General features: G+C 49.4%; 103 protein-coding genes (1 of these 103 running past the window's edge). 35 read left to right on the top strand and 68 right to left on the bottom strand.

Annotation, left to right across the window (positions count from 1 at the left end):
- Nucleotides 1-599 carry the 3' portion of an enoyl-CoA hydratase/isomerase family protein gene (locus EDC56_RS00995; RefSeq protein WP_123710671.1) on the top strand. 193 nt of this gene lie to the left of the window's left edge, so only the last 599 of its 792 coding nucleotides appear in the window; the start codon falls outside the window, past its left edge; the stop codon is at nucleotides 597-599.
- 50 nt (nucleotides 600-649) lie between these two features.
- Here EDC56_RS00995 and EDC56_RS01000 read toward each other — a convergent pair whose 3' ends face one another.
- Entirely contained in the window at nucleotides 650-994 is a 345-nt protein-coding gene (locus EDC56_RS01000; protein WP_123710672.1) for an AzlD domain-containing protein, read from the bottom strand.
- Nucleotides 994-1,770, bottom strand: coding sequence for an AzlC family ABC transporter permease (locus tag EDC56_RS01005; RefSeq protein WP_123710673.1), 777 nt, complete (start codon nucleotides 1,768-1,770; stop codon nucleotides 994-996). Before EDC56_RS01005 ends, EDC56_RS01000 begins: the two co-directional genes overlap by 1 nt.
- Nucleotides 1,771-2,069: 299 nt before the next feature.
- Here EDC56_RS01005 and EDC56_RS01010 point away from each other — a divergent pair, with 299 nt between their 5' ends.
- The 3 genes from EDC56_RS01010 to EDC56_RS01020 all read left to right on the top strand — a co-directional run bounded on the left by EDC56_RS01010 (nucleotide 2,070) and on the right by EDC56_RS01020 (nucleotide 4,464).
- Nucleotides 2,070-2,450 (top strand): Rid family detoxifying hydrolase, encoded by a 381-nt coding sequence (locus tag EDC56_RS01010; protein ID WP_123710674.1) that lies wholly within the window; start codon nucleotides 2,070-2,072, stop codon nucleotides 2,448-2,450.
- Nucleotides 2,451-2,478: 28 nt separating this feature from the next.
- Entirely contained in the window at nucleotides 2,479-3,756 is a 1,278-nt protein-coding gene (locus tag EDC56_RS01015; RefSeq protein WP_123710675.1) for an L-cysteine desulfidase family protein, read from the top strand.
- A gap of 66 nt (nucleotides 3,757-3,822) precedes the next feature.
- Nucleotides 3,823-4,464, top strand: coding sequence for a helix-turn-helix transcriptional regulator (locus EDC56_RS01020; protein ID WP_123710676.1), 642 nt, complete (start codon nucleotides 3,823-3,825; stop codon nucleotides 4,462-4,464).
- Nucleotides 4,465-4,484: 20 nt separating this feature from the next.
- Here the strand turns inward: EDC56_RS01020 and EDC56_RS01025 are convergent, their stop codons facing one another.
- On the bottom strand, nucleotides 4,485-4,718 hold the full coding sequence (locus tag EDC56_RS01025; RefSeq protein ID WP_123710677.1) for a hypothetical protein: 234 nt from the start codon (nucleotides 4,716-4,718) through the stop codon (nucleotides 4,485-4,487).
- 194 nt (nucleotides 4,719-4,912) lie between these two features.
- Between EDC56_RS01025 and lysM the strand changes: the two genes are divergently transcribed.
- Nucleotides 4,913-5,386 (top strand): peptidoglycan-binding protein LysM, encoded by a 474-nt coding sequence (gene lysM / locus EDC56_RS01030; protein ID WP_123710678.1) that lies wholly within the window; start codon nucleotides 4,913-4,915, stop codon nucleotides 5,384-5,386.
- Nucleotides 5,387-5,449: 63 nt separating this feature from the next.
- On the opposite strand, the gene chrA is transcribed toward lysM, so the two are convergent.
- Nucleotides 5,450-6,595, bottom strand: a complete 1,146-nt coding sequence (gene chrA, locus EDC56_RS01035; RefSeq protein ID WP_123710679.1) for a chromate efflux transporter — start codon at nucleotides 6,593-6,595, stop codon at nucleotides 5,450-5,452.
- Nucleotides 6,596-6,917: 322 nt separating this feature from the next.
- Between chrA and EDC56_RS01040 the strand changes: the two genes are divergently transcribed.
- Nucleotides 6,918-7,184, top strand: coding sequence for a DksA/TraR family C4-type zinc finger protein (locus tag EDC56_RS01040; RefSeq protein WP_123710680.1), 267 nt, complete (start codon nucleotides 6,918-6,920; stop codon nucleotides 7,182-7,184).
- A 365-nt stretch (nucleotides 7,185-7,549) separates the two neighbouring features.
- Here EDC56_RS01040 and EDC56_RS01050 read toward each other — a convergent pair whose 3' ends face one another.
- From EDC56_RS01050 to EDC56_RS01070, 5 genes are all read right to left on the bottom strand, one after another.
- Nucleotides 7,550-8,773, bottom strand: coding sequence for a cytochrome P450 (locus tag EDC56_RS01050; protein WP_162844041.1), 1,224 nt, complete (start codon nucleotides 8,771-8,773; stop codon nucleotides 7,550-7,552).
- Nucleotides 8,774-9,036: 263 nt separating this feature from the next.
- A complete protein-coding gene (locus EDC56_RS01055; RefSeq protein ID WP_123710683.1) occupies nucleotides 9,037-10,341 on the bottom strand; it encodes a M18 family aminopeptidase in 1,305 nt (434 codons plus the stop codon).
- 16 nt (nucleotides 10,342-10,357) lie between these two features.
- Nucleotides 10,358-11,152: an undecaprenyl-diphosphate phosphatase gene (locus EDC56_RS01060; protein ID WP_123710684.1), complete on the bottom strand. Its 795-nt coding sequence runs from the start codon at nucleotides 11,150-11,152 to the stop codon at nucleotides 10,358-10,360.
- Between the two features lie 22 nt (nucleotides 11,153-11,174).
- The gene (tsaB, locus tag EDC56_RS01065; RefSeq protein ID WP_123710685.1) at nucleotides 11,175-11,864 is read right to left on the bottom strand and encodes a tRNA (adenosine(37)-N6)-threonylcarbamoyltransferase complex dimerization subunit type 1 TsaB; all 690 of its coding nucleotides are present in this window, start codon (nucleotides 11,862-11,864) and stop codon (nucleotides 11,175-11,177) included.
- A 73-nt stretch (nucleotides 11,865-11,937) separates the two neighbouring features.
- Complete coding sequence (locus tag EDC56_RS01070; protein ID WP_148059269.1) at nucleotides 11,938-13,848, bottom strand: ATP-dependent DNA helicase; 1,911 nt, start codon at nucleotides 13,846-13,848, stop codon at nucleotides 11,938-11,940.
- A 72-nt stretch (nucleotides 13,849-13,920) separates the two neighbouring features.
- Between EDC56_RS01070 and mobA the strand changes: the two genes are divergently transcribed.
- Nucleotides 13,921-14,574, top strand: a complete 654-nt coding sequence (gene mobA, locus EDC56_RS01075) for a molybdenum cofactor guanylyltransferase MobA (protein WP_123710687.1) — start codon at nucleotides 13,921-13,923, stop codon at nucleotides 14,572-14,574.
- A 14-nt stretch (nucleotides 14,575-14,588) separates the two neighbouring features.
- Here the strand turns inward: mobA and hemH are convergent, their stop codons facing one another.
- From hemH to cysM, 5 genes are all read right to left on the bottom strand, one after another.
- Nucleotides 14,589-15,593, bottom strand: a complete 1,005-nt coding sequence (gene hemH / locus EDC56_RS01080) for a ferrochelatase (RefSeq protein WP_123710688.1) — start codon at nucleotides 15,591-15,593, stop codon at nucleotides 14,589-14,591.
- A 120-nt stretch (nucleotides 15,594-15,713) separates the two neighbouring features.
- The gene (adk, locus tag EDC56_RS01085; RefSeq protein ID WP_123710689.1) at nucleotides 15,714-16,358 is read right to left on the bottom strand and encodes an adenylate kinase; all 645 of its coding nucleotides are present in this window, start codon (nucleotides 16,356-16,358) and stop codon (nucleotides 15,714-15,716) included.
- Between the two features lie 234 nt (nucleotides 16,359-16,592).
- Entirely contained in the window at nucleotides 16,593-17,405 is an 813-nt protein-coding gene (mazG, locus tag EDC56_RS01090; protein ID WP_123710690.1) for a nucleoside triphosphate pyrophosphohydrolase, read from the bottom strand.
- A gap of 3 nt (nucleotides 17,406-17,408) precedes the next feature.
- Nucleotides 17,409-19,652, bottom strand: a complete 2,244-nt coding sequence (gene relA / locus EDC56_RS01095; RefSeq protein ID WP_123710691.1) for a GTP diphosphokinase — start codon at nucleotides 19,650-19,652, stop codon at nucleotides 17,409-17,411.
- Nucleotides 19,653-19,742: 90 nt separating this feature from the next.
- Entirely contained in the window at nucleotides 19,743-20,633 is an 891-nt protein-coding gene (gene cysM, locus EDC56_RS01100; RefSeq protein WP_123710692.1) for a cysteine synthase CysM, read from the bottom strand.
- A 188-nt stretch (nucleotides 20,634-20,821) separates the two neighbouring features.
- Between cysM and EDC56_RS01105 the strand changes: the two genes are divergently transcribed.
- Nucleotides 20,822-23,668: an ATP-binding protein gene (locus EDC56_RS01105; protein WP_123710693.1), complete on the top strand. Its 2,847-nt coding sequence runs from the start codon at nucleotides 20,822-20,824 to the stop codon at nucleotides 23,666-23,668.
- Here EDC56_RS01105 and acpS read toward each other — a convergent pair.
- The 12 genes from acpS to rpoE all read right to left on the bottom strand — a co-directional run bounded on the left by acpS (nucleotide 23,665) and on the right by rpoE (nucleotide 33,959).
- Nucleotides 23,665-24,042: a holo-ACP synthase gene (acpS, locus tag EDC56_RS01110; protein ID WP_123710694.1), complete on the bottom strand. Its 378-nt coding sequence runs from the start codon at nucleotides 24,040-24,042 to the stop codon at nucleotides 23,665-23,667. The two genes, EDC56_RS01105 and acpS, sit on opposite strands and share 4 nt — an antisense overlap.
- Nucleotides 24,039-24,764 (bottom strand): DNA repair protein RecO, encoded by a 726-nt coding sequence (recO, locus tag EDC56_RS01115; protein ID WP_123710695.1) that lies wholly within the window; start codon nucleotides 24,762-24,764, stop codon nucleotides 24,039-24,041. Before recO ends, acpS begins: the two co-directional genes overlap by 4 nt.
- 20 nt (nucleotides 24,765-24,784) lie before the next feature.
- Nucleotides 24,785-25,684 (bottom strand): GTPase Era, encoded by a 900-nt coding sequence (gene era, locus EDC56_RS01120; RefSeq protein ID WP_123710696.1) that lies wholly within the window; start codon nucleotides 25,682-25,684, stop codon nucleotides 24,785-24,787.
- Nucleotides 25,681-26,361, bottom strand: coding sequence for a ribonuclease III (rnc, locus tag EDC56_RS01125; RefSeq protein WP_123710697.1), 681 nt, complete (start codon nucleotides 26,359-26,361; stop codon nucleotides 25,681-25,683). The genes era and rnc overlap by 4 nt, the downstream gene beginning before the upstream one ends.
- Before the next feature lie 15 nt (nucleotides 26,362-26,376).
- The gene (locus tag EDC56_RS01130; protein ID WP_162844042.1) at nucleotides 26,377-26,739 is read right to left on the bottom strand and encodes a DUF4845 domain-containing protein; all 363 of its coding nucleotides are present in this window, start codon (nucleotides 26,737-26,739) and stop codon (nucleotides 26,377-26,379) included.
- A 51-nt stretch (nucleotides 26,740-26,790) separates the two neighbouring features.
- Nucleotides 26,791-27,666, bottom strand: coding sequence for a signal peptidase I (lepB, locus tag EDC56_RS01135; protein ID WP_123710699.1), 876 nt, complete (start codon nucleotides 27,664-27,666; stop codon nucleotides 26,791-26,793).
- 14 nt (nucleotides 27,667-27,680) lie between these two features.
- Complete coding sequence (lepA, locus tag EDC56_RS01140) at nucleotides 27,681-29,480, bottom strand: translation elongation factor 4 (RefSeq protein WP_123710700.1); 1,800 nt, start codon at nucleotides 29,478-29,480, stop codon at nucleotides 27,681-27,683.
- Between the two features lie 163 nt (nucleotides 29,481-29,643).
- Nucleotides 29,644-31,029, bottom strand: a complete 1,386-nt coding sequence (locus tag EDC56_RS01145) for a DegQ family serine endoprotease (protein ID WP_123711718.1) — start codon at nucleotides 31,027-31,029, stop codon at nucleotides 29,644-29,646.
- Nucleotides 31,030-31,105: 76 nt separating this feature from the next.
- On the bottom strand, nucleotides 31,106-31,579 hold the full coding sequence (locus EDC56_RS01150; RefSeq protein ID WP_123710701.1) for a SoxR reducing system RseC family protein: 474 nt from the start codon (nucleotides 31,577-31,579) through the stop codon (nucleotides 31,106-31,108).
- A gap of 8 nt (nucleotides 31,580-31,587) precedes the next feature.
- A complete protein-coding gene (locus EDC56_RS01155; protein ID WP_123710702.1) occupies nucleotides 31,588-32,631 on the bottom strand; it encodes a MucB/RseB C-terminal domain-containing protein in 1,044 nt (347 codons plus the stop codon).
- Between the two features lies 1 nt (nucleotide 32,632).
- A complete protein-coding gene (locus tag EDC56_RS01160) occupies nucleotides 32,633-33,247 on the bottom strand; it encodes a sigma-E factor negative regulatory protein (RefSeq protein ID WP_123710703.1) in 615 nt (204 codons plus the stop codon).
- Nucleotides 33,248-33,371: 124 nt separating this feature from the next.
- The gene (rpoE, locus tag EDC56_RS01165) at nucleotides 33,372-33,959 is read right to left on the bottom strand and encodes an RNA polymerase sigma factor RpoE (protein WP_123711719.1); all 588 of its coding nucleotides are present in this window, start codon (nucleotides 33,957-33,959) and stop codon (nucleotides 33,372-33,374) included.
- Nucleotides 33,960-34,286: 327 nt separating this feature from the next.
- On the opposite strand from rpoE, the gene nadB reads away from it, so the two are divergent.
- Complete coding sequence (nadB, locus tag EDC56_RS01170) at nucleotides 34,287-35,915, top strand: L-aspartate oxidase (RefSeq protein WP_123711720.1); 1,629 nt, start codon at nucleotides 34,287-34,289, stop codon at nucleotides 35,913-35,915.
- A gap of 102 nt (nucleotides 35,916-36,017) precedes the next feature.
- Here nadB and EDC56_RS01175 read toward each other — a convergent pair whose 3' ends face one another.
- Together EDC56_RS01175 and EDC56_RS01180 are read right to left on the bottom strand one after the other, a co-directional pair.
- Nucleotides 36,018-36,554: a protein YgfX gene (locus EDC56_RS01175; RefSeq protein ID WP_342770036.1), complete on the bottom strand. Its 537-nt coding sequence runs from the start codon at nucleotides 36,552-36,554 to the stop codon at nucleotides 36,018-36,020.
- On the bottom strand, nucleotides 36,505-36,762 hold the full coding sequence (locus EDC56_RS01180) for an FAD assembly factor SdhE (RefSeq protein WP_123710705.1): 258 nt from the start codon (nucleotides 36,760-36,762) through the stop codon (nucleotides 36,505-36,507). Before EDC56_RS01180 ends, EDC56_RS01175 begins: the two co-directional genes overlap by 50 nt.
- 195 nt (nucleotides 36,763-36,957) lie before the next feature.
- On the opposite strand from EDC56_RS01180, the gene ygfZ reads away from it, so the two are divergent.
- Complete coding sequence (gene ygfZ / locus EDC56_RS01185) at nucleotides 36,958-37,980, top strand: CAF17-like 4Fe-4S cluster assembly/insertion protein YgfZ (RefSeq protein ID WP_123710706.1); 1,023 nt, start codon at nucleotides 36,958-36,960, stop codon at nucleotides 37,978-37,980.
- Here ygfZ and EDC56_RS01190 read toward each other — a convergent pair.
- A complete protein-coding gene (locus EDC56_RS01190) occupies nucleotides 37,977-41,672 on the bottom strand; it encodes an SbcC/MukB-like Walker B domain-containing protein (protein ID WP_123710707.1) in 3,696 nt (1,231 codons plus the stop codon). The genes ygfZ and EDC56_RS01190 overlap by 4 nt on opposite strands.
- Nucleotides 41,669-42,913 carry an exonuclease subunit SbcD gene (sbcD, locus tag EDC56_RS01195; protein WP_123710708.1) on the bottom strand — a complete coding sequence of 415 codons (1,245 nt, stop codon included), beginning with the start codon at nucleotides 42,911-42,913 and terminating at the stop codon, nucleotides 41,669-41,671. The genes EDC56_RS01190 and sbcD overlap by 4 nt, the downstream gene beginning before the upstream one ends.
- Before the next feature lie 187 nt (nucleotides 42,914-43,100).
- Between sbcD and EDC56_RS01200 the strand changes: the two genes are divergently transcribed.
- The 3 genes from EDC56_RS01200 to EDC56_RS01210 all read left to right on the top strand — a co-directional run bounded on the left by EDC56_RS01200 (nucleotide 43,101) and on the right by EDC56_RS01210 (nucleotide 48,132).
- Entirely contained in the window at nucleotides 43,101-44,867 is a 1,767-nt protein-coding gene (locus tag EDC56_RS01200) for an ABC transporter transmembrane domain-containing protein (RefSeq protein WP_123710709.1), read from the top strand.
- Nucleotides 44,868-45,176: 309 nt separating this feature from the next.
- Entirely contained in the window at nucleotides 45,177-46,436 is a 1,260-nt protein-coding gene (locus EDC56_RS01205) for an OmpP1/FadL family transporter (RefSeq protein WP_162844043.1), read from the top strand.
- 337 nt (nucleotides 46,437-46,773) lie between these two features.
- Nucleotides 46,774-48,132: an outer membrane protein transport protein gene (locus tag EDC56_RS01210; RefSeq protein ID WP_123710711.1), complete on the top strand. Its 1,359-nt coding sequence runs from the start codon at nucleotides 46,774-46,776 to the stop codon at nucleotides 48,130-48,132.
- Between the two features lie 76 nt (nucleotides 48,133-48,208).
- On the opposite strand, the gene EDC56_RS19530 is transcribed toward EDC56_RS01210, so the two are convergent.
- The gene (locus EDC56_RS19530; protein ID WP_162844044.1) at nucleotides 48,209-48,376 is read right to left on the bottom strand and encodes a hypothetical protein; all 168 of its coding nucleotides are present in this window, start codon (nucleotides 48,374-48,376) and stop codon (nucleotides 48,209-48,211) included.
- 387 nt (nucleotides 48,377-48,763) lie between these two features.
- Here EDC56_RS19530 and EDC56_RS01215 point away from each other — a divergent pair, with 387 nt between their 5' ends.
- The 3 genes from EDC56_RS01215 (at nucleotide 48,764) to EDC56_RS01225 (ending at nucleotide 51,438) form a co-directional block, all read left to right on the top strand.
- A complete protein-coding gene (locus EDC56_RS01215) occupies nucleotides 48,764-50,179 on the top strand; it encodes a coniferyl aldehyde dehydrogenase (protein WP_123710712.1) in 1,416 nt (471 codons plus the stop codon).
- 32 nt (nucleotides 50,180-50,211) lie between these two features.
- Nucleotides 50,212-50,835 (top strand): TetR/AcrR family transcriptional regulator, encoded by a 624-nt coding sequence (locus EDC56_RS01220; RefSeq protein WP_211333518.1) that lies wholly within the window; start codon nucleotides 50,212-50,214, stop codon nucleotides 50,833-50,835.
- A gap of 78 nt (nucleotides 50,836-50,913) precedes the next feature.
- Nucleotides 50,914-51,438 carry a type II secretion system protein GspG gene (locus EDC56_RS01225; RefSeq protein WP_123710714.1) on the top strand — a complete coding sequence of 175 codons (525 nt, stop codon included), beginning with the start codon at nucleotides 50,914-50,916 and terminating at the stop codon, nucleotides 51,436-51,438.
- Nucleotides 51,439-51,447: 9 nt separating this feature from the next.
- Here EDC56_RS01225 and EDC56_RS01230 read toward each other — a convergent pair whose 3' ends face one another.
- Nucleotides 51,448-53,538 (bottom strand): MltF family protein, encoded by a 2,091-nt coding sequence (locus tag EDC56_RS01230; protein WP_123710715.1) that lies wholly within the window; start codon nucleotides 53,536-53,538, stop codon nucleotides 51,448-51,450.
- A gap of 285 nt (nucleotides 53,539-53,823) precedes the next feature.
- On the opposite strand from EDC56_RS01230, the gene EDC56_RS01235 reads away from it, so the two are divergent.
- A complete protein-coding gene (locus EDC56_RS01235) occupies nucleotides 53,824-54,204 on the top strand; it encodes a hypothetical protein (protein ID WP_123710716.1) in 381 nt (126 codons plus the stop codon).
- An 18-nt stretch (nucleotides 54,205-54,222) separates the two neighbouring features.
- Here EDC56_RS01235 and EDC56_RS01240 read toward each other — a convergent pair whose 3' ends face one another.
- Complete coding sequence (locus tag EDC56_RS01240; RefSeq protein ID WP_123710717.1) at nucleotides 54,223-54,855, bottom strand: 3'-5' exonuclease; 633 nt, start codon at nucleotides 54,853-54,855, stop codon at nucleotides 54,223-54,225.
- A gap of 202 nt (nucleotides 54,856-55,057) precedes the next feature.
- Here EDC56_RS01240 and EDC56_RS01245 point away from each other — a divergent pair, with 202 nt between their 5' ends.
- Nucleotides 55,058-56,044, top strand: a complete 987-nt coding sequence (locus EDC56_RS01245) for a DMT family transporter (protein ID WP_211333519.1) — start codon at nucleotides 55,058-55,060, stop codon at nucleotides 56,042-56,044.
- Nucleotides 56,045-56,237: 193 nt separating this feature from the next.
- Entirely contained in the window at nucleotides 56,238-57,359 is a 1,122-nt protein-coding gene (locus EDC56_RS01250; RefSeq protein WP_123710719.1) for a diguanylate cyclase domain-containing protein, read from the top strand.
- 8 nt (nucleotides 57,360-57,367) lie between these two features.
- Here EDC56_RS01250 and ttcA read toward each other — a convergent pair whose 3' ends face one another.
- Nucleotides 57,368-58,321, bottom strand: coding sequence for a tRNA 2-thiocytidine(32) synthetase TtcA (gene ttcA, locus EDC56_RS01255; RefSeq protein WP_123710720.1), 954 nt, complete (start codon nucleotides 58,319-58,321; stop codon nucleotides 57,368-57,370).
- A 398-nt stretch (nucleotides 58,322-58,719) separates the two neighbouring features.
- Between ttcA and EDC56_RS01260 the strand changes: the two genes are divergently transcribed.
- Nucleotides 58,720-59,700 (top strand): malate dehydrogenase, encoded by a 981-nt coding sequence (locus tag EDC56_RS01260; RefSeq protein ID WP_123710721.1) that lies wholly within the window; start codon nucleotides 58,720-58,722, stop codon nucleotides 59,698-59,700.
- Nucleotides 59,701-60,010: 310 nt separating this feature from the next.
- Here the strand turns inward: EDC56_RS01260 and EDC56_RS19535 are convergent, their stop codons facing one another.
- From EDC56_RS19535 to EDC56_RS01295, 8 genes are all read right to left on the bottom strand, one after another.
- A complete protein-coding gene (locus tag EDC56_RS19535) occupies nucleotides 60,011-60,151 on the bottom strand; it encodes a hypothetical protein (RefSeq protein ID WP_162844045.1) in 141 nt (46 codons plus the stop codon).
- 95 nt (nucleotides 60,152-60,246) lie between these two features.
- On the bottom strand, nucleotides 60,247-60,636 hold the full coding sequence (locus EDC56_RS01265) for a cupin domain-containing protein (RefSeq protein ID WP_123710722.1): 390 nt from the start codon (nucleotides 60,634-60,636) through the stop codon (nucleotides 60,247-60,249).
- On the bottom strand, nucleotides 60,626-61,432 hold the full coding sequence (locus tag EDC56_RS01270) for a crotonase/enoyl-CoA hydratase family protein (protein ID WP_123710723.1): 807 nt from the start codon (nucleotides 61,430-61,432) through the stop codon (nucleotides 60,626-60,628). The genes EDC56_RS01265 and EDC56_RS01270 overlap by 11 nt, the downstream gene beginning before the upstream one ends.
- 168 nt (nucleotides 61,433-61,600) lie before the next feature.
- The gene (gene rluB, locus EDC56_RS01275; protein ID WP_123710724.1) at nucleotides 61,601-62,422 is read right to left on the bottom strand and encodes a 23S rRNA pseudouridine(2605) synthase RluB; all 822 of its coding nucleotides are present in this window, start codon (nucleotides 62,420-62,422) and stop codon (nucleotides 61,601-61,603) included.
- Nucleotides 62,423-63,625: an SMC-Scp complex subunit ScpB gene (scpB, locus tag EDC56_RS01280; protein WP_123710725.1), complete on the bottom strand. Its 1,203-nt coding sequence runs from the start codon at nucleotides 63,623-63,625 to the stop codon at nucleotides 62,423-62,425.
- Complete coding sequence (locus tag EDC56_RS01285; protein WP_123710726.1) at nucleotides 63,622-64,554, bottom strand: segregation and condensation protein A; 933 nt, start codon at nucleotides 64,552-64,554, stop codon at nucleotides 63,622-63,624. Before EDC56_RS01285 ends, scpB begins: the two co-directional genes overlap by 4 nt.
- A 70-nt stretch (nucleotides 64,555-64,624) precedes the next feature.
- Complete coding sequence (locus EDC56_RS01290) at nucleotides 64,625-65,251, bottom strand: L-threonylcarbamoyladenylate synthase (protein ID WP_123710727.1); 627 nt, start codon at nucleotides 65,249-65,251, stop codon at nucleotides 64,625-64,627.
- A gap of 138 nt (nucleotides 65,252-65,389) precedes the next feature.
- The gene (locus EDC56_RS01295) at nucleotides 65,390-66,244 is read right to left on the bottom strand and encodes a PHP domain-containing protein (RefSeq protein ID WP_211333521.1); all 855 of its coding nucleotides are present in this window, start codon (nucleotides 66,242-66,244) and stop codon (nucleotides 65,390-65,392) included.
- Nucleotides 66,245-66,411: 167 nt separating this feature from the next.
- Here EDC56_RS01295 and EDC56_RS01300 point away from each other — a divergent pair, with 167 nt between their 5' ends.
- From EDC56_RS01300 to EDC56_RS01325, 6 genes are all read left to right on the top strand, one after another.
- Complete coding sequence (locus EDC56_RS01300; RefSeq protein ID WP_123710729.1) at nucleotides 66,412-66,999, top strand: septation protein A; 588 nt, start codon at nucleotides 66,412-66,414, stop codon at nucleotides 66,997-66,999.
- A 1-nt stretch (nucleotide 67,000) separates the two neighbouring features.
- Entirely contained in the window at nucleotides 67,001-67,300 is a 300-nt protein-coding gene (locus EDC56_RS01305) for a YciI family protein (RefSeq protein WP_123710730.1), read from the top strand.
- 250 nt (nucleotides 67,301-67,550) lie between these two features.
- A complete protein-coding gene (locus EDC56_RS01310; protein WP_123710731.1) occupies nucleotides 67,551-68,276 on the top strand; it encodes a TIGR04211 family SH3 domain-containing protein in 726 nt (241 codons plus the stop codon).
- A gap of 145 nt (nucleotides 68,277-68,421) precedes the next feature.
- Nucleotides 68,422-69,138 carry a peptidylprolyl isomerase gene (locus tag EDC56_RS19850; RefSeq protein ID WP_123711721.1) on the top strand — a complete coding sequence of 239 codons (717 nt, stop codon included), beginning with the start codon at nucleotides 68,422-68,424 and terminating at the stop codon, nucleotides 69,136-69,138.
- Between the two features lie 71 nt (nucleotides 69,139-69,209).
- The gene (locus EDC56_RS01320) at nucleotides 69,210-69,974 is read left to right on the top strand and encodes a pyridoxine 5'-phosphate synthase (protein WP_123710732.1); all 765 of its coding nucleotides are present in this window, start codon (nucleotides 69,210-69,212) and stop codon (nucleotides 69,972-69,974) included.
- 76 nt (nucleotides 69,975-70,050) lie between these two features.
- Nucleotides 70,051-70,881 (top strand): MBL fold metallo-hydrolase, encoded by an 831-nt coding sequence (locus EDC56_RS01325; RefSeq protein ID WP_123710733.1) that lies wholly within the window; start codon nucleotides 70,051-70,053, stop codon nucleotides 70,879-70,881.
- 15 nt (nucleotides 70,882-70,896) lie between these two features.
- Here the strand turns inward: EDC56_RS01325 and EDC56_RS01330 are convergent, their stop codons facing one another.
- Both EDC56_RS01330 and EDC56_RS01335 read right to left on the bottom strand, forming a co-directional pair.
- Nucleotides 70,897-71,925 (bottom strand): tetratricopeptide repeat protein, encoded by a 1,029-nt coding sequence (locus EDC56_RS01330; protein WP_148059270.1) that lies wholly within the window; start codon nucleotides 71,923-71,925, stop codon nucleotides 70,897-70,899.
- Entirely contained in the window at nucleotides 71,922-73,322 is a 1,401-nt protein-coding gene (locus tag EDC56_RS01335; protein WP_123710735.1) for an adenylate/guanylate cyclase domain-containing protein, read from the bottom strand. Before EDC56_RS01335 ends, EDC56_RS01330 begins: the two co-directional genes overlap by 4 nt.
- A gap of 193 nt (nucleotides 73,323-73,515) precedes the next feature.
- Between EDC56_RS01335 and EDC56_RS01340 the strand changes: the two genes are divergently transcribed.
- Entirely contained in the window at nucleotides 73,516-74,640 is a 1,125-nt protein-coding gene (locus EDC56_RS01340; protein WP_148059271.1) for a polysaccharide deacetylase family protein, read from the top strand.
- A gap of 92 nt (nucleotides 74,641-74,732) precedes the next feature.
- Here EDC56_RS01340 and EDC56_RS01345 read toward each other — a convergent pair whose 3' ends face one another.
- Entirely contained in the window at nucleotides 74,733-75,572 is an 840-nt protein-coding gene (locus tag EDC56_RS01345; RefSeq protein WP_162844046.1) for a glucosaminidase domain-containing protein, read from the bottom strand.
- Nucleotides 75,573-75,835: 263 nt separating this feature from the next.
- Between EDC56_RS01345 and EDC56_RS01350 the strand changes: the two genes are divergently transcribed.
- Nucleotides 75,836-76,471, top strand: coding sequence for a TetR/AcrR family transcriptional regulator (locus EDC56_RS01350; protein ID WP_123710738.1), 636 nt, complete (start codon nucleotides 75,836-75,838; stop codon nucleotides 76,469-76,471).
- A gap of 12 nt (nucleotides 76,472-76,483) precedes the next feature.
- On the opposite strand, the gene EDC56_RS01355 is transcribed toward EDC56_RS01350, so the two are convergent.
- Together EDC56_RS01355 and recQ are read right to left on the bottom strand one after the other, a co-directional pair.
- The gene (locus tag EDC56_RS01355) at nucleotides 76,484-77,206 is read right to left on the bottom strand and encodes a M48 family metallopeptidase (protein ID WP_123710739.1); all 723 of its coding nucleotides are present in this window, start codon (nucleotides 77,204-77,206) and stop codon (nucleotides 76,484-76,486) included.
- A gap of 1 nt (nucleotide 77,207) precedes the next feature.
- Nucleotides 77,208-79,340, bottom strand: a complete 2,133-nt coding sequence (gene recQ, locus EDC56_RS01360) for a DNA helicase RecQ (protein ID WP_123710740.1) — start codon at nucleotides 79,338-79,340, stop codon at nucleotides 77,208-77,210.
- A gap of 106 nt (nucleotides 79,341-79,446) precedes the next feature.
- On the opposite strand from recQ, the gene bioA reads away from it, so the two are divergent.
- Nucleotides 79,447-80,730, top strand: a complete 1,284-nt coding sequence (bioA, locus tag EDC56_RS01365) for an adenosylmethionine--8-amino-7-oxononanoate transaminase (RefSeq protein ID WP_123710741.1) — start codon at nucleotides 79,447-79,449, stop codon at nucleotides 80,728-80,730.
- An 86-nt stretch (nucleotides 80,731-80,816) separates the two neighbouring features.
- Here bioA and EDC56_RS01370 read toward each other — a convergent pair whose 3' ends face one another.
- From EDC56_RS01370 to EDC56_RS01380, 3 genes are all read right to left on the bottom strand, one after another.
- Complete coding sequence (locus EDC56_RS01370; RefSeq protein ID WP_123710742.1) at nucleotides 80,817-82,115, bottom strand: NCS2 family permease; 1,299 nt, start codon at nucleotides 82,113-82,115, stop codon at nucleotides 80,817-80,819.
- Nucleotides 82,116-82,530: 415 nt separating this feature from the next.
- Nucleotides 82,531-83,544, bottom strand: coding sequence for a TIGR03617 family F420-dependent LLM class oxidoreductase (locus EDC56_RS01375; RefSeq protein ID WP_123710743.1), 1,014 nt, complete (start codon nucleotides 83,542-83,544; stop codon nucleotides 82,531-82,533).
- 226 nt (nucleotides 83,545-83,770) lie between these two features.
- Nucleotides 83,771-84,532, bottom strand: coding sequence for an alpha/beta fold hydrolase (locus EDC56_RS01380; RefSeq protein WP_211333522.1), 762 nt, complete (start codon nucleotides 84,530-84,532; stop codon nucleotides 83,771-83,773).
- 152 nt (nucleotides 84,533-84,684) lie between these two features.
- Here EDC56_RS01380 and EDC56_RS01385 point away from each other — a divergent pair, with 152 nt between their 5' ends.
- Complete coding sequence (locus EDC56_RS01385) at nucleotides 84,685-85,461, top strand: hypothetical protein (protein ID WP_123710744.1); 777 nt, start codon at nucleotides 84,685-84,687, stop codon at nucleotides 85,459-85,461.
- A 242-nt stretch (nucleotides 85,462-85,703) separates the two neighbouring features.
- Nucleotides 85,704-86,807 (top strand): phosphoribosylaminoimidazolesuccinocarboxamide synthase, encoded by a 1,104-nt coding sequence (locus EDC56_RS01390; RefSeq protein WP_123710745.1) that lies wholly within the window; start codon nucleotides 85,704-85,706, stop codon nucleotides 86,805-86,807.
- 43 nt (nucleotides 86,808-86,850) lie between these two features.
- Here the strand turns inward: EDC56_RS01390 and EDC56_RS01395 are convergent, their stop codons facing one another.
- From EDC56_RS01395 to dapA, 3 genes are read right to left on the bottom strand one after another with little or no spacing between them, the layout of a single operon-like run.
- Nucleotides 86,851-87,618, bottom strand: a complete 768-nt coding sequence (locus EDC56_RS01395) for an MBL fold metallo-hydrolase (RefSeq protein ID WP_123710746.1) — start codon at nucleotides 87,616-87,618, stop codon at nucleotides 86,851-86,853.
- On the bottom strand, nucleotides 87,618-88,691 hold the full coding sequence (gene bamC / locus EDC56_RS01400) for an outer membrane protein assembly factor BamC (RefSeq protein ID WP_162844047.1): 1,074 nt from the start codon (nucleotides 88,689-88,691) through the stop codon (nucleotides 87,618-87,620). The genes EDC56_RS01395 and bamC overlap by 1 nt, the downstream gene beginning before the upstream one ends.
- 26 nt (nucleotides 88,692-88,717) lie before the next feature.
- Nucleotides 88,718-89,596, bottom strand: a complete 879-nt coding sequence (dapA, locus tag EDC56_RS01405) for a 4-hydroxy-tetrahydrodipicolinate synthase (protein WP_123710748.1) — start codon at nucleotides 89,594-89,596, stop codon at nucleotides 88,718-88,720.
- Between the two features lie 234 nt (nucleotides 89,597-89,830).
- Here dapA and EDC56_RS01410 point away from each other — a divergent pair, with 234 nt between their 5' ends.
- Nucleotides 89,831-90,358, top strand: coding sequence for a DUF3806 domain-containing protein (locus EDC56_RS01410; RefSeq protein WP_123710749.1), 528 nt, complete (start codon nucleotides 89,831-89,833; stop codon nucleotides 90,356-90,358).
- A 112-nt stretch (nucleotides 90,359-90,470) separates the two neighbouring features.
- On the opposite strand, the gene EDC56_RS01415 is transcribed toward EDC56_RS01410, so the two are convergent.
- Nucleotides 90,471-91,235, bottom strand: a complete 765-nt coding sequence (locus tag EDC56_RS01415; RefSeq protein WP_123710750.1) for an SDR family oxidoreductase — start codon at nucleotides 91,233-91,235, stop codon at nucleotides 90,471-90,473.
- A gap of 397 nt (nucleotides 91,236-91,632) precedes the next feature.
- Between EDC56_RS01415 and EDC56_RS01420 the strand changes: the two genes are divergently transcribed.
- Together EDC56_RS01420 and EDC56_RS01425 are read left to right on the top strand one after the other, a co-directional pair.
- On the top strand, nucleotides 91,633-93,438 hold the full coding sequence (locus EDC56_RS01420; RefSeq protein WP_148059272.1) for a hypothetical protein: 1,806 nt from the start codon (nucleotides 91,633-91,635) through the stop codon (nucleotides 93,436-93,438).
- A gap of 226 nt (nucleotides 93,439-93,664) precedes the next feature.
- Entirely contained in the window at nucleotides 93,665-95,455 is a 1,791-nt protein-coding gene (locus tag EDC56_RS01425) for an AMP-dependent synthetase/ligase (RefSeq protein ID WP_123710752.1), read from the top strand.
- Nucleotides 95,456-95,500: 45 nt separating this feature from the next.
- Here the strand turns inward: EDC56_RS01425 and torD are convergent, their stop codons facing one another.
- The 13 genes from torD to sdhC all read right to left on the bottom strand — a co-directional run bounded on the left by torD (nucleotide 95,501) and on the right by sdhC (nucleotide 111,856).
- Complete coding sequence (gene torD, locus EDC56_RS01430; RefSeq protein WP_123710753.1) at nucleotides 95,501-96,142, bottom strand: molecular chaperone TorD; 642 nt, start codon at nucleotides 96,140-96,142, stop codon at nucleotides 95,501-95,503.
- A complete protein-coding gene (torA, locus tag EDC56_RS01435; RefSeq protein ID WP_211333523.1) occupies nucleotides 96,139-98,628 on the bottom strand; it encodes a trimethylamine-N-oxide reductase TorA in 2,490 nt (829 codons plus the stop codon). Before torA ends, torD begins: the two co-directional genes overlap by 4 nt.
- Before the next feature lie 12 nt (nucleotides 98,629-98,640).
- Complete coding sequence (gene torC / locus EDC56_RS01440) at nucleotides 98,641-99,819, bottom strand: pentaheme c-type cytochrome TorC (RefSeq protein WP_123710754.1); 1,179 nt, start codon at nucleotides 99,817-99,819, stop codon at nucleotides 98,641-98,643.
- Between the two features lie 45 nt (nucleotides 99,820-99,864).
- On the bottom strand, nucleotides 99,865-100,032 hold the full coding sequence (torE, locus tag EDC56_RS01445; protein ID WP_123711724.1) for a trimethylamine N-oxide reductase system protein TorE: 168 nt from the start codon (nucleotides 100,030-100,032) through the stop codon (nucleotides 99,865-99,867).
- 368 nt (nucleotides 100,033-100,400) lie between these two features.
- Entirely contained in the window at nucleotides 100,401-101,276 is an 876-nt protein-coding gene (sucD, locus tag EDC56_RS01450) for a succinate--CoA ligase subunit alpha (RefSeq protein WP_123710755.1), read from the bottom strand.
- 6 nt (nucleotides 101,277-101,282) lie between these two features.
- Nucleotides 101,283-102,443 (bottom strand): ADP-forming succinate--CoA ligase subunit beta, encoded by a 1,161-nt coding sequence (gene sucC / locus EDC56_RS01455; RefSeq protein WP_123710756.1) that lies wholly within the window; start codon nucleotides 102,441-102,443, stop codon nucleotides 101,283-101,285.
- A gap of 160 nt (nucleotides 102,444-102,603) precedes the next feature.
- Nucleotides 102,604-104,052 carry a dihydrolipoyl dehydrogenase gene (gene lpdA, locus EDC56_RS01460; protein ID WP_123710757.1) on the bottom strand — a complete coding sequence of 483 codons (1,449 nt, stop codon included), beginning with the start codon at nucleotides 104,050-104,052 and terminating at the stop codon, nucleotides 102,604-102,606.
- Nucleotides 104,053-104,181: 129 nt separating this feature from the next.
- Nucleotides 104,182-105,384: a 2-oxoglutarate dehydrogenase complex dihydrolipoyllysine-residue succinyltransferase gene (odhB, locus tag EDC56_RS01465; protein ID WP_123710758.1), complete on the bottom strand. Its 1,203-nt coding sequence runs from the start codon at nucleotides 105,382-105,384 to the stop codon at nucleotides 104,182-104,184.
- A 118-nt stretch (nucleotides 105,385-105,502) separates the two neighbouring features.
- Nucleotides 105,503-108,331, bottom strand: a complete 2,829-nt coding sequence (locus EDC56_RS01470) for a 2-oxoglutarate dehydrogenase E1 component (protein WP_123710759.1) — start codon at nucleotides 108,329-108,331, stop codon at nucleotides 105,503-105,505.
- Between the two features lie 290 nt (nucleotides 108,332-108,621).
- Nucleotides 108,622-109,329 (bottom strand): succinate dehydrogenase iron-sulfur subunit, encoded by a 708-nt coding sequence (locus EDC56_RS01475; protein WP_123710760.1) that lies wholly within the window; start codon nucleotides 109,327-109,329, stop codon nucleotides 108,622-108,624.
- A gap of 15 nt (nucleotides 109,330-109,344) precedes the next feature.
- On the bottom strand, nucleotides 109,345-111,114 hold the full coding sequence (gene sdhA / locus EDC56_RS01480) for a succinate dehydrogenase flavoprotein subunit (protein WP_123710761.1): 1,770 nt from the start codon (nucleotides 111,112-111,114) through the stop codon (nucleotides 109,345-109,347).
- Nucleotides 111,114-111,485: a succinate dehydrogenase, hydrophobic membrane anchor protein gene (sdhD, locus tag EDC56_RS01485; RefSeq protein WP_123710762.1), complete on the bottom strand. Its 372-nt coding sequence runs from the start codon at nucleotides 111,483-111,485 to the stop codon at nucleotides 111,114-111,116. The genes sdhA and sdhD overlap by 1 nt, the downstream gene beginning before the upstream one ends.
- Complete coding sequence (gene sdhC / locus EDC56_RS01490; RefSeq protein WP_123710763.1) at nucleotides 111,482-111,856, bottom strand: succinate dehydrogenase, cytochrome b556 subunit; 375 nt, start codon at nucleotides 111,854-111,856, stop codon at nucleotides 111,482-111,484. The genes sdhD and sdhC overlap by 4 nt, the downstream gene beginning before the upstream one ends.
- A 485-nt stretch (nucleotides 111,857-112,341) precedes the next feature.
- On the opposite strand from sdhC, the gene gltA reads away from it, so the two are divergent.
- On the top strand, nucleotides 112,342-113,619 hold the full coding sequence (gltA, locus tag EDC56_RS01495; RefSeq protein WP_123710764.1) for a citrate synthase: 1,278 nt from the start codon (nucleotides 112,342-112,344) through the stop codon (nucleotides 113,617-113,619).
- A gap of 175 nt (nucleotides 113,620-113,794) precedes the next feature.
- Here gltA and nhaA read toward each other — a convergent pair whose 3' ends face one another.
- Nucleotides 113,795-115,171 (bottom strand): Na+/H+ antiporter NhaA, encoded by a 1,377-nt coding sequence (gene nhaA, locus EDC56_RS01500; protein ID WP_123710765.1) that lies wholly within the window; start codon nucleotides 115,169-115,171, stop codon nucleotides 113,795-113,797.
- Nucleotides 115,172-115,343: the final 172 nt, after the last annotated feature.

A 115,343-nucleotide genomic window follows, 5' to 3' on the forward strand; every position in this document is an offset into this window, starting at 1 on the left:
GCGGCGATCTAAGCGCTTTCGCCGCAGACCCCGCCAAAGCCAGCTCAATTATCAAAGAGATCACCACTTATATTCATGCTGCCATGGCACGCTTTGCACGCATGGAAAAGCCAGTCATCATCGCAATCAACGGCACCGCGGCCGGAGCGGGCTTTAGCCTTGCCGTCGCTGGCGATTTAGTTATTTGTGCTGAGTCGGCTAAGTTCACTATGGCCTATACAGCCGCAGGACTAAGCCCTGACGTGAGTGCCAGCTATTACCTCCCCCGGCTTATTGGCCTACGCAAGACACAAGAGCTGATGCTGACAAATCGCCGGCTTTCAAGTGAAGAAGCCTTATCTTGGGGGCTCGTTACGCAAGTCGTTGCCGACAATGAGGTATTACCCACTGCACAAGCATTAGCACACAAACTTGCTAACGGACCTACGCTAGCTTTTGGCCAAGTAAAGCAATTACTACTCGCTAGCGGTGACAACAACTTAGAAGGACAGTTAGAGTTAGAGTCTCGCGGCATTGCTCGAATGGCAAACAGCAGCGATGGCCAGGAAGGTGTTCGAGCATTTTTGGAGAAGCGACACCCTGTTTTCACCGGGCAATAAACTAACGACATAAAAAAGGCGCCCTAGGGCGCCTTTTTTATTCGTAATATTTAGCAGAAGCAGTACTGGAAAAACACCAGTGATGCGACGCCGCTCAACACCACCCAAATAAGGCCGAAGCGCAAGCTGACTAGAGTACAAACAATTGCCGCTAACACTTTAGGGTTATGTATATTGAACTCCATGTGACTACCAACACCCAAAACTTCGATCGCAATGATGGCAGGCAATACTGTTACTGGAACAAAACGTAAGGTTTTCTTGAAACGCTCTGGCATCGTAAATGAGCCAGCCATTCCGATCACCGAAAAGCGTACTACAAAGGTTGCAACAACCATTGCTAGAGTTATTAGTACAAACGTATGGAGGTTAATTCCGTGATGAAGTTCAGTCATTATACTGCTCCTTGCTCTTGAATTTGTGGTAAGGCCTGCTCACTCGCTACATTCTGCTGCTGTTGCTTTTCCTCTTGCTCCTCAAGCTCACGTTTTTCTTTCGCGATATCCATACGGTAACCAGCAAAGACACCGACAATCGCAGCAACAACCAACCCTAATGAGTAAGGCATATCCGATAACAACAAGCCTGTTGCTGTCGCAACCACTGCAGCAACAATACACTCATGACTTTTCACCTGCGGTATAACAATCGCAATAAAGGCCGCGACCATTGCGAAATCAAGCCCGTATTGTGAAATCTCTGGGAACGATGAACCAATAACAGCACCTAAAAAGTTAGAGAAAACCCAGTTAAACCAAAAGCCACCCATAGCCGCCAAGTAAAACCAGTGGCGCCCTTTCTTTTCTTCCTTCATCTCAGAGATGGTTGAAGCATAGACCTCATCTGTTAGTCCGTACGACATCAACGCACGCATCGGCAATGGATAATCCTTCATATACTCAGACATCGAAGCACTATAAAGAAGGTGCCTCAAATTAATCACAAAAGTCGTTAGCATGATTACTAAGATGCTGGCAGAAGTCTGTATCAAGCCCAGCGCAACCATCTGTGATGAGCCAGCAAAGACAAAAAATGACCACAACGTACTCTCCAATACGCTCATTCCTGCATTAATACTAATCGCACCGACAATGAATGAAAACGGAAACGCCCCTACACATAAGGGGAAAATCGCTTTCAAACCTGCCCTGATAAGTTCCTGCTTGTTCATGGTATTTCAGCCTCTGGCTACTTTGATAAATTTTATGCAAAGATAGTTGAATATTTTTATCAATGCAAGTTAATTTGCTAAATATATTTGCAAATCTGAGTGAGATTCATTATCAACGGATCGAGTAAAAAAATCAGTATTTATGAGTAATACCCCCTACATAAGTAGGTATAGGCGTCATTCTATCTATATAAAGAAGAACTAGGATGAGAAATACTCAAAATTATTTGCGCAAATTTAGTTGCAAAAAGAGATCGGGGTATGTAAAGTTATTTTGCACTTTCAAGAGGAGTTACATTATGAAGAAAATCATCACCGCAGATACCGCACCAGCAGCTATTGGCCCGTACTCTCACGGCAATGCCTTTGGTGATCTAATTTTCACCTCAGGTCAACTACCTGTTTGTCATAACAGCGGAAAGATTGTCAGCGATGACATCACCGAGCAATCGAAGAAATCACTCGAGAACTTGAAAGCTGTAGTCGAAGCTGGCGGCGGCGATATGAACAGTGTTTTAAAGACTACGTGCTACCTTGCAAATATCACTGATTTCCAAGCATTTAATGCCGTTTATAGTGATTTCTTTCAAGATAACTGCCCTGCTCGCAGCTGTTTCGCAGTCAAGGATCTTCCCCTCGGCGCACTCGTAGAAATCGAAGCTATCGCATCTTGTAAATAATCCCATAAAGTTAAGTAAGAGGTTCTCCATGAACAGTCAATGGCAACAATATCAAGACATCATCAACGCTGTTGTAAAGCCCGCACTAGGCTGCACCGAGCCAGTTTCAGCAGCTTACGCCGCAGCAGTAGCCGCCGAAATGCTAAACGGCAAGGTCGATAGCCTTTCTGTGCAGGTCTCCGACAACCTCTTCAAAAACTCAATGGGCGTTTTCGTTCCGGGCACAGGGAAGATAGGGCTAGCTATTGCCGCAGCCGTTGGCGCACTGGCAGGCGATGCAAATGCCGACTTAGCCGTGCTCGAAAAGATCAATAAAGATCAGGTCGCAGAAGCACAAGCGCTTATCGATTCAGGTAACGTTGCCGTTAGCCGTACAATTGTTGACGAATTTATCTACTGCTACGTAGAAGCACGCTCTGGTGATAATATTGCCACCGTTAAAGTCAGTGGCGGCCACACAAAAGTTGTCGAAAAGACATTAAACGGTGAGATCACCTTCCAAGCAGATGAGAGCACCGAAGCCGTTTCAACTGCCTCCATCTGCGAAGGTGTCGACATCAGCGTTGAAGGTATCTACGACTACGCGCTTAACGCCGACTTCGATGATATTAAGTTCATTCTAGAGTCTGCAGAACTTAATAGCCGCCTCTCTGAAGAAGGCTTGAAAAATGAATACGGCCTGCAAGTTGGTCGTACCATCGAGCAAAGCATCGCCAAGGGACTAATGGCTGCGGACCTAGGCAACACTATGACCATGGCTTCTGCTGCTGCTTCTGACGCCCGCATGGGAGGCGCCAGCCTGCCTGCCATGAGCAACTACGGCAGTGGCAACCAAGGTATTGCCGCCACTATGCCACTAGTCATCGCCGCTAAGCACCACAACTCAGGTGACGAAAAATTAGCGCGCTCACTGATCATGAGCCATCTTGGTGCTATTTACATCAAGTCTCACTACCCTCCGCTGTCACCTTATTGCGGTAACACCGTAACTAGCGCTGCAGCCTCAATGGGCTTGGTATACTTAGCTGGTGGATCATTCGCTCAGTCATGCTCTGCTATTCAAAATGTCTTAAGCGATTGCTCAGGCATGGTCTGTGATGGCGCGAAATCAACCTGTGCGATGAAGGTTAAAACCTCTACACGCAGCGCCTTCATGAGCTCGCTACTCGCGATGAACTCAATTGAAGCACATGACCAAGGCATCGTTGCTCACGAAGTAGAACAGAGCATTCGTAACGTAGGTCAACTCGTTACCTTAGGAATGTCTAGCACTGATACGGCAATCATCAATATAATGGCATCCTAACGTCATTATCACCCGGCACCTAAACATTAATCGACCTGGTGCCGGGGTCCAATAGGGAGTAACAAAATGCGCGAACTCAGCCAAGGAGATTTCGATATTCTAAGAGCCACCGAGAATATCGTCGACGGCATTGCCGCTATGTATGGTGAACATACAGAGGTACTCCTGCACAGTTTGGACGTCCGTAACCCCTCCATTGTAAAAATTGCTAACGGCCATATCACCGGGCGCGCTGTTGGCGCACCGATTACCAACTTAGCTTTAATGAAACTAAACAGTGGCCACGACGTCTCTGAGGCCTACCTGACCAAAAGCCCTGACGGCAAAACGCTGCGCTCAATCACCATGATTATTCGCAATGCCGCACAACAAGCCATCGGCTTGCTCTGCATTAATTCAAATGTTGATGCCCCCTTCCAGTCAGTCATCAAAAGCCTTTTACCAGGCCTGATGACACAAAACGATAAACTCCCTTCACCTGAGACTTTTGCTCGTAGTAACGACGAGATGATGCAGAGCTCTATTGAGACCATCCGAGCCAAAGTCATGGCAGACGACAGTATATCGCCATCAAAGAAAAGCCGAGAAATCGTTACTCAGCTATATGCTCTTGGTGTTTTTGACCTAAAAGATAGCGCTCAAATAGCCGCCAATGGCCTCGATATCTCTATTCATACTGTTTACCGCTATCTGCGTGAGCTTAAATAACGACCTCAAGAATCAGTAAATCAATAGTTTCCTGTCTCTTGCAGTGTCTTAGCTTTTTCGGCGGCGGCCTCCTGCCGCCGTTGCTGCACGGCCTCCTCCCCCTCAATCGCCACTGCATGATGCTGCGACGGCGCCCCCTCTTCAGCCACCCTGGTCTTCGCTGCTCCAAGCTCATCCTGTTCTATTTGCTCGTCCGCGCAACTAGCCATCATGGTAAGAAATAGCAGTCCTGACGCAATATGCTTAAAGTTCATCGCTAACCTCCGTAAATATTTTGCGCTTACTTACTGAGTGTAATCCCATACACGACAATGTGTTACAAATCTCAACATAAGACCTGCGTCATCAAGTTAGAAATTACTCCTCGTATTGTTGAGCCAGCTCATTAACGAAGGTTAATCAGCGGTATAGTGTATACATTGACCCTGTCAATTACTGAGGAAACAACATGGGACTTTTAGATTTCACCAAGAGTATCGGCGAGAAAATCTTTGGCTCGGAGGATGAAGCTCCTGAGAAAATAACTCAGCATATCGAAGCTAACAACCCCGGTATCGACAGCCTCGATATCAGTGTCAAAGATGCCGTCGCTACCGTTTCCGGCGTTGCATCTTCAGCTGCATCCAAAGAGAAAGCAATATTAATGGCTGGGAACATACAAGGTATTGAGCGGGTCGTTGATAATGTCACTATCCATGGCAGTGAGCTAAGCACCAGCAGCGAAGTTCCAGGTCAGCCTGTTGAGAATACTGCTCCTGCAGCGACCTTCTACATTGTAGAGTCTGGTGACAGCCTCTGGAAGATTGCTGAGAAGCAACTCGGCAATGGCGCTAGACACGACGAAATATTTGCCGCCAACGCGGAAGTTATTGTCGACGCCAATAAAATCTATCCCGGTCAAAAGCTACGAATTCCCGCCTAGCTTTAAGCCCGTAAAGCCGTCACTCGCACGGCTTTACACTTCTATCCCCACCCACTTCAGCACTTAGACTAATAGCCCTCCAAGAGCAGCCGCTAACACCACAAGCAACACGATGGGGAGTTTTATCACCCTAAGAGCGCAGAAGCCCAATATTACAACCACCATATCTAACCCAGACAAAACTGCACTAACAAACACCGGCTGATACAGCGCCGCCATTAACAAACCAACCACCGCAGCATTTACCCCCCATACCGCACCAGCCACTCTTGGTTTCGCAGCGAGCACCTGCCACCCACTCTCAAGACTCAGCAAGAGCAGAAAACCAGGCAAGAACACCCCAATTGTCGCAAGCAACGCTCCTTGTAACGGATGTGACGGTGATATCTCAGCACCTAGAAAAGCGGCCAACGAAAACATCGGCCCAGGGACAGCCTGCGCTGCAGCGTAACTTAACAACAGCCGATCAGTCGGCACAGCCTCACCCATTGCCTGCTGGAGTAATGGTAAGACAACATGCCCACCACCAAAGACGAAACTGCCTGCGCGATAGAAAGGGGACACTATTTCCGCCCAGGAAAAGGCCAGCAGCGGTAGCGCTAATAATAACAGTAAAAACAATAGTAGAGGCCACCATTTAAAAGAGCCGCGTAACGCCCCCATTGAGTTCTCGACACTACCACGCCAGCAAAACATGCCGACAATAGCAGCTAACATCAACCCCCCAACCTGCACCCACAAGCTCTGCAAGAAAAGCAACGAAACAGCCATTAATAGCGCCAAGATAATCGCTATACGGTCGCGGCAAAAAGCACGAAACATTGTCAGCGTTGCATCTGCTACGACCACCACCGCCAACAACTTAAGGCCGTGAATCACGCCTGCTATCATCACAACATCAAGCTTATCAGTCACTGTCGTTGCCAATAGATAAAGTAAGATAAATGAAGGCAGAGTAAAACCAAGAAAGGCCGCTACCCCACCCATGAGACCGGCACGGCGAAAACCGATCGCAAACCCCACTTGACTGGAACCAGGCCCTGGCAGGAACTGACTCAATGCAACCAAGCTCACATATGAAGCTTCATCCAACCACTTCAGCTTTCCAACAAATACCCTATTAAAATAACCAATATGCGCCGCGGGGCCCCCAAAGCTGACGCAACCAAGAAACAAAAAGCGCCAAAAAATCTCCACAACTCTACTCATCGAATCCTCAGTATCTAAAAAAAAAGTACGCCAACAGCAAGGCCAACACAATTAAGGTCGAGTTTTCAAACCGAGAAGGCTACAACAGTTTTCTGAAGTGATGGCTATTTACCAAAGCCATTCAGCATACCTTGAATTATTCTTTATTTTTCTGCTCAAACAGAGAAGTGCCAAAACTTAAAAACCTAGACAATATCATTATTAATATATTCTACAACAATATAATTACCGTGTTATTTCATCGACCAAATTGCAGCCAAAAAGACCTTTATTCAGTAAAATAGAAGCTCGTTCTAGCAACTTTATTATATGAGGTGAAAAAATGGCTAGCGGCTGGGCTAAAGACGGCGCAGTACAAGAGCAGATCGACGCCAGTATTGAGGATGCCGTACAACATGCACGCGATCAGCTAGCTCACGGGGAAAGCTTAAGCCACTGCGAAGAGTGTGGCGTAACAATCCCTATTGCTCGGCGCCAGGCCGTGCCTGGAACTAGGCTTTGCATTAACTGCCAAGCACAAGTCGACGAACAAACTACAACAACAAGTGGTTACAATAGGCGAGGCAGTAAAGATAGCCAACTCAGATAACGATATAGCTAAACTCTTAAGTAAGCCGCACAGAAAACCACTACAGCGATAAGGGTATTCGCTCATAGCCGTAAATCCCCCCCTGCGTATAATACTGAGCATTCCAACAACGCAGAGAAAAATAATGAGGCTTAAGCTCGCAACAATAATCATCGCCCAACTTTTTAGCCACACTGTGTTCGCTGACGACACCGCTAACATACTGCTAAAGGTGACAGTTCCCGCTAAAATCATTGTCAACCACAACACGGTAAAGATACCACCTGCAACATCCTACGAAGTACGAAAATCAAGCTACGGCTATACTGTTGCCGCATTATAGATAGCACTCCCAAAACAATAACGAGCACAATATAAAACAAACATTAGCTATTATTATCTGGACAGAGAGTAACCGGGAGATTATAAATTCCGGCATACTGCAAGAATAACACGACCCCAATTTCCACACCCTGGTGATCAATCTTCATATCAGGAAAGGACTGCAAAATCTTACCAAAGGCAACCTCCAGCTCTAATCGTGCAAGTGAAGCCCCCAAACAGTAATGTTTTCCCTTGCCAAAGCTCAAGTGCTGCACCTCTGATGCTCTTTTAATATTGAACACCTCTGGCTGATGAAAATATTTCTCATCATGGTTAGCAATGCCTGGGGAGAGAATAACCCTATCGCCCTTATTAAAATAATGTCCATTAAACTCAAAGCCGACCTTTGCTGAACGCATTAGCCAACCCAGGCCACAAGTCCTCATAAGCTCCTCTATTGCCCCAGGCATTAAGCTTGAGTCCTGCCTCAGAAGGTACCACTGTTCAGGGTTCTTCGAAAACATTAACAACCCCTTTGCGAGAACACTTGCCGTTGTCTCATGACCGGCAAAAAGAATATTAGCGCAGTTAACAAGTGCCTCTTCTTCAGAGATACTGCCGCTATCGATCTCGCACTTTAACGCTGCCAGTAAACAGCCTGCAGATAAATCACCAGATAGCATCAACCCCTTACAGTAATCAACCATCGCCAACATGGCTTTTTGGCCTGTCAAATAGCCACGATAATCATAAGGGTGGAATACCGCAATCAAGTCCCTAGACCAAGAGTAAATTTTTTCTAAATCAGTCTTCGGAACCCCTAAAATCTCAGCAATGACCATTATTGGCAACGTGAAACAAAACTCTTTACTAAAATTTATCTCGGAGTAAACATCAAGGTCGGAAATAAGCTCGTCCACCAACAGCTCAATTTTACTCCGTAAGCCCGAGATAACTTTTGGGGAAAAATACTGCAGGAAAAAACTTTGAATCACCTTATGGCGCTGATCGCTCGCTTCTGGCAACGACTTTTCCATATAACGACGCAAGGAACTCAACGCCTCCTGTTCCTCAGGGGGCGCCTCGTTCAGGTGATTTATCGTATTAGAATTTGACAGACGCTTATCGTGCAATAAACGAGAGACATTATCATAGTCCGTGACAAACCAGGTTTTAAATATCTCTGTATCAAAATAATAAATAGGATCTTCATTGCGCATTTTTGCAAAAATCGCTTTGCGGCGCGGTAAGGCTTCTACATCCAGCAGATCGATATATTTACTCAATTTTATCATCCTTTGACACACCCCTGTGTCAACAACGTTACAAAACGAAGCTATGGCTATTGCCAGAGCGCGCGACTTATTCCTTTAAAAACGGCATTCATCACAAGACTAGATGAGCTACTACCACACTATAGCTTTGTGATTATAAGGATGGAAAGAAATGCCTTATAAGCATGGCTCGAAGTAACACCTTTAGCTGACATAGTTAAAAACTACGTCAACTTTTACAGTGGCATTTCTTCGCTACATACTAGGCTTTAGAACTAACACCAAGGCAAGTTTTCTGTATCAAAAAACGCCTTACAAACACGACTCAAACCAAACGCATCTTCCACACCGCCCATCTCACGTATTGAGTGCATACCAAAAGTCGGCACCCCTATATCCATCGTCCTCACACCAAGCTCAGTGGCTGTAATTGGGCCTATAGTCGAACCGCAGCCCATATCACTACGCACCACAAAGCTCTGCACCGGCACGCCAACTTGATCACTTAAATGACGATAGAGTGCTGCCGTCTCGCTATTGGTCGCATAGCGCTGGTTAGTATTAATCTTAATAACCGGGCCCGCATTGATCTTTGGTCCATGATTACCATCATGCTTATCAGAGTAGTTAGGATGAATAGCGTGAGCATTATCAGCAGAAATCATCATAGAGCGCTCAATGACTCGTGCAAAGTCCTCAGGCTTTGGGAACAGGCGCTGCAGTAAGTGCTTTAGCATCGGCCCTTGGGCGCCTGCTGCAGAGTTGCTACCAACCTCTTCATGATCGTTGCAGACAAGCAAGCTCGTCACCTCTTCTCCTGCGCCCAACAGGCTCTGAAGCCCGGTATAACAGCTCAATAGATTATCGAGGCGAGCTGCGCTAACGAACTGTTGCTTTAACCCAGTGATAGCAGCCGGCTGCGTATCGTAAAAACTTAACTCCCAATCAAGGATCTTACCAACCTTCACGCCTGGATTATCGAGTTCAACTTGCTGGCTTAATATACCATCAAAGTTGAGATCATCATCCTCTTCGATAAGCGCTAGCACAGGCGGAATGTCTGTCTGCTTGTTCACCGTACGCTTACTGTTAGCATCACGATCAAGGTGGATCGCTAGACTGGGAATCACTGCGATAGCACGCTTAAAATCGACCATTACTGAGATCAATCGACCTTCACTGTTAGTCAGACTTGCTCGCCCAGCGAGAGACAAGTCACGGTCGAACCATGGATTAAGCAGCGCGCCGCCATAAACTTCAACACCTAGCTGCAAGTATCCGTGCTTACGAAGATCAGGGTTTGGCTTAACACGAAGACAAGGACTATCGGTATGTGCTCCGACCATCCGCACACCATGCACCAGTTCACTCTTATTGCCATAGCGGAAAGCGATGATAGATGAGTCATTGCGCGTAATATAATAGCCTCGGCCTCGCTCAAGCTGCCAACTATCACCCTCATCTAAACGGTTAAAACCTGCAGCAACCAACGCATCAACCATTGTGGTTACTGCTTGAAATGGTGTCACCGAACTATCTATAAATTCTAACAACCCATCGTTGAATTGTTGTTGTGTCATGAGTTCATCCTATGTTTTACACGAATACCAGCCAGAATAATCCAGCTGCGAGGAACAGGCGATAGACCACGAACGGCATAAAGCCGAGGCTGTCGATCAGCTTGAGGAAATAATGAATGCATATATAAGCTGTGATTGCTGAAATAGCTGTAGCCGCCGCAATCTTAAACCACTCAACAACCACACCACTCTCTACGAGCTCTAGGCTCATCAAACCGCCTGCCGCAATAATTAGCGGGATAGACAGTAAAAAGGAAAACTCTGCCGCCGTCTTGCGGTTAACGCCCATCAGCAGTGCCGCCGTCATCGTAATACCAGAGCGAGAAGTGCCGGGTATCAAAGCAATAGCTTGGGCGACGGCAATAACGGCAATGGTTTTCCAGGTCAACTCTGAGATACCACTGTCACCTTTACGATCAGCAATCCCAAGCAAAATACCGAAAATTAGGGTTGTCGTCGCAATGACAGTAATGGAGCGCAGCTCAGTCTCGATAAAGCCACTGAAAGCAAGTCCGGCAAGGCCTGCAGGCACCGTCCCCCAGATAACAGCCCAAGCGAGATGGCTATCCCGTGTATGTTGGCGCTGCAATACACTGCCGAACCAAGCTCCAGTCATATCAACAATTTTATGGCGAAAGTAAATCATCACCGCCAACAGTGAACCTACGTGCATCGCCACATCAAAGGCAAGCCCCTGGTCAGGCCAGCCAAATACCTCCGACGGGAAGATAAGGTGCGCCGAGCTAGATACCGGCAAAAACTCAGTCAGCCCTTGAATAACGGCCAGAATAACAACATGTAACCATTCCATCACGCTTTCCTTTAAGAGTCGTTTAAGTGGTTTTTTGCCAAGCGACTGAATCGCGTAAATATATGGGACTCACGTCTGCAGCGGTCACGGTCTGACCAAGCTCAAAGTCTTTCATCGCCAATGCGACAACAGCCGCCGCTGTCGGCAGCGCTTCGCTATCAACCATCAACTCAAGTTCTTTCATATCACCAAAGTGTTCTCGATAACCCCAGCCGCTGCCAACGCCCTGCCAATCGCTGACCTCTACGCCAGCATAAAGCATTGAAGTCTTCATCTGCTCAGGCTTGATCAACAACTCATCACTCAGGCTAATTAAGTCTTGTCCTTTTGCGCCGAACACCCCGGTGTACAGCTCCCCCATACGGGCATCGACACAGGCAATGACTGCACGCTGTTCGTCAATATAGGGGTAAGCCAAAGCCGCCAACGAGGATACCGCGACCACAGGTAAACCGGCACCAAAGGCCAAGCCCTGAACAATACCACCGCAAATACGCAGGCCGGTAAATGATCCGGGGCCACGGCCATAAGCGATGCCATCTAGATCAGACATCTTCACGCCATGATCCGCTAACAACTGCTCAATCATTAAGAGCATCATCTTAGTATGCTCACGCGGTAACAAGCGATGGTCACTGACGATCTCCCCGTCAAGCCAAAGCGCTACGGAACATGCGTCGGCAGCGGTATCAAGGGCAAGGATTTTACTCATAAAAGATCTCGTTCATCACACACGGTGAAATTAAAACTAATGCTAAAAAGAGACAAACTAGCGCCATAATTGACTAACTTACAGTGGCGACATTAAAGCTAGGCCGTGATTCTATAAAGCTTAACGCCACCTGTCGATCACTTGTCATCGGATATTGTGGCAGAGCCGCCATAATTTGCTGCCTATACCCCTGGTAATGCAATCGACTATCACCTATAACCACAACACCGCCATCATTATCAGCCCGAATCAACCGCCCTACCCCCTGCCTCAGACGCAATATTGCCTGCGGAAGCTGCCACTCCACAAAGGGATCACGCCCTTGCATATTCAACATCTTAGAGCGCGCTTGCACACGAAAATCATCGGGTGACGAAAAGGGAATTTTATCGATAATGACCAAACTTAGGTTAGCCCCTGGAATATCTAGGCCATCCCACAGCCCCGTGGCTAACAATAAACTGTTAGCTCGACGACTAAATTGCGCAACCGCCTGCGATATTGCCCCACGTGAAGCCACACATAGGTTGAAGTCATCGGCATACTGACGCAGCCAGCCCTCAGCGATCTTGCGGTTATCGAGACTACTAAAAAGCAACAGCGCCCTGCCTTGATTATGCCGCAACAAGGGTAAGACATCCGTCATCAACGCCTCAATATGCCCTTGCATGCCCGGCGCAGGCAGCGATGCAGGCAAGTAATAACGTGCTCGCAAGTCCTCACCTGGCGCAAGCTGGCTGCAATAAAAGTCATATTTTTCTAGCCTTAGGGTATCTGAAAAAGCAGAGAAGTCACCGTCAACACTGAGACTAGACGAAATAAACAGTGAGGTTTGCGGTAGGTTGGTGATGGCATCGGCCTGCTGCAAATACACGCTGTGAATACTCAGGCGCCCTTGACGTCGCTGATACCATAACAGGGCCCCAGGCTGCAGTGGAGACAGGCTGTGCTGATAACGTAATAATGTCTTTTCCGCTTGCAAAAAGCGCCCACTCCGCAACCCCCACAGTCGCATATAGGCAAGCAGCAACCTAAAGCTGCGACGCCACGGCTGCCACACCGCCATCAAACGCGGCTCCCTTAGGCATAGCTCTGGCCAATCACCCGACGATTCCGGCTGCAGTCGCTGCAAACGCAGCTCTAGCAACTGCAATAACTTCCGACAACGACGAATGAGTTGGCCAAGCTCAGCGCCATCCTCCTCGCCCTGCACCCAGCGCTGCAACGGCGCCAGCACTCGCTCTAAATCGGCTCGATCAAAAATAGTCGTCGAACGATCGATCGCCAGCTGCTCAAGCCGATGCGCCTCATCGAAGACAACTTGCGTAAAGCGGCCGCGTATACTCTGTGATAGCGGGGCCATCGTGCTATAGAATAGTGCGTGGTTGACCACAGCGATATCTGCTGTCGTCAATTGATGACGCTGACGAAAATAGGGGCATCGCTCATACCAGGGACACTTTTCTGCCGTGCAATCCCCTTGCGATACCGTCACATGGGCATACAACTGAGCCGACTCAATCCCCGCATCACTGGCAAGTGTACGCCATGGGATCACCGGCTCTCCTTGCTGCAACCAATAATGATGCAGCGCCTCTGCTCGACGCCGCAGCTGCCGCGCCCCTCCCTCGCCAGAAGCTGCCCCACCCTGCTTTGGGCAATAGTAGTTGGTGATACCCAGTAGCTCGACAACTTTGCAACTGCGCCCCAAAATCTTCGCTAACTGTGGAATATCTCGCTGCACCAGTTGCTGCTGCAAAGCGTGACTCGAAGTCGATATTATCGATGGTTGCTCTGCCTGCAGCACACTGGTCAAATAAGCAAAGGTTTTACCCGTACCCGTTGGTGCCTCAGCAAGCAACACGCCCCCCTTTTTAAAGAGCGCATCAACCTCTCCCGCTAGCTCCTGCTGATCACACCGATAGATAAACGGAGGCCAACGACTAGCGATGAGGCCTTCGGCTGAGAATAGCTTCGCAGACATATCTTCCTTACAGCGGAGAGTAAACACCGTATTATACACATACTGACTGCCTCTCCTAAAACGAGTTTATCAATGACGAAAGCGAAACCTAACAGCAATATTCGCCCACAATCACGCTTACCCAGCGGCATCATCTTAGCCGGTGGGCAAAGCAGTCGATTCGGCGGCAGCGATAAAGGACTGATAGAGTGGCAGGGCCAAGCAATGATAGAGCATGTCATCACACGCATTGGACCACAGCTGGATAAACTCGCGATTAGCGTCCGCCATAACGCCGATAGCTACAAGCACCTGAAGCTCCCTTGTCTTATTGACGAGCAACAGGAATCACAGGGGCCTTTGGCTGGCATCGCCCGCGCACTAGCGGATGAACACGAGCTCATGCATGAGCAGGAGTTTTTACTTGTTGTGCCCTGCGACACACCACAACTCCCCTGCGACTTAGTAAAGCGACTAATGGCCGCCGCACAACAACACCACCGTGACCTCTGCTACGCACACGATGGCGAGCGAGGCCACTTTCTCTGCTGCCTCATTCATCGCCGCGCTCTTGCGCCATTACAGGCTTACATTAAAAGCGGCAAACGCTCGATGTATCGACTAATCGAGCAGCTCAACAGTGAGGCCGTCGACTTTAGCGATCAAGCCAGAGCGTTTATCAATATTAACGACGCGCAAGAGCTCGCCACTCTAGCTAACACTGGCTCTGAGCAGAAGAATAACTAGAAAGCAGAGTTAGCTTAATCGATGAAGCCCAGCATCTGCTTGCTAGCAATATCATGGAACAGTTCTACATGGTCGGCTCGATCGTTCAACGCCGCGATATAACGATAAGACTCATCGACACGATCCTCTCCACGAGCAGCAAAGTAATGATCACGATTCTCGATCGCCATCTCCTCTAGCGTTTCCAAACAATCCGCAGAGAACGCTGGACAGATCACGTCCAAATTGCCGACGGGCTGCCTCGCCAAGTCCGTTAAGGCGTCAACAGTATACGGCGACAGCCATTGTGCCTTACCCAAGCGAGACTGGAAGCTCATCGTCCACTGCTCATCGCTTAAGCCTAAACGCTCTGCCAGTTTCCTCGCCGTCTCGTCGCAGTGCTGATAATAAGGGTCACCTTTATCGACATTAGCCTGAGGAATACCATGAAAGGACATCAGCAAATGGTCGCCCCGCCCCTCCCGCTGCCAAAACTCTTCCACCGAGTTTGCCAGCGCAGCAATATACTGAGGGTGACGGTAATAACTTTTTACTACTCGCAAATCGGTGATATCGCGCTTGGTTTCGAGGTATCGACCCAGCTGATCCGTCACCGCCGCCGTCGTCGTCGCAGAGTATTGCGGATATAAAGGCAGCACAACAACCTGCTCAATACCCTCATCGTTCAAACGATCTAGCATGCTGGCAATGCTCGGTGCACCATAGGTCATTGCCGACACGACTTTCACAGGCGCCTCGTCGGCATCAAACCGTGCCTGCAAGGCAGCGCACTGCTGCGACAAGATCACCCGTAACGGCGAATCCCCGTCCCATACAGAGGCATAGGCCTTTGCCACCTTAGCCGGACGGAACGGCAAAATAATGCCATGCATAATCAACCACCAAATGGGGCGCGGCACCTCAACCACTCGACGGTCGAATAAAAAAGGCTTAAGAAAGGCACGGACAGCTGACTTGGTCGGTTGCTCAGGGGAACCAAGATTAACCAACAACACAGCTTTTTTAACTGAAACGCTCACGCATTCACTCCATGACAGTAGACAAATTGTTTGGGCAGGAAATAATAACGTCTAAATGGGCATCATGAGAACAAAAAAAAGGGCCAAAAGGCCCTTTTTCATCTCTAAGCTCGTACTGATTTAAACTAGTGCAGCAAAGACAGCGTTGCGAATATCATCGACACTACCGACGCCAGGAATATGCGAGTACTTCGCTGCATTACTGCCGGTCTGTGCCTGATAAAAAGCCACCAAAGGCTTGGTCTGCTCATGATAGACACCTAAACGATGACGCACAGTCTCTTCGTTGTCATCTTCACGCTGAATCAGCTCTTCACCTGTCTCGTCGTCCTTGCCCTCAACCTTTGGCGCGTTGAAAACAACATGGTAAATACGACCCGAACCTGGGTGAACACGGCGGCCACTGAGACGGGTAACAATCTCATCGTCTGCCACGTCAATCTCTATCACATGGTCGATATCGACACCTGCTTCAACCATCGCCTCTGCTTGAGGAATGGTGCGCGGGAAACCATCAAAGAGAAAGCCCTTTGCACAGTCAGGCTGTGCTATACGATCTTTCACTAGGTCGATGATGATCTCATCAGTCACTAGCCCGCCAGTTTCCATCACATTCTTAACCTTAAGGCCAAGTGGAGAACCCGCCTTAATCGCAGCGCGCAGCATGTCGCCAGTAGAGATCTGGGGGATACCATACTTCTCAACGATGAACTGTGCCTGAGTTCCCTTACCTGCACCAGGCGCACCTAATAAAATAATTCGCATGAATAATCTCTCTTTCAATAAACAAGGTATTGGGAGCAACAACGCATTACGGCTTCCAATACCTGCTTCACTATTAACCAACCACCTGACACTCCGCTGGCACGAAGCAGGTCCTACTACCGAAGATTCATAGCGAACAAAAGGCCGCTACTCAGGTATAATCTTGTGTCTTAACCAGAGCGAATCTCGACGAGCGGCACACAATACACAGATTGTCCGCCAAGAGCAACACAGCTACCCCTTCTCCATCAGTTTGACCGCCTCCCACAACTCAGTCTGACCTTCTAAATCATACTGTTGGAATGATTTGCCTGCTTTGTTCGCCAAGCTATTCATACCCTCAAAGCGCCGACTAAACTTACGATTGGCACGACGTAGTGCTGCCTCTGGATCAACCTTTAACTTACGCGCAAGATTGGTCACCGCAAACAGCAAATCACCCAGTTCATCTTCTATCGCATCACGGTCCTGATTTTCAACGGCCTCCAAGACCTCGGCCAGCTCCTCCTCAACCTTAGGTACAACGGCTTCTGCATCCGGCCAATCAAACCCCGACTTGGCCGCTCGTTGCTGCAACTTCACCGAGCGCCCGAGGGCAGGCAACGCTGTGGCAATGTCGTCAAACACACCCTCCTGCAAACGCTCGTTACGCTCTTGCTGCTTGATTTTCTCCCAAGTGCCACGTATTTCCTCCTCATCCTGCCGCACCTCCCCTGCACGATGTGAAAGCTGACCGCCAGGAAAGACATGTGGGTGACGTCGCAACAATTTCTCGACAAGTTCAGAGACAATATCAGCAAAACCAAACAGTGACTGTTCCTGACCTAATTGCGCATAGAAAACGACCTGAAACAGTACGTCGCCCAATTCCTCACGTAGGTGGCCGTAGTCCCCCTTTTCGAGACAGTCCACTAATTCGTAAACCTCCTCGAGTGTGTGCGGCGCAATGCTGGCAAAATTCTGCTGGCGATCCCAGGGACAACCGTCCTGAGGGTCACGTAGACGCCCCATCAAATAGAGTAGGTCTTCCAGTTGATAGGATGCCATCGACTACCCCTCCCCTTTACGCAACGCCATAACCACGTTAGGCAAGCCATTTATTTTACTCAACAGCTGGCTCAAGACCACGAGCCCTTCTACTTCAATACTGACCTCCATCGTCGCTGTATTACTGTGTTTATCAGACTGCGTATTAATCGAGGTAACATAAACCTTTTCATTGGCAAACAGCGTTGTAATATCCCTCAGTAAGCCGTGACGGTCATATGCCTCGATATAAATACCCGCCGTGAAACTGCGGACATTATCGCTACCCCAATCAACTTCAATAATGCGCTCAGGTTCATGACGCTGATGCCCCAGTAACTTGGAGCAATCTTGGCGGTGAACAGAAACACCTCGACCAACGGTGATGTAACCAGCGATTTCATCACCAGGCACAGGATTACAACAACCTGCCATATGCGTCATCAGATTACCCACCCCGCGCACCTGAATACCGCTTTCTTTACTGTCATCGCGCCCAGGGCGATTATTGAGATTTAGATTGAGCGTCTCTTGCTTCTTATCTTCTTCAACTACCATCCGCTGTGCGGCATTGAGTACTTGACTGTTGCTAAGGTCGCCAGCACCTACAGCGGCATACATATCTTCTACGGAGTGGTAATTAACCTTCGTTGCCACCTCCTTGAAGTCTACACTGGTCAACGCCAAGCGCTTAAATTCCTTTTCCAGCTGACTGCGACCGGACTCAATATTCTGATCCCGATCCTGTAGTTTGAACCAGTGCTGAACCTTTGAGCGCGCGCGCGAGCTGTTCAGATAAGCCAAGCCTGGGCGCAACCAGTCACGCGAGGGCTTCGCTTCCTTCGCGGTAAGCACTTCAACCTGTTCTCCCGTCTTCAAGCGATAGGTCAGCGGCACAATGCGGCCGTCAACCTTAGCGCCACGGCAGCGATGCCCCACTTCAGTATGCACCTGATAAGCAAAGTCGAGAGGCGTACTTCCCTGCGACAAATCGACAACGTGGCCGTCTGGGGTAAAGACATACACCCTCTCTTGGGTGACATCCTTAGTCAACTGCATGGCGATATCACCATGCCCGTCAGTCTCTTCGTGCCAATCCAGTACCTGGCGTAACCAGGAGATTTTCTCCTCGTAGCCGCCCGTGTCCGAATTTTCGTCTGTTCCCTTATAGCGCCAGTGGGCACAAACACCCAGCTCAGCATCGTCATGCATTTGCTGCGTGCGGATCTGTACCTCGATCACCTTCCCTTCGGGCCCGATGACCGCAGTATGTAGCGATTGATAGCCATTTTCCTTAGGGTTGGCAATATAATCATCGAACTCATTGGGGATAATGCGCCACATCGTATGAATAATGCCCAGCGCGGTATAACAATCATTCAACTTAGGCACGAGAATACGTACCGCCCGAATATCGTATACCTGAGAAAAACCAATATTCTTTCGCTGCATCTTTCGCCAAATACTGTAGATGTGCTTAGCTCGCCCCTGCACATCCGCATCGATGTTCACCTCGAACATTTTCTCTTCTAATGTACTTACGACAGTCTCAATATAGCCCTGTCGGTCGAGGCGACGCTCATCTAACAACGAGGCAATCCGCATATAAGCATCACCTTGCAAATAACGAAATGCCAGATCCTCTAATTCCCACTTAATATGACCTATACCTAGGCGGTGCGCCAACGGTGCATAAATCTCCGCCACCTCATTAGCTACTTTCATCCTCGCTTTCTCAGGGTAATTCTTCGCCCCCCTGATAGCACAGGTTCGCTCTGCCAGCTTGATCAAGGCAACGCGGACATCATTAACCATTGCGACCAACATTCGACGAATATTGTCCATTTGACTAATATTCTGTCCGAAAACGGCGTCTTCCTGATGCGGCGTGACAACGGCACTGATTGCCGCCATCTGTTGAACGCCCATAATCAGCTTGGCAACACTCTCACCAAAGACCGCCTCAACGGTCGATATCTTCAACTTACGCTCACGCACGGCTCGGTACAGCACGGCCGCCACAAGCGTCTCATGATCGAGGTGAAGCTCACTGAGAATTTCCGCCATTTCAAGGCCGGTCTCATAACTACTCACCCACCCCTTAAAATCACCTTTGTTACGCTGCGAAGCACTGCGGGCAACGTCACAAGCCTCTGTGAGCTGCTCCCGGTCGAGATTGTTCGGCAATCTAGGTAATCGGTCAATCCACTCATCGATCAATACGCGACCATCGTTATCGATGGGATACGCCTTACGAACCTGTACCATAATTAATTCCTAACCTTACAAATCTTTCACGCCAAGACAGCCGCCACTCAACAAAGCCTATGCCGACCGCTATAAAATTCACTACACCTACTACCCTGAAAACACACCAGTACTGAGGTAGCGGTCGCCACGGTCGCAAACAATCGCAACGATAACAGCATTTTCAATCTGCTCACTGAGTGTAAGCGCGCCCGCAACAGCACCACCACTGGAAACTCCACAGAAAATACCTTCCTGTGCAGCCAAAGCTTTCATAGTCTGTTCAGCATCTAGCTGATCAATATCCATCACTCGATCAACATGGCTGCCATCATAGATGGCAGGCATATAAGCCTCCGGCCAGCGCCGAATGCCGGGTATCTGGGCGCCATCTTTAGGCTGTAAACCGACGATCTGGATATCACTGTTCTGCTCTTTAAGGTACCGCGAGGTTCCCATAATTGTGCCCGTTGTTCCCATCGAGCTGACGAAATGGGTAATATTACCCTGTGTCTGCTGCCAAATCTCCGGGCCAGTGCCCGTATAATGGGCCAAGGGGTTATCCAGGTTATCAAACTGATCGAGTACAACCCCTTTTCCATCAGCTTGCATTGTCAACGCTAAGTCACGCGCCCCTTCCATGCCCTGCTCTTGGCTCACCTCAATCAGCTCTGCACCATAAGCCGACATAGCCTGCTTACGTTCATCACTCATATGCGATGGCATAATTAACACCATCTTATAGCCTTTAATAGCCGCTGCCATCGCAAGTGCAATCCCGGTATTACCACTCGTCGCTTCGATAAGAGTGTCTCCAGGCTGAATATCACCACGCTGTTCGGCCCGCTGAATCATCGACAATGCTGGCCGATCTTTCACCGAGCCCGCAGGGTTGTTGCCTTCCAACTTGAGCAAGATAATGTTATTACGGTGACGGCCAAGACGCTGCAGGCGTACAAGTGGCGTATTGCCAACACAAGACTCAATAGTCTGGTAATCCATTGTTAAATTAGCCTTTTATAAGTTTTCCAGCAATCGACAGCAATAATTAAGCTGGTACTAATAGATAGTCGGCGGTTATTATAAACCAACATCTACGGTAGTAGTTGAATGTTATGCTATTGCAATCAATATATTCCTCTTATAGATGGGTTGCATGAACAACAATAACAACCATGAAGAGCTAAATTATGCCTCAATGGAGTCTGCGCAATAAGATACTCCTGCTCGCCTTACTCCCCTCCGCACTGATTGCAGTGATGCTGGGAAGCTATCAGGTGCACAATCGTATCGGCGAACTTGATTTGCTGCTCGAACAGCGTGGCCTTGCAGGTAGCCAACAACTCGCTACTGTCGTACAAGCAAGCCTACGTCTTGAAAATTTGGAGTTAGTCAGCGAGCTGTTACGTAACACTCTCGAGGAGCCCGGGGTACGCTCTGCGGGCTTTTACGACCGCCACCGCCAATTAGCCTTGCGTGCTGGACCAAAGATGATTGATAGCGGCCTAGGCGACACAGCCGAACTACAAAATAGGTTCATCGATACTGCCCACAAACTTACGAGCACCAAAAGCTATCGTTTTATACGCCCAGTCTTCGACAATCACCAGCACGGCGCTGACTACACTAAAGCCGAGATCGTCGGCTGGGTCGAGATAGAGTACCATTTCAATGCCATCACGCTGACGACCTACAAAAACCTGCTTATCAGCTGCCTATTGCTAATCTTCGCCCTAGCCGCCTGTTGTACACTCGCTATAAAAGTGGGGCTCGACTTCAAACGTGCTAGCCTCCGCATCGGCAAGGCCATCGACAACATCAAGGCTGGAGATTTCGACACCGTCATCGAAGTTGATGGGGAGGACGAGCTTTCTCTTATCGCGCTGAAGGTCAACGATATGGCCGACACCCTGCAACAAGCCAATATCGACATGGAGTACAATATTGAGCAAACCACAGGAGATTTGCGTGAGACGCTAGAAACCATTGAGGTACAAAACATCGAGCTTGATATTGCCCGACGTGAGGCCTTAGAGGCCAGTCGCATCAAGTCTGAATTCTTGGCAAATACGAGTCATGAGATACGAACACCGCTTAACGGCATCATCGGCTTCAGCAATCTATTATTAAAAGAAGTCAGTGACGGTCGGCATCGCGACCAACTCGACACCATCCGTCATTCTGCCGAAGGTCTCTTGGCCATTATTAATGACATCCTCGACCTCTCAAAAATCGAAGCAGGCAAGCTAGTTCTTGATAACGTACAAATAAACATCCGCGAAATAGTTGAAGACACCCTCACTATCCTCGCACCAGCTGCGCACGATAAGGGGCTAGAGTTAATCCTCATTAGTTACAGCGATATTCCTGCCCGCATTATTAGCGACCCACTGCGCATAAAACAAGTCGTCACAAATCTCATCAGCAACGCTATCAAGTTTACCGAAAGTGGCAACATTATTGTCCGCATCAAACTTAAAGATATTCACGATGCTCAAGCAATACTTACAATCAGCGTGACTGACGCGGGGGTTGGCATCAGCGACCAACAACAGCTCAATATCTTTAATGCCTTTACCCAAGCCAATGCATCTACCTCACGCGAATATGGTGGCACTGGCTTAGGGCTCGTAATCTGTAAACGTCTCGTTGAACAAATGGGCGGAGAGATAGGCCTACAAAGTGAGCTAGGAAAAGGCGCGACCTTCACCTTTTCCCTACGCGCAAAACTACCCAGCAAGGCCGTCGACACCCCACCAATGGATGCGCTTGTCGATAAGCATGTCGGCCTTTACGCCGATAATAGTGCCGCAAACCTCGCACTACGTTATCAACTTGAGAGCTGGCAAGTACACGTACATACATTCAGTGACGAGCAAAGTCTCATGGACGAGCACCAATGCGAACCACTTTCCGCCATGATCATCATTCCCGGAGACAGCGAGCTATCAGTTTCGACTCTCAACCGCTTCTCCTCCCATGTCTATCAACAACATCAATGTCGATCCGTATTACTGCTACCTACGGGCATTGGGCCACTCAATGACGACGGTCTGAACTCTCAGCATACTATCGCGCTCAGTCGCCCAGCCCCTCACGCGAAGCTATATCAGGTCCTTGACACCGCAGTTAACAACTACGACATCACGGCAACAAGCGCCGACTACAAACACCTCTTTAACGGCGACGCGCCACACATCCTTGCCGTTGACGACAACAGCTCAAACTTAAAACTCTTAACCATCCTCCTCGAGGATCTCGGCATCGAGGTAAGCCAGGCCACAAACGGACAGGAGGCGATAGAGGAAGCTAACAAGAACGCTTTTGACTTGATCATGATGGATATACAGATGCCCGTTATCGATGGCATTCAGGCAACCCGGCATATTCGCACGCAGTGTAGCTACAACCGGACCACCCCGATCATCGCAATCACCGCCCACGCTCACGCAGAAGAAAAGCGCAACCTCATGCTGGCCGGTTTTAACGACCACGTCACCAAGCCGATCGATATCGCCCTGCTTGAACAAACATTATTAACGTGGACCGCCCACCACGCTCAGCAACAGGCAACAACTTGCCTACCGGGCTCGATCGATTCGATTGACATACTGAGCAATACAAATGCACTCGCATTAGAAGCTAATGACAAGCCACTACCCAAACCTGTCGATACGCAGCTGTGCTTGAAGCGCGCCAACAATATGCCCAGCCTTGCCGTTGACATGCTAAACGGCATTATTGCCAACTTAGGGGATGATTACGAGCAGATTCAAGATGCCGCAGAGCAGGGGGATATGCCCAGTCTATTAGAGCTTGTCCATAAACTACATGGCGCCAGCTGTTATACCGGTACTCCTCGACTACAAGAAACACTGAGCAATATTGAGACCGAACTAAAGACATGCTGCAAAGAGGCGCTCAGCCAAGAAGCAGACGCTCTACTGGAAGAGTTACTTCAGGCTTGCAATGAACTAATCATCTGGCAACAGCAGCATGATATTGAGCTGCTCTTGGACGACTGTCACCAAGATTAGGCGCTGAAAACCACGAAAGCAACAGCATAATCTCGCTCATCACTGATGCTAATGTGATGGCTGCAGCCACCAATGGCAGTAAAGCGCTCTTCAGCGAAACCTGTCAGCAATAGCAAGGGGGCACCGAAATCGTCATGCTGTACAGCGATATGTTGAAAGCTCAAGCCACGCCCAATGCCAGTACCCAGCGCTTTCGCGACAGCCTCCTTAGCCGCGAATCGTCGAGTCAAAAATGCTGCTTGATCAGAGCGCTTCTGAAACTCATCGTATTCAGCCCTCGTTAAAATACGCTTTGCAAACGCCTCACCACGACGCGCCAAAATATCAGCGATACGTTGACTGCTGGCAATATCAGTACCGATTGAAATTATCATGAAGTACTTCCTAGCGGAGCTCTGCGAATAAAAAGCGATCTCGACTTGAGCGGCTCACTACCGAGATAGGGCCCCAGCAGCTGCCGAGTAATACGCTTCGCGACAGCAGCTAACTGCCGATCTTGAATACCATAGTCGCCATAGGCGATGCTAAGCAGGTGGTCACCACTATAGCTATCCTTTGTCGCCACCGGCACAGGTACATAGCCCCGTTGGTACTCAAGACGATAATAAGAATGCTCAGATAATGCCACAGCAGTCACATCGTGATGCCAGTCGATACCATAGCCGAGGTGCTGCAGTAAGAAAAACTCAAAGCGGCGAAGGATGAACTCGAGACTCCCCTCGCCTTCCAGCTGATAGAGTGCATGCTCATAAGCCTCAAAAAGCGCCACACTCTCCTCCCCAAGCGCTACCAACCTCATGATGATCTCATGGAGATAAATAGCACTGTAGAGCCGCTGTTGACGCAGCATGAAACGCTTGCCAGATGATTCAATAGAAGTGACGGTTTTCAACTCCGTCTTACCTCGCCAACTGATCTGCAACAAAGTCAGAGGCTGAACGATTGCACGCAGCGGGTTCTTCTTGGTGTTTCGTATATTTTTAATCACCGCCCGCTGCCGGCCGTGCTCGTAACTGAGAAAGTCGGCGATTACGCTATTGTCTTGGAATGGGTATGTATGTAGAAGATAGCAGCGATCAAAATCGACAGTCTTCATGCCGCCACCTCTATCATCAACTATAGGTCGTCATAACCCAAGCTACGCAGGGCACGCTCATCGTCACTCCAACCCCCCTTCACTTTAACCCAAGTCTTTAGCATCACCTTACCATCGAACATACGCTCCATATCACGACGCGCCTCTTGCCCGATTAGCTTAAGTCGCTTACCGCCCTTACCGATAACGATAGATTTCTGACTATCTCGCTCCACAAGAATTAGCGCGTTGATGGTAATAATCTCCCCATCATCCTCAAAGGTTTCTATCTCAACAGTCATCTCATACGGCAGCTCGTCACCCAATTGACGCATAATCTTCTCACGCACAATCTCGGCAGCAAGAAAGCGTGAACTGCGATCGGTAATTTGATCTTCGGGAAAGAAATGCATACCCAAAGGTAGCAGCTGACCTATTTCAGCCTCTAAATTCTCTAGATTATGCCCATCTAATGCCGAGATAGGGACAACGGCGGAGAAGCTGAGCTTACTTGATAGCATCTGCAGGTGAGGCAATAACGCCCCCTTGTCATCAATCTGGTCGATCTTATTGATAGCAAGAATCACAGGGCTACGCGCCTGCTTAAGCTGCTCGACAACCATCTCGTCCTCATCGGTCCACTGCAGCTTATCAACCACAAAGACAATAACATCAACTTCTTTAATGCTGCTACTGGCCGCCTTGTTCATGTAACGGTTAATCGCTTTTTTCTGCACTCGATGCAAACCCGGCGTATCGACGTACATAGTCTGAAAATCACCTTCAGTCTTAATCCCCAGCACACGATGACGTGTCGTCTGAGGCTTTCGAGAGGTAATGCTGATTTTCTGACCCAATATATGATTGAGGATCGTTGACTTGCCAACGTTTGGTCGTCCAACAAGAGCGACATACCCGCTACGCGCCTTACTATCACTCATTTCAACTCTCCCAGTAATGCCAAGGCTTCGGATGCAGCCTGTTGCTCTGCTTGACGACGACTACTCCCCTCACCTACGGTGGGTTTAGCCAACAATTTATGAGCGCACTCAACAGTAAATACCTGTGCGTGCGCCTCCCCTTTCACATCGCTCATACTGTAGACAGGCAGAGCATGTTTGCGAGACTGCAATAACTCTTGCAGCTGTGTTTTAGGGTCTTTGCCACTTTTTTCTAAGCTGGTTTCGTTAATCCGCGCATGATACCAACGCAACACATGTGTTTTGCAGTTATCCATATCGCTATCGAGATAGATCGCACCGATCAGCGCTTCTACAGCATCGGCAAGGATCGACTCACGCCTGAAGCCCCCGCTTTTGAGCTCTCCTGACCCCAGGTTGAGACAATCTCCGATAGCGAATTCACGCGCCACCTTCGCTAACGTCTCTCCTTTAACGAGGCTCGCTCTAAGACGGCTCAGCTGCCCCTCTTTGGCCTCAGGAAAACGTAAAAACAATGCCTCTGCAATGATCAGGTTGACCAGAGAATCACCAAGGAACTCCAAGCGCTCGTTGTTACGATTGCCACAAGAGCGATGAGTTAAAGCTAACTCCATCAAACCCTTATCTTTAAAATCATGGCCTAAACGGCGCTCTAACTGACTCTTAATTAAGTCCACACTTACCTGCTTAATTTACTTTTTCATCTCAATAACGCTGTCTTCAAACTTTAGGACAACATCAATATTATACAAAAACGGCACTCGAATTTCATAGCTAGGGTCGAGTGAGTAACCGCCCTTGATAGTTTCAATCTTAATGTCTTTAGCCTTGAGCTCAGTCACCATGCTGACATTAAAGTTCTTTTGAATTTCAGCCCGCAGCTGCCCCTTGCTATTAGCCGCCGAGCTTGCTGCCACACGCTCAACAATCGAGGTGATCGTGTAGTTCTCCGCATACTTAGGCCCGAGCTTAATCGCCGCGGTAGCAAAGACTGCAGCGACAAAAACAATAACAATCCAGCCCAATAACGATAACCCTTGCTGACGTTTATACATTTCAACCATCCTATTTAGTGTTAAAAGTGTCGTAAGGCTACGAGCTAACTATCAGTCAATAGAGCCAACACGAGAAAAAGTCGGTAGCGTAAAGCCTGGGTCCTTATGCATCCAAATCGCAAAGGCTCGACCAACGATGTTCTCTTCCGGTACCTGGCCCCAGCAACGACTATCACTACTATTATCTCGGTTATCGCCCATCATAAAGTAATGACCCGGCTTTACTGTCACAGTAAAGTTGGGCTTCTGAGCAGCCACGCAATCTGGGCTGCGCGTGAAATCAGGGCTACGACGCAGGTGGGCACGAGCAATGTGCTCTACACCGTTCAAATTTTCAGACAAGTCCGCATACTCAGGGCGTGTAACAGGCATACGTGCCACGAGTTCTTGCTGCTGTTCTTCGCCATTAATAAACAGTGTTTTGTCACGATACTCAATCACATCGCCAGGCACGCCGACGACGCGTTTAATAAAATAGCGCGGGTCATGTGGAGGGAAGAAAACCATCACATCGCCACGCTCTGGCTCATTATTTTCCCAAACTTTATTACGTACAACCGGTAGACGCAGGCCATAGGTAAATTTGTTCACCAAGATAAAGTCACCCACCTCTAGCGTCGGCACCATGGATGCAGAAGGGATCTGGAACGGTTCAATAATAAATGAGCGTAGTATCAAAACCAGCGCCAGCACGGGGGTCAGCGACTTGCTGTACTCAACGGCAATAGGCTCTTTACCAGCGACTTCAAACGCTGCGCGATAGTTGCGAGCGTCTTCGCTGCCCTCATCGTTACGATTAGGGTACTGCTTCTCGAGAGCCGCAACCCTCGCCTTACGCTTGCCGGCCCAGAGCAAAATATCTAGCAGCCAAATAGTTGCGCCGACAAAAACTAACACGACCATTACTAAGGGGAAATTAATATCCATAAGTCCTTCTTATCTTAATTATCAACTTTCAGCACAGCGAGGAAAGCACTCTGCGGGATTTCAACATTACCCACCTGCTTCATACGCTTCTTACCGGCCTTCTGTTTTTCTAGCAGTTTCTTCTTACGGCTGACATCACCGCCGTAACACTTTGCCGTGACGTTCTTACGCATTGCCTTAACCGTCGAACGCGCACAGATCTGCCCGCCAATCGCCGCCTGTATAGCAACGTCAAACATCTGCCTAGGAATCAACTCTTTCATTTTCTCGACCAACAAGCGACCACGATGCTGGGCCTGATCTCGGTGGATAATCAACGCCAATGCATCGACCTTGTCACCATTGATCAATACATCCAGCTTTACCAATTTAGCCTCTTCAAAACGTACAAAGTTATAATCTAGGGAGGCAAATCCGCGGCTGGTAGACTTCAAACGATCGAAGAAGTCCAAGACCACCTCACTCATCGGCAGCTCATAGCTGATTGAGACCTGGTTACCGATGAATTGCATATCTTTCTGTACACCACGCTTTTCGACACAGAGCGTAATGACGTTACCGACATACTCATTGGGTACGAGGATATTCGCCTCGACAATCGGCTCGCGCATAGCCTCGAGGCTACCTGGGTCGGGCAACTTAGACGGATTGTCTATTTTCGTTACATTACCCTGCCTATCAACGACCTCGTATACTACTGTCGGTGCCGTTGTAATAAGGTCAATATCATACTCACGCTCTAGCCGCTCTTGGATAATTTCCATGTGCAACATACCGAGGAAACCGCAGCGAAAGCCAAAGCCTAGCGCATCAGAAACTTCAGGCTCATAGAAGAGTGAGGCGTCATTTAGCGTTAATTTAGCCAGCGCCTCTCTAAAATCCTCATAATCATCAGAGCTTACCGTAAACATACCGGCGAAAACCTTCGGCTTCACCTTTTGGAAACCCGGCAACACATCGACATCTTCTGTCTTCAGGTGCGTGATGGTATCGCCGACAGGCGCGCCATAAATGTCTTTAATACCGGCAATGATATAACCAACCTCACCCGCTTTAAGGCTGTCACGCTGTTCCCGCTTAGGAGTGAATATGCCGACATTATCAACAATTTGCGCTTTACCAATAGACTTAGCGATGATCTTATCCTTCGCTTTTATCGTCCCTTGCATGACGCGCACCAGAGAGACAATGCCAAGATAATTATCAAACCATGAGTCGATGATAAGCGCCTGTAGAGGGGCATCTACATCACCCACAGGCGATGGTATCTCGCGCACGATGGTCTCGAGAGCATCCTCGATACCCATACCCGATTTGGCACTGACCTGACAGGCCTCCATCGCATCAATGCCGATTATCTCTTCAATCTCTTGAGCGACACGATCGGGCTCGGCCTGCGGCAGATCCATCTTATTTAAGATCGGCACAACTTCTAGGCCTTGCTCGATAGCCGTGTAACAGTTGGCCACCGATTGCGCCTCGACACCCTGCGCAGCATCCACCACGAGTAAAGCACCCTCACAGGCCGATAAGGAGCGCGACACTTCATAAGAAAAGTCGACATGCCCCGGCGTATCGATAAAGTTCAACTGATAAACCTCACCATTGCGCGCTTTATAATCGAGCGTCACGCTCTGCGCCTTGATCGTGATACCACGCTCTCGCTCGATATCCATGGAGTCGAGGACCTGAGCCTTCATCTCACGGTCACTAAGACCTTCACAATGCTGGATAAAACGATCCGACAGCGTTGATTTGCCGTGGTCAATGTGAGCAATAATAGAAAAATTGCGAATATGGGTAAGATCTGTCACTCGGTCACCAAGTCTGTATACATCTAATAGCAAGGCGGCATATATAAATCACGCCTTTACCAAACGCGCCATCATACCCGATTGCAAGGCTGCGGGCTATGTATGCCTGCATAGTTCTGACTCATCCCTATAAAGATGCGCCAGAACATGCAACATTCAGCCTTTAATCAATGCGAATAGCAACATAGCCCGGGCGCCCTTCTCTTACAACACGCACAGGAATCGACGCTTTCTTCGGCAGCTTAGCCACGACTTTGTCGAAATCATCGACATCCTTAATGCTATAGCCATTAATCGCCGTTATTACATCACCCACCATAATGTGTGAGCGGGCTGCCACCCCCGATGGATCGACAGAGCTAACGATCACGCCGCCCCTTAGGTGCCAACGACGAGCAAAACGCTGATCAAGCGCCTCTACTGAAAGACCTAACGGGCTCATAGCCACTTGCCCTATCTCAGTCATTGCGCCCTGAGCATCTAAGCTACCGACCTTCACCACCAGCGATTTTTCTTTACTTCTGCGAATGAGCTTTACCTTAGCCTTGCTACCAGGCTCCATCAAACCAACCACATGCGGCAGGTCGCCTGAGCTCAAAATCTGTCGGCCATTAAACTCAATGATAATATCGCCTTCTTTAATACCTGCCTGCTCTGCTGGCCCACCTTCTTCAAGGTAGTTGATCAAGGTGCCTCGAGGCTTATCTAGGCCAAATGAGCGTGCCAAGTCTTTATCGACATCTTGAATACCAACACCCAACCAACCCCGGGAGACACTCCCCTTCGCTTTAAGTTGTTTGACCACCTGCTTAGCTAAGCTACTCGGTATCGCGAAGGACAACCCTATCGAACCACCGCTATTGGTGAAGATTTGCGAGTTAATTCCTACAACCTCTCCCGCCAAATTAAATAACGGGCCGCCTGAGTTACCGGGGTTGATAGCTACATCTGTCTGAATAAAAGGTACATAATTCTCATTATTTTCATTAGGCAGACTCCGCCCTATAGCGCTCACGATACCCGCAGAAACCGAATAATCGAGACCGAAAGGTGAGCCAATCGCCAACACCCACTCACCCACCTTCAGCTCGTCATCTGCAGCGAAAGATACCGTCGGCAGGTTTTTTCCCTCAACCTTGAGTAATGCCAAATCTGAACGCGGGTCGACACCAATCACCTTCGCGTCATATTCACTACGATCTGTCATCCTTACCGTAATGCTGTCCGCGCCATCGACAACATGATTATTCGTCAAGATATAACCATCTGAACTAACAATAAAGCCTGAGCCAAGGCCCTGACCGCTGCGTGGCTGAGGCTGACGCTGCTCAAATAAGCGCCGAAATATTTCTGGCACATCGTCTCGTGGTACTTGGTTGAGCTGAGCGCCACCTTGACGCCCCTTATAAAGCGTGTTGATTTTCACCACAGCTGGCGCATTATCTTCAACAATACCCGTGAATTCGGGCAGACCAGCCTGTACTGATGTGAAAGTAAATAGTGCGCACAACAGTACGACCAACTTAGGCATAGAAGCTATAAGTCGCATCATCATTTCCTCTTATTGTTAAGGTATAGGGGGAATAACATAAGAAACACGCAAAGAACAGAGCGCGATACACGCTCTATTTAAGTTCGACCACTTGCAACGTAGACATTTCTGCCCCACTTCGCCAAGCAACCAATTTTGGCTGTAAGCGTCGACAATTTGCAGCATTATTAATCAAACGCTTACTAATCAACAAGCCAAGAGTGAAGCCGAGGATGGCGCCACTTATCGAGCCAGCATCACCGCTGACAATACCGTTACCCAATAACGCTCCGGCAATCATCACCACTAAAGGCAGGCTGTAGATTTGCAGAGAGCCCTTAACGATAGCCTCTCCTGCAACAGATATTTCGACCACGTCGCCCACACTATAATTGTGACGACCATCATTATCGATCTTGATAAAGTGCGCATCTTTGCTGCTTAACTCTGACAACACTTTCTGGCTACAACCATTTTTTGCAGCACAGCTAGCACAGCTAGTCTGGCGCTGCGTTGCTAACCATAATTCCCCAGACTCAACACCAACAATTCTCGCCTCTTCGTTCACGGCACCTCCTACTGTGTCACAGACTTCTTCGCAGGCTGCTTATCTGCCGCCTGCTGCGGCTTTTTATATTGTAACACCACTGAGCGAGCAACCTTTGCAGCGGTAATTACCGGCACCTCGCCCACAACGCTAATCAGGAAAGCCTGCTGACCGATAAAATAAGTGCGCGTCAACGCCACCGTACCACCAAAGCGTGCTTTACCTTCAAGATCCTGCGGTACCTTAACGCTTGAGGAGATCGGCTCGACAACAAGCGACAGCGTTGCCAGACCATCAGTATAAGTTGTTACTTCTGCACCATAGCCTGCGATACGATCAACACTTCTAGCGGCAACCTTAAACCCTACGGGCAACCATTGTGGCTGCATCGACACATTAGAAGCCAGCGCCTGCGTGCCCTCAGGCGTATGATGATGCGCCTGCACGAAAGAGTTCTCACTCGGTGCCACCATCTTTGGCGTTACTCTATCGAAGCTAATCGAAACAAATTGAAAACGCTCGAGTATTTGTCCATCTGAGCTAAATAGTACAGATTTGAGCGGGATGTTATGCTCTTTATCGAGGTAGAATTGATAGCCATTCCTATAAGCATCTCTTGGCTCAACAGTGATCTTTACCACATCACGGTCGGCGATTCTGGCGCGACCACTCACCACAACACGATAATAACTTTGAATATCGTAGTCTGCGACCTGTTCGCCAGCAAAAAACTTACCCGCATCTATTGGCTGCTGTAAGGACACCAATTTCTGTCCCGGGTGGATACAGCTCAATTTGTGTCCATCACGGATAATCTCGCGATGCTCACCATTAAGAAAGAGGATTCGTTCTTTTTCCACGCCGTTTTCAACGCGATGTGCAACACGCAACGCCTGCAGCTGGCCACCACGTTCAAAAGTGAATTCACCACTATAATCGAGATTTCGGAGCGCCTCCACCATGTGAGAGAGGCGCTCTCGTGGACTCACAGCCGCTTCCGCGCTAGCTGTAACAGGAAGTAAAGCAACCGACAATAGCAGCAAACCTGCCCACCGCCCCCGATTCAACGCCATATTAATTCTCGCCTTCGTCAACCATACGAGCAAATTGCATCATGCCGTAACCAGAGTTCAACGCTGAGTGCTCAGCATGGCTATTCATATACCACTGTAAGCGCTGTCGAGCCAAGGCATCTGCTGTCGCCGAAGCATTACGTACATTGCCTGAAACAAAAGGCGACGCCCCACCCTGCATCTGTTGTCCTGTTGAAGCCTTTAAGCCGCCGCCCAATAGTGGTGTCGCCGCCTGCTGAGCCACCTGATTAACGCCACCTCCAGCAGTGGATGCCTGCTGCGTATTCACCAAGTAACTCGTTGTTAATACCCCAGCCATGACAGAGGCTGCCACTGCAAATCGAGCCAGAGGGAGGCTCTTGAGCCAGTTTTTACTGTGCGTTGACTCAGCCTCGATAGCCTGACTAATGCTGTCTGCGAAACTCAAATCACCGGCTAAAGCGTCTTTTCCAACAGGCTCACCTTTGAAAGCCATGCGCAGTGAGTGCTTTCTCGCCCACTGCTCTCGTAGCTCATCATCTGTCGCCATCGCTTTGACGACTCGACGAAACTCAAGCTCCCCTGCTTCACCGTCAATAACTGCTGACAATGATTCCGTAAACTTGTCGCTACTCATAATCCACCTCGACAAAACATAATATTTACACCTAACAGTTCCAGGGCCCACAGAGTGTTAATTGAGTTATTATTAACAATCGCTCGCTTCATCCACCATGCCTCGCACTGATTAGTAGCCTTCATCAACTAAACACCTTAGCGCCATAAACTGGCGCTATGCGCTTATCAATCGCCTCACGCGCTCTGAAAATTCGCGACCTTACCGTACCAACGGGGCAATGTAAGATATCGGCGATTTCATCATAACTAAGACCATCGAACTCACGTAATGTTAACGCCGCTCTCAATTCTTCAGGCAGCGATTTCAGTACTTCGTGAACAGCACGCTGCAACTCCATCGAGAATAGCTCGTTTTCAGGTGTCGATTGATCCTGCAACGCAGCATCAGCCATCACCGCTTCACTATCTGACTCTAAGTCACTCGCAGGTGGCCTTCGGCCCTGCGACACAAGGAAATTCTTCGCCGTATTAATCGCAATACGGTGCAACCAAGTATAGAAAGCACTATCGCCACGAAATTTAGGCAGCGCTCTATAAGCCTTGATAAAAGCCTCTTGCGCCACATCTTGACACTCAGACTGGTCTCGGACGTAACGCCCAATCACAGACAGCACCTTATGTTGATACTTCAACACCAACATATCGAAAGCTGACTTATCGCCCTGCTGTACTCGTTTAACTAACTGGCGGTCTTCATCGTTGCCACTCAATGCAACAGCTCCCCCAGCCACGGTAATTTGATGATAACGTTTTACTCCGATCGACTTCGGTCTTATCTATATAGACGCCCGTCACACTATTAAGTTCAATAACACGCGATTTTTCTCTCTACCGCAAGCCTACCAACACTTACCGCAAGCTCTACAATTCACCACAAGGCCAGCCTGCGGCCAATCAAATGACGGTAGAACTCTACAGCGTCAGCTAGATTGTATATACTAGCCAGCGATTTTAGCCTCATATGCACGATGAAAATATAGTCTCTGCAAAATAAATGCAGTCCTACCACCCTCAATAATATGACCGAAGTTAAATCGATGAACAGTCGCGATAAAAGATCAGAAGAACTGCAGCCAGACATTCTCGTTATTGGCAGTGGCGCCGCCGGCCTAACCGCCGCCCTCCAACTCGCCAAAAGTTGCAAAGTTGCCGTCATCTGCAAGGGCGAACTGAACGGTGGCAGTACGTTCTACGCACAGGGTGGTATTGCTGCCGTGCTCGATGACGACGACAGTATAGAGAAGCACGTCAACGACACCTTAACAGCCGGTGCCGGCCTGTGCAGTAGCAGTGCCGTCGACTTTACCGTACGCCACAGCCGTGAGGCGATTGAGTGGCTGATCGACAGCCAGGTCAACTTTAGCCGTCGCGAAGACAAGAAACGCATGGGTATCGCCGATTTCCATCTGACCAAAGAAGGTGGCCACAGCCATCGACGCATCATTCACAGTGCCGATGCGACAGGCCGGGCCGTCTCCACCACGCTCACCGAGCTCGCGGCCAAACACCCTAACATCACCCTACTGACCAACCGTGTCGCCGTCGATGTTGTTATCGACGAAAGCGCAATTCCACGACGCTGTACTGGCGCCTACGTACTTAACAGGTCCAGTGGTCACGTCGAACTCTACCAATCTAAGTTCACCGTGCTCGCAACCGGCGGAGCCAGTAAAGTTTACCTTTATACCTCAAACCCTGACGGGGCAAGTGGCGATGGTATCGCTATCGCATGGCGCGCTGGCTGCCGCGTCGCCAACATGGAATTCAACCAGTTTCACCCTACCTGCCTCTATCACCCTCAGGCCAAGTCCTTTTTGGTCAGCGAAGCACTACGAGGCGAGGGAGCTATATTGAAACTCGCCAATGGCGAACGTTTCATGTCGCGCTTTCACGAGAAAGCTGAGCTCGCACCTCGCGACGTCGTCGCTCGCGCCATTGATCATGAGATGAAGCGCCTGGGCGAGGATTGCGTTTACCTCGACATCAGCCATAAAAGCCCCGAGTTTTTACGTAGCCACTTTCCGACCATCATGAAGCGCTGCCTTGAACTTGGCATCGATATCAGCAAAGAGCCTATCCCTGTAGTTCCTGCAGCACATTACACCTGTGGTGGCGTGATGGTTAATCACTGCGGCCAGACTGACGTTGCCAACCTCTACGCAATCGGTGAAACCACATTCACTGGCCTGCATGGCGCCAACCGCTTGGCCAGCAATTCGCTTCTTGAGTGTCTTGTCTACGGTCGCTCCACAGCAGACGATATCCTAGCGAACATCGGTACAACCCCCCACCCCAAACAGGCCTCCCCGTGGGATGAATCACAGGTTACCGATTCCGATGAGGATGTAGTAATCTCCCATAACTGGGATGAGCTACGCCGCTTCATGTGGGATTACGTCGGCATTGTCCGTACCGACAAACGTCTACAGCGTGCACTCAATCGCGTCAAATTATTGCGACAGGAAATCGCTGAATACTACAGCAACTACAAAGTTTCAAACGATTTACTTGAGTTGCGAAACTTAGTACAAGTCGCAGAACTGATTATCCACTCCGCGATCGCACGCAAAGAAAGCCGAGGGCTACACTACACCTTGGACTACCCCGATACTGATGACGTGTTGCGCGACACCATTCTCAAACCTGAGCCCTCTTCATCACGCTAGAAAAAAAGCTCCACCAACGAAAGCCATGGCCACAGCAAGGCATGAGGTGATAACTGTAATTGCCTTGCGTAATTAAATAGACTGCCGCCTGCTCGAATGGCACTAACTGGAATAAAACCTTACCGCCAAACGAAATCGATGAAAGCTCTGTGCTGGCATGCTATCGGCTACGACCAAGAGATAGCGCCAGCAGTAGGCCCGAGGCATCAACCATGCCCAACAACTCGGTAGCTCGCCCCCCTCTATTCGCCGATATTTTAACAACACAAACCACCGACAGATAAAATGCTCCTCTGCACACTCAACCGGAACACTAAATAAGGCCTTGCTGTGTTTTTTTTGTTCTTGGCTAGGGAGATAGTCAAACGACCAGCGCTGCTGAGAATATGTGATCTGACAAGGGTATCGCCCCCCTGCCACACTAAAACCCTGCAGCTCCCTCAAACCGAGAGCGAGCACCACCAGCAACACAGGAAGCAGGATAGAAAGCGGCAGACCAGCGGCGACAGTTGTTAGCAGGGCAGCCAGTAAGGCCGCCAAGTAAGCAGCCCTTAGGCTGCGCGATGCGATAAGGGAGTAGCAGCCTTGGCTAAGCGAGGCTTCTGTTATGTTCGAGGATGAGTTTGACGATCGTGGCAATTTCCGGGTCCTCTGGCAGCTCCGCCTTCAGAAACCAACGAAACATATCCTGATCTTCACAGGTGAGCAATTTAATATAGAGCTGCTGCTCACTATCCGCCAGCTTGAGCAGCTGATCTCGGTAAAAAGGCCCCAATACAAGATCCAATTCCAACATCCCACGACGGCTGTGCCAACCAATACGCTTGTATTCTGTTTCCGAAATCATCTCTGGCCCCTAATGCATAATATAAAACTTTCGACGGCGCATTATACACAACCTGCTGGGCAAATATGCATACAAGCTGACACCCTCGTCGTTTAGCTTTATCATACCGCCATCATTCAGCGTCTCTCCGCTCTTTACCGACACAAACTTGTCAGCGGTGTAGCGACAACACAACGACGATGGAAGCTTCATACCATGACTGAGCCAACCACTATGATCCAGTCGATCAACGGCGATATCGACACGTTCGGCGACATTCACTTTAAAAACAGCCAAGAAACCATAGCCGATGAGTTTTTCACCCTCATCAACCGACGCGGCATCGTTACCATTAAGGGCGTGGACAGTAAGACCTTTCTACAGGGCCAGCTAACCTGCGACGTACAAGCGATCAATCAAGAGAAGCTGTGCAGCGGCGGCTATTGCACCCCAAAAGGCAGAGTAATCGGTAACTTCTGGCTCTCACAGTGGCACGATGAGCACCTCTGTATGGCCAGCGATAGTGGCGGCGCTGCTGCGCTCATCAAGCAGCTGAGCAAGTATATTGTTTTCTCCAAGGCGGAAGCGGCCCTCGACTCCGATACCGCCTGCATCGGCATTCAAACCAATAAAATTGCGAGCGTCTGCGGCACCTTGTTTGAACAGCTCCCAGCAGGCCCCGAGCAACAGGTCATCAATGGCGATCTCAAGCTGCTGCAACTCAACGAGCAAGGCCTATACGAGCTTTGGACGCCAGCTGACAAGCTCAGTGAAATCTGGGGCATACTCAACGACAAACTCCACCTTGCCAATAGTTCGCACTGGGATCGCGCCATCATCGCCTCCGGCTTCGCCACGGTTGATGCCAACACCACTGAGCTACTGATTCCTCAGCACCTCAACATGCAACTTAATGGCGGCATCAACTTTACCAAAGGCTGCTACACCGGCCAGGAAGTGGTCGCTCGAATGCAGTATCGCGGTAAGCTAAAACGCCATATGTACCGGGTCTCCGCCCCATCACTGCCTGATTCAGGCGCACCGCTGTTCGGTACAGACGGCGAGCAGTCGATCGGTAACATGCTGCAGAGCTGTCGCAGCGGTGAACAGCAAGAGGGCCTCGCCTGCATCACCGTTGCGGCGGTTGCCGCCGATGCGGTCTTCGATCAGCCTGCTGGGCAACAACGTCAGCAGCTCAAACTGCTGCCCCTACCCTACGACATTCCCGCTGACGACTAAGCGAAGCGATAGTGGTCGGCCAGTCGGCTATAGCCAAGGCCGCCCCCTTTACGCAGCTTAATCTGCACCGGTATTCGCTCCTTTAAAGCCTCAACATGTGAGATCACACCGATCATCTTGCCACTTGCATTCAGGTTATCCAGGGCATCCAGGGCGATATCAAGCGTCTCCGCGTCAAGCGTGCCAAACCCTTCATCCAGAAACAACGAATCAATACGGGTGCGGTGACACACTAGGTCAGACAGCGCCAAGGCCAGCGCAAGACTCACCAAAAAGCTCTCACCCCCGGATAGCGTCTTAGTGTCACGAGCGACATCGGCTTGCCAGCTATCGATCACCTCCAGACTCAACTGCTCACCTGGCTGGCGGCTCAGTCGATAGCGCCCATGCAACACCTGTAGACGACGATTAGCGAGAGCAATCAAATTGTCCAGTGTCAGTCCCTGGGCAAAGCGCCGATACCGTGCGCCATCGGCAGAGCCAATCAATCCACTCATCCGCGACCAAACATCGTATTGCTGTTGCTGGTCAGCGAGTTGCTGCAATAACGCTTGTTGCTGCTCTTGCCGTAGCGCATCCTCGGCCAAACGCTGCTGCGCACCGGCAGCCGACGCCATTGACTGCTGTAATTTCTCACCCGCCTCAGTCAACTCAACGCGCCACTGCTCAGCCAACTGGGGTATTTGCTGCACTGTAAAGTCTGCAGCCTCCACTAGCAGCGTAAGGCGCGCTTGCAGTGGCTGGTAATGATCCAATGCAGCCTTCATGGTGGCCTCAGCTTCTGCCTGCTGTACTTGCAACTGGTCTTGCAGCGCCTGAAGCTGATCGCGTTGCTCTGCGCTGATTAGACTGGCGGTAAAATCGCCCTCGTTAACGAAAAGGCTCTTCGCTAACGCCTGCTGCCAACTCTCTTGCGTTGCACTTAAATCGGCAGCCACACGCTCGAGCCCCGCTGTCGTCTCTGCCAACTGCCCCTTTAGCGTATCTAACGCCTGCGCACTGCTCTGCTGCTGCGCTGCATGGTCCTGCCGCTCTTGTTGTGCTGCAGAGACCTCATCGCGACTCTGTCTTCGCGCAACAGCCACCTCACGGTCGGCAAACAACACTTGTCGCCTAGCACGCAACACCCGCAAATTTTCACCCAGCTCTTTCTGCTGTTGCTGCAGACGCTGCAAAACCTGCTCTTTAACCCCAGCCTGTTGCTTCAGGTTAGCTATTTCAGCATCAACGGCCAGCCGCTTATCTTGCAACAACCGCTGCGATTCAACAGTGCGCTGATAGTCTTGCGCACGCTGACTTAAAGTCGATAACCATGTGGCTTGTGCCTGCAACGAGGGCAGCGTCCCATCCACTCGGTGGTCTGCTGTACTCTCTGCTAACTGATACTCTAGCTCGGCAATATCACCAAGCACATCGTGTAGCTGTTTCTCGCACTGTTGTTGTCGCTGCGTCAGAGCCTGCTGCTCGCCTTGTAAACGCTCTAGCGCAATAGCCGTAGATTGCTGTAATTGTCGAGACGCTTCCTCACTATGCTGAAGTGTTTTTAAAACATCATTCAGCTGCTGTAGCTGCTCATCCTGTTGCCGCCATTGTGAGCGTTGCACCTCGAGTTTCGCTAACTCAAGCTCTGGCTGTGCCTGTTCGAGGGCAACACCTTCACCCAGCAACGACCACTCCTCTCGTAGCACGTTCAGCTCTTGCTCCGTACGCTCAATAGCCTGCTGCTGATGACGATAGTCCGTGCGTTTCTCTGCTGCCTCAGCCTCTAAGCCCGACTGACGGTGACGCTGCTGCAGTAGCTCGTCCTCAAGCAAGGTTAAAGCTCTGCGCGTCTCACTCGCATCAACGGCTAAGGTCTCATCGACATAAGGGTGCTGCTCACTGCCACATAAGGGGCAAGGCTCACCGTCAATTAGTTGCTGACGCTGTAGACTAAGACTCTCCACCTGCTGTTCACTTGCCAGCAATTGCTGCAGCGTTTGTTGGCGCCGCTCTTGCTCGACCAATAGAGCTCGCTGCACCTCAACTTGCTTTGTTACCGCCTGCCCCTGCTCTGTTAGCAACTGCAGTCCTGCCTGCGATTCCACCAGCGACCGTTGCTGCTGCTGGTAACGCTTAACAAGCGCAGCTTGCTGCTGCAAGCTTGACTGACGCTGCGACAACAGCTCAAACTGTTGACGCCACTGCTGCTCAGACTGACCCGATAATACTGCCGCAACTTTATTTTCCTGGTCTGCTCGCTGTATCTTGAGGTTGTCGAGCTCCTGCTCAACCTGTTGCTGCTGCTGTCGGTGCTGCTGTAGGCTCGCCTGCAACTGTCGCCCACTCACCTCAATGCCATCGCACTCGCTACTCAGCGTCTGCTTTAATTGATAGCCACGCTGCCTACGCTCACACAACTCAGACCACAGTGACAACTGTGTCGACAGCTCCGCGTCACCAGCGTGCAGATCAATGTAAGCCTCCGCTTTAGATAACGCCTGCAAATTTTCCTGATGCCGCTGCTCGGCATCAGGCTGTTGAGCAATCACCTGCTCCCGCTCACCTTTGGCTGTCGCCTGCTCAGCATTAAGACGGTCAAGATCTGCCAGCACGGCGCTAATCTGCCCATCTAATGGCACAACCTGCTCCACCAACAGGGACTCAAGTTCGGCATGCTGCCGCTCTTTCTGCTGCAATTGATTGGTGGCGACAGTAAGCGCGCCGGTTGATTGCACTAGCGCCTGCTCAAGCTGCCCAGATTGAGCAACTAACAACTGTCGTTGCTGCTCCCCCTGCTGCTGCACTTGCACGGTATTTTGGTAACGCTGAAAGATAGGCTGTATTTCCAGCGCCGGCACAGCGCGCTGCAACACTTTTAATGCGTCTGCATGACCCGCAGCCGTCTCATTAACGGCTATGACCGCCTGCTCTGCTTCTCGCCAGCGCTGCTCTGCCATCTCGGTCTGCTGCTGTAACTGCAGCTTCTGCTCCAAGCCCAACTGTTCTTGCCGCCATGTTTTCGTCGCCGCCTCCGCCTGCGACAACTGTTCTGTGAGCAGCTGCCGCTCCTCCTGCCCCAGCAAGGCAACACCCTCGAGCCGGGCTCGCAACAACTCCAGCGCCTCCTTTTCATCGCGACGGCGCTCGTATGCCTGCATGGAAAGCTGACCGTATACCTCCGTTCCCGTCAACTCCTCCAATAGCTCAGCACGCTCGTTAGCATCAGCATTCAGAAAGGCGGCAAAACCGCCCTGTGCTAACAACATCGACTTGGTGAAGCGAGCAAAGTCTAGGCCGCTAAGGGCTTCGATCTGCTGTAACTTATCGGCAATTTTGTCGCTGAGGATTTTCCCCTCTGCATCGGCGAGCTCAACCAGCGGTGCCTGTAGGCGACCATCAGACTTGCCCCTCGCACGACGCTGACTCCAAAACGCTCGGTAACGTTTGCCCTGCGCCTCAAACTCCACCTCCGCCAAGCTCTCTGCGGTATGACGAGTCATCAGCTGATTGCTACTCGCGGAGACCTTCAGCCTCGGCGTCTGGTGATACAGCGCAAGACAGATCGCGTCCAGCAGCGTCGATTTACCCGAGCCGGTCGGACCTGTTATCGCAAACAGGCCGTTATCGGCAAACTCTGGCGAGCTAAAGTCAATTTTCCACTCACCCTTAATCGAATTGATGTTCTTAAAACGCAGGCTCAATATTTTCATCTTGTCTCGCCCTGCTGTTCGTCGTGTAACTCTGAGACCAATTGACGATACAGCATCTTTAGCTCTCCGCTTAACGCATCATCCAGTGACTCTTCGGCAAGGCGTCGATCGAAAACCTCGTAAACGCTCAGCTCATTCAGACTCTGCCCCTCCGATGCCGACAAGCTCGGCTGAAACTGACGACGACGCTTGGTTCGCAACACCTCGATGGCACGGCCGTCAATCATTTGCTCGAGGCGCTGTGGAAGGTCTGCCAGATACTCCTCATCGCACACCTCAACTTCTAACCAATAATTCTGCCCCTGCACCAAGTCCGCAAGATCCAAAGCATCAATAGACGTCTGCAGCGCTTGCAAGTCACCACTGAGCGCTGCCATGGGCTGGAAGCAGGGGATCGGCAGTGAAACCACCGAGCCGAGCCTATCCTCGTCGAACGCCGCCAAATGCACGACCTTCTGGGCATTAAGCTCGTCAAAGCTCAACGGAATCGGTGAGCCGCTATAACGGATATGCTCTGTCTTGGCGACCTTCTGCGCTCGATGAATATGCCCAAGCGCAATATAATCGGCCTCCGGCAATAACTTGGCAGGAAAGGCCTCTAGGCTGCCGATGTAGATTTCACGCACCGACTCACTGAGCTGAACCCCCATCACGGTCAGATGGCCTGTGGCGATAATCGGCAGCGCGACACCCTGCTCCCGCCATTCAGCTTGTCGCTGCTGCGCAACGCTGAACAAGCTCTCATAATGTGCCGCAATCGCCGTCATCAACGCCTGTTTTTTATGCTCGGCACTCTCACCCGAGTGCGCCAACAAGACATCGCGCGGGCGAATAAACGGCACGGCACACAGCAAGCCAATTGGCTGCTGATCACGATCACTGAGCGTAATCACCTGCTCTTCAGGTGATGACAGCACGCCACCGACAACGTGAATGTTGAGGCAAGCCAATAGCTCGCGCGACTCATGCAGCACCGCCACCGAATCATGATTGCCACCAATGAATACCACGTTGCTCACTGTCGACTGTTCGAGCTGCACCATCAGCTGAAGATAAAGCTTACGCGCATAACTGGGCGGCGTCGCCGTATCAAAGATGTCACCGGCCACCACCAGCGTGTCGACAGACTGCTGCTCGATCGTCGTCAACAACCAGGTAAAAAACGCGCGATGCTCTCGCTCTCGGCTCTTCGACATAAAAGATTGGCCTAAGTGCCAATCGGAGGTATGGAGTAAACGCATGTTAATCGCCGCAAAGCGTCATAGACTAACATAGCTAGAGCAACTGACTGTAGCGCCAACCGTGAAACCACGCATTCAGGTGGGGCTACGTGACAGTGAATAGTGTTTCGACCATTCATTACATTGAAAGCTGCTGCTTCTATACCCATATTAGGCAACTAACGATAACAATAGGCGCCACATAGCCATGCCAAAATCTCGCTCTAGTTTTGCGATCGCAGTCTCCATCGGCCGTTTTTTAACCCCTTACAAGAAAACCATGATTGCGGCGGCGGCGGCACTGATCTTTACCGCCGGTATCACTCTCAGCATCGGCCAAGGCGTGCAAAGGCTGATCGATGACGGTTTCGCCAGTGGCTCAGCGGAACAACTTAATCACGCCCTCATCTTCACCATGGTGTTAATCGGCCTGATGGCGATCGGTACCTTTATCCGCTTTTATCTCGTCTCCTGGCTCGGAGAGCGTGTCAGCGCTGACCTTCGTAAAGCTGTCTTTAATCACGTTGTAACCCTACACCCCAGCTACTTTGAGACCAATAGAAGTGGCGAGATCATGTCGCGGCTCACCACCGACACCACGCTACTGCAATCAATCATCGGCTCATCGCTTTCCATGGCCTTGCGCAGTTCACTGATGCTGATCGGCTCTCTGATCATGCTGCTGTCGACAAACTGGAAGCTCACCACCATCGTCTTCATCGCCGCCCCTATCGTGTTACTACCGATCCTACTGATTGGTCGCAAAGTACGGACACTGTCTAAACAATCACAGGATTCCATCGCCGATGTCGGTACCCGTGCCGGTGAGGTGATCGAGCATATTAAGACAGTGCAGAGCTACACCATGGAAGACGATGAGCGGGCCGCTTTCGGCCGCGACGCCGAACACGCCTTTACCGTCGCCAAGCGTCGTATCCGCCAGCGTGCCACCTTAATTACTGTCGTCATTAGCCTCGTCTTTGGCGCCATCACAACCATGTTGTGGATCGGCGGTAACGACGTCATCAACGGCACCATGAGCGGTGGCGAGCTGGGGGCCTTCATCTTCTACGCGCTGATGATGGCTGCCGCCATGGCGACGCTCTCCGAAGTCTATGGTGAAGTGTTAAGAGCCGTGGGGGCCGCCGAACGTCTGCTGGAGTTGCTAGCGGTCAAAGCTGAGATTGCCCCACCTGCTGAGCCTGTATCAGATCGTATTAATAAGGCCGAACTCACCCTGAAAAACGTCTGTTTTCACTACCCCTCACGCCCCGAAACGACGGCGCTGAACAATATCAACTTGCATATTAAAGAAGGTAGCAGCCTCGCCCTTGTCGGCGCCTCTGGAGCCGGCAAGTCGACCGTGTTCGAGCTGTTACAACGTTTCTACGACCCACAACAGGGAAGTATCAGTCTCGACGGCCACGATTTAACAACGCTAACACCGCAGCAACTGCGCAGCCACATGGCCCTCGTCGCACAACAACCGGCACTGTTTAGCGAGGATGTCCGTTACAACATTCGTTATGGCAAGCCCGACGCCAGCGATGCCGAAGTCGAGGCCGCCGCCCGTGCCGCCCATGCTCACGACTTCATCAGCGAGCTGCCCGAGGGCTATCAAAGCTATCTCGGCGAACGCGGCGTTCGTCTTTCTGGCGGACAACGTCAACGCATTGCCATCGCCCGTGCCATCCTCAACGACCCTGACATCTTACTGTTAGATGAAGCCACCAGCGCACTGGATGCAGAGAGCGAGCAAAAGGTACAGCAGGCGTTAGAGCCGTTGATGCAAGGCCGCACCACACTAATCATCGCCCACCGCCTGTCGACCATACTGAACGCCGATCAGATCGCCGTCATCGATCAGGGCCAAGTGGTCGCCCAAGGCGATCACCAGAGCCTGCTAGAAACCTCGCCGCTGTACCAAAAACTGGTCAAAATACAGTTTCAAAACACGCAAGCAGCAGGAAAATAGAAATCAATTGACGTGTGCATATTCAGTTTTTATGTGTCAGTCGGTAACAAATCTGCAACACGATGTCACCGATCGTTAATAGTTCCGCTAAGTTTCCAAAATATATTATGTTCTCATTGCATACTTCAATATTTCGGTCTTAATATCACCCCTAGGCGACATAATTGTAGAAAATTATCATCGTCTATAATGATGCTAATGTCACAAGGCATTATAAATATAAACGCCTGCTTCGCGCTCAAGGCACGTAGATGCTACAGCAGATTTAAAGCAGTAAGGCCATACGTTAATAAAGGGTGTACTAATTCCATGTTGAAACTACGTCAACTACCTCTCGCCGTTGCCATCGCCGCAGCGTCTAGCCAACTGAACGCCGCCGGCTTTGCCGTCAACGAACACTCGACCAACGGTCTCGGTCGCGCCAACGCCGGTGAAGCCGCAATTGCAGAAGATGCCAGCATCCTCTCGCACAACCCTGCCGGCCTTACTCGCCTTGATCAACCTACCCTCACCGGTAGCATCGCTTACGTTGACGCTAGCGTCGATGTAACCGGTAACAGCGGTATCGCGCCTCTCGATGACGCATATACCAGCAAAGATGTGGCTCCCGCTCAGGTCGTGCCCGCTGCCTACTTCGCACTGCCGATCAACGATCGCCTAACCTATGGCGTTGGCTTGTACTCCGACTTCGGCTTTAAAACAGACTATGACAAAGATTTTGCAGGCATTAACGATGCCGATGTCTCAGACATCGTCACCGTCTACCTGACCAACAGCTTGGGTTTCAAGGTCAACGACCAACTCAGCCTTGGTGCAGGTGTTAGCATCGTTAAAGCACACGCAGAGCTCAGCTCTTCAGTACCTACAGCTGTGCCTTTTGTCGGTGGCAAGAGTGCTATGGATCTAGAAGGCGATGATACTAGCTATGGCTGGAACATCGGCGCACTGTACGAGTTCAACGACAATACCCGTATAGGTATCAGCTACAAGTCTGAAGTAGACCTTGAATTTGACGGCGAAATAAGCTCTGAGCTTTACAACGGTCAAGCCCACCCAATCTTTAACCCTAGTGGATTGGACTGGAATACTGACGGCGGCGCAGACCTTACTTTACCTGCGATGCTAGAAATTGCTGCCTACCACGCCTTCAACGACCAGTTTGCAATCCACGGTAGCATCACCCGCACCTACTGGAGCAGCTTCGACGAGCTAGCCATTTCTATAGACAACGGTCAAACACCACCGCCGGTTGTCGATGAAAGCTGGAACGACGTGATGCGCTACGCTGTTGGCGCCACCTACAAGCTGAACCAAGACGTCACTTTACGCGCCGGTTACGCCAAGGACCAGACCCCAACCGATAACGAGCATCGCACCCTGCGCCTACCGGACGGTGACCGTAACCTCTACAGCGTCGGTGCCAGCTGGGATGTCAGCGACAACTTCGTTGTCGATGCCGCCTATCAGTACCTCGACGGTCAACAGAGCAACATCCTAGAAAAAGGGCACTCTTACAAGACCGCAACCTCTGCCAACCTGTTCTCGGTCGGTGGTAGCTACAAGTTCTAAATTAGCTTTTGCTAATCAATCAAAATACCGCGCTTAGCGCGGTATTTTTTTGCCTGCACTTTTCTAACGAATTAACAGCACTTCCCACTCAACGCTTCATCACAGACCGTTACCCTAGACCACACTTTGGCGATAATTATCGCCGAACACCCTGCTAACATCATGTTCTCGTTGCCAACTTCCCGAAACTCACTTATGATCGTGCGTACACAATTGATGTGTAGAGTTTGCCTCGAGAGTGGCAACTACAATAATAAATTAAGCTCTGGGTGAGCACCGTCTCGGCGATTACACTTCGCCAACTCATCAATCAGAGCCAAATCAAAATGGGTGTTATATGTCTCAGTTTGGCTTACGTCAACTTCCCCTCGCCATCGCGATTGCAGCCATGGCTTCTCAAGTCAACGCTGCCGGCTTTGCCGTCAACGAACACAGCGCAGCAGGCCTCGGCCGCTCAAACGCCGGTGAAGCCGCTATGGCCGACGACGCCAGCGTCATCGCCCACAACCCCGCCGCCATGACCCTACTGAAGCGCCCTACGGTCAGCGGCATGATTGCCTATGTATCACCCGATGTTAACGTCGAGGGTGTCTCTAGTGACCTCAATGCCATGGGAATTCCCAATAGCTACTTCGATGGGAATGATGTTGCCCCCTCACAGGTTGTGCCTGGCGTCTACTTCGTCATGCCACTAACCGAACGTGTTAGCTTCGGTTTCGGCGCGTATACAGATTTCGGCTTTAAGACCGACTACGCCAGCAGCTTCGGCGCCCTCGGTGCTGCCGACACCTCTGACATCGTCGGCAAGTACCTCACCGGTAGCCTTGCCTTTAAACCCTTCGATAAGCTAAGCGTCGGTGTCGGCATCAGCCTAATCAAGCTCAACGCCGAATTAAGCTCTGCCGCAGACGAGCAGGGTGTCGTTAGCGGTGGCATCAACAGCAAACTTATCAAAGGTGGTCTTCCACCCGAGAATATTGTAGCCGGCGATCGCGTCATGCAGCTCGAGGGCGACACCACCACCGTCGGTTGGAATGTTGGTGCCCTGTATGAATTTAACGACAGCAGTCGCATTGGCCTAAGCTATAAAGGCGAGGTCAAAAGCACTCTCGAAGGTGAGATTGAGTCTGATATATTCACCGGTAAAAGCGTTGACATAGGCCCCTACCCATACGAATACCTACCAAATTGGAACGACAAAGGTGAGGCCGAGCTTAATCTACCCGCCATCTTAGAAGCTTCCTTCTATCACGCCTTCAGCGACCAGATCGCCGTACACGCTAGCTACACTCGCACTTTCTGGAGCAGCTTTGATGAAATCCGCATTCAGATGGACGGAGGCCAAGATGACATCGTAACCCCTGAGAACTGGGACGATGTTAATCGCTACGCACTCGGTGCCACCTACACCATCAACGACGCCTGGAAGCTCCGCGTTGGCTACGCTCAGGACGAGACACCGTCTAATGACGAGACTCGCACCCTGCGTTTACCCGATTCTGATCGCAGCCTGTATAGCATCGGTGCCACATGGCAGGTTAACGATGACCTATCCATCGACGCCGGTTACCAGTACATCAAAGGCGAAGAGGCGAGCATCCACGATGAAAACCAGTTCACCCATGGTATCCATCTAGCGCAGAAAACCACCACTGAAGCCGATATATTCGCCCTGCAGGCAAACTATCAGTTCTAAGACACACTTTGTTGATCGAGAAAACGAAAACGGCGCCTCAGGGCGCCGTTTTTTATGCTCATTCAGTACCAGCCACTTACGTCGCCCTTCTGACACTCTCGACGAAGGCGGTTAACTCGATAAGATCATTCAGGTTATCGACCGCCACCACTGTCGCCGCGCACGCCACCCCCTCGAGCAGGTCCTTCTTATCCCAAGCTTCGAGAGCAACCTTCAAATGTTCGTACTGAGCTTTATCTAACATAGTAAGAAATACCAAAAGAATAACGACACGGTAGTGATATGAGGTCTGCGGCTTTCACCCACGGGCCAGTTAAGCTGTAGATGCTACTCCTATTATCTTGGTCTTTAAATGACCACACTCTACTTCCCGTGCGCTGTTGACGCATGTCAAGCCGCCCTCTCATGAAATTTCAGACACCTGAGTAACGTACAAAAGTCTTGAGTCGACAAACCTCAAAACGAACTTGATCAGCACCGATAACACGAGCAAAACCATCCCCGCTCAAAATGATTGCAGCGCAGAGCAATTAAACATAGAATAAAAACCACACTGACTGATCAGTCAGTGTGGTAATGATAACAAACCGGCCAGCAGCTAGACAGCGCTCTTATAACGAGGATCGACCCCATGACGACAGCGAACACCGCCCCCACTCTTCACCAACAGCTCCTCGTTCAGCAACAGGCCTACCGCGCTGCAGCCAACCCCTCGGCAGCCTTCCGCAAACAGCAACTCACGGCACTCAAGTCAGCCTTACTCAGCAACCAGCAAGCACTGCTCGATGCGTTAAGCCAAGACTATGGCCACCGCAGCGCCACCGACAGCATCATCGGCGACATCCTCCCCATCGTTAACCACATCAATTACAGCCTCAAACGACTAAGCCGCTGGATGAAGCCCAGTAAACGACATGCAGGCCTGTTACTAGCGCCGGCGTCGGTTACCGTTCATTACCAACCCGTCGGTGTCGTCGGCATCGTCGTGCCTTGGAACTTCCCTATCATGCTCTCCCTTGGGCCGCTGATCACCGCTATTTCGGCTGGCAACCGAGCAATGATCAAGATGTCCGAGTTCACACCGGCAACGAACAGCGTGCTCAAGACTTTGTTATCAGGTGTGTTTAGTGAGGATCAAGTGTGCGTTATAGAGGGCGAAGCCGATATCGCCGCCGCCTTCACCTCCCTGCCTTTTGATCACCTAATTTTTACTGGCTCGACGACTGTCGGCCGCCATGTAATGCGTGCTGCCGCCGACAACTTAACTCCGGTGACCCTTGAGCTCGGCGGCAAATCGCCGGTCATTATCGCCGACGATATCGATCTCAGCATCGCCGTCGAGCGACTGATCTATGGTAAATGTCTCAACGCCGGGCAAATCTGTGTCGCTCCCGATTATATCCTCTGCCCTGAGCACAAGGTCGACGAGTTCATCAAAGAGTACCGCCGACAGTTTCAGGCTATGTATCGTGACGGCGTTGGCTCTGACGACTACACCAGCGTTATTGATGCACGACAGTTCGCTCGCTTAACCAGCTGGTTAGAGGACGCAAAGTCGAAAGGCGCTAAAGTTACCCCCGCTAGCGACGCTGAAATCAATACCGCTGAACAACGCATGCCCACTCAACTGATCACACAAGTTGATGACAGCATGACGCTGATGCAGGAAGAGATCTTTGGGCCATTACTGCCTATTCTACCGTACGCGAATCTGCAACAAGCGATCGATTACGTCAACGACCGGCCGCGCCCACTGGCTCTGTATATCATGAGTTTCGACACTCAGTGCCAACAGCAGCTTCTCACGCAAACGCACTCAGGTGGCGTCTGCATTAACGAGACCGTCTTCCACGTCGCCGCCGATGATGCGCCATTTGGCGGCATCGGCCCCTCTGGCATGGGCCACTACCACGGTAAAGAAGGCTTCCTAGCCTTATCTAAAGCCAAGACCGTGCTTAAGCGCGGCAAACTCAACACCGGAAAGCTGGTCACACCACCTTATGGTACGCTTATCCATAAGATCATGCTCAAGCTGTTCCTACGCTAACCACTCAACTACCAGCATCACGACTTTGCGTGATGCTCAATCTTCGAGACAAAGACACCAGCATGAGCTCCGATAAGCGACAAGATATTTTAGATACCGCCCTGCAACTCTTCGTCGAGCAGGGATTTCACGCCACCTCAACCGCTTCACTAGCTAAAGCGGCCGGGGTCGCCAATGGCACGGTTTTTCATCATTTCGGCTCCAAGCAAGGCTTGATTAGTACGCTTTACCTCGACATCAAGAGCCAGCTCGCGACAGACATCCTACCCGATGAAATTCCAGCACTGCCGATGAACAGCCAAGATATTAAGCTGCTTTCCGCCAGCATATGGAATAGCGCCATTGACTGGGCCGTCGACAACCCAATGAAGCAGCAGTTCTTCAAAACCTTTTCACACTCCAGCGTACTCGATCAAACAATCCGTGACGAGGCGATGAAAAAGGTCATGGGGTTTATTGAACAACTGATCGTCATTGGCCAACAACAGGGGCTACTTTCCCAGTTTCCAATCGAGCTGATGCTAGAAAACTGCTACGGACAATACACCCATAGCGCAGGCTATTTCATTGCACACCCACAGCACGCTCAATCCACCGAGCACCGTGACGCCGCCTTCGCCATGTTTTGGAACGCACTGAGTGTGTCGACGGAATAAACTAACTTTTGTTCACTAGTCACCCCCTTCTGCACGAGCTAAGCTAATCGAAGTTAGCCGCTTTCGGGGGAAAATAGCATGTCCGTCTGGTCCAAAATAACACTAATAAGCTTACTGATTACCTTAGCACTCTCTTTTATTGTCAATCATTTGTACTGGTTGCTACCCAGCACGTTACTGACCCTTATCAGCGCTTTCTACACACAACGCAACGCCAATAACGAACTTAATGATTACTGCGCCACACTCGGTAAAGTTTGTAGCCTACTACTGCTTTCAGGGCTATCAATCTACACACTCAACGCCATGCAAAGCCCTGAGAGCCGGCAACAACGGGCCATTGCCGCAGATGCACGCACCACCTATTTGGCGCTACATCGCTATCTTATCGAACATCAGCAAGCACCAAACACGATGAGCCAACTTTATGAAGTCGATCGCTATGGCGATCCGTATCTCGAACAAACACTACTGGATCCATGGCAACAGCGTTATCGCCTTGATGAGCAGCAAGGTCAAACCGTTCTAGTAAGCAACGGCCCTGATCAAAAACGTTATAGTGACGATGACATTACCACAGTCGTTGAAAGGAGCTATTACTGAGCGGACAAGCTATTTATAGGTATGACTATAACTGCGATAACGCTCCTTTATTTCCCGGACATATTTCACCGGCTCTGTCCCACGAACATAGCCATAACGTGCTCGTTTATAATTTTTGGGATCGCTCAGGGCCAGCATCGCCTTCGCTACATTGCCGTCCCAGACATCGTCCTTGAGACCCATTTTTCTAGCCAACACCTGCGCATCATAGACATGCCCATGCCCCGCATTATAGGCAGCCAAAGCAAACCAAACCCGCTCCGCTGAGATTTTCACCATCGGGAATCGATCATACAGCCACTGCAGATGCTTGGCCGCTGCAATCAAAGACTGCTCTGGATCGTACAAGTCACTGACACCGTAGGCCCGCCCGGTTCGAGGCATCACCTGCATCAGCCCCCTCGCGCCGGAAGCACTTTTCGCTCGACGATTGAAATGACTTTCTTGGAAGGCCTGAGCCGCAATCAAACGCCAATCATAGTTGAACAGCTTGGCGTATTTCTTAAATAACGCATCATAGGGTGAGAGCGGTTTATCGGGGTCTAAAACGGAAGGCAAACTTTTCTTAGTAACATTCTTAAAATAATTGTTGTAAACAACATTGTAATGCAGCCCCTTATATTCCTTGGCAATAAAGCGATTAAGCTGATCGTTCAGCAGTTTGCTTTTACGGGCATGATACCAAACATGTGGCTGCAGCTGATCCTCTAGTGGCGTCAATACGAGACTCGGGTACATCACCTTAAGTAGCTTGGCAAAATGGCCATCCACTACCGTTGATTGGTAGCGTTTCGTCAACACCTGATAAGACAGCGATTCTGCAGAGGCTGATGGTACCTTCACCACCTTATAGCCAAGCGCCTCCACTTCATCCAGATAGCCGCTATTAGGGTTCATCGCGACCTCTATTTTTGCTGGTGCCTCCCCCTTCGCCTCAACCCCTTTATCTGCTGGTTGCGAAATAAGATGGGCCCGAGTGTATAGATAAGCCGATGTACCCTGCATGATGGCATCCCGCTCTGCTGTCGGGTTCAAACTCGCCGCCGCTACGTCCGCAAAACCGTCGGTCACTGCCGCATAGAGTTGCTCCAAGTTATCAACCAGAATAATACGCAATTTCAACTTATGCTGCTTCGCAAACGCCTTAATCAAGTCGTACTCAAAACCCGCATGATAACCACGCTTCATAAAGTACGTGGTCGGGCTGTTGAAGGTAACCACGCGCAGTACGCCCGCCGCCTTAATCTGCGCCCAATCTCGCACCTCTTGTTTCTGATACAACAAGTCTGATGCCAACAAGAACTGATTCAACTTATCACGCAACTGAGGTGAATCGTCCCTCAGTGCCCAGCTGATTTCACGGCTTTTCGCCAACACCCCAAAACTCTTTAACCGTGGATAGTTCGGCAATAGGGCTGCAACGATATCACCATCCATTAACGTAAATAGAGGCTTTTCGGCTTTACTCACCCAATGCAAGATCTCCTCTTCCTGTGTATCGGCCGGCAATAGTGCGAGGGGGTAGTCTGTGCCTTTCAGAGTGTCTAAGTACGCAGAGCCCACAGTCACGACAAACTCATCGTATTTGTCCCGCTTACTGCCATGTCGCCCTACCACCAACTCATCGACATACAGCAGCGGACGAGTAAACTCAACTTGGTAACGATCTCGACGTCGTTGGCTCACCGTAATATTGGACATCACGAGATCGGAGGCACCTGCGCTCGCGCTCTCCAACGCAGCCGGTAGATCATCAAAGTATATCCACTTAGCTTTTAAATCTAAACTCGCCGCAAACTCCTCCGCCAAGTCATGATAACTTGTAGCAGGCAGCCCCGTCCTATTCAATAAAGCGGCAACATCATGACGAACAGCCGCAATACGCAAGTGACCCGTCTGCTCTATATCATCGAGATCCCCCATATAGCGAGCAGCACTATCGCCCGACACAACAGGGGACTCACTGTGATCGATAACATTCGGCGAATGAGCACCATCACAGCCCCATAACATAAGCAACATGGCCATGGCGAAGCAACAAGCCAACGCTCTCATCTGGCCAGTAGAAGGACTCGCTTTACGAAACGCTACCGCAACCATATTTCACGCCCAAATTCTTAATAGTTTTTAACATCTTGCTTTACGCTAACAGCAAGATACCTAAAAGAACAGCGACTTCCATCAAGGTAAGCAGCACCACTAGTGCACACAGATTGCCTATAAGCTTAGCCCAGCCTCACATCTTCGTGCACTTTATCATCCACTCAACGACACGTCGTTAAGCTGTCATGGTTAGCCGGAATATTCGATCTCGACACCACAACAGACTAAACTTATCGGACATGATTAACACCGGCCGATGCAGCCCTCAGCAGAGTCGTCAACATGGATCACAAGTCGTTTATCCATCACCAAAACTTCTCTCAACTCCCTCGCCTGCAACAGGAGAAACTCATACAATTCTTCAACCGCGAGCATCACTACCTGATTCAACCCGAAGATATTAATAGCTTCTTAAGCTCTGGCACTCGCTTTGAAGTGATTACAGATATCGACAGCCTCTTCGTTAAGAGTCAGGCCGACAATGCCCGTGGCCTACTAGCGCACAAACAACCCTGGGAGCACCAAGAGCAGATGCTGTCTTGGATGAGTCAGCTCAGCCCTTTGCCCAATCAACTTCTCGTCACCATCATGACAAGGAGCTTCTGTACCGACAAAGACCTGAAAGATGAGTGGTATATATTGAGCTACCAAGACAGCGCGTGAGGCAAGCTAAGATTTTTATCACGCCGCAGCTAGCGACGCCAAATATCCCGCAACCTTCGCCTTCGGCAATTTCTGTAAACGCGCGTATTCAGCGAAGGTCAGGTCCCTTAAGTTAAAGTTTTGGCGTACATCTTCCAGCATTCTCAACCATAACCGAGCCGTCACTTCCGCATCGGCTAAGGCGCGGTGAAAAACGCCATCATTAGCGATATTTTTATAAGCAACAAGATTGGCCAACTTATGGCTACCCGCCTCCGGATAAAGCCGTCGCGACAACAGTAGCGTACACAAAAACTCACCCTCTGCACGCCTCCCTAAACGAACCAACTCTTCCTGTAAAAAGGCGCGATCAAACGAGGCGTTATGAGCCAACAGATTACAGCCTACGATGAAGTCAGCAAAATCCGCCATCACCTCAGCACACGGCCTAGCAGTAGCCAACATCTGATTACTAATGCCCGTATAGCCCTCGATAAAGTGGTCAACTCTGACACCTGGATTCATCAGCTCCTGAAACCGATCAACCACTATACCGTCAACCAACTTAACAGCGCCGATTTCAATAGGGCGTGCGCCTTGACGCACCGACAACCCTGTTGTCTCGAAGTCCAACACAACTAATGTGTTCGCCTCGACTAGAGACAGCGACATAAACCACCTATGAGCTCATTGATAAAACAAAGCCCAGCATCTTACGCGACTATCAGCACGACATATAGCGTAGCCCCCTCCCCCTGCTTCCGCCCAGCACCTCAAAAGAGGAATAAAACCCAGGTAAGGCAAGATATATAGAAAATTAATTCGAAATCAAACTCAGCAGCAAAACATATTTTCCAATGATGGGGGTATTAGGATGAAATTTAGAAGCTATTTCTCCACAGTGCTCGCTATCATAGCCGCATCTTACACCCCTCATAGAAAGCGTACCGATCACATGAACCACAAAACAATCACCAGCTTACTATTTTGCTGCGTCTGCCTCATCTGGGGAACAACCTGGCTAGGTATGGAGCTTGCCGTTAGTAGTGTTCCTCCTATTACCGCAACAAGCCTACGCCTGTTAATTGCAGCGCCCCTTATCATGTTATTGACCCGATATAAGCGCTTACCTATTCTATTTCCAGCAGATAAGCGCCTTGAGTTCGTTTTAATCACGTTGTTCTACTTCGCACTACCTTTTACTCTGATGATCTTCGGCGAGCAATATATTAGCTCCGGCCTCGCCTCTATCATCTTTGCCACGATGCCTATCGCCATCCTTAGTCTAGGCGCCGTATTACATGGTCACCGCGTTGCCTTTCATCAACTCGTTGGGCTTGCTATCGCCCTGATCAGCCTAATAGAGATCATTAATATCGAGCTTGGTATCGCAGGCGGACAAAATATCATCGGTGTCATTGCCCTCGTTGTCGCCGTACTCATGCATGCTAGCATTTACGTCAACATGGAAAAGCGCTGCGCTAACATAAACGTACTGACTTATAACGGATTACCTTGTCTAACCGCGGCAGTGCTATTATTGCTGGCAGGCGTCTTTATCGAACAACCCAATATCGCCAACTTTTCACTGCAGTCTCTCGGCGCTATATCCTATCTCGGCGTCGTTGCCGGTATCGGGGGGATTATGGCCTACTTTCAACTCAACAAAATGGCCAGCCCATTTCAGGCTTCATTATGCTTCCTGATTTTCCCTGTCATCGCTCTTAGTCTCGACGCACTCGTCAATGGCCGCAATTTAAGCGAAGCCTCACTACTGTTAATCGGCACGCTTTTGATCGGTGTTTTGCTCACTAAGATACCCAAGCAAAAGATGCAACAGCTACTAAAGCGCAGCACTTAAGTCTTTATGGCCCGCCCTCTCATGGAAGTAGAGGGCACTCTGTCAACGTTCAAATGTCTCAGCCTAACGATTTTTTTTACCTTTTAGTCATTTTATGATCAAATGTATATAAAACGAGCCTAGCTGCATGAGCTTGCACGCAGCCCCGCACAATAATAAATGAGCTGGTCACCTCAAAGCTGGCAGGCAGAGCATGATCTCAAATATACTAAAATACTTTATACCAACACCGTTGCATGACGACCCACGCAACATTGATCGCAGCTACCTCTTAGTAGGCGCGATACTGTGCAACATCATCACTGCTAGCTGTTTTCTTATCAGCCTTTTCACCGTTTTCGAGCTCCCTCCCGGAAACCATAATATTGCCGTCTCTATCATATCCAGCTGCTTAATTGCCTACAGCGTCATCCTTTGCCTGTTTCGCTTTGTTACGAGCTTGCGAGTTGCCGCCAACCTCACTGTGTCACTATTATTGATCGTTAACACTTTTGCTATTCAGATTACCGGCGGTTACTACGAATCACCTGTAGTTCCGATGCTTCTTATCACTACGATCGTAGCGTTTTTGATTCTGGGCCTATCGGATGGCTTGCGCTGGCTTATAATCACAATCATCACCAATATATTACTAATTCTCTCCGCCGATAGCGGTTACGGCTACACACAGCTAATCGAAAGGCAGCGGGACAAGCAAATTCTCGCCAGCTATATTCAGTTTATGCTCTACACCATGGCCGCAGGCACGCTCATCATCTACGAGGTGATTAATAAGCGGCTTACCCAGCACCTGCATCAGCAACGCAACCGCTTCGCCTACGAGGCAAGACATGACGCCCTGACGGGGATAGCTAACAGGCTTGAGTTTTTTAGTCTGCTTAACGAAGAGATAAAACATTGCCAACAGCAGAACAGCAAGCTTGCCGTCATCTATATTGACCTTGATAACTTCAAGATGATTAATGACAATTATGGTCACAACACTGGAGACGAGGTACTAGTAGCCGTAAGCGAAAGAATCACCGACGCTTTACGGCAGATTGATACCGTCGCCAGGGTCGGCGGTGATGAATTTATCATTATTTTGCCCGGCATCGAAAATCTACAAGACTGCAAAACAGCCATGGACAAGGTCAAAGACGCCATCACTCAACCTTTCTTCGCCAATAGCGAATCGTTAGATATCGAGGCCAGCCTTGGCTGTGCAATATACCCTGATCATAGCTGCGACATCGATACCCTCTGTCATGTTGCCGATCAAGCGATGTATCGCGATAAGCACCAGCAGCAAAGACAGGAGCTTGCCGAGGCTTAACTTCCTAGCTAGCGCTTAAGATCCTCGATTTCGACGACCTGTACACCGCTAAGGCTTTCACCGCCCTCGCTACCGAAAATATTCATCGGTAACTGTTGCGCAGGCTCTGGCTTAACACCGTTTCTATCAATACTCAGGTCGGTGAAGTTGAATAGGTTGACATCGGCCAACTGTGAAGGAGAGGCGTTTTTAATGGCAGAGAAAATGACCTCAAGTCGATTAGGCTGCTGTCGCTCCCAGTCACGAAGCATAGCCTTAATGTTCTGCCGCTGAAGGTTGTCTTGTGACCCACAGAGATTACAGGGGATGATCGGAAAGGCCTTATAGTCAGCGTAACTAATTAGGTCATCCTCTTTACAGTAAGCTAATGGCCTTATCACGATGTTGCGTCCATCGTCGCTGAGTAGTTTTGGCGGCATCGCCTTCAGCTTTCCACCGTAAAACATATTCAAGAATAGCGTCTCGATAATGTCATCTCGATGGTGGCCCAAAGCTATCTTAGTGGCACCTATGTCCTCAGCAAAACCATACAGCGTACCGCGCCGAAGACGTGAACAAAGGCCGCAAGTAGTCTTACCCTCTTCAATAATTTCAGTGACCACGCTATACGTGTCTTTCTCTAAAATATAATACTCCACCCCAAGCTCATCGAGGTAGTTAGGCAAAATATGTTCAGGGAAACCGGGCTGTTTCTGATCAAGGTTCACAGCCACCAGACTAAAACTAATGGGAGCACTACGTTGTAGACCCAGCAAGATATCGAGCATTGCAAAAGAGTCTTTGCCACCAGACAGGCAGACCATAACCTTATCGCCCTCTTCGATCATATTATAATCGGCAATGGCACTCCCAGTTTGACGCCTAAGCCGCTTTTGCAGCTTATTAAACTCAGTCGTCGATTGCTTCTGCGCATTATTATTGTCTGCGCTTGCCTTTACGGCTGGAGGGGTAGTATCGGACATGGTCGCTTCTATCACTTAAAAACAGTGGGCGGCATTTTACCCCAGCTAGGAATGAGCAGAAAGCGATAAACTCATATATACATCAGCTGAACACTAACACCGTGACTTCAGAGGTAAAAAGCGTAGATATAACTGGCATTTTTTACGTAAACCATCGCTATATTCGTCATTATAGCCATAGCAAGTAGCATTTTCGCCTAGAATTTACAGCCAAAGATGCATACAATAGCCCGGCAATAGATATGGTCGAAGCTTTAGCTCGTCTTCGAAAACTGGACCTAATATACCTAAATCCCAGTTTTGGCAGAAGACAATACGCCCTCTAACCAGAGAGGCCTCTCATGGGCCAGCGTAGCTACTTCGAGCCCCAAACTTGCTATAACTACAGGAAAGTTCGAATGAAAACCCCAGTTCGTGTTACCGTCACTGGCGCTGCAGGCCAGATCTCATATGCCCTACTTTTCCGCATCGCTTCAGGCGCTATGCTTGGCAATGATCAGCCTGTTATTCTACAGCTGTTAGAAATTACTCCAGCACTAGACGCACTCAAAGGTGTGGCTATGGAACTTGATGACTGCGCCTTCCCATTACTGCAAGAAATCGTTTGCACTGACGACGCCGAAGTCGCTTTCAAAGACAGTGATTACGCTCTACTTGTCGGCGCGCGCCCCCGCGGCCCAGGCATGGAACGCAAAGATCTACTAGAAGCCAACGCTGCGATCTTCTCAGCTCAGGGCAAGGCAATGGACAAGACTGCTAGCCGCGACATTAAGGTCCTGGTTGTCGGCAACCCAGCCAACACCAACTCGCTGATCGCTCAGCGCAATGCTCCAAGCCTCGACCCACGCAACTTCACCGCGATGACTCGCCTTGATCACAACCGCTCTCTGACACAGCTAGCCCAAAAGACTGGCAGCAGCAGCGACAAGGTCACTCAAATGACCATCTGGGGCAACCACTCTGCGACTCAATACCCAGACTTGCACAACACGCTAGTTGATGGCAAAAACGCCATGGAACTCATCGAGCAGAACTGGTACGCAGAAGAGTTTATCCCTACCGTTCAACAACGTGGTGCTGCGATCATCAAGGCTCGCGGCCTCTCTTCTGCCGCCTCTGCTGCCAATGCCGCTATCGATCATATGCGTACATGGGCAATGGGAACACCTGAAGGTGATTGGACTTCTATGGGCGTTTACAGCGATGGCTCTTATGGCATCCAAGAAGGCCTTATCTACTCTTTCCCTGTTACCTGTACGGATGGAGACTGGGCTATTGTACAAGGCCTAGAGATTAATGATTTCTCTCGCGAGAAGATGACAGCGACTGAAACCGAGCTCGCAGAAGAACGTGATGCTGTAGCGCACTTGCTACCTTAATCATTGCAGCTGTCAGTTCATTGACTGGCAGCGCCTGTAACGAAAAAAGGCGCCTTTTAGGCGCCTTTTTTATCGCTTGAACATAAGAAGCGGTATTCAAACAACCTGTATATACTGAAAGACCTAACGTGGGCAGCGCTACACCATGCTACCATCAACAATATAACGACAAGCCATCAGGACATATTGTTATGCTACACCCTCGCTCCCTTGCCACCGTGCTTTGGATCACTCTACTCTTTGCGCTGCCATGGCCGATCTATAATAGCCCGAGCCTAACAATACAGCCCTTGATCTTCACCTTTAGCCACTATGACGCCAAGTTTTCAACTTTCGCCGTTATAGCCCAAGCGGCAATATCTTGCGTCATTTTACTTATGGCCAGCATAATGATCGTCAAGCAACTTGGCCGATTAACGCCGCCAATGCCAATCAGCTTCGTCGGACTCATTATCATCAGCCTGTTATTTTTCAGTAGAACCTTCGCACTTTACAGCCTCGGTCACGACCAACGGTATAACCTGCAGGAAATTTATCAAGTAACAGCTACGATGGAAAAAAGACAGCCAGCCACACCGTTGTCTCATCCGTAGCGGTATAGCTTACTCGGTGTTTGCAGTGCGCCGGAATCAGCAGACAATCGCCGATCTTTAGGCGCTCAATCGCGCCGGTATCGAATGCTAGCTCTGCCTCCCCAGCCAGCAGTAGCACCCACTCCTCGTTAGGCTGATCATACCACCCATCAAACAAAAAATTCTCAGCCTCTGTAACCAAGGGTGTCGTCTGACCACGAGAAACAATGCGCTCGAATCGGCAGCCACTGTGCTCCAATAACAGCTGAAAATGTTCGCTCTCTGCACCAACCCCAGGCAGACCTGCAAACAGCGAACTTAGGCGCCGCGCCTCACCGTTATGCGAGACACCTTTAGTCTTCATAACTCGCAGACTTACCCTGCATTTGAGCCATTACCGAGCCCATAAGATCAACCTGACTTAACATCCCTGCGTTCCAGGTCGCGACATAATTAAGCGAGTCATGCAAGCTGTGGTCGCGCGCATAGTTAATCATCTCTTTACTGCCACGAATAGCGAGCGGCGATTTACTGGCAATGGTGACGGCCATCTCTGCCGTGTATTGGTAGAGCTCATCAATGCTGGCAAAAGTTCGGTTCAACAACCCTGCACGAGCAGCCTCATTACCTTCAAGCGCACGCCCTGTATAAGCGAGCTCTCGCAACAAACCATCGCCGATGATATTGGGTAGACGCTGCAGGCTGCCGACGTCTGCAGTCATGCCTAAGTCGATCTCTTTAATAGAAAAACTAGCATCCTCAAGCCCAAAACGGATATCGCATGCCGATATCATGTCAAGCCCCGCTCCTACGCAGGCACCTTGAACCGCCGCAATAACAGGCTTACGACAACGGTCAATCGCTGCAAAGCAATCCTGCAGAGCGATAATGAGCAGTCGCATCTGCTCACTACGACGTCCATGCTCCTCTGGCAGTGACTCCATAATATGCTGAAAAACTGACAGATCCATGCCAGCGCAGAAGTTCTTGCCGTGAGCCTTTAAGATGATCGCTCGAACCTCAGCATTAACGTCCAACTCGATGAAGCAGTGGCGTATTTCATCCCACATTTTTTGACTGAGGGCATTAGCTTGCTCAGGGCGGTTTAATGCCACAGTGGCTATTTTATCTTCTATTACAACGTCTAATAATTCAAACACGCTTAATATACTCCATTCCCCTAGCACAGCCGTTACCGGGGATTATTGGCTTATTTGTTATTGTTGCAGCACGAATATCATACTGCAGATAAAGACAAAAAAAGGAGGCTTGGCCTCCTTTTTTATGGTGTCAGCAGTGAAAACATTAGCCTATTTGCTGCCCTAGGTCTATTTCTTACCGCCATGGCGACGCAATTTGCGGTGATGACGATCACGCGTCTCCTTTTCGGCTCGCGTCAACGGACGCTTATCCTCTTTCTCCGCACCGCTCATATCTGCCAGTCCGTTAATTTCATCCTGAGATAGCTCTATCCACTGCCCCGAACGCACTTCAGATGGGATGAAAACATCACCGTAGCGCACGCGTTTAAGTCGACTCACAGTCAACTCTTGCGATTCCCAAAGGCGACGAACCTCACGATTACGCCCCTCCATGACCACAACATAAAACCAGCGATTGATCCCTTCTCCACCGCTTTCAACCACGTCGGTGAACTTAGCAAGACCATCTTCCAGCATTACGCCATCGGTCATCGCCTTGATCTTCTCAGGCGTCACATCCCCCATCACTCGACAGAGATACTCCCTCTCAATCACTGAGGAGGGATGCATGAGTTGGTTCGCCAGCGCACCATCAGTGGTAAATAGCAACAAACCAGAGGTGTTAAAATCTAATCGCCCAACAGAGATCCAACGCTCCCCATGCAGCCGAGGCAGGCGGTCGAATACCGAACGGCGCCCCTCAGGATCGTTACGCGAACAGATCTCCCCTTCAGGCTTGTTATAAAGCAGGACTCGACGACGCTTTTTCTCCAGCGAGCGCTGAAGAGGACGGCCATCGACAACGATCTTGTCCTCGTCCTCTACACGGTCGCCCAAGGTGGCCAGCTTGCCATTGACGCTAATGCGCCCCGCTGAAATCCAGCGTTCCATTTCACGCCTTGAGCCAACACCGTTGGCTGCCAATACTTTCTGTAGTTTTTCGCTCATTCACTTTTGCTCATTAGGGGCGACCGGTTCGTCTGCATCGTCCAACTCATCGTCATCCAACACTTCTGCCAACAGGTCAAATCCTGGATCTCTATCTCGCTCGGGCTCACCGCCATCTGTTGGCGAATCATCTCGATCAAACGTGCGACGCTCTGCGTCTTCAGCCTCTTTATCAGAGGGGGGGTATTCTAACGTTGCTGGCGACGAGGTTCTATCAGTATTCTCATCAATATCAGTCTCATCATCGACATCGAGCTCAGCTACCTCAGCCATGAGGTCCCAGCTACTCATCTCCTCAAAGCTGTTTGAGGGGGGGACGTCCTCAACCAGCCCCACTTGCTGAGGGTCCTTTTGTTCCTCTCTTTGCTGCTCCTCGCTCGGCTCGTTTGCCGATTCTGCAGGAAACTTACCATCCATTTCTGCCCCTTTGTCAGCGCTCGCCTCAGGGGAGTCCTCCATCAACTCGCTCTCTTCTGGTCTAGCCAGCTCCTGCTCTGAAGACTCTTCAAGCTTTCGCTGTTGACGCTCCTCGTCTAGACGCTCATCCTCTGCCGCCTGCAATTTCTCTTGCTCCGCAAGCCGCTGCTCTCTTTCCAGCTCTCGCTGCTCAATCTGCTTAGCCTCTTGTAGCACCTCCGCCTCAAAGTTTAGCTCTTTCGCAACCGCATCAAGGTCTCTTATCTCAGACAGGCTCGGTAGCTCATCGAGATTTTGCAGATTAAAATAGTCTAAAAAGCTACGAGTAGTCGCATACATAGCGGGGCGTCCTGGGACATCTTTATGGCCGACAACCCTAACCCAGTCTCGCTCACTCAGCGCCCTGATAATATTTGAGCTGACCGCTACGCCACGAATATCCTCGATTTCACCTCGAGTAATGGGCTGGCGATATGCAATCAGTGACAGCGTTTCGAGCATCGCTCGAGAATACTTCTGCGGCCGTTCTTCCCATAACCGCCCTATCCAATGAGCATAGGCCGCCTTAACCTGCAACCGATAGCCTGACGAAACCTCTTTGAGCTCAATGCCTCGCGACCCAAGCTCTTCCGCCAACGCCGCCAACGCCGCCTCAAGCTCTACGCGTTTAGGGGCATCGGCGTCGCCTTCAAACAGAGATAGCAGCTGTTTAATGCTGAGAGGCTTTGCAGCCGCCAACAATGCTCCCTCAACAATATTCTGCAGTGTTCTTGCATCAATACTCATATCACTTTTGCCTTCACATGTATCGCGCCAAACATCTCTGCCTGCACGATCTCCACTAGCGACTCCTTCACCAACTCCATAATGGCAAGAAAGGTTACCACCACGCCTAGGCGCCCCTCATCACCACTAAAAAGCGCAACAAAAGGAAGAAAGCTACGTCCACGCAGTTGCTCCAACACATCAGTCATGCGCTCACGTGTCGACAACATCTCCTTCTCTACATGGTGAGAATCAAACATCTCAGCCCGAGACAACACCTCACCAAGAGCCAATAACAATTCTCGCATATCGACATCAGGCTCCAAGCGCTGCCTTTCTAGCTCTGGGGGTTCAGCACTCACTGGATGAATATCACGCCCAACACGCGGCAGCTCATCGATATTTTCAGCTGCGAGTTTAAAGCGCTCGTACTCTTGCAGCCTACGAATCAGCTGGGCGCGAGGGTCGTCTTCCTCCTCTTCCTCCCCTTCAGAACGTGGCAGCAACATACGCGACTTAATTTCAGCCAACATCGCCGCCATGACCAAATACTCCGCTGCCATCTCGAATTGAGCACCTTCCATCAACTCAATATAAGCCACGTACTGCTTGGTAATTTCCGCCACGTTGATATCAAGAATATCGATATTCTGTCGGCGTATCAGATACAGCAATAAGTCCAAAGGCCCCTCGAAGGCCTCTAAAAAAACCTCCAAGGCCTCAGGCGGAATATAAAGATCTTTTGGTAACTCAGTAACCTGCTCACCATTAACAAGAGCAAAGAGTTCACCCTGAGAGGGCTGCAACTGCTGGCGGGCGCGTTCTAACCGGCTATGGATCTCGTCGACATCATCTTGGGTGGCTGCATTGTCATCGGCGTACTCATCTTCCTGCTCTGTCGCCAGCACATCAACAGGCACCTCAACCTCTCCGTCTTCACTTATAGTCATCAGTCTACCTGGTGCCTGTAAGTCTTCTGGGTGCCAACAGGAAACCTAGTCTCGCCGAATAAGTGTTTCTTCACAGGCATTCGAAACCACTAGTATCACCTAGACCTTGCCGTACAATCGAGACGTCGCTATCGAGCATAGAGATCACCGAGGAGGGCTCGATGCCGCAATAGCCACCATCGATGATTAAATCTGTTGCGTGCTCCAACTGGCCCCGGAATTCATAGGGATCGGTCAACGGCAGTTCATCACCGGGCATGATCAACGTCACACTCATCATCGGCTCTCCTAACTCCTCCAACAGCGCCAAGGCTATGGCGTTATTCGGCACACGCAGGCCGATCGTCTTACGTTTTGCGTGCATCAATCGGCGGGGCACCTCTGACGTCCCTCGTAAGATGAACGTATAGGGCCCTGGCGTATGGCTCTTAATGAGACGATAGGCCACATTATCGACCCGCGCATATGTGGCAATCTCAGATAAGTCTCGACACATCAAGGTAAAATTATGCTTATCATCGAGGCGGCGAATACTTCGAATGGCCTCGGCCGCGCGTTTATCCCCTAAGCGACAACCAATAGCATAGGCCGAATCAGTGGGGTAGACCACTATCCCCCCCGATAAAATAATATCGACCGCCTGCTTAATTAATCGGGACTGCGGGTTGTCTGGGTGTATCTGAAAAAATTGACTCATAAAAGCTCCTTGGCCATACCGCCCAAGTCATCCAACACTGAATGTCAGATAGATATTTATAGTGATACTAACTAGGCCCACAACTTAACGCCGTAGTGCAATAGAGTTAGATTCGTATTGATGTATTGTCGCTATATACTACGACATAGCTTTAACGTGTTGCCAGATCGGCGTCAAACCTTCACCAACCGTTGGCACCACTGCCAAATCATTCCAACGGTATTCTGGGTTGTGAAAATCGCTACCAACCGAAGCTAGCAAATCGTATTTAGCGCAGAGCTCTTCTATCGTTCTGCGAGTATTAATATGCTGAGATCGCCCTGCCATCTCTATCCCACGACCTCCTGCGGCCGTAAAACAGTCTAATAGCTGACTGAGTTTGGTGCGGGTCAACTTGTAGCGCTCAGGGTGAGCGACCACGGCAACCCCCCCTGCATCGACAATCCAGCCAACCACCGTCTCTAGGGCTGGCCAACCACTTTTAACATCACCAGGCTTACCGCTGCCGAGATAGCGATCAAACGCTTGCTTCGTCGATGTGACATACCCCTGATCAAGCATAAACTGAGCAAAGTGTGGGCGCCCTATTTGTGAGTCCCCCGCAATTGCCTTTGCTCCCTCAAGACAGCCTGAGAAGCCCAGCTTTTGCATCCTCTTGTCGATCGTTAACGCACGTTGCTGGCGAACATCTGTTTGTTGCGCCACCCCTTTTTCTATCTCAGGATGATCGATATCAAAGCCAAGTCCGACAACATGAATAGACCGCTTCCCCCACAAGCAAGAGAACTCGACACCACTGACAAGCTCAGCCCCTCTCTCTATGCTCCCACTTGCCAGAGCGGCTGAGAGCTGACGACAACCCGCAACCGTATCGTGATCGGTGAGTGCCAACCGTTGCGCTCCATTACCGCAGGCACGCTGATACACCTCCAGCGGGCTGAGTGTTCCGTCCGAGGCAGTACTATGACAATGAAAATCTACAACAGGGCGCAAGATATGATCGACTCTCTTTAAAGTATGCTTTCAGGCCAACTCTGGTCGAAAGCATATTGGTGTACAGGTTAGAATTCGTTATGATGTCGCACAACTTGTGCCAACAACTTCTTTATAATAACACTCGAGCGGCCGTAAACCCCACCATTACTAGGTAATTTCTTGCAATGAAGCAAATAGCAGAACTCGTCCCCATCCTCCTATTTTTTATCACCTATAAAATGGATGGCTATCATCTATCAGCCGCCGGCATCGATTACACCTTTGACGGCATCTACACCGCAACCTCCGTCCTCATTGCCGCCACTCTGATCGAACTTATTGTCAGTCGCCTCATTCGCGGGCACTTTGAGAAGCGTCAACTGTGGATGGTCGCTGCCGTTTGCCTATTCGGCGGCCTGACTTTAGCCCTGCGCGACAACACCTTCATCATGTGGAAGCCAACGATCTTCAACTGGGGGATGGCTATCGTCTTCATCGGCGCGCAGATCTTCACCGAGAAAAACCTACTCGAAAGAATGCTGGGCAGCCAAATTTCGATACCCAGCGCAATCTGGAAGCGCCTTAATACGCTCTGGGCCAGCAATTTTATCATCGTCGGTGCGCTCAACCTCTACGTAGCTTATCAGTACAGCGAAGACTTCTGGGTCAACTATAAGCTATTTTCATCCGTCGGCTTCACCGTATTGCTGCTGATAATAACTGCTGTAATACTGACGCCACACCTGAAAGATGACCTTAAAGAGAGCGAATAACATGCTATATGCCATCATCAGTCAAGATCACCCCAACAGCCTTGAGAAGCGTTTACAGGCCCGACCGGCCCACCTCTCTAGGCTCGAAGAGCTCAAGAACCAGGGCCGACTCTTCGTCGCAGGCCCTCACCCCTCCATTGACAGCGAAGCCCCCGGCAGTGCAGGGTTTAGCGGCTCCCTAGTTATTGCCGAATTCGATAGCCTTGACGCAGCTCAGACATGGGCCGATAACGACCCCTATATCGACGCCAATGTGTATAGCCAGGTAACCGTCAAACCGTTTAAAAAGGTGCTACCTTAAAACAATCAAGCCCAACCGCCTGCAATCATGTCAATGCAGGCGAACACCGTCTTCAGTAGCACGTGACCCTGTTCTCATCTGATCAAAACTTGTCACAAACATATCAAAACTACTGCGGATCGATATTGACAGAAAAAATCTGTCTATTACATTGGTCGTAGACCATTTCAATGGGTTAGAATGTCCTCACTCCGTCCGCGACCAAATTGTCGTGGATGGCTCATTTATCCATCTACACCGAACACGAATTATGAAGCTATCATCTTACGCGACCATCCAGCAATCCATCCGCCGAAGCCTCTCTATTATCGTCTTAGCCAGTGTCGCTACGCTCTCGTTCCTTGCCGCCACTAGCAGCGCTCAAGCAGCCGAATACCGCTATGTCTCAGACGTCATGCTAATTAACATGCGTAGTGGACCAACCAACGCCTACCGCATCATCAAACGCATCAAAAGCGGTACAGAGCTCACCGTCCTTAAACACAGCGACGACAACACTTTCACCCAGGTACGCCTCAACGATGGCACCACCGGCTGGGCCCCCTCTCAATACCTGATGAAAGAGAAAGGTACACGCGAGCGTCTCAAAGAGGCACAAAAGCAAATTGCTATGCTGTCACAAGATGCTGGCCCAATGCTTAAAAAGATGAAGGCTACCGAAACAAAAAATCAAGAGCTACAAGCTAAGAACCTACAGCTAACCAGCGAAAACAAGCAGATAAGCGCCGAGATCAAGGCAATCAAGATTGCCTCAGCCAATGCAATTGGCTTATCCAACAGCAACAAAACCCTGGGCGAAAGCAATCAGATGCTCAAGAATGAAATCGATGTACTTACCGCCGACAATGAACGCTTGAAGGATAAATCTGATCTAGAGTGGTTTATCAACGGCGCTGGCACAGTCGGCTTCGGCGTTTTGCTTGCCTTAATCATTCCGCGCCTCATCCCCAAGAAGCGACGCAGTGATTGGAACTAACGAGACATTGTCTCTATATCACTCCCTGTGAGCGGTGGGCCCCTACGAACAATAAATCGATAGGCCTCACCCCTCAAACAGTACCACAGCCGCTCAAAAGGCGCCTAAAACAATGATCGTTAAGGCCTTACGCCGAGGAAGCAACATGAAACGCAGCGCTAGTCTATTACTGGGTACCAGCCTATTTTTGGCATATAGCCAGCTATGCCTTGCCATCAACCCAAGCGTGGTCATTGAGACCAACAAAGGCGACATCACTGTAGAGCTCTACGCTGACAAAGCACCGATTACCGTGAAAAACTTTCTCGGCTACGTGGATAGCGGGTACTACTCAGGGACCATCTTTCATCGAGTCATCCCCAACTTTATGATTCAGGGCGGTGGCTTAACTGAACAAATGAAAGAGAAAGCAACACTCGCCCCCATTAAGAATGAAGCAGATAACGGCCTATACAACGAGCGCGGCACGCTTTCTATGGCAAGAACCTCTGACCCTGATAGCGCGACTTCACAGTTTTTTATTAATATCCGCAACAATCTCAGCCTCGACAAACGCGGTGGAAATGCAGGCTACGCCGTCTTTGGCAAAGTCACTGACGGCATGTATGTGGTTGATGATATTGCTGTGCAACCGACCACCACCAAGGGGCCTTTCAGCGATGTGCCAGTCGAGCCCATCCTGATCAATGAGATCTACGTCAAGGCCAACGAAAAACCTATACCCATCGAGCCTATTCGCCCTGAAAAGCAGCCAGCCAAGCCTGTTGAAAGTAGCGTAGACGGGCCTGTACCCGCTAAAATAAAAGCTAAAGACGACAGCGCGCCCAGTGCACCTAAGAAGTCTACCGAGACCGCACACTAGCCTCACAGATCATTTTAATCGTCGAAGCCCGCATCAGCCGGCTTCGTCCACCGACCATAGAAACTATCGTTATGACCGCACTCAGCATCAACCTCAATAAAATTGCACTCATTCGCAACTCTCGCGACACGATCTACCCCTGTGTCGTCAAGCACGCTGAGATGTGCCTCGCTGCAGGTGCTGACGGCATCACCGTCCACCCCCGCCCCGATCAACGACACATTCGTGCGGACGATTGTTTTGAGCTCGCCAACGCCATCGATGCTGAGTTCAACATTGAGGGCAACCCTTTCGCCGCCCCCATGCATAGCAATCGCAGTGGCGTCAGTGACTACCCTGGCTTCATGCCGCTGATTCGTCAAATCAAACCCGCACAGTGCACTCTCGTACCCGACAGCGATAGTCAGCTGACTTCGGACCATGGCTTCGACCTGCACCAAGATTTTGATCGCCTAAAACCAATCATTGACGAACTCAAAGAGCTCGGTGTGCGCAGCAGCCTCTTCATGGACCCGATCCCCGAGCAGATAGAACTGGCCGCCAAACTCGGCAGTGATCGTATCGAGCTGTACACCGGCCCCTATGCTGCAGCATTCGACTCTCAGCAGGGCCTTAAAGAATCTATCGATAATTTCGCCGAAGCTGCTCGCGTTGCTGCCGCCTGCGGCATAGAGCTTAACGCAGGCCACGACCTTAACATCCATAACTTACCACTATTCTGCCAACGACTGCCAAACCTGCTTGAGGTTTCAATAGGCCACGCTTTCACCGTAGACTGCATTGAGATGGGCCTAGTGAACGCCGTACAGGCATACCGCCTTGCTTTAACACAATAAACGACAGTCTCCGCTCATCACCCAGAGCAGATGAGCCCATTGACGGACCTAAGAAATATCCGGACATCAACAATCTATGGCCATTCTTGAACGATTCAGCCTCGGTGACCTCGACGCAATTCGCGTCGGCAGAGCCAACCGAGGCATCACGTTAAGCTTTATAATCTATCGTTGCGACAACACGCTTATCGACTTCGGCCCCGCCAATCAATGGCAACACGTCAAACCATTTATCGAAGAAAAGACTCTAGATCAGCTACTCTTAACCCACCACCACGAGGACCATAGCGGCAACGCGCATAATATTGCCAAAACTACCGGACTCACCCCCTACACCTCTTCATCGCTAGCCCATAAGATGAGCGAAGGTATAAAGGTACCTTACTATCGACGCATAGCGTGGGGGAGCTACAAGCCCACCCCCTTCCGAACGCTACCCGAGCACCCCCTGCAGCTGAGTAATGGCGACACCATAGAAGCCCTCTTCACCCCCGGCCACACCGCCGAAATGCACTGCTTCCACTTAGCTGATCGTGGCTGGTTATTTAGCGCCGACCTCTATATCGCCAACAAAATTAGCCTAATGACCGCAGGTGAAGATGTAAGCTTAATGATTGATAGCTTACAACGCTGTATCGAGCTTGATTTCGACACCATGTTCTGCGCTCACCGCGGCATCGTCAACGAGGGGAAGAGTGCATTAATCGCCAAACGTAACTACCTCACTGAACTTGCCGAACAGTGCTCATCTCTTTGGCAGCAGGGACACAACAGCGAGCACATTACGCTAAAGTTACTCGGCAAAGAAGGGATGCTGAAGCGTGTCAGCAACGGCAAATATTGTAAGCACAACTTAATAAAGTCCTGCCTCAAACATCATCAGCTCAACCCCAATGAGCGGCCTTAGCCTCATCACAAGACCTTAAGGGCGCAAGCTCTCATAATAGCTCTTAAAAGCACGCGCTCGGCTCAGCTTTTCAACGATCACAGCGTTACCAGGCTGTAACTCCAACGCCCGCTGCCAACTCTCAATTGCCACCTCAATATCGCCTAAGGTGTAAGCCGTATTACCCTCCATCACATAGCCTGTCACAGCTCGATCCAGCAACAATTGTAAGGTTTCTCGATAGCCCTTCATTTCATTTTTGGCGACCCCTAAATCCTGCATTTTCACCAGTTGGTCTGCCGCCATCAATAACTCCCCTTCAGCCAGCATCACCTCAAAGTCAGCACAGGATTGTTTACGCGCATCGACTAAGCGCTTATTTTTTTTATGGCTCCTCGATTTCGCCGCTTCGCTCAACTCTCTAGATAAACGCTTTATATCGGCATCCACGCTATCATCCTGGGCTAGCTGCTTAGCCAAACGATAATCTTTCAGGGCCACACTCAGGCGCTGTTGCTGCTCGTGGATAGCCGCCGTCGACAAGACATATGGCAACAACAATTTAGACTCATTGTGATACTGCTTATACAGCGCCTGAGCACGCGCATCCTCCGGATTAACAGCCAGGATAGAATTTACAGCTGCAATAGCCTCTGGCAAACCATCTGCACGCTGGTAATTCAATTCTCGCCAACGCCAACGCAAATGATCCTCGCGTGCACGCAGCAATATCTGCCGATACGCAAGCATCTCAGCACTAGGGTAGTTTTTCACCCCCTGCTCCAACAACTCTACGGCCTCCAGCCAATGCGCCTTATTAACTAAAGATTTCCCTTGAGCCACGACACTATTACGGTATTGCTCTGCCTTACCTCTAACCTCATCAAGCACAGGCGCCAGATTGAGCTCAGGGTTCCTCGCCTGTTCACGCTCAACGGTATGAATTGCCTGCTGGAAATGTTTTTCGGCCAGCTGATCCTGCAAACGTACATCAAAGGCACCGCCACCGATCGACTCACAGCCACCCAATAGCAACAGCAAGCCATAAAGTATCTTCATCCTCATGTTAGCGAGGTCTTCGATGTCATCAAATCATCGATCAGACTATCCATTGTAAGCTTGTATTCCGAAATCACATCATCAACGACATAAGTCTGCACAGGCAACGATTTGCCCCGTATATTTATCTTCTTATAGTAGGAAAGCATAGCTCGCTCCGGTCTTTCTAATGCACGCTCAAAGTCTTCGGTAATAATGATTTGCCCACCTTCGGCCTCACCACAAAGTCGCGACGCTAGATTAACAGAGTCCCCCACTACCGTGTACTCCATTTTCTTCTCGCTCCCCAACACTCCAGCCAACATTGGTCCACTGTTAATACCTATGCGCAATGAGACCGCGGGCAACTGGCAAGCTTCTCGCCGACGATTTAAGACCTTCGTTAATTTTTGCATCAGCACGGCACAGGCTAGCGCTTGAAACTGATGATCTGCATTAGGCTTGGGCGCACCAAACACCACCATCGCACAGTCTCCGATAAACTTATCGACGGTACCAAAATATAAGTCAGAACAGTGAGTGAAGTAACTAAAATACTCATTAAGCAAATCGGCGACCTGCTCTGGAGTCAACCCCTCTGACATAGAAGTAAAGCCAACTATATCTGCAAACAATACTGTCGCCTCGACACGCTCCCCCTTGATCCGAATCTCCTCCGCCTCAGCAATCACCCGCTTGGCAATATCCTGATTGACAAAGCCCGCCAGCATCGCCTCCACCTGCTCCTTCTGATACAGCCCTTGCCCCATATCACTTATCGCATGCAATAGCTGTCCGACCTCGTCTTGACGACGATCTTCTTCGACCACCGCCGACTTATAGTTACCCGACCCCACCTGCTTCGCTGCATATAAGAGCTCTGCAAACGGCTTATTAATCCTACGACCAATTAGCAGTGCGCCGATGACCGCCAATACGGACAACCCCGCCCCAACCCCTAAAATCAGCTTCAGCAGATGTTTGTACGTTTTCGCCATCTCGTTATGGTCGAGCAGAAGGGCAACTCTTCCTCCTGAAATCTGCCGAAAGACGACATCAGTGACAAAGTAATACATGCTACCGCTGCTAGCAGCCCTCAACAGCGCCTCATGGTCTCCCGCCGACACCACTATCGTGCCATCACTCGATACAATCTCTATGGCCTTTATCTTGCCTTGATGCGTACTTTGCTCCACCTGTAGCTGCAACGACATGTTATCACCGGTGAACAACGGTTCTGTCGCCGCTGATGCCACCTGTGCCACTAAGGCCCCACCAAGGTCCTGCAGCTGTTCATCCTGTAACTGGTTCTGCTTGTTTAATACGGTAATGCCGAAAACCGACACGCCGCCAATCGTCAACACCGCAATCAGCAATGCCAACTTAACCCCCAGGGAAAGCTTTCTATTCACGTCACTAGCCATGGCTATCTATGTAAAACCTCTATCAAGAAACGCTGCAAGCACCTTCAACGACCCCCTCTCAGACCAAACACGACATGATTTGATCCAACTCCTAAGAATTGATAACTATTAACCGATAAAAATAACACCTTATCGATAAATTTGCGCTGATATACTAGTGTCACCGACAACTTAATTTATCAACGAGGGTATTTTGAACGCCACCGACATATCATGCCTACGCATACTCGATAGACAGATGCAGCGAAACCGCCTAAAACTGTCACTAAAGACACTCATTCTTACACTTTTTTTTACCAGCCAACTCAGCTGGTCGGCCACCGTACTGCTGTATCACCACATCAGCACTACAACCCCCCGCGCCACCTCTACCAGCCCAGAAGAGTTTCGCCAACACTTACAAATGATAGAAGATGAAGGTTTCGAAGTTTGGCCCCTCAGTAAAATCACTCGCTACTTGGCAACCAATCAGCCACTACCCAGCCGAGTAACAGCTATTAGCTTCGATGATGCTTTCTCATCAATATTGACGGAAGCCGCCCCACTACTCGAGCAGCGTCACTGGCCATACACCATCTTTGTAAACTCTAAAGCTGTCGACGAACGACACAGCCACATGCTCAATTGGCAGCAGCTAAATTCACTACAAAGTCGCGGGGCTGAGCTCGCCAATCACAGCCACAGCCACAGCCACTTAGTCAAACGGCTCAACGGCGAGACCGAAGAACAATGGACGCAACGTATGCGTACCGAGATAACGACAACAAGCAAAAAGCTCAAGCAACATACCGGCAGCGAAAGCACACTCTTCGCCTATCCCTATGGCGAGTATGATTATCCCCTACAAGCCATCGTCAGGGAGCTTGGCTTCACCGCTTTTGGCCAGCAATCTGGCGCACTTTCTGCTGCTTTAGATAACACTGCTCTCCCGAGGTTTCCTGCAGCAGGGGCCTACGCCAACCCTAAGACACTACGCACCAAACTTCTCTCACAGGCAATGCCGCTTGCCAAGGTTGATATTATCAGCGGAGACGAGATCAACGGCCTCACCCCCTACAAGGTCGACATCCCGAAGCTGAAGCTACAGTTTAATGACGGCAATTGGCGTTTAGGGCAACTCAGCTGTTTCGCCAGCGGTCAGGGCAGAATCAAAACCCATCGCGAAGGCAACAGCGTGACCGTCGAAGCTAACCAGGCAATCAGCATTGGTCGCTCACGCTACAACTGCACCATGCCAAGCAATGAGGCTGGTCGTTACTACTGGTTCTCGCAACCCTGGATTCGATTTAGCAAAGACCAACAGTTACCTAACGACTAGGCCCACGCACAAAAAAGGCAGCTACAAAAGCTGCCTTCCCCCCTTTTCTCGACAACACTCAGCAAGAGGAGCCTGCTACAAATAGCAATGTATTAGCCTCCTCCGTCTAGTTCATCAAGGTTATTGAAGACAATCATGCGCTGTATCTCATCGACATAATGAGCGCCTCGGGCCGAGTAGCTCCCCAAGCCAACCGCCAATTCAGCACCACTTAATGACTTATTCTCCGCACGAAGCTTGCTTCTGATATCGCGTAACGATTTATAGGCCTTATGCGTATTCAGGTTTAAAAAGTAAGCACGTACAGAGCCACCCGTATCTTCAAAGGCAGCGACCTCATAGATCTCTCCCACCGGGCGAGATTGCGGCACAATGCCACAGCCTTGACGAAAGCACCACTGACCAAAAAAGTTATTACCCTGCTTCGCGAAGCGAGAGGTCCCCCAGGCAGATTCATTCGCCGATTGAGAAAGGGCCAATGATGGCGGAATAATATCTATACGATTTCGTAACCTTTTTATTAGCTCATCATCGTCATCAATTAGATGTAACAGCTTATAACGTGTAGCCAACCCCCTCAATACCGCCTTCTGATTGCTATTGAGACCACCTTTACTCGCTATTTCCTGAAGCGTTAACAACTGCTCACGCTCCGCCAATATATGCTGATTTTCAGACTCAATATATTCGCCTAAGTAGCCGAAAAACGCCTTTTTACGCGCCGTAACACCTTTAATTTCACTAAACTCGGGGGTATCCAATAGTTTTGTTGCTGGCAACTTAACACCAGCTAAAGTACTCAATCCACCTTTCGCTTCCGCATCAGTTCCATTGTTAGAGTGAGTAGGCCCCTGTAGCAATACGACCTTAGTGGCAGCCAATAATATCGCGGCTACATAAATAATTGTTATTGGCTGCGTCTTACGTCTCATTTCCATCCCCGCGTCATTTCATCGCCCTCATAATATACCAATCAATCTCCACGCAACAGAACCCCCCTCTGCCTCATGCTCAATAAGCGGTCGATTATCGACATAAAAGAAACAAGAACAAAACCCAATGTAGATCAAAGACTGGCTGTCTTGCTCGTTCTACGGCATAATCGGCTCTAACGACGATACCACCATGCGGGTCTAGATAAACGAACGGCTAGCCATTCGCTGTCACTCGCACCGATTAGAGAACCTATATAATTATGGCTGATACTAGCTACCATCATGGCAACCTACGCGAGAGTTTGATAGAGCTGGGTATTACCCATCTACATGAAAAAGGTGCAGAGAACATTAGCTTACGCGCTCTAGCACGAGAAATAGGCGTCTCCCAGACCGCGCCCTATCGGCATTTTGAAGATAAGAACAAACTCTTGGCAGCGATCGCCATCTACGGCTTCGAGCTTCTCGCCAATGACGTCAACGAATCACTTCAAGATGTCAACGATCCTGTTAGTATGTTACGGGCAATGGGGCACACCTATGTTCGCTTTGCTATCAATAACGTTGAAATATTCAAGCTCATGTTTGGCCCAATCCTTGGCAACCGCAAAGCCTATCCTGATTTACTAACCGCAGGGCAGCGCCGCTTCGAACTTGTCGAGCTAGGCTTGAGCAGTGGCATCAAGAGCGGTCAATTTGCCGATACAGATATACCGCTAACGGCCAACTCAATATGGGCGTCTTTGCACGGCTTAGCGATACTGATGCAAGACCGTTACGACCGCTTCCCTGGCCTATCGACAGAGCAGCAGATCGACACAAGTCTTGACATATTGATTGCCGGCCTCAAAAACAACCCTGTCGGCAAGAACAGCCGAACAGTAACTGCTATCTAAGTGAGCAGTCAGTCATTGATGCAGGTAATGACTCACCTGCATCAGCTCCACGCCCGTTGAATATTGCCTAATGCCTTTACGCATTGACCGCCACTCAGGCAACAGCTGCTCCATCCACTGATAAAAGCGTACGCTATGGTCAAACACCCTTAAGTGAGTCAACTCATGGGCAATGACGTAATCTGCATAAGCAACCGGCAGCTGTATTAATGCGGTACTCAAGTTAATATGACCAGCAGCACTGCAACTACCCCACCGGCTCCGCATATACCTCAGTTTAAGCGCCGGCTCGGTAACCTGTAACTGCCGGCACCAATGAGCCTTTAACGTCAAACGCCGCGGCAAATGGCGCTTAGCGACAGTCAACATCCAGCTCTGCAAGTAGCGCCGAAGACTCTCATCATCGTCACCCGCTAATAAGTAAACCGTTAACGTCTCAGCCCGTAAAACGATACGGCGAGCCTCAGCGATAACAACCACAACCTTACGCGGCCGTCCAAAGACCAGAAAATCCTCCCCAACACGCAGATCTTGAACCTCGAGCCTCTCCTGCAGCCAATCACTGTGTTGCTGCACAAAGTCATTAATGTACTTTTTACTCGTCCGCCGAGGTGCTCTCACCTCCACCACACCGCCGGGCAATAAATACAAACCCACCGTCTTACGGCGCATGAATTTAATGCGGTAGTCGATCACTGACTTAGGATTCGCCTGCTCGCCCGGGACAGCCGCCATCTTAAGTGGTTACCTGAAGCGACGCCGCTATGCAGCGCAGCACACCATAATCCAACAGATTACCTAACGCTTCACGAACCGGCTTTACACGAATAGAGCCATCACCTTGCCTGCCGTACTGCTCAATAGCGTCGAGCGCTAAATGTAAGTGCTGCTCGGTAATATCAATAACTGCCGACAACTCTACACGCCCCTCTTCTAATAATTGCGCACAGTGACCATAGACTGTACTTTCAGACAGCTGTCGCTGAATAGCAATCTGCGCAGGTGACATACCCGACTGCAACAAAGCTTGAGTCTCCCAGACCGTATTACCCGCCACCGACTCACCACTGTGACTCTGTAGATAATCATCAATGACAGCAAGGAAGGTACTTCCGTAGCGTTCAAGTTTAGTTGCCCCAATACCACTAATGGACAATAGCTGCTCATTATCGACGGGCTTACTCTCCATCATCTCCATCAATGTTGCATCACTAAAAATGACATAAGGCGGCACTCCCTGATCATCAGCCAGTCGCTTACGCGTCTGTCGCAACTGCTCCCACAGCAACTGATCAGTACCACTCGGCGTCCCACGCCTCGTTTTTCTCGTTCCATCTTGCTTCGTCACTGGATCGCGGCGTAACGATATCTCCTCCTCCCCTCGAAGCACGCTCCTGCAACTTGCTGCAAGCTTCAGCGCCCCCCAAGAGTCGACATCAACAACCAGCAAGCCTCTTGCGACCAGCTGACGAAATACCGAACGCCACTCCTTATCCTTTAACTCTCGGCCAATACCAAATGTCGATAGCTGGCTATGCCCATATTGGGAGATCTTATCACTCTCTTTGCCTAGCAAAACGTCGATAACATGGTTGGCACCAAACCGCTGTCCCGTACGGTAAACACACGAAAGTGCTTTCTGCGCTGCCAACGAACCATCCCAAACTACCGGTGGCGTCAAACAGTTATCACAATTGCCACAGGGCTCAGCCTCTTCACCAAAATACCGCAACAACACCTGGCGGCGACAACTGCTGATCTCACACAGTCCCAACATAGCATCCAAACGCATCGATTCGACTCGCTTGAATTCCTCATTACCATTAGAGGCCGCCATCATCTGCCGCATATTGATGACATCTTGAAGTCCATAGACCATCCACGCTGTGGCACTTGCACCGTCACGACCCGCTCGTCCCGTCTCCTGGTAATAGGCCTCAACGGATTTGGGTAGATCAAGGTGGGCGACAAAGCGGACATCCGGCTTATCGATACCCATACCGAAGGCGATGGTCGCCACAATGATCACACCATCTTCACGAAGAAAACGCTGCTGATTAGCCGCCCTCGTCTGTACGGGCAAACCTGCGTGATACGGCAAGGCTTTATAGCCTTGCTGAGCAAGCCACGCAGCCGTTGAATCAACACGTTTACGTGACATACAGTAAACGATGCCTGCATCTCGAGGGTGATCTCGCTTAATAAAAGCCAGCAACTGCTGCTTAGCTGTCTGTTTCTGCGCAATTCGATACTGAATATTGGGCCGGTCAAAGCCGCAAATATAGTGGTCTGCTTGCTGCAAGTGCAGGCGCTCAATAATGTCTTGCCTAGTTCGCTCGTCGGCCGTTGCCGTTAAGGCCACCCTGGGCACCTGAGGAAACTGGTTAAGTACTGAATCGAGCTGTAAATAATCACTACGGAAATCATGCCCCCACTGACTAACACAGTGCGCCTCATCAATAGCGAACAGCGATATTTTACAACTCTTCAACAGGGCAATTGTTCTTGGCTGTATCAGACGCTCAGGTGCGATATAGAGCATTTGCAAACGGCTGTCACGTATCGCATCCTCCGTGGCGCGCTGTTGATCAAACTCCAGGGTTGAGTTAAGAAAAGCCGCCTCTACGCCCAGCAAGCGCAAGGCGCTCACCTGGTCTTGCATCAAAGCAATCAGCGGCGACACAATAACCCCTACCCCCTCTCTAACAATCGAAGGGATCTGATAGCACATCGACTTGCCTCCACCGGTAGGCATGATGACAAGGGCATCACGACCGCAATTAAGGCCGTCGATAATTTGATCCTGTGGGCTACGAAACTGGTCGTAACCAAAGACCTCGGAGAGTATTCTTTGGGCATCTGTTAGCATGGGCGGTATTATACTGAGCCCTCCTGAAAAGTAACTAAACAGTGATAAATAGTCCGCGATCCTTCATAACAGCTAATCTCCGAGACTCTTAAACGGTAACGACTCCATGTACGACCCTAAGCAGATTATAGAAGACGACAAGTCTTTCGTCTGGCACCCCTACTCATCGACCCACAACCCTACTGACAACTACCCTGTAGTCTCGGCTAACGGCGTGAGACTACAGCTTGCAGACGGCCGCCAGCTTATCGACGGCATGGCCTCCTGGTGGTCGGCGATACACGGTTACAATCACCCGACACTGAATCAGGCAGTCAACAAACAGATTGAAGACATGAGTCACGTCATGTTCGGCGGCCTAACACACCCTCAGGCTGTATCGCTCTGCAAGACACTGGTAGAAATCACCCCTAAAGATCTCGACAAGGTATTTCTCGCCGACTCGGGCTCTGTCTCCGTCGAAGTCGCCATCAAAATGGCACTGCAGTACTGGCTATCACAGGGGATTAAGAGCAAAACAAAGCTATTATCACTACGAAACGGCTATCACGGCGACACCTTCGGTGCCATGAGCCTCTGCGATCCAATAACAGGCATGCACCACCTGTTTGAGCACTCCATGCCGCAGCACCTGTTTGCCGAGGCACCTACCATGGGCTTCGACACAGCATTCGATGAGCGTCATATTGCCGATCTAAAGCGGCAGCTCTCAGAGCAACACCAGCAAATCGCCGCCGTCATTGTTGAACCTATCGTACAGGGTGCCGGAGGCATGCGCTTCTATTCTCCCGACTACCTCAAACGTATTCGCGAGCTATGTGATGAATTCAATGTATTACTGATCGCAGATGAAATCGCCACCGGCTTTGGCCGCACCGGCAAACTCTTTGCGTGTGAGCACGCAAATATCAGCCCCGACATCCTTTGTCTCGGTAAAGCTATCACGGGGGGCTACATGACCTTAGCCGCAACACTTTGTAGCAACAAGGTGGCACGAGGGATCTGTGACGGAGAGGCCGGCGTACTGATGCACGGACCAACGTTTATGGGCAATCCGTTAGCCTGCGCAGTCGCCAACGCCAGCATCCAGTTATTACTAGACAGCCCCTGGCAACAGACGATCAAGAGAATCGAGCAGCAATTATTGCGCGAGCTTAGCCCCGCCAAAGCACTAACTCAAGTAGACTCTGTTAGGGTGCTAGGCGCTATTGGCGTCATTGAGATGAAGGAGGCCGTTGTTATGACTGAGCTCACCCCTAAGTTTGTCGATGCCGGTATCTGGGTCCGCCCTTTTGGTAAGCTGATCTACATCATGCCGCCTTACATCATCAGCAGTGAAGACCTCAGCTTACTCACCAGCCGCCTTGTTAACGTTATCACCACTAGCTAAGCAGTAAATTTAAACGAAAAAAAGGAGGCTCAAAGCCTCCTTTTTTTATTTGAGGGATGTGATCCCTAGCTTAGTCTAAATAACGACTAGCCCAATGTACCCGTTGCAAGACCAACGATGTAAAGAACCGCAACAATAGCGACGGCAGGCTTAATATCTCTGTAACGCCCTGACATCAACTTCACGGCAGTATAAGCCACAAAACCCATACCGATACCGTGTGAGATTGAGAAGAATAACGGCATACCGATAGCAGCAATCCACGCTGGCGCAGACTCTGTCATGTCATCCCAGTGGATATTGGTCATGTCAGATGTCATCAACAAACCAACAAACATCAAGGCCGGTGCCGTCGCGTAGGCTGGAACAAAGCTTAGTAGTGGCGAGAAGAACATGGCCACCAAAAACATGATACCTACCACAACAGCCGTTAAACCAGTACGACCACCAGCAGCAATACCAGCGCCAGACTCAACATAGGTTGTAACAGAGGAAACACCAATCGCTGCACCCGCTGTTGTCGCCGCGGAGTCAGCCACCATTGCACGCCCCATATTGTCAAATTTACCATTCTCGTCAGTCAAACCAGCCTTAGAAGCTGTTGCCATCAAGGTGCCGGAAGTATCAAACAAGTCAACAAAGACAAAAGCCAACACCACCGAGATCATGCCTGCCTCAAGCGAGCGGCTGAAGTCCATGGCAAAAACTAGTTCGCTCATTGAAGGGGGAGCAGACACTAAGCCGCTGAAGTGTGTCAAACCAAGGAACGCTGCAATGATACTGACGATTAGAATAGAGACCAATACCGCTCCGGGGACTTTTTTGTGGTCCAGAGCAATAATCAGTAATAGACCAAAGCCTGCCAAGATTGGACCCGGCGATGTCATATCACCCAACTTAACCAAAGTCGGCTCAAAAGAGACAATGATGCCTGCATTCTTGAATGCAATAATGGTCAGGAATAAGCCGATACCAACGGTGATACCGTGGCGCAGACTCTCGGGAATACTACCGATAATCCATTCGCGGATCCGGAAGGCAGATAACAGAAAGAAAATGATACCCGAGACGAAAACGGCTGCTAGCGCCTGATTCCAGGTATAACCCATACCGCCAACAACGGCGAAAGCAAAGAAGGCGTTTAACCCCATACCTGGTGCAAGACCAGCAGGAAAGTTAGCCCAAAGACCCATCACAAAACAGCCAAGTGCTCCTGCGACGGCAGTGGCGACAAATACAGCATGTACTGGCATACCTGCTGCACCCATAATATCTGGGTTGGCAAAGAGAATGTAAGCCATTGTAAGGAAGGTTGTAAGGCCGGCCATCACTTCAGTTTTCACTGTCGTGCCATGGGCCTTTAATTTAAACATTTTTTCCAACATGGTCCGCTTAACTCCTGGAATCTGACTAGTGGTGCAAGAGCGCTTATAACTCGACACTCCGCTTCCGACTAGACGACATCAATACATTTAATAAACTCTATTATGTTTTTATAAGTAAGCAAACGCCCCCCGCGGATCCGTGAACTTACTTACTTACAAACGAATTTATATTAAAAAGCTGTCCTTTGCGACAACTTTTGTTGTTTTTAACTGGCCAACAAAAAACTGAAGCGGCTGAAAACAGCCGCACAAATATAGCGACAGAGCATCAATTAGCAAGAAATAATTATATCAATCAGCAGTATACGTACTTATACCTATACGCAATAAGTGTAGCAAATGCGCTTCCGATCCCGCCCATGAAAGCTGCCTACTCTCACAAATTAAGATATGGAATACCCTATAGCGATGTAAGCTAACCCACACCTTTTAGAGAGGCAACAATCCCTGGCCAAACATCAGGCATAGTCATATAAGGTGCGTAGATCCCAAGCCTATCAGAAAAACCGCCATATCGTTGTTTAAGTCGTTTAGCCATGTTCCGAGGCTCATCACACACTGCAAATGCCTGTAGAAAATCATCATCAATTAACGCCGCCATCTCACTCCAACGCCCCTCCCTGGTTAATCTATTGAGCTCTGGCTGCAGCTCAGCATAGCCAAGGGCCTCCATCGGCGGGAGATAAGCTTTTGTCGAGGCATAAAAAGCCAAGAGCCCTTTTACGCTCTGCTCAGCCGCTCGATACTCCTCCTCGTTATTACCTGTCACACATATCGCCGTCGCCGATACAGTAAACGATGAACGCTCTTTTTCTTGCGCACGTAGCTGTTTATCGATAACAGACAGCTGTCGCTCTCTGATAAAGCTTTCAGTGTTAAAAGGATGAAGAATTAAGCCATCAGCAACTTCAGCCGCCACCTTTGTCATCAATGGACCCAGTGCTCCCAGCATAATATTGGGTACCCCGTAGCGGTTAGGTTTTGCATCAAACATCGGTGTCATCAACGTGTGCTGGTAAAACTCGCCATCAAAGTTAAGCGGACTACCTTGCTGAAAGCAGTCAAAGAAAGCCTTTATCGCTAAGATTTGCTCGCGCATTCGCCGAGCAGGCTGGCTGAATTCACAGCCGAAGCGTCGCTCAACATGGGCCTTTACTTGCGAACCCAAGCCAAGACTAAAACGCCCTTTCGACATCGTTTGTAAGTCCCATGCTTGGTAGGCCAAATGGGCTGGATTTCTCGGAAACGCCACCGCAATCGCCGTAGCGATATCCATACCGGGGGCGTGTTCAGCCGCTAACAACAGCGGAAAGAAGGGATCGGTATTTCCCTCCAGCGTGTAAACGCCATCATAACCAGCTTCCTGTAACCGTTTGGCTTCACTGGCTGCATTTTCGACGGTGGCATAAAACGGGCCATCAATCTTCATAAACACCTCTATTTTATTATTCTATTAGGCGCTGCTCGGATACATCCTTGATGGCATAAAACGCCCTGTGATTTACGCTCGGGCAAGCTCTTCCCTCCCGCCCATTGCAAAGCCGGCATCGACAACAAAACGACTGCCTGCATCACTATACTGAAGAGCGCTGTGGCTGTATCCGTGTAACTAGCCGTTTATACCGCCTTAATAGGCGAGACTGTTAAGTGCTCTTTTATGCCCAAAACCTTGCGACCATCGCATTAAACAAGGCGGGCTTCTCAGCGTGCAACCAATGACCAACCCCGGCAATCATTTTAAAGCTGAAGGATGGGAAGTAAGCCCGTATCATGGTCTCAGCATCGCGAGTTATATAGTTTGAGTTTTCACCCTTTATAAAAAGTGTCGGTCCCTGAAAGCTCCCCTCTATATCTGGCCCTCTGGCAATAAGCTCATAACCCTGCTCTAACGCCTGTATATCCGCGCGCCAGTTATAGCCACCCTCCTCATCCTTGTAGAGATTTTTTAACAAAAACTGACGAACGCCTGCATCCTCAACATAAACAGCCATCAAGCGATCGGCATCGCTGCGACGAGATATCTGATCAAGAGGTACTGCTTTTAGAGCTGCAAAGACATTTCGATGCCGATGCTCCAAGTAATGAACGGGTGCAATATCTACAACAATCAAAGACTCTATGCGTGTAGGCGCTAGTAATGCCATTTGCATGGCCACTTTACCGCCCAGGGAGTGCCCCAACAAACGAAAGCTATCGATACCGAGCTGGTCAAGTGTCGCAAAAACACTCGCCGCCTGCTCACTATGACTCACACCTCCTTCGCGAGGAGAGCGGCCATGATAGGCAAGGTCTGGCAAAATCACACGGTACTGCTCAGCCAACGATTTAGCCAAAGCTAAGAGGTTGTCACCCATACCAAACAAACCATGGATAAGCACGACAGGGGCGCCTTGGCCCAACTCACGATAATACAACACGATAAAACAACCTCGAACGATACAATAGAGTAGTAATCAACGCGCCATTATAGCTCAGCACTACTGCATTAGGGCAGCATTCAAGCTAGAATCATCTGCCACCAGTTACAATATAAACAAAACAAATACGACAAACTTCAGAGGTACTTAACGTGAGGCTATTTTTCTTCACCCTGCTATTAATCACACTCTCCGCCTGCTCATCCACCTCATACAACCCCACCATCTTCTCGTATCAACTGAAGAAGGGCGAATCTGCCGAGCAAGTGAGCAAGGCAATGAATAACGTCATCGTTGCGACGATTAATTTCGGTGTGCCATCACGAAAGTACCTACAAAAGGAGCAGTATAAGGTGGATTCCGCTGTTGAGTCCTACCTAGAGTCACATAACTATAACGTACTGCCTGACTACCATTTTAAGAACGCACTCAGAAAAGCAAGCTACGAGTACGGCAAATACTACGACGAGCAAACAGGTAAGCTTGATCGAGCGACACAACAAAAAGTCTTACTCTCTATCCTCAAGCAGCTTAGGGAGCAAACTGATGCCGATACGATTATCTTTACAGACCTCATCGAACGAAAAATAAGCTTTACTGCCAATATGCAAAAGCAAGCCCGTTTTGATGGCGTTACTCGCAAGGTTTCAATGCAAGGGCCCGGCAATGGCGTCCCAAGTGACTTCGACTGGAATCAATTGGTTGACGCAGCATCATTGCAAGTTGCTATCTTCGACATGCAAGGCGAGGTGCTGTTTCATTCTATCGGCGGTATCGACGCCACCCAATCCATCGACACGCGCAAATCCCCCCCTCTCTTCGTACGTTCTCGCAAGGTTCTCAATAGCATGGGGCACATCGAAGAGGCCGTCGAGCTTGCCTTCCACCCAATCATCGTCATGAAGGATTACCCTAGCAAAGCGCAGTAATACAGACTCTCGCTCTTCAAGCCAAAAGCTGACCAAAAGGACAAGCTGTTGATATAACAATTATTGTCCCGCCTTGTCGATGCAAAACAGTGGCACGACAAGGTATTTCTGATAGAATCAGCCGCCTCATGGTAGCTCCTACTTCAGCCTCATCATCATTTCGATTTCGCTTTCAGCAGGTACGCCACAAGTTCGTTCCTTCAGCCGCGCCAAGCTTATTTTTCTACAGGATACTCGCTAATATGAGCACTGCCTCCTCTGTTCTTGCCGTTAACAACGACCTTCCGATCCGCACCGAAAAGCCAATTCATAGTGGTAAGGTACGCTCAGTATACTGGTTAACAGAGAGCGATAGCGCGCGTCTCATTAAAGACAAAGGCTACGATGTCCCGCTCGACACGCCCCTTGCCATCATGGTCATTAGCGATCGAATTTCCGCCTTCGATTGTATCTGGCACGGTGAAGGTGGCATGCACGGTGTCCCCGGCAAAGGCGCCGCACTTAACGCCATATCAAACCATTGGTTCAAGCTATTCAAAGAGCAGGGACTCGCAGATAGTCACATTCTCGATATCCCCCACCCCTTCGTTTGGATCGTACAAAAAGCAAAGCCTGTAATGATAGAAGCTATCTGCCGCCAATACATCACTGGCTCTATGTGGCGCGCCTATGCACAAGGCGAGCGAGATTTCTGCGGCAATCAACTCGGCGAACAACTACAGAAAGACCAAAAACTGGAGGAGGTCATCATCACCCCTTCTACCAAAGGTATTCTTGAAGGTATTCCAGGTATTCCTGCCGTCGACGACGTCAATATCAGTCGCAAGGATATTGAGGATAATTTTGCCGCCTTTAACTTCCGCCAGGCCGAGGATATCGATCTCTATGAGAAGCTGCTCAAAGAAGGCTTTAGCGTTATCAGCAAGGCGCTGCACCAAATTGGCCAGATCTTTGTCGATACCAAGTTTGAGTTCGGTTATGTAAAAGATCAATCTGGCACGGAAAAGCTTATCTATATGGACGAGGTAGGCACACCTGACTCCTCGCGAATTTGGGATGCAGAACGTTACGCGGTAGGCGATATCGTCGAGAACTCTAAAGAAGGCTTCAGACAACTGCTATTAAATCATTTCCCTGAGCCAGATATATTATTAAACAAAGACAGGATGGCCGAGCGTAGCGCACTCGCACGCGACAACACCCTGCCGCGCGAAGTATTGATGTCCATCTCAGAGACCTACATCGGCATTGCAGAAAAGATTACCGGCCAAAAGATCAATATAAGTAGTGACCCTAAACAAGAAATTATCGCCATCTTAGACAAACAATATCAGCTGATTGTCTGACCCGGTGCGGGGAAGCTTCCCCGCCAAAAATAAACGTCCTTATTTAACGAACGTTCAGCCAGCCCAGCACCTCACTCTGTTGGGCGTAATAGCAGTCAGTAATCTCGGCCAACACTGGCTCGATAGCAGCTCGAACTTTCTCAAGGCTGTTGTTTTTCTCGCTGATATGACCAAGCACCAGCTTTTTCAATGCCGTTACACCAGCACGATTACGTTGCAGTAGATATTGCGCAGTCTGCTCGTTGCTCAGGTGTCCATAACGCCCCGCCACCCTCGCCTTAAGAGAAGCAGGGTAAGGACCATAAGACAGCATCTGCGGGTCATAATTCGCCTCTAAGACCATCGTTGAGCAGCGGGCGTAGGAGTTAGCCATTGAGGCAGTAACCTCACCACTATCACTTAACAAGCCCAGGCAATCTTGGCCGTCATCAATAATAAAATGACAAGGTTCGGCACTATCATGCTGCGTTGCAACTGCGTAAATAGAAAGCTGGCCGATGACGATTTTTTCAGCAGTAGAGAATAAGTGTAATCGCGGGATCTCACCGACTTTAGCGCGGCTCGCACAACCACGAGTCATCCACACAGGCAGATTGAAACGGCGGCTAAGTACACCGACACCTGAGACATGATCTCCGTGTTCGTGAGTGACTAAAATGGCATCAATTTGGCTGGGACAAAGATCTAACTGCGACATCCTGCGCTGAGCTTCACGACCTGAGAAACCACAGTCCAATAAAATAGTCGTGTCGCCAGCACTGACAACCGTGGCGTTGCCACGGCTGCCGCTACCCAATAAAGCAAATCGCACTAAGAGAGCTGGCCCTTTATCTCGATCAACAAGTTCTCTAACTGCTCAGCTGTGATTTCCTCACCCTTAGAATCTTCAATCGCAAGGCGTACTTCAGACCATCCCTTACGTTCCGTACTATTGCTAACTGTAATACGGTAGAGCGCCCCTTTCTCTGCCTCAAGCTCTTCATCAGAGGCGCCAAACATACGGGCAAAGAAGCCAGGCTTATCTTCCTCTAACTCAGCAGGCTGATAACGAGCAAAGAACTCACCACTATCACGATTCAAATCGATAATATTAAACTGTGCTTTCTTCAACGCCTTCGCCGTTGACGCCCAGGCACGATTACGATCGAGGTCAACGAGAATATGGCTATCCTCACCACGATAAAGCTTTAATCGCCCTTTAGTATCAATACCTTGAGCTAACAACGAAACAGAATCAGCTGCGCTAGTATTCGCTACAAACGTAGAGAATTCGTGCAGCATCCAGTTTTCTCTCTCGGCTACTGTCGAAGTTGTCGGCCAATCTGCACGGCTCAACGCTGAGTCACGATCACTCTCCCACTGCAAGACTCGAACCTCAGAGCTCTCGCGCTGCACACCTTGCAATACGGTAAAACGGAATTTTTCACGCTTGGCCGCATCTTCGCTACGTAACAACCAAGGCGTCTCTAAAATACCGGCAACGCCATCAGAAAATTCAGGTGTAATACCGTTGCTCATCAAAAACTCTCGTAACCGTGGCCACACCTGCCCAGGCTGCAACTCGATGATTGCCCAGCTATCACCTTTCAAGCTCTGAATTCGCACCATGTCTTCATCAACACCTGAAGCCAAAGGCGCTGGTCGAGGCGTTTCGAACACTTTACCTAAATCATCCGAATCAGCTATTGGAGGGATAACATAGGCATCTTCAATAGCATCCTCATGCACCCCTTGCGGCAAAGTAATACGTGCCGTTTCCTGCGACTTTAGGTAATCATTTGATCGGTCAGGAAAAACACCGTCCTTACCAAAGAAGTAACTACAGCCACTTTGCGTTAGCACGATAGTTGTACATGCTGTAAACAGAGCTAATCTACGTACCATTAAATTCGAAACCTTTGCCACCTTCATTATTTAAGAAGCCCCGCGTTACGCAGAACCTGCGCTACCTCTGCCTGCTTACTCTTCTGTAGAACTGTCAGAGGTAATCGAAGACCATAGCCCATATAACCCATTTCAGCGAGAGCCCACTTTACTGGGATAGGGTTTGATTCCACAAACATACTCTCGTGCACCGTCACAAGTGCATTATGGATCTCACGTGCGCCCGTCGCATCGCCAGATAGCGCCAGAAGACACATATCAGCCATTTGCTTTGGCGCTATGTTTGCCGTGACAGAAATATTACCGTGTCCACCAAGAATAATCAGCTCAACAGCCGTCTCATCATCGCCAGAATAAACAGCAAAGCCTTCTGGAGCAGCATCAATTAACTGCTTTGCACGTGCCAAGTCGCCTGTAGCCTCTTTGACGCCGACGATATTATCAATCGAAGCCAGTTTTAATACCGTTTCGGGCAGCAGATCACAAGCTGTTCTACCCGGTACATTATACAGAATTTGCGGAATGTCGACCGCCTCTGCTATAGCCTTATAGTGAAGAAACAAGCCTTCTTGTGACGGCTTATTATAGTAAGGCGTCACTAACAAACAAGCATCTGCTCCGGCCTTCTTAGCTGCGCTAGTCAGCTCAATAGCCTCTGCTGTTGCATTAGCACCAGTACCTGCAATAACAGGTATCTTTTTATTAACGCGCTCAACAATGCGAGTAATAACTGCGCAATGTTCGCTGACACTCAGTGTTGCAGACTCGCCAGTAGTACCTACAGCAACAATCGAGTCGGTACCCTGTTGCAGATGAAAATCGACCAGTTTATCGAGCGCAGCCCAGTCTACATCTCCGTTATCAAGCATAGGTGTGACCAACGCTACAATACTGCCCTTGATCATTAGAATTCTCCGCAACATTACAAAAGAGATGTATGTTACTTAGGCATAGCGCATAGCTCAAGCAGGGAGTGACAAATGCAGAAATTTATTGCTTTCAACGACTGTTTAACCTGCTAGAACGATGATAAAAAAGCATTAACATCCCAACTAAGACAAATATGTTAGCCTATGTGACTTCATCGACCGTCAATATACGGCTAACACTCAAGCCGCACACAATGATGAGCAATAATCATGAGTAAGATAAAGAGTTGTACCCTTCTGCTGCTAGCGTTATTGCTGCTGCCAATACACATTGTCCAAGCACAGATAGATCATAAGCTACCGCCAACCATTACGCCGCTAACACCAATGGATATACGCTATTTGGACATTCAACGACAGCGCATAGAAGATCTCTTTATCAGCCATTTTGGCCAAAATATTCGCCAGAATCATAGTGACTTAGAAGTCATGCAAAAACTGCTCGACAAGCGTTTAATTAAGCGTAATGACACCTTGACCAACCAGGCACTCGGTATTGTCTTGGGAGACCTCATAGCTAAGGAGCTCAATATGAAGTGGGTTGTTTATAGCGATAGCTATGGCCGCTCTAGGGCTTTACAGCTAGGTCGTAGCGAATATTTTCTATTCCCAGTAACGATGATATCGCGCCGCACAGATGCCGATATTAGCCCTGATGTAGAGCGCCTCTTCAACAAGGCCATCAGCACCATTCAGCCGCATATCACCAAAAACCCTTACTACAAGCCCGTCTATTAAATACAAGCATGCTGGCTTCCTGAAACTCTAAATTGAAGTTAGAGCTTCAGGCTTACTAAGCATTACTGGCTAGTAGCTGCTTATTTAGCATAAGCATGTATCAACTCAAACACTAAAAGTCATCTGGCCGCAACATAGCGTCGTGACCACCATCGACAAAAATCACAGAGCCGCACATAAACGATGCCTTATCACTCAGCATAAACATGACGGCATCAGCAATCTGCTCTGGCTCTCCGAGAGAACCGACCGGGACTGTATCTGCAAAGTCTTTCATCACCTGACCTAGCGCTTTATCGGCCATGACTTTGTCGGTCAGAGGCGTGCGAACAATACCCGGTGCGACCGCATTTAGCCTCACCCCCGATGCTGCATAAGCCGTGGAGTTTCTTCGCATCCAGCGCGTCAACGCCAACTTTGAGCCGCCATATGCATTCTGCGGCTCCCCCAGCTGATCAACAATTGCGCAAGCCTTTACCTCATCATGCTGTAGACAGGCCTCTACTGAATCTGGGTCGGCCCCCATCGGGGCGGAGTTCGACGAGATAACAACAACGCTACCTCCCTTCTTAATTAACAAATCCTTAACGCCTTCTATGGTTTCAACTGCAGCAAAGTAATTCACCTGAGTGATGAGTGACGCAGGGGTTACTGACGGTCCTAGTCCAGCACAGGGGATATAGCCATCTAGACCATCAGCAGCCCGGGAGCGCAACTCCTCCACGGCATACTCACGACCTTGTCGAGTTGAAAGATCAGCAACAACATCTGCATCCTTAATATCGACAACGATAACTCGATGCCCTTCATCAACCAATTGCTGCTGAATTGCCGCACCAATACCTGTTGCCCCCCCAGTCATTGCGTAAGTACCCATGTATCAACCTCTCCTCTCTGCCATGACAACTAACGTTGTCATTATTGTTATGCTTATTAAGACAATCTAGTCATGCAACTAGCATCGCCACGAAGTGGTCGCCGGCAAGTGCTGTCAGGTGCTTTGTTACATCATGAAGGATTATACAGCGTTTTATTAAAATTCAATTCAACACTATGTTTCCAGCATTTAAGCCACGTGTTACTGATAGAAACCAATCCGTCTCTTTACAACAATTTAAATCGATATAATTTACATAAATATCACTGATCCCCTTCAAAAAAAAAAACCTACCGAGTGACATCCTAAGAGTTAGAAGTTCTGCTACAAAAAAATAAAACACATGATATATTTTAATCGTTCCCCCTAAAGCAATAATAAGATGAAGGATATCATAGTGATTAAAAACATTTTGGTCAGTGGCTGCATCGGCAGCTGCCTAGTTCTTGCCTCACAAGGTTATGCCCAACAACTTAGCCCATCAACAGGCGTCAGCATCCTCAGCGTCAGTGAAAATGCAGACAACACTGTCACAATTAACGGTAAAGCCGGTCCTACACAAGCAATCACCGACCTGACCATTAATGGCTATCAACCCAGTGATTACACCCCCAGTGTTGCTCCAACCTTCAGCCTAACCATCCCTGCTTCAGATCACTATGAGGTCGTTACTTACGATCAAATAGAGGGCACACGTAGCGCCGATTATGTTAGTGGAAATACCTCCGTCGAAAACGCTGTACAACTTGCGATTAGCGATGGATTCCTCACAGAGGTAGGCCCCGTTGTAGAGACCTTACTCGAAGACATCAGCCTAACAAGCTTACTTGACATCGATAGCAACGAGTGTGTATTTCAACTACGCAGCTGGAGATCTTGCGACCTCTACCTTCGTGAGATGGGAATAAATGGTCGCCCAGAAGCACACATTTTCTTCTCGCCAAATGGCGATGAGCTTACCATCAACATCGGCCTTACCATCCCAGAGGTCGCTCTAGAGACCAGCATCAAGCGACAGTGGTGGTGGGGTTATCGCAACACTCGTATTGCCGCCAAGAATGTCACTGTAACAGCGCAAATCGGCGTCACTGCAACTGACAATCAATCTATTAAGCTTGTCCTAGATGACCCAAGCGACATTTTCCTCAATATTGGCGCCCTCGACGTCAATAGCAATACCGTCGCAGCCAAGATGATCCCACTGTTCCGTGGTGCGATTACCACAATAGTCAACAATCACCTTGTTAACCTAGTGGGCCCTGTTCTAAGCAAGCTTGAAATCCCTGAGATTCCTCTGAGCCTGCCCTTAGATATCGATGGCGATAGCGTCAATGATGGTGTCTTCGACATAGCACTGCATGCGAATAAGCTATCAGTGACTGATAATAGCGATGGCGTTGTTAGCTTAGGCGGCTCAATATCAGTTAGCAAAGAAAATACAGCTCCAGGACGTAGCATCCTAGGATATCGAGTTATAGAGGGAGAGCTTCCTTCCCCCGAGCTAGGCAGCAACACCGACATTAAAGCATCGCTATCTGTCAGCTTTGTTAACCAAATTGTCGCTGCACTCTATCAAAGCGGTATAGAAGAAAAGATCTCTATCCCACTAAAAGTCGGCGACCTAGGCTCTTTTGGTGGCATGCTAGCAAACTTAGGTCTCGGTTATACACTCGACTCACCAATGTTCTTTGAAATTGGCTTTGGTGGTCTGCCTGAAATCACACTGGTGAACGATGCCGCCAACCCTCTAGGACTACAACTTGTTGCTCCTGAGCTACGCTTTAGAATGCTTGTTGATAACGGGGCTGGCACAATCGATAATCTTCTCGATCTAGACATGGATATAGCTATTGCCACCTCACTTGGGGCTCATGCCGATGGCAAGCTTGATATCGACTTCAACGATATACTCGCGATGAATATCACCAAGTTCCACCCATCGCTTATCCCTAGTCAGGGCGGTGAGGAATACAGCAAAGTCATCGTTGAGGTTGGTCTGATAATGATGCTTGATGAGTTCGCTCCTATGATCGAAGAACTCTCTAATGCAGCGCGATTGGATCTCGATCTCGGCTCGCTGCTAAACGACTTGCTCAAGACTAACGACTTTGCCTCTATACCGGCTACCGGTTATGTAACTGAAGCTGAAACTAGTGATGACAATGCTTACATGAGCATTGGCCTTGGCGTTGATTTCAACTAAAGCTAACCATCTAAGCTAAATACAAAAGCCGACTACCTTAGTCGGCTTTTTATTGCTTGTTTTTTAACACCGTATGTTGCGATAGATTATGGTGAACACGCTGAGATAGTAAGAACATACACGTCGATTGACCTAAGCTATTAGTATCAAAGTTTTAACAGCGAATAGCTTAAGCGCCCTCCTCTATGGAAGCACTTTGGTCTCCACGTTATCGACAGGTACCCTCATGCTTGACCACTTAGTGCACATCTATCGTCAAAAAATGCTCAGCGATCCAAACCACATCGCACAGAGCGAAGGGGATGAACACTGGACCTGGCAACAAATACAGCAGCAAGTTGATGCAATAGCGATCGCTTTACTGGAAACAGAAGTCGCCATTCAAGAGAATATCGGCATATTTTCCGATAACTGTGCCCAGTGGACATGGATAGATCTTGCCAGCCAAGCAATACGGGCGGTTCCAGTCCCGATCTATGCGACAAGCACAGAACAGCAACTGGCTTATGTCATCAATGATGCACAAATACGTATCCTGTTCACCGGCAACAAACAACAGCACCAGTCTGCCTTAAAAATACGCTCTCAGTGCCCTAGTCTCGAGTACATCATTTCCATCGAGGATTTAGAGATCACAGACGACGAACATAGCAGCACATTGAACGCCTTTTCGACAGCGCACCATGAAGACATCTACCACGAAGCACTCAGCGCAAGAATTAGCAGCGCCGACCTTAACGATATCATCACCCTGATCTATACCTCTGGCACCACTGGCGAGCCGAAAGGGGTAATCCTTGACTACCAGAACATTGCAGCAGCCATAGAAATGCATCAGCAACGAATCATTATCGATACAAATGATGTCTCATTATGCTTTCTTCCTCTCTCTCACATCTTTGAGCGTGCTTGGAGCTGGTACGCACTCGCCAACGGCTGCCGTGTCGCATACTGTCGAAACCCAGCCAGAGTCATGCAAGCACTCACGCGAGTCAAGCCTACCGTAATGTGTGCCGTCCCAAGACTGTACGAAAAAATCTACACGCAAATAATGAGTCAAGCAGACTCGGCCTCAGCACTAAAAAAGATAGTTTTCAATCTTGCCTATAAAATTGCTGACGCGCGCTTTAATCGACAGCAGAATAAGAAGTCACCCGGCTTTTTTCTAAATATCGTGCACCGCCTCGCCGACAAACTCGTTTTTAACAATATTAGACAGGCCCTAGGTGGTAACATGCGCATACTTCCATGCGGCGGAGCCGCCCTAGACGCCGACATCAATCGCTTCTTTCAGCTATCTGGTCTCAATATAGTCAGTGGCTTTGGCATGACTGAAACCTGTGCCACAGTCTGCTGCCGAGACGAAATCAGCATGCCGTTAAACAGCTGCGGCACCGCTCTACCAGGCGTAGAGCTAAAACTCGGCAAAGATAACGAACTGCTGGTTAAGGCGCCAACCGTAATGCGCGGTTACTACAACAAGCCAGAAGCCACTGCAGCCACCATTATCGATGGCTGGCTACACACCGGAGATGCGGCCGAAATTATCGATGGCTGTATTATCATCACAGAAAGGCTGAAGGATTTAATGAAGACTTCAAACGGTAAATACGTAGCGCCACAGCACGTCGAAGGCAAACTAGTAAAAGAACAGTTAATAGAGCAAATCACTATCATTGGCGATGATCGACAATATGTCTCCGCCCTTATCGTACCCGCATTTGAACACTTAGAAACCCTTGCAACACAAAAAGGCATCGAATATAAAAATCGACTGGACTTAATCGCCAACAGCGAAGTAATTCAACACTTTAAAGAGCGTATAGACAAAGTACAAAAAGAGCTAGCCAACCACGAGAAGATCAAAAAGTTCACACTACTTGCTGAAGAGTTTACTATCGCCAAAAACGAGCTAACACCGACCTTTAAAGTTAAACGAAAAATCGTTTTAGAAAAGTTCAAACATGAAATTAACGCGATGTACCAAAACGTCAAAAATAAAGCGAGTCGCCACTAACTAGCAGCAACTTCTGACTTACATCGACCAAAGAAAACTGCACAGCTAGGGCGCTTCGCCCTCGCCTTCGAGCCACTCCTTCTCCAGCAAAAGCCAGCATCGCGTCAATCGAGCGACAGCTGAATAGAACTCACCACGATCTGCCTCTGCCACACGCTCAGAAAACCCAGTAACCCACTCCCCCAAACACTCCGTTAAGAATTGGTGTTGCTGCACTTGCTCACCCTCGACACACAACTGCGCCATAAACGACAGTAAAACTGCAATATGGTCAGCCGGCTCAGGAAAATCACTCTGTAATTCTAGACCACTAGCTCGCAACTGCTCGACTACACGTTGATGGGTCTCACCGAACAATGTCGGTGCATCTCTTTCGTCCTGTGCTGACTCGAGATAAGAGCCCGCATAGGGGGACACGGCTTCCCTGCCCACGACTAGGAATAGACCACAAAAATCCGCCGCTAAGCCCAGTGTCGCCTCGCGCCCCTCAATCGAAGCAAGTGCGGCAGACAGGCTTTCTACAGCCTGTTTAAGCTCAGGTTCGCCTGCCAGTTGTTGCAAAAATAACTGACCTTCTTCAGAGCGATACAAAGCCAAGTCATCCTCAGTAAGCTCTCGAGCAAATAAGCCTGAGAGCCACTGATAAACCATGGCCCGCGCCGCATTCAGCTGCTGATCTTCGCTCATACCTTAATCTCAATAGGACCAGAAAAGGAAACAACCTCAGGCAGCTTACCGTTAAACTTCTCGAACTCTACCACACAGGTATACGCAGAGCAGGCCTGAGATAGCTTCGAGCTACCAATATCCATCGTTAGTGTATTCGGATCACCATAGCTGCAAAGCGCACCAATCTCACTCCCCCCCTGTTTGCTGCCATCCTTACCGACAGGGCCATACCAAGCGCCCTCTTCTATACGAATGACTCCTTCAGGGTAGCTATCATCAATAACCGCGCCTGCTAGTAACTGCCCTCGGTCATTGAAGACACGAACGACGTCTCCAGACTTAATCCTGCGCTTTTTCGCATCCACAGGACTAATATAACAAGGCTCTCTACCGTGCACGGTATAGCTATTACGGTATTCTTCCGACTCACACATCTGTGAATGCAAACGATGATTAGGGTGGCAGCTCTGTAGCCAAACAGGATATTTGTCTGAGCCTGGTCCACCATGGCTTCTCTCTGCCTTCTCCATCCAAATTGGGTGCCCCTGACAATCGTCGTAACCATAAGCAGCGATCTTCCGGCTAAATATTTCGATCAACCCCGATGGCGTCCCAAGGGGATGGAACTCAGGGTCCTTGCGGAAGTCGGCGTGACGCGTCCAGTTTTCTCCACCGGCGAAGTGTACATAGCCGTCAGCCCAGAACTTATCAAATTCCGGCATTTCAAACTTACCTGCGTTTGCTTTCTTGCAATCATTATAAAGCATCGCAATCCAGTCAAACTCACTCATACCACGGGTATAACCCTTCTCATTACCCAAAATCTTTGCAAAACGAGTAAATATATCAAAATCAGATAAGCTATCAAAAAGAGGCTCCACCATTTTCTGCATAGCAACAATGCCACGGTTAGAATAGGCTCCATAGACATCGATATCGTTGCGTTCCATAGTCGTACAGGCGGGCAAGACAATATCAGAAAAACGCGCCGTTGCTGTCCAGTTCACCTCGACGGTCACCACGGCCTCTAACTTACGAAAGGCCTGCTTCATTTTATTGCGGTCTTGATGATGGCTCCATGGATTATTACCAGAAAACACCATCATTTTAATATCAGGCAACGTCACCTTTGAACCATTGGCATCGATAACCTTACCTGGCTCTAAAATAGCATCGACAAAACGCGCCACGGGTATCGTCGGACTATAATCCTTAAAATCATCGCTAGGAAATAGAGGCTTCATGCCCTCGTCAAGATTACGAGGGAACGCACCCGGTGCCGCCGCACCAGAGGAAGGCACACCGATAGAGCTGTAATGGTGGCCGTAAGAGATACCTCCACCTGGCAGGCCAATTTGCCCAAGCATTGTCGCCAGAACAGCTGCCATCCAGTAAGGCTGCTCTCCGTGCTGTTGGCGTTGGATACACCAACCCACCATGATTTGAGTACGATCCTTCGCCATCAACTCGGCGAGCTCCTTAATCTGCTCGACGCTGACGCCAGATATCTTAGAGGCCCACTCGGGCGTCTTAGCTATGCCGTCTTTCTCACCAAGCAAGTAAGGTACGAAGCGTTCAAAACCTAAGCTGTAACCATCGATAAACTCTTGGTCATGCAGCTTTTCACTATAAAGATGGTGAGCCATCCCCAGCATCATCGCAACATCGCTCTGCGGATTAATATAAATACGCTCTGAGCCTAAATACTTCTGCGTCTTGGAAACAACTGGGTCAATATGAATAACACGAATCTCACCTGCCGCAACTTTCTGCTTTAGCTCGGCAAGATAAGCATAAGACTCATGCGTCTCTGTATTCCAACCAACCTGCAGGTTTTTATAGGGGTCGTTTGCCCAAAGAACCAAAGTCTTTGTGTTCTCTAAGATCAGTGGCCATGAGGTACCTTGTGCATAGACCTCCGTCGAGCCGAGCACATAGGGCATGATGGTCTGCCCCGCCCCTGTAGAATAATCGCCTATTTTCTTAACAAAGTTTCCGTGCATCGCCACAGCGCGCTGCATATGGCTCGTACAAGAGTGCATCTGACCAACAGCTCGCCACCCGGTCTGCCCGGCATGCAAAGCCCAGGGGCCATATTTGGTCTGGACCTCATCTAGCGACGCTTTAAACAGCTTCAGCGCTTGATCCCAAGTCACCCTAACAAAACGGAAGTCGCCACGCTGTGAAGTGTCAGATTTATGCCCCTTTAATAAAAAGTCGAGACGCACCATCGGATAGCGCACCCTCGAGGCATTATAAACAAGCCCCCGTACACCGTTAATCATATCAGTCGGGTACTTATCAGGGTCAAGGGGGACAACTTGATCGATGACGCCATTCTTACGGCTCATCTTAAAAGCACCCCAATGGCTTCCCGTCGTCAACCATTCTTGTTGTGGTCGAGTCGCCGCCACCGCACTTAGCGGCGCTAGAACAGAAGGACCTACAACCGCTGCCGTTGTACCTAGCAACCCCTTCAAAAAATCACGTCTTATCATGCTCATGCTGACTCTACCTTAATGCTTTTCTTTAGAGAACGTGGATGAATGCGCCTGCAAGTACTTTTGCACTAAGGCCTCGGTATCTTGGTCGAAGTTAACAAAGGCCATCATTCCCTGGAACATACCTGGCCAAGTATTAGCATCAAAATGATTTTCCGCAGGCTGCGTATGGCATACCGAACAAGAAGACTGGAACGTTGTTTTTGCATAATCCCAAAGTGGTTGCTGCTCTTTCAGCATGTAATCAGCATCAGTCCACGCCGTCACTTCAACACGCTCCCAGGTCAACCCCGTCATCTCATCGACTTTATCTTCAAAGACTTTGATGACGCCGTCTGTCTTTGCTGCGGTCATTGTCAGCTGCGCTGAGTTCATATTGATACCAAAGCCAAAGTAAATAACACGCCCCGCGCCAATCCGCTTTCTCCAGCCATCAATATGTAACTTAATCCGATCGCCCTTGGTCTCTAAAACAGTCACCTCTGTTGCAATATTCAGCAGGCCCGCTTCCTCTGTCGCATCAGCAGAGAGGTATAGAGGCTTCGTTAACGAGCTGAAATATTGCTCGCCGTCATCAAACTTAGATGGTCCCTCACCCACTTCCGCTATAAGTTCAGGTGCTCGAGAAGCTGCCATATCAGGTAGGTGGTGAGCAATTCCCTTGTGGCAATCAAGACAGCTTTGATCACGCTTCGCAGCACGCTTCATTTGCTTCTGGGCAAGCTTCGACATCTCTTCCCATTTCATCGACTTATAACTATGACACTGCTTGCACTCTAAAGAGCCATTGGCTTCGAAACGCGCCCACTCATGGCTGGCCAATTCTAAGCGCTTATTAAGAAATTTCTCACGGGTATTGATAGCACCTGTTAATTTAGCAAACACCTCTTTCGATGCCTGCATCTTCCTGGCTATTTTGTTCGTCCAGTTATGCGGTACGTGACAATCAGGGCAAGTGGCCCTGACGCCGGCATGATTACTGTAATGAACCGTCTCCTGCAGCTCCTTGTAAACATTGTCACCCATCTCATGACAGCTAATACAAAATTCTTCTGTATTCGTTGCCTCTAATGCAGTGTTAAAGCCCCCCCAAAAGATAATCCCCATGATGAATGCAGAAATTGCGATGGTGCCCAGCGTAAGATGCTTTGCAGGCTTGGATAGCGCACGCCAGATATCAGTGACTAGTTTCATCTGATAGTTTCCCTTTGATAACGATGGAAAGAAGAAGTGTAGGGTTTACAGACCGTGCCCTGGCGGGCCGAAAATTATTTGCAACATCCAAATAATAAAGCCATACCCCCCTACTCCAATAATGCTCAGGATTGGAAAAAGGAAGATGGTAATAAACGCCAACGCCTTTAGTTCGTTCTTCTTCTCATCGTTATCAGTAGAATCTTTAGTCATATTATTCAGCACCTTAATCTGCAACATATCCCTGCATGGTCTGACCGAAGCCAACGCAATCACATCATTGTTACGAGTAGCTTCGCTAATGCCAGCTTAGACAACAAAACGCCCTACTTCCAACAGCCAGAAAGATGTGCGCAGCGAACACATTAACAACTACCCATATAAATATGAGCGCATTTTATGCCTCTTAGGAACAACTTTACTGACTCAAATCAACTGAAAACAGCTCGCAAAACACATCCTCTTGTTGCTTGCTCTACATCATTAATAGAATTAAATTTCTCACCAAATAAAAAACTTAGACACAAAAAAACCGCCCTTAGGCGGTTTTTTAAACGAGTACTATTAGAAGCTAATAAGCACTACTTCCAACCAGTGATCTCAGAAAGTGCATCACCGATTTGCGCAAGAGAACGGACAGTCTTAACGCCTGCGTCTTCAAGGGCAGCAAACTTCTCATCAGCAGTTCCAGCACCGCCAGAGATGATTGCACCAGCATGCCCCATACGCTTACCTGCAGGTGCAGTAACACCGGCAATGTAAGAGACAACAGGCTTAGTCACGTTAGCTTTAATATAAGCAGCCGCTTCTTCTTCAGCAGTACCACCGATCTCACCGATCATCACGATCGCCTCAGTCTGTGGATCGTTCTGGAACATTTCCAGTACGTCGATGAAGTTAGTACCTGGGATTGGATCACCACCGATACCAACACAAGTAGACTGACCGAAACCGTAGTCAGTAGTCTGCTTAACAGCTTCATAAGTCAGCGTACCTGAGCGCGATACGATGCCAACCTTACCCGGCAGGTGAATGTGACCAGGCATGATACCGATCTTACATTCGCCCGGTGTAATAACACCAGGACAGTTAGGGCCGATCAGGCGTACGCCCAACTCATCACACCTAACTTTACACTCCAACATATCCAACACTGGAATGTGCTCAGTAATGGTGACAATCAACTTGATACCAGCATTTGCCGCTTCAAGGATTGAGTCCTTACAGAAAGGAGCAGGCACATAGATAACAGAGGCATCAGCACCCGTTACTTCAACAGCCTCGGCAACAGTATTAAAAACTGGCAGACCTAGGTGCTCAGTGCCACCCTTACCAGGTGTAACACCGCCAACCATGTTGGTACCATAAGCAATTGCTTGCTCAGAGTGAAAAGTACCCTGACCGCCAGTGAAACCCTGACAGATGACTTTAGTATCTTTATTAATTAGTACAGACATTGATAATTACCCCGCCGCCTTAACTGCTTGCTCAGCAGCATCAGTCAGACTTGTTGCTGCAATGATGTCTAGGCCAGAGTTCTTAAGAACCTCTTTACCCAAATCAGCGTTAGTACCTTCCAGACGCACAACAACAGGAACGGTTACACCAACTTCTTTAACTGCGCCAATGATGCCTTCGGCAATCATGTCACAACGAACGATACCGCCGAAGATGTTAACCAACACACACTTCACTTTCTCGTCAGACAGAATCAGCTTGAATGCGTGAGCAACACGCTCTTTAGTCGCACCACCGCCAACATCTAAGAAGTTTGCAGGGCTACCACCGTGCAGTGCGACGATATCCATAGTACCCATTGCTAGACCAGCACCGTTAACCATACAGCCGATGTTGCCATCAAGCGCTACGTAGTTAAGATCCCATTTAGCCGCCTCAGCTTCACGAGCATCTTCTTGCGAAGGATCGTTCATGTCTGCAATTTTTTTCTGGCGATACAAAGAGTTTCCATCAACGCCAAGCTTGGCGTCTAGGCAGTGAAGATCACCGTCTTCTTTGATAACAAGAGGGTTAATCTCGATAAGAGCAAGATCTTTCTCTTCGAATAATTTAGCCAGACCCATGAATATCTTAACAAATTGGCCAACTTGAGTCTTATTCAGACCCAGCTTGAACGCTAGCTCACGACCTTGATAGGGCTGAGCACCAACCAACGGATCGATTTCACATTTAAGAATCTTTTCAGGAGTCTCGTGAGCAACAGTTTCAATCTCCACGCCACCTTCAGTAGATGCCATGAAAACGATACGACGAGATGAACGGTCAACAACCGCACCCAAGTATAATTCGTCAGCGATATCGGTGCAGGTTTCTACTAGAACCTTAGAAACTGGCTGACCATTTTCGTCTGTCTGAAAAGTCACTAGGTTCTGACCCAACCACTTTTCAGCGAAAGCCTTTGCTTCGTCGGCAGACTTGATGAGCTTAACACCACCCGCCTTACCACGACCACCAGCGTGAACTTGAGCTTTAACAACCCACATGTCGCCGCCGATCTTTTGAGTTGCTTCTGCAGCTTCTTCTGGGGTATCGCAAGCGAAACCCTTCGAAACTGGCAGTCCGTATTCAGCAAACAACTGTTTGCCTTGATACTCATGCAGATTCATATCTCATTACCGTTTTATTTGTGCTGATTGCCAGCACCTCACTCTTCCAACACTGCCTCGATATTTGTTTTTTATTCGAAACAATGCCCCAAAGACAACCTGTGCTACTAAAAGCAACACAGATTGTCCTTCTTATTAGCGCAATGCGCAAATAAAGTCGTTATTTTTTACGCTTTTTTCTGTTCGCGATATGAATCGCATGACCATCCACAGCCAGTGCTGCCTCATGAACAGCCTCTGAAAGCGTCGGGTGACCAAACACAATCATCCCCAAGTCTTCGGCGCTAGAACCGAACTCCATCGCGATAACTACCTGCTGAATAAGGTCTGCTGCACTTGGGCCAATAATGTGCGCACCCAAAACGCGATCTGTCTCTTCGTCGGCAAGTATTTTTACAAAGCCTGCCGTCTCATTTGCCGCCATTGCACGCCCAGACGCTGCAAACGGGAATACGCCAACCTTGTAGGCATCTCCTGCCGCCTTCAGCTGCTCTTCAGTCTTACCAACCGCCGCAATTTCAGGGTGGGTGTAAATAACAGACGGAATACAGTCATAGTTCATCTGAGCTTTCTTGCCCGCAATACGCTCAACAGCGACAATACCTTCTTCAGAAGACTTATGCGCCAACATCGGGCCACGGACAACATCACCGATGGCGTAAATACCAGGCATTTCCGTCTCACAAAAATCATTGACGAAAATAAAGCCACGCTCGTCCAACTTAACACCAGCGTCTGCCGCAAGCAGGTTCTCAGTATGAGGACGACGACCGACAGCAACGATCAACTTGTCAAAGACTTCTGTTTGAACGCCCTTGGCATCTTTATAAGTCACGGTCACTTCACGCTTATCAGCATCGACCTCTGTACCCGTAACCAGTGCGCCGGTACGAATATCAAGCCCTTGCTTCTTCAGCAGCTTACGCGCTTCTTTAGCCACCTGACCATCCATCATCGCCAAGAAGTCATCCATCGCCTCGATGACAACCACTTCTGTCCCTAGACGATTCCAGATGCTCGCCATCTCTAAACCGATAACACCACCACCGATAACACCAAGACGCTTAGGCGTCTCATCAATTTTCAAGGCGCCAGTAGAATCGAGAACGATATCTTCAAACAGCGGCGCAGGCGGGATATTTACAGGAGAAGAGCCAGAAGCAATTATGATGCTTGTCGCATCGACAACCTTAACCGAACCATCATGAGCTGTGATCTCAACTTTCTTACCAGCTAGAACCTTCGCAGAACCCTCAGCCAGCTCAACGCCATTCGCCTTAAACAAACCGGCAATGCCGCCAGTTAGCTGTGAAACGATAGCATCTTTACGTGCGACCATTGCTTTAACGTCAATAGCGATATCATTGTGGGTAATACCATGCAGGGCATAATCATCACGCGCCTCATGATACTTATGACTAGAGTCCAGCAACGCCTTAGAAGGAATACATCCGACGTTCAAACAAGTGCCGCCGAGCGAGGTCTTACCCTCATCATTGAGCCACTTCTCGACACAAAGAGTTTTAAAACCAAGTTGGGCAGCGCGAATAGCGGCAACATAACCACCTGGGCCAGCACCAATAACAACGACATCATATGAATCAGACATGGATAACCTTCTTAAATTAAGTCCTACTCTCGAGAGTAGGGATTGGCACATACGCCTACCCGCAATTTTTATGCTAAGTAGCCGTAACAAAAAGAAAGCGGCTTATGGCCGCCTTCTTTCATTTTTAGCTTATATCTCTAGCAGTATTCTAGCAGGATCTTCAAGTAGTTCCTTAATAGTGACGAGGAACTGCACAGAGTTTTTCCCATCAATCAATCGATGGTCGTAAGAGAGGGCCAAATACATCATCGGGCGCACAACAACCTCACCGTCGACAACCATCGCACGCTCTTGAATCTTGTGCATGCCGAGGATAGCAGCTTGTGGTGGGTTGAGGATAGGCGTTGACATCAACGAACCAAAAACGCCACCGTTAGTGATGGTAAAAGTACCACCGGTCATATCCTCGATACCAAGCTTGCCGTCACGTGCACGCAGACCGTAATTACGGATACCGGCCTCAATATCAGCCAGCCCCATCTGGTCCGTGTCGCGTAAAACAGGAACGACCAGCCCCTTTTCGGTAGACACAGCAATACCTACATCTTGGTAGCCGTGATAAACAACATCGTTGCCATCAATCGAAGCATTGACCGCAGGGAAACGCTTAAGCGCCTCAGTTGCCGCCTTCACAAAGAAACTCATGAAGCCAAGGCGAGTACCATTGTGCTTCTTCTCGAACATGTCTTTATATTGCTTACGCAGCTCCATAATCGGGCCCATGTCGACTTCATTAAAAGTCGTCAACATTGCCGTACTTTGCGTTGCATCTAACAAACGCTCAGCAATGCGCGAACGCATACGCGTCATCGGAACACGCTTTTCAACACGCTCACCTGCATCAACTTCGATTACAGGCTTAGCCGCCGGCGTTGGCGCTGGTGCCACCGCTGCAGCAGGCTTCTTCGTCGCCGCTACAACGTCTTCCTTTGTGATCAAACCGCCCTTACCTGTTGCCACTATGCTAGAAGCATCGATCCCCTGCTCATCAACCATTTTACGTGCTGCAGGGCTCAACTTCACATCAGCAGCCGAGCTTGACACTGAAGCCTGTGCGGCAACAGGTGCAGCTGCCTCGGGTGTAGCGGCAGCAGCCCCCTCTTCGAAGTAGCCGATCAACTCTTCACTAAGCACCGTGTCATCTTCGGCCTTAACTATTTCTCGGATAACACCGTCGGCTGGCGCCAAGATTTCTAGGGTAACTTTATCCGTTTCAACTTCTACGATTAGCTCGTCGCGGGTACAGGCTTCACCGGGCTGCTTCACCCAGGAAGCGATAGTGCCGTCAGCGATAGACTCAGGGAACTGCGGTGCTTTTATTTCGATAGCCATGTTAATTCCTTAGAACTTGTCTTTCTCGTCGTACGCCTCACTTGTGCGCACTACAAAAGTTATGTATTCGTACCACTTAAACAAAGAGCCCTGCATTAATATAATGCAGGGCCTTCACTTAAACGAGCCCGAGGGCGTCTTTAAGTAACTTGTCTTGCTGGGCAAGGTGCAACGCCATATACCCTGCAGCTGGAGAGGCCGATGCCTCACGACCTGCGTACTCTAATTGGCAATCCTGATTATGAGCTGCCAACACTCGGCGCATATGGTGTTGCGAGGAATACCAAGCCCCCTGGTTTTGCGGCTCATCTTGACACCACACCATGGTCTCTAAATTAGGGTACTTAGATAGCTCAGCCATCATTCCCTCCTCAGGGAATGGGTATAACTGCTCCAAACGCACAACCGCGACACCCTCAAGCTCATGCTCCGCACGCATATTGTAAAGATCGTAGTAGACCTTACCGCTACACAACACTAAGCGCTTCACTTGGTCATCAGCTATTTCATCAGCCTCACCAATAACCGTCTGAAAGCTACCTTCCGCCAACTCTTGCAACGTTGAAACAGCCTGCTTATGGCGCAACAGGCTCTTTGGCGACATCACAATCAGCGGTTTACGCAGCGGTCGAATCACCTGACGGCGTAACATGTGATAAACCTGAGCTGGCGTCGTTGGCACACAAACTTGAATATTGTGCTCTGCACACATCTGCAAAAAACGCTCTAGACGAGCCGAAGAGTGCTCAGGACCCTGCCCCTCATAGCCGTGAGGCAGCAACATAGTCAAGCCACAAAGACGCTGCCATTTGTGCTCACCACTAGTAATGAACTGATCAATAACGACCTGCGCACCATTGGCGAAGTCACCAAACTGAGCCTCCCAGACAACCAGCGCGTTTGGCATCGTCGTCGCATAACCATACTCAAAAGCAAGAACAGCTTCTTCTGATAACAGTGAGTCATGGATTGAAAAGGCTGGCTGATTCTCTGCAAGATGCTGAAGAGGGACGTAACAATTCTTTTCTTTCTGGTTATGCAGAACCGCGTGACGATGCGAGAACGTGCCACGCCCAACATCCTGACCCGTTAGACGAATAGGATGCCCCTCATCGAGTAGAGTCGCATAGGCCATTGTCTCGGCAAAACCCCAGTTCACAGGCAACGCACCTGAAGCCATCTTTTTGCGATCTTCGACAATTTTGGAAACTTGGCGCTGTAAGGTAACTCCTTCAGGAATATCACTTAAACGTAACGCAAGCTCTTTCAGCTTATCCTGATCGACTCGCGTGTCTGCGTAAGCCGTCCAATCGTGACCAATATAAGGCGCCCAGTCGACAAACATACCGGTATTAGGCTCTAGCACCAGCGACTTAGCAACATGGTTACCGTTATCAAGCGCATTTCGATAACCATCGACCGCCTGCTTATCCTGGTCCGCGCTGATAATGCCTTGAGCAATCATTGAATCAACGTACAACTCACGAGTAGTTCGCTGCTCACGAATCTTGCTATACATTTGTGGCTGAGTACCTGAGGGCTCGTCCGCCTCATTATGACCTCGACGACGATAGCAAACCAAATCTAAGACAACGTCTTTCTTGAATTCCTGGCGGAAATCTAACGCAACTTGAGTAGCAAAGATTACTGCTTCAGGGTCATCGCCATTAACATGAAAGATAGGTGCCTGAATAACTTTCGCCACATCGGTACAATACTCAGTAGAACGAGAATCTTCGACATTGCTTGTCGTAAAGCCCACCTGATTATTAATGACGATATGAACTGTTCCACCTGTCTTATAAGCTCGAGTCTGAGACATCTGAAACGTCTCCATGACTACACCCTGTCCTGCAAAAGCCGCATCACCATGAGCGACAACAGGCAGCACCTGCTCAGGCGCATCTCTTCGATCCTGCCTAGCGCGAACAGAGCCCTCAACAACAGGCGATACAATTTCCAAATGAGATGGGTTAAAAGCCATGGCAAGATGAACTTCACCACCACTGGTCATCACATTAGAAGATAGGCCCTGATGATATTTCACATCAGCTGAACCTACATAGTTGGCTTTGCCGTCGAACTCATCAAATAACTCACGAGGATTTTTACCTAGCGTATTGACCAGAACATTCAAACGACCACGGTGCGCCATACCTATGACGACTTCTTGGACACCGTAAGAGCCTGCACGCTGAATAAGTTCATCCAACATAGGGATAAGACTCTCAGCCCCCTCTAAACCAAAACGTTTTGTGCCGGGATAGCGCGAGCCAAGGTACTTTTCTAGCCCTTCCGCCGCTGTTAAGCGTTCCAGTATATGGCGTTTAACCTCATCACCGTACTCAGGCTTGGCACGAACGGACTCCATTCGCTGCTGCAACCATTGTTGCTCTTCATGAGAGGTGATATGTGCAAACTCAACCCCCACGTTGCCGCAGTAGGTTGACTCTAGCGCATCAATAACCTCTTTAAGTGTCGCTTCCGACTTGTTACTAAAGAGGTTGGATGTTTGGAAGGTTGTATCGAGATCAGCAGCTGAAAGCTGATGAAAATGAATATCGAGATCGGCAGGCAATTGGCGCTGCCATAACCCTAACGGATCTAGTGTAGCTTTTTGATGGCCACGATTCCGGTAGGATTCAATCAGGTTAACAACGCGCACCTGTTTACGCTCATACTCAGTACTAACGCCTTCACTGCTTGCCGCAGCGGGCCTTAACCTTGACTTACCAAGCAGTTCAAAATGCTCAACGACGGGGGAGTGAGGAGTATCTTGATTGACAACACCCTCCACCCGAGGAAGCTTTTCGAAATAGGTGCGCCAGTCTTCCGGTACAGAATTAGGGTCCAACAAGTACTGCTCGTAGAGATCTTCTACGTAAGCAGAGTTACCGCCACTTATATGTGAACTGCTCCACAGCAGTTCCATGATGCTCTCTTGCATTATCACACACCTTAAGATGGGAGCAATTATTAACCCAAAAGCTAAGCGCTGATGTAGCACCAAATAGCAAATCGAGAATACCTGAGCATTCCAACCGATCGACCTAAGCCTCCGATAATAATCGGGATTTTATCCGCAACCCCCGAGGGATACAGCTTTTTATTTAGCCTCAAACCATCCAGCAAGATGGTCGACCACCCTTACCATTAAGACGGATCTCACTCTGCCTTAAATCGGGCGGAGGCATTGTAAAACACCTCCACCCAAACCACTAGGGCTAACGCTACATTTTACGTGGCATTTGCTAGCAGCATATTTCTGATATGACCAATTGCTCGGGTTGGATTAAGACCCTTAGGACACACATTGACACAACTTTGAATACCATGACAGCGGAAAACGCTGAACGGGTCATCAAGGCCTGCGAGACGCTCCTCAGTAGCCGTATCACGACTATCAACAAGAAAACGCCACGCCTGAAGCAAGCCGCTTGGACCGATAAAACGATCGGGATTCCACCAGAACGAAGGGCATGATGTCGAGCAACAGGCGCAGAGTATACACTCATACAAGCCATCAAGCTTTTCACGCTCCTCAGGTGACTGCAAGCGTTCAATGGCTGGCGCTGGCGTATCATTCAGCAGATAAGGCTTGATCTTCTTGTACTGGTCATAAAACATTTCCATGTCTACAACTAGATCACGAATAACCGGCAGCCCAGGTAACGGACGAATGACTAACTTGCCACCGCGCAAGCCCGCCTCAGACAATGGCATGATACAAGCTAAGCCATTTTTACCGTTGATATTAAGACCATCAGAACCACAAACACCTTCACGACACGAGCGCCTAAAGGCGATACTTGAGTCCTCAGCTTTAAGCTGCTCAAGCACATCCAACACCATAATATCTTTGCCCTGGGTATCCAACTCATAATCAACCATTTTAGGCTCAGAGTCGGTCGCAGGGTTGTAGCGATAAATAGAAACTTTCAACATTTTCCTGCTCCCTTATTAGTACTTACGTTCCATCGGTTCAAACGTCGGTACGGTCTTCGGCTTGAAGTTTACCGCACGCTTAGAAACTCGCTTTTCACCGGGGAAGTACATTGAGTGGCACAACCAGTTTTCATCATCACGATCCTGGAAGTCATCACGAGCATGAGCGCCACGACTCTCCTTACGCTCCTCGGCCGCTACAGCTGTCGCCTCAGCCACCTCAAACAAGTTTTGCAGCTCGAGCGCCTCGATACGCGCCGTATTAAACGCCGCCGACTTATCATCTAAGCGACAGTTTTCAATACGTGTACGCAGCTCCGCAAGCTTCTTTATGCCTTCTTGCATAAAGTCTCCACGACGGAACACGCCAAAGTGGTTCTGCATAATAGTCTGCAACTCTTTACGCAAGTCACTGACCTTATCACCATCAGAGGCGCTGTTAAGGCGATTCAAGCGCGCCATAGCCTTCTCGACATCCGCATCTGTTGCCGCATCCATCTCAATACCTTCACGCAGTGCTTTTTCGATATAGATACCGGCAGCACGCCCAAAAACAACAAGATCAAGCAACGAGTTACCGCCTAAGCGATTGGCACCATGCACAGAAACGCAGGCAACCTCACCACAGGCATATAGACCATTAATAACGACATCCTGACCGCTATCATCCACAGTCAGCACCTGTCCATGAATATTTGTAGCCACACCACCCATCATATAATGACAAGTAGGAACTACAGGCACAGGCACCTTAACAGGATCAGCGTGTGCGAAAGTAATCGACAACTCACAGATTCCTGGTAGACGGCTATGCAAAACCTCTTCACCGAGGTGATCAAGCTTAAGATATACGTGATCTCCATCCGGCCCACAACCACGCCCTTCAAGAATCTCTAGTGTCATGGAACGCGCCACAACATCACGACCCGCCAAATCCTTAGCGTTAGGTGCATAACGCTCCATAAAACGCTCACCATCCTTGTTAATCAGGTAACCACCCTCTCCTCGACAACCCTCGGTAACCAAAACACCGGCACCGTGAATACCTGTCGGGTGGAATTGCCACATTTCGATATCCTGAACAGGAATACCTGCACGGAGCGCCATGCCAATACCGTCACCCGTGTTGATGTGCGCATTCGTTGTAGAGGCAAAGATTCGACCAGCACCGCCAGTCGCCAGAACAGTCGCTTTTGACTTGATAAAGACGGTCTCGCCGTCTTCGATACAGATCGCGATACAACCAACAATATCGCCTGCCGCATTCTTGACCAAATCAACCGCATACCACTCATTCAAGAACTGAGTATTACTCTTCAAATTACTCTGATAAAGCGTGTGTAGCAGCGCATGACCAGTACGGTCAGCGGCCGCACAAGTACGAGCAGCCTGACCACCCTTACCAAAATCCTTTGACTGACCACCAAAAGGACGCTGATAGATACGCCCCTCTTCTGTACGAGAAAAAGGTAGACCCATGTGATCTAACTCGTAGACGGCCTCAGGGCCAACAGAGCACATGTATTCGATAGCATCCTGGTCACCAATGTAATCAGAACCTTTGACAGTGTCATACATATGCCAACGCCAGTCATCATTCGGGTCATTACTAGCGATTGCACAGGTTATACCACCCTGAGCTGACACGGTATGCGAACGCGTCGGGAAAACTTTAGTGACGACAGCCGTGTTATAACCTGACTGAGCCATTTGTAGCGCGGCACGCATGCCCGCACCGCCACCACCAACAACGATGGCATCAAAAGAGATAGTGCGAATAGACATTACGACACGCTCCACAAAATCTGAACACCCCAAACGAGGTATGTAAAGGTCACGACAGCAACAACTGATTGAAAGACCCAACGAACGAGATTACCTTTCGCACCCATCATACGGGCAGTCATGTAATCAGTAGATACTCCCCACAGACCAATCCAGGCATGCGCGCACAACGACAGCAACGCCATCATGCTAAAGACGCGCATCCAGGTCTCTGCAAACAGAGCACTCCAGAGCGCAAAAGTAATTTCATTGCAGGCAATAAAAACAGTAAGAAAAACAAAGTACGCCAACAAGACAACGGCTGTTACGCGCTGAACTAGCCAATCGGCCAAGCCATTACGCCCATACGTAGTTACAGATGTTACACTCATACTATCCACACCCCCGCAAGAATAATCAGTACAGCTGAGATGGCGATAGTCAACTTAGCACCCAGCAAACCACCCTCTAGTGATTCACCGATACCCATATCCATAATCAGGTGCTTAGTACCAGCCACGAGATGATAGATAAGGCCAGCTAAAACAACCCACAGCGCAAACTTTGCGACAGGAGACTGCAGACTTTCTTGTGCAGCACGGAAGCTCTCTTCGCTCTCTAACGAAGATCCCAACAAGCACAGCAGCAAAGCTACTCCAGCAAAAATAAACACCCCAGAGATTCTGTGTAGAATCGAGGCATAGGCGGTAAGAGGGAGTTTCATGGTCCCAATTTCGAGATTTACAGGTCTATTATCTTTCACGACTAGTTACACTTCTATAATGCCCAGTTATGCAGGCGGTTCATCGAAAAGTGTTGAGGCTTGTCACTTTTTACAAAGGAGGCCCCATATTATGTTTGGAATCATCGATTATCCGGCATTAAAATTACGCATTTCGACACCAAACAACCAAAATCCGCCCGAAATTATATGCTCGCGACGAGGTAATTACAACGTCATATGACAGATTTAAAGGGCCGAGGGTGACTATTGCGCAGCGCTTATTAGCAATATTTTTCAAAATGATAGAGCGCACCAAAACAGTGCCTAAAGCCCCATTATGAACGCGTTATGGACTGATTCCGACTAACCATTGAGTAATGCTCTCACGTCAAGCCCTTATGTACGAAAAAATACCTATATCGCGACACTCCGCTACATTGACAAAGAATTTAATCCCTCTATAGTGATGCCGTCCTCAAAAGGGACACCTCTGTAATGTAAGAATAAGTTATCAGGAGCCCAATATGAGTGAGCGCACAGCAACTCTCAAGCTGGACGATCTAGAAGAAGCACTAGAATTGCCCGTAATGTCTGGCACTATCGGACCAGACGTGATCGACGTTGGCGGACTGACAGCCAAAGGTTATTTTACTTACGATCCGGGATTCGTCTCCACCGCCTCCTGCGAATCAAAGATCACCTATATCGATGGCGGAAAAGGTGTACTTCTACACCGCGGTTACCCTATCGAGCAGCTAGCCGAGAAATCAGACTTTTTAGAAACCTGCTACCTTCTCGTTTATAGCAAGCTACCAAACAAAGAAGAAAAAACTAAGTTTATCAACAACATCCGATACCACACGATGGTGCACGATCAACTCAGCCACTTCTTTAACGGCTTCCGCCGCGATGCCCACCCTATGGCCATCATGTGCGGCGTAGTCGGCGCACTGTCCGCTTTTTACCACGACTCTCTCGACATCACCGACGAGCGTCACCGCGAGATCTCCGCACAACGCCTAATCGCTAAGATGCCAACTCTCGCCGCCATGACCTACAAGTACTCTATCGGTCAACCTTTCGTCTATCCTCGCAACGATTTAAACTATGCTGAGAACTTCCTCTACATGATGTTCAGCAACCCCTGCGAGGAGTACAAAGTCAACCCTGTACTCTCCAAGGCAATGGATCGGATATTCCTGCTTCACGCAGATCACGAACAAAACGCCTCAACCTCAACAGTACGCCTTGCGGGCTCGACAGGCGCCAACCCATTCGCCTGTATCTCTGCGGGCATTGCTGCACTCTGGGGGCCATCACACGGCGGCGCCAACGAAGCTGTTCTTGCCATGCTGGACGAGATCGGTGACGTATCAAATATTGATGAGTTCGTCGCCCGCGCCAAAGATAAAAACGACCCCTTCCGCTTAATGGGCTTCGGTCACCGTGTTTATAAGAACTTCGACCCTCGCGCTCGCGTGATGAAAGAAACTGCCGACGAAGTATTGGCCGAGCTTGGTCTAGAGGACAGCCCTCTACTCAAGATCGCTAAACGACTCGAGCAAATTGCATTGGAAGATCCTTACTTCATCGAGAAGAAGCTTTATCCAAACGTCGATTTCTACTCAGGCATCATCCTGAAGGCACTAGGCATTCCGACCAGCATGTTTACTGTCATATTCGCACTAGGCCGCACGCCAGGCTGGATTGCACACTGGCATGAAATGATCAGCCATCCTTATAAAATTGGCCGCCCACGCCAGCTTTATACCGGACCAGCCAAGCGTGATTACCCCGAGTAATCACGTAAAGCAAAAAAAAACCGCCCTTATGGGCGGTTTTTTTTTGCTAATAGAATATTGCCAAAGACTACGTAAAAGAAAGTTAATCTCAACCTAGAGCGCACCAATATAATGCACAACAATCGCCCAATAGTTAAAGGGCAGCACAAAACCACCCCCTTAACTCAACCAATGTTTAACGACCAGGCTTACTCTTGCCAGCATATTTCAGCGCAATATAACCAAAGATCCCTGAGAGCAACGAAGCTATTAAGATCCCGCCTTTGGCCAAAATCAATTGCTCGCTTCCCGCAAAAGCCAACTCAGCGATAAAGATGGACATCGTAAAACCGATTCCACCAAGCAAGGCCACACCGACGATATGCATCATATTGCAACCCTTAGGCAGCAAGCCGAGCCCGAAAGAGCGCCCTAACCAAACAGCACCAGCGATACCAATCAGCTTGCCAAAAAACAAGCCGACAATAACACCAAGCGTTACATTATTTAGTAACGAAACATCACCCGAAAATGCAGAGAAAGGTATCCCCGCATTCGCTAGGGCAAATAAAGGTACAATAAAGTAAGTCACAGGAGTATGTAAACCGTGCTCAACCTTCTGTAACGGCGCCTGGGCCAGCTCGATACCACTCTTTAAGCTCTGTGCATTGGCACGCAGCTCATCATTACGCATGATATCGATACCCAAATTGGCACTATCTCCAATCCTAACCGCCGAACGCTTAACCTTGGTAGCAAATGCCACGGCATCAAATTTTGGCATCGCAGGAATAGTAAAGGCTACAACGACGCCAGCCAGGGTGGCATGAATACCAGTTTTTAATAAGGCAAACCAAAGCAACACACCAACAAACATATACGGGCCCGTGCGCCTAATGCCACCGAAATTCATCGCCACCAGCAAGAAGGTTAACGCTCCTACCCATGCTGCTGCAGCAAAATTTAACTGCTCGGTATAGAATACTGCAATAACAGCAATCGCCCCTAAGTCATCAACAATTGCCAGCGCCACCAAAAATGTTACCAATGACTTAGGAACTGTATTACCCATCAAGGTAATAATACCCACAGCGAAAGCTATATCTGTTGCCATCGGTATACCCCAGCCTCCGGCACCAGGTCCACCAATATTAAAAACAGCATATAAACCTGCCGGAATGACCATGCCTCCGATAGCTGCCATAATCGGCAGAACTGCTTTCTTAGTATCTGCGAGCTCACCAACGAGAAACTCCCGCTTAAGTTCTAGACCGACCAGAAGGAAGAAATAAGCCATCAAGCCGTCATTGATCCAGTGCTGCAGAGACAGTTTTAGCTCAAACCCGCCGAAAGAAAGCTTAAAATAGGTCTTTAATATATTCTCATAGCCCGCCGACAAAGGGGAATTAGCCAACAACAAGGCTACAACTGCCATAGTCATTAGAATCAAGCCACTTGTTGATTGACGATGTATAAATTCGTCAAACGGCGTCAGTACCCTGTCGAAAGCCTTTTCCCATGGAGCATAAAACACCTTGCCCACATTCTTCGATTTTTCCTTAGCACCAAACATGACTCTCCTTCAGTTTTATTAAGTCGTAAAAATTGATGGTATGCGTTTCCACAGCAATACCAATAAGTACAAATACGTAACCCACACCTGCGCTTGAATAATATTTCATGTTTACATGACTAAACAAGTTTCTCTGACACAAAAAAGCGGCTATTTGTAGCCGCCTATTTAC

The sequence above is a fragment of the Sinobacterium caligoides genome (assembly GCF_003752585.1).
GTDB classification, from domain to species: domain Bacteria; phylum Pseudomonadota; class Gammaproteobacteria; order Pseudomonadales; family Sinobacteriaceae; genus Sinobacterium; species Sinobacterium caligoides.

What these genes read in the sequence shown, in the direction of transcription:
- EDC56_RS01000 (WP_123710672.1), bottom strand. Translation starts at nt 994, where the DNA reads ATGACTGAACTTCATCACGGAATTAACCTCCATACGTTTGTACTAATA.
- EDC56_RS01005 (WP_123710673.1), bottom strand. Translation starts at nt 1,770, where the DNA reads ATGAACAAGCAGGAACTTATCAGGGCAGGTTTGAAAGCGATTTTCCCC.
- EDC56_RS01010 (WP_123710674.1), top strand. Translation starts at nt 2,070, where the DNA reads ATGAAGAAAATCATCACCGCAGATACCGCACCAGCAGCTATTGGCCCG.
- EDC56_RS01015 (WP_123710675.1), top strand. Translation starts at nt 2,479, where the DNA reads ATGAACAGTCAATGGCAACAATATCAAGACATCATCAACGCTGTTGTA.
- EDC56_RS01020 (WP_123710676.1), top strand. Translation starts at nt 3,823, where the DNA reads ATGCGCGAACTCAGCCAAGGAGATTTCGATATTCTAAGAGCCACCGAG.
- EDC56_RS01025 (WP_123710677.1), bottom strand. Translation starts at nt 4,718, where the DNA reads ATGAACTTTAAGCATATTGCGTCAGGACTGCTATTTCTTACCATGATG.
- lysM (WP_123710678.1), top strand. Translation starts at nt 4,913, where the DNA reads ATGGGACTTTTAGATTTCACCAAGAGTATCGGCGAGAAAATCTTTGGC.
- chrA (WP_123710679.1), bottom strand. Translation starts at nt 6,595, where the DNA reads ATGAGTAGAGTTGTGGAGATTTTTTGGCGCTTTTTGTTTCTTGGTTGC.
- EDC56_RS01040 (WP_123710680.1), top strand. Translation starts at nt 6,918, where the DNA reads ATGGCTAGCGGCTGGGCTAAAGACGGCGCAGTACAAGAGCAGATCGAC.
- EDC56_RS01055 (WP_123710683.1), bottom strand. Translation starts at nt 10,341, where the DNA reads ATGACACAACAACAATTCAACGATGGGTTGTTAGAATTTATAGATAGT.
- EDC56_RS01060 (WP_123710684.1), bottom strand. Translation starts at nt 11,152, where the DNA reads ATGGAATGGTTACATGTTGTTATTCTGGCCGTTATTCAAGGGCTGACT.
- tsaB (WP_123710685.1), bottom strand. Translation starts at nt 11,864, where the DNA reads ATGAGTAAAATCCTTGCCCTTGATACCGCTGCCGACGCATGTTCCGTA.
- EDC56_RS01070 (WP_148059269.1), bottom strand. Translation starts at nt 13,848, where the DNA reads ATGTCTGCGAAGCTATTCTCAGCCGAAGGCCTCATCGCTAGTCGTTGG.
- mobA (WP_123710687.1), top strand. Translation starts at nt 13,921, where the DNA reads ATGACGAAAGCGAAACCTAACAGCAATATTCGCCCACAATCACGCTTA.
- adk (WP_123710689.1), bottom strand. Translation starts at nt 16,358, where the DNA reads ATGCGAATTATTTTATTAGGTGCGCCTGGTGCAGGTAAGGGAACTCAG.
- mazG (WP_123710690.1), bottom strand. Translation starts at nt 17,405, where the DNA reads ATGGCATCCTATCAACTGGAAGACCTACTCTATTTGATGGGGCGTCTA.
- relA (WP_123710691.1), bottom strand. Translation starts at nt 19,652, where the DNA reads ATGGTACAGGTTCGTAAGGCGTATCCCATCGATAACGATGGTCGCGTA.
- cysM (WP_123710692.1), bottom strand. Translation starts at nt 20,633, where the DNA reads ATGGATTACCAGACTATTGAGTCTTGTGTTGGCAATACGCCACTTGTA.
- EDC56_RS01105 (WP_123710693.1), top strand. Translation starts at nt 20,822, where the DNA reads ATGCCTCAATGGAGTCTGCGCAATAAGATACTCCTGCTCGCCTTACTC.
- acpS (WP_123710694.1), bottom strand. Translation starts at nt 24,042, where the DNA reads ATGATAATTTCAATCGGTACTGATATTGCCAGCAGTCAACGTATCGCT.
- recO (WP_123710695.1), bottom strand. Translation starts at nt 24,764, where the DNA reads ATGAAGACTGTCGATTTTGATCGCTGCTATCTTCTACATACATACCCA.
- era (WP_123710696.1), bottom strand. Translation starts at nt 25,684, where the DNA reads ATGAGTGATAGTAAGGCGCGTAGCGGGTATGTCGCTCTTGTTGGACGA.
- EDC56_RS01130 (WP_162844042.1), bottom strand. Translation starts at nt 26,739, where the DNA reads ATGTATAAACGTCAGCAAGGGTTATCGTTATTGGGCTGGATTGTTATT.
- lepB (WP_123710699.1), bottom strand. Translation starts at nt 27,666, where the DNA reads ATGGATATTAATTTCCCCTTAGTAATGGTCGTGTTAGTTTTTGTCGGC.
- EDC56_RS01145 (WP_123711718.1), bottom strand. Translation starts at nt 31,029, where the DNA reads ATGCGACTTATAGCTTCTATGCCTAAGTTGGTCGTACTGTTGTGCGCA.
- EDC56_RS01155 (WP_123710702.1), bottom strand. Translation starts at nt 32,631, where the DNA reads ATGGCGTTGAATCGGGGGCGGTGGGCAGGTTTGCTGCTATTGTCGGTT.
- EDC56_RS01160 (WP_123710703.1), bottom strand. Translation starts at nt 33,247, where the DNA reads ATGAGTAGCGACAAGTTTACGGAATCATTGTCAGCAGTTATTGACGGT.
- nadB (WP_123711720.1), top strand. Translation starts at nt 34,287, where the DNA reads ATGAACAGTCGCGATAAAAGATCAGAAGAACTGCAGCCAGACATTCTC.
- EDC56_RS01180 (WP_123710705.1), bottom strand. Translation starts at nt 36,762, where the DNA reads ATGATTTCGGAAACAGAATACAAGCGTATTGGTTGGCACAGCCGTCGT.
- ygfZ (WP_123710706.1), top strand. Translation starts at nt 36,958, where the DNA reads ATGACTGAGCCAACCACTATGATCCAGTCGATCAACGGCGATATCGAC.
- EDC56_RS01190 (WP_123710707.1), bottom strand. Translation starts at nt 41,672, where the DNA reads ATGAAAATATTGAGCCTGCGTTTTAAGAACATCAATTCGATTAAGGGT.
- sbcD (WP_123710708.1), bottom strand. Translation starts at nt 42,913, where the DNA reads ATGCGTTTACTCCATACCTCCGATTGGCACTTAGGCCAATCTTTTATG.
- EDC56_RS01200 (WP_123710709.1), top strand. Translation starts at nt 43,101, where the DNA reads ATGCCAAAATCTCGCTCTAGTTTTGCGATCGCAGTCTCCATCGGCCGT.
- EDC56_RS01205 (WP_162844043.1), top strand. Translation starts at nt 45,177, where the DNA reads ATGTTGAAACTACGTCAACTACCTCTCGCCGTTGCCATCGCCGCAGCG.
- EDC56_RS01210 (WP_123710711.1), top strand. Translation starts at nt 46,774, where the DNA reads ATGTCTCAGTTTGGCTTACGTCAACTTCCCCTCGCCATCGCGATTGCA.
- EDC56_RS19530 (WP_162844044.1), bottom strand. Translation starts at nt 48,376, where the DNA reads ATGTTAGATAAAGCTCAGTACGAACATTTGAAGGTTGCTCTCGAAGCT.
- EDC56_RS01215 (WP_123710712.1), top strand. Translation starts at nt 48,764, where the DNA reads ATGACGACAGCGAACACCGCCCCCACTCTTCACCAACAGCTCCTCGTT.
- EDC56_RS01220 (WP_211333518.1), top strand. Translation starts at nt 50,212, where the DNA reads ATGCTCAATCTTCGAGACAAAGACACCAGCATGAGCTCCGATAAGCGA.
- EDC56_RS01225 (WP_123710714.1), top strand. Translation starts at nt 50,914, where the DNA reads ATGTCCGTCTGGTCCAAAATAACACTAATAAGCTTACTGATTACCTTA.
- EDC56_RS01230 (WP_123710715.1), bottom strand. Translation starts at nt 53,538, where the DNA reads ATGGTTGCGGTAGCGTTTCGTAAAGCGAGTCCTTCTACTGGCCAGATG.
- EDC56_RS01235 (WP_123710716.1), top strand. Translation starts at nt 53,824, where the DNA reads ATGGATCACAAGTCGTTTATCCATCACCAAAACTTCTCTCAACTCCCT.
- EDC56_RS01240 (WP_123710717.1), bottom strand. Translation starts at nt 54,855, where the DNA reads ATGTCGCTGTCTCTAGTCGAGGCGAACACATTAGTTGTGTTGGACTTC.
- EDC56_RS01245 (WP_211333519.1), top strand. Translation starts at nt 55,058, where the DNA reads ATGAAATTTAGAAGCTATTTCTCCACAGTGCTCGCTATCATAGCCGCA.
- EDC56_RS01250 (WP_123710719.1), top strand. Translation starts at nt 56,238, where the DNA reads ATGATCTCAAATATACTAAAATACTTTATACCAACACCGTTGCATGAC.
- ttcA (WP_123710720.1), bottom strand. Translation starts at nt 58,321, where the DNA reads ATGTCCGATACTACCCCTCCAGCCGTAAAGGCAAGCGCAGACAATAAT.
- EDC56_RS01260 (WP_123710721.1), top strand. Translation starts at nt 58,720, where the DNA reads ATGAAAACCCCAGTTCGTGTTACCGTCACTGGCGCTGCAGGCCAGATC.
- EDC56_RS19535 (WP_162844045.1), bottom strand. Translation starts at nt 60,151, where the DNA reads ATGAGTCCGACGAAGCTGATTGGCATTGGCGGCGTTAATCGGCCAAGT.
- EDC56_RS01265 (WP_123710722.1), bottom strand. Translation starts at nt 60,636, where the DNA reads ATGAAGACTAAAGGTGTCTCGCATAACGGTGAGGCGCGGCGCCTAAGT.
- rluB (WP_123710724.1), bottom strand. Translation starts at nt 62,422, where the DNA reads ATGAGCGAAAAACTACAGAAAGTATTGGCAGCCAACGGTGTTGGCTCA.
- scpB (WP_123710725.1), bottom strand. Translation starts at nt 63,625, where the DNA reads ATGAGTATTGATGCAAGAACACTGCAGAATATTGTTGAGGGAGCATTG.
- EDC56_RS01285 (WP_123710726.1), bottom strand. Translation starts at nt 64,554, where the DNA reads ATGACTATAAGTGAAGACGGAGAGGTTGAGGTGCCTGTTGATGTGCTG.
- EDC56_RS01290 (WP_123710727.1), bottom strand. Translation starts at nt 65,251, where the DNA reads ATGAGTCAATTTTTTCAGATACACCCAGACAACCCGCAGTCCCGATTA.
- EDC56_RS01300 (WP_123710729.1), top strand. Translation starts at nt 66,412, where the DNA reads ATGAAGCAAATAGCAGAACTCGTCCCCATCCTCCTATTTTTTATCACC.
- EDC56_RS01305 (WP_123710730.1), top strand. Translation starts at nt 67,001, where the DNA reads ATGCTATATGCCATCATCAGTCAAGATCACCCCAACAGCCTTGAGAAG.
- EDC56_RS01310 (WP_123710731.1), top strand. Translation starts at nt 67,551, where the DNA reads ATGAAGCTATCATCTTACGCGACCATCCAGCAATCCATCCGCCGAAGC.
- EDC56_RS19850 (WP_123711721.1), top strand. Translation starts at nt 68,422, where the DNA reads ATGAAACGCAGCGCTAGTCTATTACTGGGTACCAGCCTATTTTTGGCA.
- EDC56_RS01320 (WP_123710732.1), top strand. Translation starts at nt 69,210, where the DNA reads ATGACCGCACTCAGCATCAACCTCAATAAAATTGCACTCATTCGCAAC.
- EDC56_RS01325 (WP_123710733.1), top strand. Translation starts at nt 70,051, where the DNA reads ATGGCCATTCTTGAACGATTCAGCCTCGGTGACCTCGACGCAATTCGC.
- EDC56_RS01330 (WP_148059270.1), bottom strand. Translation starts at nt 71,925, where the DNA reads ATGAGGATGAAGATACTTTATGGCTTGCTGTTGCTATTGGGTGGCTGT.
- EDC56_RS01335 (WP_123710735.1), bottom strand. Translation starts at nt 73,322, where the DNA reads ATGGCTAGTGACGTGAATAGAAAGCTTTCCCTGGGGGTTAAGTTGGCA.
- EDC56_RS01345 (WP_162844046.1), bottom strand. Translation starts at nt 75,572, where the DNA reads ATGAGACGTAAGACGCAGCCAATAACAATTATTTATGTAGCCGCGATA.
- EDC56_RS01350 (WP_123710738.1), top strand. Translation starts at nt 75,836, where the DNA reads ATGGCTGATACTAGCTACCATCATGGCAACCTACGCGAGAGTTTGATA.
- EDC56_RS01355 (WP_123710739.1), bottom strand. Translation starts at nt 77,206, where the DNA reads ATGGCGGCTGTCCCGGGCGAGCAGGCGAATCCTAAGTCAGTGATCGAC.
- recQ (WP_123710740.1), bottom strand. Translation starts at nt 79,340, where the DNA reads ATGCTAACAGATGCCCAAAGAATACTCTCCGAGGTCTTTGGTTACGAC.
- bioA (WP_123710741.1), top strand. Translation starts at nt 79,447, where the DNA reads ATGTACGACCCTAAGCAGATTATAGAAGACGACAAGTCTTTCGTCTGG.
- EDC56_RS01370 (WP_123710742.1), bottom strand. Translation starts at nt 82,115, where the DNA reads ATGTTGGAAAAAATGTTTAAATTAAAGGCCCATGGCACGACAGTGAAA.
- EDC56_RS01375 (WP_123710743.1), bottom strand. Translation starts at nt 83,544, where the DNA reads ATGAAGATTGATGGCCCGTTTTATGCCACCGTCGAAAATGCAGCCAGT.
- EDC56_RS01390 (WP_123710745.1), top strand. Translation starts at nt 85,704, where the DNA reads ATGAGCACTGCCTCCTCTGTTCTTGCCGTTAACAACGACCTTCCGATC.
- bamC (WP_162844047.1), bottom strand. Translation starts at nt 88,691, where the DNA reads ATGGTACGTAGATTAGCTCTGTTTACAGCATGTACAACTATCGTGCTA.
- dapA (WP_123710748.1), bottom strand. Translation starts at nt 89,596, where the DNA reads ATGATCAAGGGCAGTATTGTAGCGTTGGTCACACCTATGCTTGATAAC.
- EDC56_RS01410 (WP_123710749.1), top strand. Translation starts at nt 89,831, where the DNA reads ATGAGTAAGATAAAGAGTTGTACCCTTCTGCTGCTAGCGTTATTGCTG.
- EDC56_RS01415 (WP_123710750.1), bottom strand. Translation starts at nt 91,235, where the DNA reads ATGGGTACTTACGCAATGACTGGGGGGGCAACAGGTATTGGTGCGGCA.
- EDC56_RS01425 (WP_123710752.1), top strand. Translation starts at nt 93,665, where the DNA reads ATGCTTGACCACTTAGTGCACATCTATCGTCAAAAAATGCTCAGCGAT.
- torD (WP_123710753.1), bottom strand. Translation starts at nt 96,142, where the DNA reads ATGAGCGAAGATCAGCAGCTGAATGCGGCGCGGGCCATGGTTTATCAG.
- torA (WP_211333523.1), bottom strand. Translation starts at nt 98,628, where the DNA reads ATGAGCATGATAAGACGTGATTTTTTGAAGGGGTTGCTAGGTACAACG.
- torC (WP_123710754.1), bottom strand. Translation starts at nt 99,819, where the DNA reads ATGAAACTAGTCACTGATATCTGGCGTGCGCTATCCAAGCCTGCAAAG.
- torE (WP_123711724.1), bottom strand. Translation starts at nt 100,032, where the DNA reads ATGACTAAAGATTCTACTGATAACGATGAGAAGAAGAACGAACTAAAG.
- sucD (WP_123710755.1), bottom strand. Translation starts at nt 101,276, where the DNA reads ATGTCTGTACTAATTAATAAAGATACTAAAGTCATCTGTCAGGGTTTC.
- sucC (WP_123710756.1), bottom strand. Translation starts at nt 102,443, where the DNA reads ATGAATCTGCATGAGTATCAAGGCAAACAGTTGTTTGCTGAATACGGA.
- lpdA (WP_123710757.1), bottom strand. Translation starts at nt 104,052, where the DNA reads ATGTCTGATTCATATGATGTCGTTGTTATTGGTGCTGGCCCAGGTGGT.
- odhB (WP_123710758.1), bottom strand. Translation starts at nt 105,384, where the DNA reads ATGGCTATCGAAATAAAAGCACCGCAGTTCCCTGAGTCTATCGCTGAC.
- EDC56_RS01470 (WP_123710759.1), bottom strand. Translation starts at nt 108,331, where the DNA reads ATGCAAGAGAGCATCATGGAACTGCTGTGGAGCAGTTCACATATAAGT.
- EDC56_RS01475 (WP_123710760.1), bottom strand. Translation starts at nt 109,329, where the DNA reads ATGTTGAAAGTTTCTATTTATCGCTACAACCCTGCGACCGACTCTGAG.
- sdhA (WP_123710761.1), bottom strand. Translation starts at nt 111,114, where the DNA reads ATGTCTATTCGCACTATCTCTTTTGATGCCATCGTTGTTGGTGGTGGC.
- sdhD (WP_123710762.1), bottom strand. Translation starts at nt 111,485, where the DNA reads ATGAGTGTAACATCTGTAACTACGTATGGGCGTAATGGCTTGGCCGAT.
- gltA (WP_123710764.1), top strand. Translation starts at nt 112,342, where the DNA reads ATGAGTGAGCGCACAGCAACTCTCAAGCTGGACGATCTAGAAGAAGCA.
- nhaA (WP_123710765.1), bottom strand. Translation starts at nt 115,171, where the DNA reads ATGTTTGGTGCTAAGGAAAAATCGAAGAATGTGGGCAAGGTGTTTTAT.